This window comes from Reyranella sp. (assembly GCF_017305915.1).
Taxonomy (GTDB): Bacteria; Pseudomonadota; Alphaproteobacteria; order Reyranellales; family Reyranellaceae; genus Reyranella.
Genome location: NZ_JAFKJN010000025.1, coordinates 1 through 113727, shown reverse-complemented (window position 1 = coordinate 113727; position 113727 = coordinate 1). Strand labels below are relative to the sequence as shown.

The following is a 113727-nucleotide window of genomic DNA, read 5'->3' as shown; positions in this document are numbered from 1 at the left end:
ACAGGCGAGATTGCCACCATCGACATCCTCCCCGAAGGCAGCCCGGCCGCAAATCCTGCCTTCGACGTCACCCCTGCGCGCCTCGTCACAGCGCTGATCACCGAGCGCGGCGTTTGCGCGGCCAGCGAGGCAGGCCTGCTCTCCCTCTATCCCGAGCAGGCAAAGGCGGCATGACGGCCCTGGAGCCGCCATAAATATTGCTATATTGTTTTATGGCTGTCGAAGCGGAGACGCAATGAAGACGACCGTTGATTTGCCGGACGAACTCTATCGCCGGGCGAAGGCGGAAGCCGCACTGCGCGGCCAGAAGCTCCGCGATCTGGTGGCGGAGGGCTTGGTGCGCGTTCTCGACCGGCCATCCGAAGGACCTGCCAAGGCAAAGCTGGCCGATCTCATGAAGAAGGCACGGGGCATGATCGATTCGGGGGTGCCCGACCTGGCAACCAATCCCAAGCATCTCTCCGGCTTCGGTCGCCGTGCTCGCAATCGTTGACACCGGACCCTTGGTTGCCTTCTTCGACCGCGCTGAACGGCACCATCGATGGGCGACCCAACAGATCGAGACTATAGAGGCCCCGCTCCTGGTGTGCGAACCCGTCTTGGCCGAAGCGATGTACCTGCTGGGAGCACAGACCAAAGCTCAGGATACATTGCTGGGCCTGCTGGAAAACGGCGCCCTTGAAGTCGCGTTCCAGATTCCGCAGCACGTCGATGCCCTCCGGCAGCTCATGCACAAATATCGTGATACACCCATGTCGCTCGCCGACGCGTGCCTTGTTCGCATGGCCGAGATTCACGAGCGGCACGCCGTGATGACGCTCGACGCCGATTTTCTGGTCTATCGCAAGAACGGACGTGCTCTTATCGATTTGATCCATCCCGACGCGCAGCCGTCGTAGCGGACGTGCTCGGTGGAGTACTTTTGACGCCCACGGCCCGCGCCGTCGCGGGCCTCGGCTTCACCCAGATCGTCGGCTGGGGCACCACTTACCTGATGCCCTCGGTGCTGGGCCGCCGCCTCCAGGAATCGCTCGGCCTCACGCCCGAGCTGGTGTTCGCCGGCATCACCGTGATGTTCGCGGTGAGCGCGGCCTGCTCGCCGCGGATCGGCAAGATCGTCGACCGCGCCGGCGCGCGCCGCCTGATGACGTCGGGGTCGGTGATCTATGCGCTGTCGCTGGTCGGCCTCGCCGCGGCGCAGGGGCCGGTGAGCTACCTCGCCTGCTGGGCGTTGATGGGGATCGCCTCGGCCCTGGCGCTCAGCACGCCGTCGAGCATCGCCATCGTGCAGATCGCGGGGCCGCGCTCGCGCCAGGCGATCGCGCTGCTCACCATCATCGGCGGCATGGCCTCGACCGTCTTCTGGCCGGTCACCGGCGTGCTCGAGGCGGCGATCGGCTGGCGCGAGACGCTGCTGCTCTACGCCGCCATCCATCTGGTCGCCTGCGTGCCGATCCACTGGCTGATCCTGCCGCGCCGGCCGCCGACCCATCCGGTGGCGACCGGCACGGCCTCCGCGACCAGCGCGGTCGCGCCGGAGGACCTCCGCCACATCTACCTGCTGCTCGCCGTCAGCCTGTCGTTCGGCGCTTTCGTCTTCACTGGCGTGCAGCTTCAGATGATCGAGATGCTGCGCGAGCTGGGCCACGCCCCCGCCGCCGCGCTATTGCTTGCTTCGCTGATCGGCCCGAGCCAGGTCGGCATCCGCCTGTTCGAGCTGCTGTTCGGCCATCGCTACTCGATCATGAAGTCGGCGGTGTTCGGCTCGCTGATGCTGCCGGTCGGGCTCGGCCTCGGCCTGCTGGCCGGCCATGTCTTCGTCGTCGCGATGTTCATGGTCGCGACCTACGGCATGTCGAACGGGCTGAAGGCGGTGCAGCGCGCCACCCTGCCGCTCGCCCTGTTCGGCCGTGCCCAGTTCGGCGCCTATATGGGCCGGCTGGCGCTGCCGCAGGGCATCGTCGCCGCCGTGTCGCCGCCGGTCATGGCTGCGGTGCTGAGCCGCTTCGGCACCGCCGGCGCGCTGTGGCTGAGCTTCGCCTTCGCGACGGTATCGCTGGCCGCGATGGTGCTGCTGGCGCGCCGCAGCCGCGCGGTTCGCTGAACAGGGCCGCTGAAACAAAAAATACGCAAATCGATACGAAGCGAAGCAAACGATACGGAACGCGCCGCCGATTTCAGCTACTTAACTTGAGGGTTCTTTCATCGACGCATAGAAATTCAATTCCTGGGGATCATTCCATGACTGTGACGGTCGTCGTCATCGAAGACGAACCAGCGACCCTCGAACTCATCGTCGGCTATCTCGCGAGAAGCGGCCATCGCGTCCAGGGCTGCGCCAATCTCGCCGACGCCATGCGAGCCATCGGGAACCTCCGGCCTGACGTCATCATCTCCGACGTAGGCCTGCCCGACGGCAACGGCGCCACCTTCTGCATGGAGAACGCCCGGCGCTTCCCGTTCGCCAAGTGGCTGCTGATGTCGGGCCAGACCGACATGCTGCGCCAAAGCCGCAGCCTGGTGAAGCAGGCTGACGCTCCGCCGTTCAGCGTATTCGACAAGCCGGTATCGATGCGCGCGCTCGACGACTTCATCCGCCTCGCGACGATCCGCGCCGCTTAGCGCGGCCGGCTCACGCCCATCCGCGCACGCACTTCGGCCGGGACGGCATAGTCCTCGAGGATGTGCTCGGTCGTCCGGCCGAAGCCGCTGCAGTCCCGCTGGACGACGAAATTCCAGAGGGCATAGCCGGCGGCATCGACGAGCTGATCGCGTTCCGGGTCGTCACGATCGACTGCCGCCAGCGCATCGAGGGCAGCCCGCAGTTCCCGGGACAGCCGGCCGATCGTCGCCGCCTGCTCGCCGAGGATCTCGTATTCGAGGACGTCCTGTCCCGTCTTCGGACGCTTCATGGCTGACGACGGTACGAAGTCCGGGTTTCGCGCACGATGCGTCCCCTTGGCGCGCTCTAGACGGCGAGTTGGATCACGTTCCACGAGGCCGGCGCCAGCACGGCCTCGACCTGCCCGCCGCTGGTTTTCACCTTCGCCAGCGGCTTGGGCGCAATCCGGTCGGGACTGGTCTTGCTGTTGACCGCCTCGAGATCTGGATCGCAGAGCTGCAGTGCCTGCTTCACCGCGACCTTTCCGAAACCCGCCGCCGAGACGGCGAGCGGCATCTCTTCGGTCAGGCTGCGGTTCAGCGCGAACAGGGTCAGGGTGCCCGCCTTGTCGTCATGTACCGCCGACAGCTTGAGGTATGGCGCGGCCGGGATGTCGTAGTAGTCGTTGATCGGCCCCTGCGGGTCGTTGTAGCGCGCCGAATAGGTCGGCGAGCGGATCTCGGTGCGCAGCACGCGGCCACGGCCCATGCGGCTGAACTGCATGAACGGCCAGAAGATCGTCTGCCGCCACGCCGGGCCGCCGGTCTCGGTCATGATCGGCGCGATCACGTTGACGAGCTGCGCCAGGCACGCCGCCGTCACGCGGTCGGCGTGGTTGAGCAGCGAGATGCAGCAGCCGCCGAAGGCCAGCGCATCCTCCATGTTGTAGATCTCCTCGAGGATCGGTGGCGCGACCGGCCAGCCCTCCTTGATGCGCGCTGCGCGGTTGCGGCGCGTGCGGTACCAGACGTTCCATTCGTCGAAGCTCAGCATGATGCGTTTGGACGAGCGGCGGCGCGCCGCAACCGCATCGGCGATCGCCACCACCTCGTCGATGAAATCGTCCATCAGGTCGACGCTGGCCAGGAAGGCCGGCGTGTCCTGGTCGTAGTTGTTGAGATAGGTATGCAGCGAGATGTATTCGACGTGGTCGAAGGTATGCTGCAGCACCGTGTCCTCCCACGCGCCGAAGGTCGGCATGCGGCGGCCCGACGAGCCTGCCGCCGCCAGCTCGATCGAGGGATCGAACCATTTCATCATCTTGGCCGCTTCCCGGGCGACGCGGCCGTATTCGGTGGCGGTCTTGGCCTCCATCTGCCACGGCCCGTCCATCTCGTTGCCGAGACACCAGAACTTCACGCCGTGCGGCTTGTCCCAGCCGTGCGTGCGGCGCCGCTCGGACAAAGTCGTGCCGCCGGGATGGTTGCAGTACTCGACCATGCGGCGGGCGGCGTCGCCGCCGCGCGTGCCGAGATTGACCGCCAGCATCGGCTCGATGCCGGCCATCCGGCACCAGTCGATGAACTCGTTGGTGCCGAACTGGTTGGTCTCGGTCGACATCCAGGCCAGATCGAGTCGCTGCGGCCGCTCGGCGATCGGCCCGACGCCGTCCTCCCAATCGTAGCCCGAGACGAAGTTGCCGCCGGGATAGCGCATGATGGTGGGCGCCAGCTCGCGCACCAGCGCCATCACGTCCTGGCGGAAGCCCCGGGCGTCGGCGGTCGGATGGCCGGGCTCGAAGATGCCGCCATACACGCAGCGGCCGAGATGCTCGATGAAGGCGCCGAACAGGCGCGGATGGGTGGTGCCGATCGCGAAATCGCGATGGAAGCGGACCTCGACGTTACGCATGCTTCTCGGTCTCGGCCTCGATCGAGACCCACGGCAGTTTGGCGCGCGTGAAGATCTCGACGTTGGGAACGACCACGCTCGGATCGTCCATAGTGCCCGCCTTGATGACGACGATGTCCGGTCCGCGTACCTCGAGCACGTGCGTGATGCCCGAGCCGCAGACCGGGCAGAAGCTGCGATCGATCCAGCGACCCGATTCGCCGGTCGCCCGGTAGGTCCGCAACTCGCCGCTCAGCAACGTGAAGCCGCTCTTCGGCACCATCACGCCGACATGGAAGGCGCTGCCGCTCCAGCGCTGGCAGTCGCGGCAATGGCAGATCGGCTGGCGCAGGAACTCGCCCGAGTACCCGTAGCGCACCGCGCCGCAGAGACAGCCGCCGGTGACCTCCATGTCACGACCCGCTGGCTACGTAGGGCCGCACCATCTTGGCCGGATCGACGATGCGGTCGAACTCGGCCTCGCTGATATAACCGAGCTGCAATGCGGCCTCCTTGAGCGTCTGGTCGTGCTCGGTGGCATGATGGGCGATCTGCGAGGCCTTGTCGTAGCCGATCACCGGCGCCAGCGCCGTCACCAGCATCAGCGAGCGCTCGACATGGCTCTTGATGACCTTGAGGTTGGGATGGGTGCCCTCGATCATGAACCTGCGGAAGTTGGCGCAGCCGTCGGCCAGCAGCACGATCGAGTTCATCAGATTGAAGATCATCAGCGGCTTGTAGACATTCATCTCCAGGAAGCCGCCGGCGCCGCCGAAGCCGACCGCGACGTCGTTGGCCATCACTTGCGCGGCGATCATGGTCAGCGCCTCGGCCTGGGTGGGATTGACCTTGCCCGGCATGATCGACGAGCCGGGCTCGTTCTCCGGCAGCACCAGCTCGCCGAGCCCGGCGCGCGGGCCGCTGGCGATCAGCCGGATGTCGCAGGCGATCTTGTAGAGCGAGACGGCCAGCGTGCGCATCGTTCCGGAGAGAGCGACCAGCGCATCGTGTGAGCCCTGGACCGCGAACTTGTTGGACGCCGACACGAACGGCAGGTCGGTGAGCTTGGCGATCTCCGCCGCCGACGCCTCGGCGAAGCCGGGCGCGGCATTGATGCCGGTGCCGACCGCGGTGCCGCCCAGCGCCAGCTTGTAGACGTCGCCCAGCGCATGCTCGATCCTTTCGATGTCCTCGGCCAGCAGGCCGACATAGCCCGACCATTCCTGGCCGAGCGTGATCGGCGTCGCGTCCTGCAGATGGGTGCGGCCGATCTTGACGATGTCGGCCCATTCCCTGGCCTTGGCGTCGATCGCGTCGTGCAGCGCCTTGACCGAGGGCAGCAGCTTCCACGTCACCTCGACGGCGGCGGCGATGTACATCGCCGTCGGGAAGTTGTCGTTCGACGACTGGGACATGTTGACATGGTCGTTGGGATGCACCGGCGTCTTGGAACCGAGCGGCGTGTCGGCGAGTTGGCAGCAGCGGTTGGAGATCACCTCGTTGACGTTCATGTTGAACTGCGTGCCCGAGCCGGTCATCCAGACATGCAATGGGAACATGTCGTGATGGCGGCCGGCCAGGATCTCGTCGCAGGTCTCGACGATCAGCCGGTGGCGCTGCGGGTCCAGCCGTCCGCCGGCCAGATTGGCATTGGCACAGGCTTTCTTGAGCAGCGCGTAGGCGCCGATCATCTCGCGCGGCATCAGGTCCTTGCCGATCGAGAAGTAGTGCAGCGAGCGCTGGGTCTGCGCCCCCCACAACTTGTCGGCGGGGACCTCGATTTCGCCCATCGCGTCGGATTCCTTGCGCATCTGCACGATTTGGGCTCCTTTCCGGGCGATGCGTACGCTCGTCCTGCTGCCCGGCTTCATGTGTGACAACGAACTGTGGCGCGACATGGTGCCCGACCTCGGGCGGCTCGGCCACCTGCAGTACGGCAACGTCTACCAGGACGACACGCTCGAAGGCATGGCGCGGCGGGTGCTGTCGGAGACGCCCGAGCGCTTCGTGCTGGTCGGCTTCTCGATGGGCGGATTCGTGTCGCGCGTGCTGACCCTGATGGCGCCCGAGCGCGTGTCAGGCGTCGCCTTCGTCGCGAGCTCGGCCCGCGAATACACCCTGGCCGAGCGCCAGCGACGCATCCAGGGCGCCCGGCCCGGCGACAAGCCGAAGACCGCCGGTCCCGGCGTGGCGCTGGGCCTCCATCCCGACCGCGAGCGCGATCCGGTGCTGCTCGAGCGGCTGCGCGGCATGCAGCGGCGGCTGGGGGCGGAGGTGCGGGCGCGCCAGTCGGCGCTGATCCGCAAGGACGGCTATGCCGACCTCGAGCGCATCACCTGCCCGTCGCTGGTCGTCGCCTGCCGCCAGGACCGACTGCGCAAGCTCGAGGAGACCGAGCGCATGGCCCGCCACCTGCCCAAGTCCCAATTCGAGGTGATCGAGGATTGCGGCCACATGGCACCGCTTGAGAAGCCGCACGAACTTGCCATGCTGCTCGGCAAATGGATCGACAGCGTGGGACTCTAGCCATGGAACTGTCCGACGACACCCTGCTGGGCTTCGCGATCGCCCTGGGAATCGGCCTGTTGATCGGCGTCGACCGCGAGCGGATGAAGGGCGAAGGCCCGTCGCGCTCGGCAGCCGGCGTGCGCACCTTCACCCTCACCGCCCTGATCGGCGCCGTCGCAGGCGCGATCAACAGCGACGCCCTGATGGCGGCGGTGGCGATCGGCGTGGTCGGCCTCGCGGGCCTGTCCTACTGGCGCTCGCCGCCGGAGGATCCCGGGCTGACGAGCGAGATCGCGCTGGTCGTCACGGCGCTGCTCGGCATGCTGACGATGAGTCAGCCCGTGCTCGCGGCCGGCGCCGGCGTGGTGGTCGCGGGCGTGCTCTACTCGCGCGAGGTCCTGCACCGTTTCATCCGCTCCTGCCTCACCGAGGCCGAGCTCAGCGACGCGTTGATCTTCGCCGCCGCGACGCTGGTCGTGCTGCCGCTGCTGCCCGACGAGGCGCTCGATCCCTACGGCGTGCTCAATCTGCGCAAGATCTGGATCGTCGTCATCCTGATCATGGCGATCAGCGGCGCGGGCTACATCGCCGTCCGCCTGCTCGGCGTGAAGTTCGGCCTGCCGGTATCGGGCTTCGCCTCGGGCTTCGTCTCGAGCTCGGCGACCATCGGCGCGATGGCGAGCCGGGTGAAGGACACGCCGGCCCTGCTGAAGCCCGCCGCCGCCGGCGCGGTGCTGTCGACGGTCGCGACCATCGTTCAGCTCGCGCTGCTGCTCGCGGCCGTCAACATGACGGTGCTCAGGGCGCTGGCGATCCCGCTGGCGCTGGCCGGGCTTGCGGCCGTGCTGTACGGCGGCGTCTTCACGTTGTGGGCGCTGAAGCACGAGGGCCAGGGCGACGACAAGCCGGGCGGCGCCTTCAGCCTCGGGACGGCGCTCGCGCTGGCCGCCACCCTGACGGTGATCCTGGTCGCCTCGGCGGCACTGCAGGCCTGGCTCGGCGAGACCGGCGTCGTGATCGCCACCGCCGTGGCGGGCTTTGCCGACACCCATTCGGCGGCGGCCTCCACCGCCCAGTTGGCCAGCGCGCAGAGGATCACCGCCGAGCAGGCGGTGCTGCCGGTGCTGGCGGCGTTCAGCACCAACACCGTGACCAAGATCGTGCTGGCCTTCACCGGCGATCGCACCTTCGCGCTGAGCGTCGTGCCGGGACTGCTGCTGGTGGCGGCGGCGGCCTGGGCCGGTGTCTTCCTGTCGGGCGGAAAGCTGATCTAGTCCGGCTCAGCGCTTCGCCAGCAGGTCGATCTCGACCATCGCGCCGCGGGCAAGGCCGGTGACACCGATGCAGGTCCGGGCGGGCCGCCGGTCGGCCGGGAAGTAGCCCGCATAGACCGCGTTCATGCGCGGATAGTTGGCCTCGAAGTCGGTCAGGTAGATGCGGGCGCAGACCACGTGCTCGAGGCCGAGGTTCAGCCCGCCGAGCACGATCCTGAGGTTCTCCATCACCCGCACGGTCTGGCCTTCGATGTCCGGCGGCAGCGGCCGCGCATCGTCGTCGGGGAAGGTCGGCATCTGGCCGGTGACGAAGCACCAGCCGTCGACCTCGACGGCATGGCTGAACGGCGCCACCGGCGTCGGCGCGCCAGGCGCCATGAAGAACAGAGGCGCGCTCATGGTTTCCTCCCACCGGCCAGCCGGAAATGGCGCGACAGCCAGACGCAGCCGCCGAACAGGATCGCCACGCCCCAGGCGACCACCGCCGGCAGCCACAGATCGACGAAGCTCACGATGCGGGCGTTGATCGGCCGCGCCGGATCGTAGGCCACCGCGACCGCGTCGCCTTCGCGATACGAGGTGCCGCTGCCGCCGCGGCCGAGGAATTCGACCTCGCGACCCTCGGCCGTGGTGAAGCGCACGAGCGGCGCGTAGGAGGTGCGCTCGACGTCGCGCCGCCATTCGCGGCCGCTGCGCAGCACGACCTCCTCCTGGTCGGTGTAGCGGCTGGCGCGGATCTCCGCGACCTTGCCGTCGGCGCGCAGGCCGGTGCGATAGAGCGTCGATGCGTTCCAGGTGGCGACGACGCCGAGCACGACGCCGACCACGGCAATGGTCGCGAAGGCGCGCTCGCCCGGCACCGCGAGCTCGACGTTGCGCGACAGGGCCCAGGCCACCGCGCCGAACATCAGCCAGAAGCAACCGAAGCCGGTGACGATGATCGCCGACAGCCAGAGCTGCCCGAAGTTGTCGATCGCGAAGTCGCCGGGATCGTCGGCTGCGTAGAGCACGGTCACCGGATCGCCGACCGCGAACTCCGGCGCGCCGCTGCCCAGCGCCTTGACCTCGTGCGGCTCGCCGTTGGGCAACCGGAAGCGGAAGACCGGCGCGTACATGTCGCCCTCGCGCTTGATCTCCGTGACCACACCCGGCGCCCGCCCGCCGTAGAGCACCAGCTTCAGGTTGCCGTAGCCCAGCGCCAGGCCGCCGGCCACGATCAGCCCGCCGATCCCCAGGATCAGCCAGGCGATCCAGCGCCAGCTCCTGTCCACGCTAGGAGCGCGGGCCGAACATCAGCTTCCGGAGCTTGCCCGGGCCGAGCGCGGCGGAGAGCTCGGTCGCGGTGACGTAGATCAGGAAGCAGGTGAACAGCCAGATCTGGATGGCCGTGAAGCGGCGCCAGTTGAAGGCGTCGGCCGCCTCCCGGAAGGCGACGCGGAAGCCGTCGCTGTCGAACGAGAAGTGGACGAGCTGCTCGATGACGCGGAACAGCATCACCACCAGGCCGTAGAACAGCGTCTTGTAGAGGATCGGCTTGATCAGCGGCGCGCCGCGGAAGCGGTCGATGGCGCGGAACTTGTCGGCCACCAGCACCGCCTTGCCGACCAGCAGCGCGAACAGCGTGGCGGTGAGGAAGTGCGACAGCGCGAACCAGTAGCTGCGGGTCAGCAAGTTGGTGGTGTGGACGATGATGTTGAACGCGCAGAAGAAATAGAGCGTCGGCGGCAGGAGATGCCGCATCTCCCGCAGCCAGATCCGCCCCGCCTTGGCCGGCCAGGAGGCGACGTTCAGGCTCACATGCGCCCTCCATCGACCACGAAGTTCTGCGCCGAGATCAGCCGGCTGTCGTCCGCCGCCAGGAACAGCACCATGCGGGCGATGTCGGGCGGATAGACCTTTTCCTTCAGCACCTGGGACTTCATCAGGTCGGCCTCGGCCGCCGGCGTCAGCCACTTGTCGATCTGGCGCTGGGTCATGATCCAGCCCGGCGTGATCGAGTTCAGCCGGATCCTGTCGCCGCCGAGGTCGCGCGCCAGGCCGCGGGTCATGCCGATCGTCGCCGCCTTGGCCGCCTGGTAGACGGCCAGGTTGGCGGTCATGGTGTGGTAGCTGATCGAGCTGAAGTTGACGATCGAGCCGCCGCCCGCCTTCTTCATGCCGGGCACCACCGCCTGGATGGCGAAGAAGGCGTGCCGCAGGTTGACGGCGATGCGGTCGTCCCAGAACTCCGGCGTCACGTCCTCGAGCTTGTGGCGCTCGTCATGCGCGGCGTTGTTGACCAACACGGTGATCGGGCCCTGCTTCGCCGCGACCTCGGCAAGGGCGGCCTGGTAGGCCTTCACGTCCTTGATGTCGCATTTCAGGAATGTGGCGCCGGTCTTGGCCTCGACCTGCCGCGAGGCCGGCTCGTCGATGTCGACGAAGCCCACCCTGGCGCCTTGCGCCGCGAGATGCTCGACGATCGAGGCACCGATGCCCGAGCCGCCGCCCGACACGAACACGCTGCGGCCCCTGAGGCTGGGATAGATCGCGAACTCGGGCATGGCTCCTCACAAGATCGAAAGACGGAACACGACTTCGCCCGACAGCGTGCCCGCGGGACCGAGCGCTGCCAAGCCCACCTGCCCGTTGGCATGGCTGACCGGCTCGACACAGAAGAACGACTGACCGGGCGGGGTGTAGACCACGAGATGACGAAACGGCGGAGAGGCATCGAGATCAAGCTTCAGCCGCCGCGCCGGCCAGGCGATGGTGGCGTGGCCGTCCCAGCCGTCGAAGCAGTTGTCGAGCGCAACGCTGTCGGGCCGGCGGCCGGCGGCGAAGTCCCAGTCCGGCGGCACGGGGATGCGCTCGACCGGCAGGACCTCGGCGTCGGCGCGCCATGCAAACGTGGTGCGGCAGGTCAGCGCGCAGTCGGGATCGCGCACGAAGAAGGGGTGCAGGCCGATGCCGGCCGGCACGCGCCGGTCCTCGAGGTTCTCGAGCGAGATCGCGATCGCGAGGCTCGCTTCGTCGAGACGATAGCGTTGCCGCGCGCGATAGCGGAACGGCCAACCGCCCTGCTCGCCGACGCGCTCGTGGAGGTACGTGATCTCCGCCGACGTAGCGTCGCTGTGTACGACCGCCCACGCCTGCGCCCAGCCGTCGCCATGCATAGGATGGCCGATGCCCGGCCAATTGAGCGCGAGCCGGAAGACCTCGTGCCCGAACACCAGCCGGCCGTCGCGGATGCGGTTGGAATAAGGCACCAGCGGATAGAGGGCCGCGTTGTTGCCTTTGCCCGAAGCGATCGCCTCGGCCGTCATCGGCCGCAGGATGTCGACGCCATCGCACTCGAACCGCGCAACGGAACCGCCCGCCGACGGGGCCAGTTCCACAGCGAGACGGCCTGTCCTGAGCGTCAAAAGAGTCATAGGCTCAGGCCTTAGCACGGCGGCGCGTTTCTTGCAGGGACGGCCACGAGGGGGACGGCATGACCGACGATCTCATCAAGCGTGCGTTGCGTAGGCGTACAGTACTGGGTGGGGCCGCAAGTCTCGGGCTGATGGGTCCGATGGACGCCTTCGGCCAGGCCGGCGGACCGTGGAGCCAGCCGCCCAAGAGCAAGGTCGACCGGCTGAATTTCGTGGTCTGGACCTACGGCGACATTTATGCCCGCATCTCCAAGCAGTTCGAGGCCGACTGGGGCGTCAAGATCGATTCGACCATCTCGTCGTTCAACGACCATCCGACCAAGCTCGCGACGATGTACGCGGCCGGCGAGAAGATCGACGTGTCGCAGTCCTCGCCCTTCTCCTTCCCGAACTTCGTGGCGCAAGGTCTGGTCGAGCCGCTCGACGACCTGCCGGGCGCCAAGGACTACGCCAACGACTTCACGCCTTTCACCAAGCAGGTGGCGATGGTGAACGGCAAGCTGATGGGCCTGCCCTACTTCGCCACGGCCTGGGTGTGGAACTACTACAGCGACATGCTGGAGAAGCTGAAGATCGACAAGCCCTTCACCACCTACGAGGAATTCATCGAGCATTGCGTCAAGGCCAAGAAGGACGGCGTCTCGCGCTATCCGGTCCTTTGGGTCGCGGGCGTCGGCCTCGAGCAGCTGCCCGGCACCTGGTACCAGATGACCTGGAACAGGGGTGGCACCTTCTTCGACAAGCAGGGTAACCACATGCTCGGGCCGGGCTCGGTCGCGCGCGAGACGCTGAAATGGTGGGCCAACACCTTCGAGAAGGGCCTCGACATCGCCGATCCCGAATCGCTCAAGGTGCAGTTCACCACCTCGGCCAAGGCGTTCGGCGCCGGCAAGAACCTCTATCGCGGCCCCAACCATCACTACGGCCTGAACGTCGCCAACGATCCGGCGCAGTCGCCGATCGCCGGCAAGGTCAAGGTCATGGGCTCGCCGGGCAACGGCAAGACGATCGCCGACGCGCACGTCTATTTCCTGTGCACTGCCAACCGCAACAAGGAGTGGGCGTGGAAGTTGCTGCAGTATCTCGGCGGCAAGACCAAGGACGGCCAGTACACGCAGGCAATCGGCCTCGCCAAGGATGCGATGCTGGGCTCGGGATACCAGTCGGTGATGCAGAGCGACGTGATCAAGACCGGCTGGGCGCCGTGGGGCGACGTGCCGGAGATACTGAAGATCTGGGACAAGTCGGCCTACATCGCCGAGGTCTGCTCGTCGATCTATCAACCCTGGCACTTCCCGTGGACCGACCAGCTCAACATCGAGGTCCAGAAGTGCCTGACCGGCCAGATCAGCGCGGACGTCTGCTGCGACAACCTGATCAAGGGTATCGCCGACGCCAAGCGCAAGGTCTGACGCCCTGACCGCGCTGGCCCAGCCGCCGATCGCGGCGCGCCCGCGTCGGCGGCGGTTCCGCGGCGAGCTGTCGGCGCGGCAGTTCGCTCTGGCCATGAACCTGCCGACGCTCGCCTTCCTGGCGGCGATCCTCGCCTATCCGGTGATCTATGCCGGCTACCTCTCGGTGCACAAGGTCGGGTTGGCCCAGCTCAGGCGCGGCGAGTTCCCGTTCACCGGCTGGGAGAATTATGGCCGCGTGCTCGAGGATCCGCTGTTCTGGGTCGCGATCAAGAACACGCTGATCTTCACCGCCATCACCGTGGTGAGCGAGGTGGTGATCGCGGTGGCGATCGCCTTGCTGATCAACCAGGCCGGCGTCTGGACCTCGCGGGTCACTCGCTTTCTCATCCTGCTGCCCTACGCCATCCCGCCGATCTGCAACGGCCTGATCTGGTCGTTCATGTACAGCTTCCAGTTCGGCTTCCTGAACCGCCTGCTGTTCAGCGCCGGCGTGATCGACCAACCGATCAACTGGGCCGGCAATCCCGACACCGCGCTCTACGCCGTCACCGTGCCCTACATCTGGCGCACCCTGCCGTTCGCCATCATCCTGGTGCACGCCGCCCTGCAGGGCATCCCGCGCGAGCTCTACGAGCAGGCGGCGATCGACGGCGCCAATGCCTGGCACCGCTTCCGCCAGATCACCCTGCCGATGCTGCAGCAGATCATCGCCATCATCCTGATCCTGCGCACCGCCTTCGCCTTCGCGGTGTTCGAGGAGATCCTGGCGATCACCCAGGGCGGGCCGGGCGACGCCACATGGGTCGCCGCCTGGTATAGCTACAAGATCAGCTTCTCGCCGCCCAACAACTTCGGCATGGGTGCGGCCTCGGCCTTCATCCTGGCCCTGATGATCGCCGCGATCGCGCTGGTCTATCTGCGTGCGGTCTACCGCCGGGTGACGCTCTGATGTTCAAGCTGTCGCGCCCGGCAAAGCTCGCCCTGCATGTCGCCAACCTCGTGGTGATCGCCGTCATCCTGCTGCCGCTCGCCGCCGTGCTGCTGGGCAGCGTGCAGTCGGAGAAGGCGCTGCACGCCGACACCCGCCGCGTCCTGCCGCTGGAGGTCACGGCCGACAACTTCGTGGTGATCCTGACCCAGGGCGCGCAGAAGGGCCGTATCTTCGACCAGGCGACCTACCTGCCCGACAACATCAAGAGGTTCTACCGCGCCTTCGCCAACTCGCTGATCGTGGCGGCATCGGTGACGGCCCTGACCCTGCTGTTCGGCGCCCTGTCGGCCTACACCATCGCCCGCCTACGCTATCGATGGACGCTGTTCCTGCTGCAGGCCAACATCGTCTCGCGCTTCGTGCCGGCGATCGTGCTGATGATCCCGCTCTACATCGTCATCCGCTCGCTGGGCCAGCTCAACACGCTGGGCGGCGTGATCATCGCCGAGACCGGCTTCCTGCTGCCCTACGCCATCCTGATCCTCGCCCCCTACTTCGACGCCATCCCGTCCGAGCTCGAGGAGGCCGCCCGCATCGACGGCTGCACGCGGTTCCGCGCCTTCTTCCACATCGTGCTGCCGCTCGCCACGCCGGCCCTGGCGGCCTGCGGCGTCATCATGTTCATCGTTTCGTGGCACGAGCTCCTGATCCCGCTGATCCTGAACGCGCGACCCGACTTCATGACCCTGCCCGTGGTCATCGCCAGCCTGGTCGGCGATCTGTTCGTGTTCTTCAATCTGATGATGGCGATCTGCCTGCTGGCCCTGCTGCCCACCGTCGTGCTGGTGATGCTGCTGCAGCGCTATATCGTCGAGGGCCTCGCCGCGGGCGCAGTCAAGGGATGAGCCCGATCAGACTCGCGCTGGCAATGGCCTTCGCCCTGCTGGCTCTTCCCTGTCTGGCAGCACCCTCGCCCGAGGAGATCATCGACGGTTACTTCGGTCCTAATCCCGACAGCGTGCCGAATCGCGGCGCCTCCTACACCGGCGAGATGAAGCGCCGCTACTCGGACGAACCGACCGTCGGCCAGATGCTGCTGCCCGGCAAGCACTATGCCGCTCGCCGCCTCGCCCTCTCGCCGGCCGATGCGCCGGTCTACGACGTGACGATCGACAACGGCCGCGAGACTATCGACTGGTATGCCTACTTCACGAGCGAAAGCGGCACCCTGAAGCTCAAGGCCGTACGCTCCCTCGGCGCGGCGTCGAGTACCTACGACGGCATGGTCCTGGCGCAGAAGACGGCGCGCAGCGACCAGGAAGAATGGGACTACCAGAGCCTCCGCATCGCCTTCCTGCCCGACCTCGAAAGGCTGGCTCACTTCCGCAAGCAGCTCGGCGCGCTCGACGCGCTGAAGACGGCGATCGACGCCAGAGACGCCAAGGCCATCCGCACCAGGATGAACGCACTGCACTTCAAGGACTGGGAACGCATCGCCCTCGGGCGGCTCGAGCTCCGGCTCGGCGGCCCATCGCAAGGCGTGGTCGGCGTGCTCTACGTCCCGCCCGGCGAAAAACTACCTTCGATCAACGAAACCGGACACCTTTACATCGAGCGGATCGAAGGGCCCTGGCACGTCTACAAGACAATGTAGCCGGCCGGCGCTAAGAAAGGCGTTCCATTACCGAAGTGAGGGAACGCCGATATGTCGACGAACATGCTGAAGAAGCGCCTGCAGGCCGGCAAGGCCTGCGTCAACGCTTGGCTCGCGATCCCCAGCGGCTTCTCGGCCGAGGTCATGGCGCAGTGCGGCTGGGACAGCGTTACTGTCGATATTCAGCACGGCGTGCAGGACTACCAGTCGATGGTCGCCTGCTTCCAGGCGATGGACAAGCATCCGATCACCCCGCTGGTGCGCGTGCCGTGGAACGAGCCCGGCATCATCGGCAAGGTGCTGGACGGTGGGGCGTGGGGCGTGATCTGTCCGATGGTCAACAACGCCGCCGAGGCCAAGGCGCTGGTCTCGTATTCGCTCTATCCGCCCAAGGGCAAGCGCTCGAACGGCCCGATCCGCGCCGGTGCCTACGGCTCGGCGACGCCATACCAGAAGATCGCCAACGACGAAGTGCTGATCATCCCGATGATCGAGACCCAGGAGGCGATCGACAACATCGACGCCATCCTCGACGTGCCGGGCGTGAGCGGCATCTATGTCGGCCCGTCCGATCTCGGCCTGTCGCTCGGCCTGGAGCCGCGGCTCGACCGCGAGGAGCCGCAGGTCCTCAAGATCTACGAGAAGCTCACGAGCGCCTGCAAGAAGCGCAACCTGTTCGCCGGCATCCACAACGGCACCGCGAGCTACGCCGCCAAGGCCTTCGGCATGGGCTTCCAGCTATGCACGATCGCCAACGATTCCGGCCTGATGGCGATGGCTGCCAGGGCTGCCGTCAACGGCTTCCGCAAGGACGTCGGCGCGGCCGCAGACAAGTAGTCTTTCCTCCTCCCCCGTCAGACGGGGGAGGATCGAGGAGGGGGCAAGCACCACGCCTGTTGCCCTCTCCCTCCCTGCCCTCCCCCGTATGACGGGGGAGGAAAAGAGTGGCACGGAGCTTGCCTCCTCCGCCGGCAAGACAACCGGCGGAGGAAGCGATGAGCGGACTAGGCGGCCTCAACAAGGCGCCCGATGGCATGGTCATCGGGTTGGTGCAGATCCAGAACCCCGTCGTCGTCACCAGGGACGATCTCGCGCGTCAGACCGACCGCGTGTGCGCGCTGGTCGCCAAGGCGCGGCGCAACATGTCGACCATGGACCTGGTCGTCTTCCCGGAATACTCGCTGCACGGCCTCTCCATGGACACCAATCCGGAGATCATGTGCCGGCTGGACGGGCCCGAGGTCGAGCGCTTCCGCGGCGCCTGCATCGCCAATGACATCTGGGGCTGCTTCTCCATCATGGAGTTCAATCCCCACGGCAACCCGTTCAACTCGGGGCTGATCATCGACAACAAGGGCGAGATCAAACTCTATTACCGCAAGATGCACCCCTGGGTGCCGGTCGAGCCGTGGGAGCCGGGCGATCTCGGCATCCCGGTGTGCGACGGGCCGAACGGCTCGAAGATCGCGCTGATCATCTGCCACGACGGCATGTTCCCCGAGATGGCGCGCGAGAGCGCCTACAAGGGCGCCAACGTCATGATCCGCACGGCCGGCTATACCGCGCCGATCCGCCAGAGCTGGCACTTCACCAACCAGTCGAACGCCTTCTGCAACCTGCTGTACACGGCCTCGGTCTGTCTCGCCGGCAGCGACGGCACGTTCGACTCGATGGGCGAAGGCATGATCGTGAACTACGACGGGACGCCGCTCGCCACGGGCAACGGCGTCCCCGACGAGATCATCACCGCCGAGGTGCGGCCGAAGCTGTGCGACGAGGCCCGAATCCACTGGGGCGTCGAGAACAACATCTACCAGTTCGGCCATCGCGGCTATGTCGCGGTGAAGGGTGGCGCGCGCGACTGCCCCTACACCTACATGCACGACCTCGCCACCGGGAGGTATGCGCTGCCGTGGGAGAAGGACGTCAAGGTGACCGACGGTGCGAGCTGCGGCTTCGCCACGCCGACGCGCACGTTCAAGCCGGTGCCGACGACCCTGCCGCCGAAGAAGCTCGCCGCGGAGTAGGCCTCAATCCTTGTGCGCGGTGTGCCAGCGCAGCATCGAGCGTTCGGCCAGCGAGATCACGCCGAAGAACAGCGCCGAGAAGGTCGAGCCGACGACGATCGTCGCGTAGAGCAGCGGCGAATCGAAGTTGTAGGTCGCCTGGATGATCAGCGCGCCGATGCCGACGTTCGAGCCGATCCATTCGCCGACGATCGCGCCGATCACCGCGGTCGAGGCCGCGATCTTCAGCGCCGAGAACAGGTACGGCAGCGCGTTGGGCACGCGGATGCGGAAGAACACCTCGCGCGGCGTCGCCGACAGGATGCGCATCAATTCGAGCTGCTCGGGCCGCACGTCGCGCAGGCCCCGCGTCATGTTCACCAGCGTCGGGAAGAAGCAGATGATCGCGGCGATGGCGATCTTTGGCTCCATGCCGTTGCCCAGCAGCAGCACGAGGATCGGCGCCTTGGCGACGACCGGGATGGTGTTGACCATCACCGCGATCGGGAACAGCGCCTCTTCCGAGGTCTTGCGATAGACGAACACGGTTGCGAGCGCGATCGCCGCGAAGTTGCCCAGCAGGAAGCCGCACACCGCCTCGATCGCGGTCGGCAGCAGGTTGGTCATCAGGATATCGAAGCGCTCGACCAGGACCTTGGCCACCGCCACCGGCGACGGCGCGATGAACGGCTTGATCTCGAACTGCACGACCGCCTGCCACCACAGCAGAAGGAACAGCAGGATGGCGCCGATCGGCAGCAGGCGGCGGCGCCAGGCGAGGTAGCGCTTGTGGGCGAGGAAGCGGGCGTCGGCCTCGGCATCCTCGGCAAAGCCGCCGACTGGCACTTGATTGGCGGTCACCTGCTCGGCCATCAGCAGGTCTCCAGCACGCGGCGCAGATGGCCGGCCAGCGACACGAACTCCGTCGTCTCGCGCTGCGCCAGCCGGCGCGGCATGGGAAGCGTGACGGGCACCTGCTCGCGGACCCTCCCAGGCCGCGCCGCCAGCAGCAGCACGCTCTGGCCGAGGAACGCCGCCTCGTAGATCGAATGGGTCACGAACACGATGGTCGTGCCGGTGGTCTCCCAGAGCTGCAGCAGCTCCTCGTTCAGCCGATCGCGCGTGATCTCGTCGAGCGCCCCGAACGGCTCGTCCATCAGCAGCAGCCGCGGATTGGAAACCAGGGCGCGGGCGATCGCCACGCGCTGGCGCATGCCGCCCGACAGCTCGTGCGGATAGGCCTTCTCCCAGCCGCTGAGGCCGACCAGCGACAGCAACTCGTGCGGCGAGCGCGCGCCGGGCAAGGCCTTGCCGCCGCCGACCTCGAGCGGCAGCGAGACGTTCTCCAGCACCGTGCGCCAGGCGAGCAGCGCCGGATCCTGGAACACGAACCCGATCTGCCGCGATTCGCGCGCGGCCTGCGGCGCGCCGCCCAGCACCGACACGCGGCCGCTCGACGGTGCCACGAGGTCGGCCATCACGCGCAGCAGGGTGGACTTGCCGCAGCCGGAGGGCCCGAGCAGCGTCAGGAAGCTGCCGCGCGGGATAGTGAGATCGATGTTGTCGAGCGCGGTGACCGTGCCGCGTTCGCTGGTGAAGCGGACGCTGACCCTCTCGCAGGAGACCGCCGTCTCAGCCAAGGGCGGCTTCGCTCACCGGATCGCCGGCGATGCGGGTGTGCCACATGACGCGCGGCTGGGTCATGTCGAACGGCGTCGCCTGGTGCAAGAGGCAACGGTTGTCCCAGATCACGACGTCGCCGACGCGCCAGTCGTGGTGATAGAGGCGCGGCGGCTGGCAGGCGAAGTCGATCAGCTCCTGCAGGAGCTGCTGCGAGTCCGCCGGCGACAGCCCCGGGATGTCGTGCGCATGGCGGCCGATCAGCAGCGACTTGCGGCCGGTGTCGGGATGGATCTTGACCAGCGGCCGCAGCACGTCCTCGTCGCCCTCGAAGCCCAGGCGGCGATAGTCGTCGGTGCCCTTCTGCGGCACATGGCCGATGCGGCCCTGGCTGTAGTGCAGCGAATGGTAGGCGGCGAGGTTCGCGATCCTTTGCTTGGTCGCGGCATCGAGCGCGTCGTAGGCCGCGCGCATGTCGGCCCAGCCGGTGTGGCCGCCGATCGTCGGCACGACCTCGGCGCTGAACACTGCGCCCTTGGCCTGGATCGGCTTGAAGGTCGAATCGGCGTGCCAGCCCTCGTTGCCCTTGAGGATCTGGACGACGTCGTCGCCTTCTTCCGGCGCGCGCAGCGTGCCGTCCTCGCGGACGTTGCTGACTGCGCCCATCTCGAACTCCAGCGGCCCGAAGCGCTTGGCGAAGGCGATCTGCTCGTCCTTCTTCAGGAACTGCCCCGGGAAGATCAGCAGCGCGTACTGCAACCAGGTGTCATGGAGCGAACGCCAGGTCGGTTCGTCGAGATCGGCGAGGCGGATACCGGTAACCACCGCCCCGAATGAGGCGTCGACCGGCTGGACGTCGAAGGGCTTGGCCATGGGATCCTCGATGAGGGGAGCCTCGATTTGGTCCGTGTCTTGCGGCAGTCTATCGTTACGGTCGCAAGACACAATCGGGGAGGGATCAATCATGCGCCGCCGCACACTTCTCACAGGAGCTGCTGCCACCGCCGCGGCCGCTGCAAATCTCCTGCCATCGGGCGGCTTCGCCCAGGCCAAGACCCAGACCGTCAACATGCAGCTCGGCTGGCTCGCCTCCAACAACAACATCGGCGAGGTGGTCGCCAGCCAGCTCGGCTACTTCGAGGAGGAGAAGCTCCACGTCGTGATCCAGCCCGGCGGACCCAGCATCGACGGCGTGGCGATCGTGGCCTCGGGGCGCTGCGAGATCGGCCAGGTGTCGTCGAGCCCGTCGCTGATGCTGGCGGCGTCGCAGAAGATCCCGGTCAAGTGCTTCGCCACGGCCCTGCAGCAGCACCCCTACACCTTCTTCTCCCTGGAGAAGAAGCCGATCCGCACGCCCAAGGACATGGTCGGCAAGAAGATCGGCATCCAGGCGACCGGCAAGATCCTGCTGACCGCGCTGCTCAAGAAGCACAACATCCCCGAGAAGGACGTCGAGGTGGTCGTCGTCGGCGCCGACTTCACGCCATTGCTGACCGGCCAGGTCGACGCCTTCACCGGCTGGCTGACCTCGACCACGGCGATCAAGGCGCTGGGCCAGCCGCCGGTCACGCTGCGGCTGTGGGACGCGGGCGTGCAGCTCTATGCCCTGCCGCTCTACGCCACCAAGGACACGCTGGAGAAGAAAGGGCCAATGGTCGCCGGCTTCCTCAAGGCGATGGCGAAGGGCTACGCCTATGCGCAGAAGGAGCCGGAGAAATCGGCCGACCTCCTGATCAAGGCCTATCCCAACTTCAAGCGTGACGACGAGCTCGAGGGCCTGAAAGTGCTGCTGAAGTTCGCCTTCAACGACAACACCAAGGCCAACGGCTGGGGCGCCTTCGATGCCAAGGTGTGGCAGGACCAGATCACGCTCTACGACGAGCTGAAGCAGTTCACCGCCGGCGCGCCCAAGCTCGACGACGTGATCACGTCTGCGATCCTCGACCAGACCAAGGACGTGCGGCCCAAGCTCGGATGAAATCTCTCGGATGATCCGCAACGCCACGCTGCCCGACGGCAGCCGACACGACATCGAGATCGCGGACGGCCGCATCGCTGCGCTGCGGCCGCCGACGACCTCGGAACCCGCCGTGTTCCTGCTGCCGCCGCTGGTCGACGGCCACATCCATCTCGACAAGACGCTGCTCGGCCTGCCATGGGTGCCGAACCAGGCGGCCGGCAACGCCGTCGCCGACCGCATCGAGGCCGAGCGCAAGGTGCGCGCCAACCGCACCGTCTCCGAGACCGAGACCGGCGCCAACCTGGTGAAGCAGGTCGTGACCAGCGGCACGCTGCACATGCGCAGCCACGTCGACATCGACAACCAGTTGGGCCTCAAGAACCTGCACGCCATCCTGGCGGTGCGCGAGCGCTTCCGCGACCTGGTCACCATCCAGATCGTCGCCTTCCCGCAAAGCGGCGTGATCCGCTCGCCCGGCACGGCTGACCTGCTCGACGCGGCGATCGCCGAGGGCGCCGATCTGGTGGGCGGCCTCGACCCGGTGGGCATCGACCGCGACCTCGACGGCCATCTCGACGCGATCTTCGGTGTCGCAGAGAAGCACGGCGTCGGTGTCGACATCCATCTGCACGACGGCGGCGAAGGCGGCATCACGCAGATGAACGCGATAGCCCGGCGCACGCGCGCGACCGGCCTCAAGGGCAAGGTCGCGATCAGCCACGCCTTCGCCCTCGGCTCGGTGCCGACGGACCTCGCGGCGCGTACCGCCGACACCCTGGCCGAGGCTGGCATCGCCATCATGAGCCACGGGCCGGGCGCCGCGACCATGCCGCCCCTGCCGCTGCTGCGCGCGCATGGCGTCGAGGTGTTCGGCGGCTCCGACAATATCCGCGATGCCTGGTCGCCGTTCGGCAATGGCGACATGCTCGACCGCGCGATGCTGATCGGCTACCGCGCCAACTTCCGCCACGACCACGAGCTCGCCCTGCCCTACGAGATGGTGACGTCCGCCGCTGCCCGCGTGCTGAGCCTCGCCGACTACGGCATCCGGATCGGCGGCCCGGCGGACTTCGTGGCGGTAGAGGCCGAGACCCTGGCCGAGACCGTCGCCGCCCGGCCGCGCCGCAAATGGGTGATGAAAGCCGGTCGCATCGTCGCCCGGGATGGTGTACTGGCGTGACCCTTCTTCCCCTCCCCATTCATATGGGGAGGTGTCGCGTCGGCACTTTCGCACTTCGTGCGAAAGTGCCCTATCCGCGACGGAGGGGTCAGAAGCGCCAACACGACTGCGGCTCATGACCCCTCCGTCGGCGTAAGACGCCGACACCTCCCCATATGAATGGGGAGGGATTCTTAGGGATCTCGTCATGCCTGCGCGTCAGGCGGTGCTCGGCATGGAGCACGCCTCCTTCTTCTATGGCTCGGCCAAGATCTTCGAGGACGTCTCGTTCCTGCTCGACGACGCGCGCACCGCGCTGGTCGGCGAGAACGGCGCCGGCAAGTCGACCCTGCTGAAATGCCTGACCGGCGCGCTGGAGCTGAACGGCGGCCAGATCGTCCGCTCGCGCGGCCTGCGCGTCGGCTCGGTGCCGCAGGACGTGCCCGCGGAGCTGGCCCCGCTGACAGTGCGAGAGGTGCTGCAGCGCTCGCTGGAGCGGATCGGCCAGGGTGACGACTGGTGGCGGCTCGACGTGCTGGCCGAGGAGATCGGCATCGCGCCCGAGACGCTCGACAGGGAGTTCGGCGAGCTGTCGGGCGGCTGGCAGCGGCTGATGCTGATCGCCGGCGCGGCGAAGCTCGAGGAGCCGGACATCCTGATCCTCGACGAGCCGACCAACCATCTCGACCTTGCCAACATCAACACGCTCGAACGCTGGCTGACGGAAGAGTTCGAGATCCCGATGCTGATCGTCAGCCACGACCGCGAGATCCTCGACCGCGTCACCCAGCGCACGCTGTTCCTGCGCAGCGACGGCGTGCACGCCTTCAAGACCCGGTTCTCGGTCGCGCGCGAGGAGCTGCTGCGCCGCGACGCCACGGCTGCGGCGCGCGCCAAGCTCGAGGAGAAAGAGATCAGGCGGCTGGAGCAGGCCGCGGCGCGCTACAAGGTCTGGGCGGTCAAGAATCCCGACCTCAACAAGCGCAAGAATGCCGTCGGAACCCGCATCGCCCGCATCGAGGCCGACCGCACGCAGACCTACGTCGCCCGCGACCGCCGGCTGGAGCTGAGCGACGGCGACATCGACGCGCGCGTGGCGCTGCGACTCGCCAATCTCGACGTGAAGACGCCTGACAGCCGCAAGCTGATCGCAATCGACCGGTTGACCGTCGCCGCCGGCGACCGCATCGCCCTGCTGGGCGTCAATGGCTCGGGCAAGTCGACGCTGCTGTCGGCGCTGGCTGCGGCCTACGATCCCGAGCGCGAGCACTATGACGGGCAGGCGCCGGTGCGCTTCAACCCGTCGTGCCGGCTGGTCTATTTCGACCAGACCATGCAGGACCTGCCGGTGAAGAGCACCATCCTCGACTTTGCCGCAACCGAGGGCACGACCGAGAAGGAGGCGATCCGCATGCTCGCGCAGGCGGGCTTCGCCTTCGCGCGTCTCAAGGAGCCGATCGGCGTACTGAGCCACGGCGAGCGCGCGCGGCTGGTGTTCCTGAAGATGAAGCTGCTGCGGCCCAACTTCTACCTGCTCGACGAGCCGACCAACCATCTCGACATCGAGGGCCAGGAAGACCTCGAGGAGCAGCTCGAGCGCTCCGACGTCTCCTGCCTGTTCGTCAGCCACGACCGCTTCTTTACGCGGACGGCGGCGACGCGCTTCCTCGAGATCCGTCGCGGCCGCCTGGTCGAGATCGACGACCCCGACGCCTTCTTCGACGCCCAGGCATAGAGATAGGGCCTAACTGCGCGTCGCGGCAGCGGCCTTGCGCACCCGCTCGACCTCGGCCCTGATGTCGGCCGCGCCCGACTGGCGGGCGAGCTGGTCGGCGCGGTCGAGCAGGGTCTTGCCGGTCGCGGCGTCGCCCTGCAGCAAAGCGCTGCGGCCGGCGCGCAGGAACAACCCGGCGGCATCGCCGGTGCGGCCCTGGCGCAGCACGGCGTCGCCCGCCAGCGACAGCGCCCGCGCCATGCCGCGATAGTCGAGCGCCAGCCGGCGCTGGTCGGCCGCCTGCTCGAAGTCGCGCGCCGCCCGGTCGGTCGCGCCGGCGAGCATGGCGACGCGGCCGCTAAGCTCCAGCCGGTCGCCCTCCTGGTCCGGCTTCGCCGAGGGCGGGATGGCCGCGAGCGCCTGCGCCAGGCCCTGCGCATCGCCGAGGTCGGCCAGCACGGCGCCGCGGATGTACTGGGCGCGCGTGGCGATCTCCGGCGCCGGCGCGCGGGCCAGCACCTCGCCGGCCGCGGCCAGCGCCTCGTCGACCGCGCCCAGGCGATAGGCCGCGGCAGCCTGCACCAGGATCAGCTCGGCGGGCGGCGCCTGACGGCGGCGTTCGAGCTCGGCGCGGATCTCGCGGCCGGTGCGCGCGGCGTCGGCCGCCGAACCCGCCCGCAGCTGCGCCACGGCGAGGTTGTAGCCGACATCGCCGATCGCGGCGGCATCGTCTCGCTCGTAGGCCACCGCGAGCGCCGCGCGGTACTGCTTGATCGCGTCGGCGGTGCGGTTGACGGCGAGCGCGCGCGTGCCGGCCTGGTTGGCCTGCTCGAGGCGCCGGTCGGGCGGCGGGCTTTCGTCGGCCGGCGTGCTGCTGCCGCAGGCGGCGAGGAGCAGCAGCAGCAGAAGCGCAGCCGGCCGCCAGGTCACGGCCAAGGTCACGGGCGGACCTCGCCTGCCGGCGCGCGCCGGCTCGCAGGCGTCGCGGGCGCCGACGAGCCGCCGAGCAGCCAGTGATGGCGCAGCTGGCCGAGCAGAAATTCGAGCTCGCGCGCCGTCGTCTCGGTCTGCAGCAGCAGCGCCGGCATCGAATCGGCGGTCGCCGTCACGCTGTCGGTGAGCTTGCCGACGCGCGGGCTGGCGCTCGCCAGGTTCTTCGACAGCGTCTGCAGCGAGGCGAGGATCTCGTCGGTGCGCTGGACCATGCCGGGCAAGCGCGCATCCTTCGACGTGCGCTCGAGCTCGGCCATCAGGCCGTTGGCGTGGGTCATCGCCGATTGCGCGGCGGCCAGCGCGGCCTGCAGGTCGGCCACCATCTTGTCGTCGGCGAGGAACTTGCCGAGCGCGCCCTCGCCGCGTTCCAGCCGCTGGGTGAGCGTCGCGGCAGACTGCAGCGTCTGCTGCAGCGGCCCCGCCTTGTCGACCACGGCATTGGCGTTGGCGATCACCTTGTGCATCTCGTCGAGCAGCGGCAGGAACCTCGCCTGCACCTGCTCGATCAGCTGGCCGATATTGTCGGTCGGCCCGCGCTCGGTCCCGGCGTTGAGCACGGCGAACCCCCAGTCGAGCTCGGCGCCGTGGCCGCGCGAGATGTCGACGTACGACGCGCCGGCGATGCCGAACTGGCGGCGGATGACGACCTGGGAATCGCGACGGATGAAGGGCTGCATCTGGCGGTCGATGCGCAGCTCGGCATGCATGCGCTGGCTGGGCTCGATGACGATGCGCCGGATCTCGCCGGCGCGGGTGCCGAGCACCTGCACTTCCGCGCCCTGCGCCAGGCCCGAGACGCCCGCTTCGGGCAGCACGATGCGCAGGGTCAGCGAGGCCTGGAACCACTCCTTCAGCAGGCCGGCATTGACCAGCGCGCCGGCGAACAGCACGACGCACAGCACCACCACCGCGCCGACCGCCTGGTTGAACTGGTGGATGCCGAGGCTCGAGCGGTTCATGGCCCCCTCCCGGCGCGAACCAGGCCGCGCTCGGTAAGCCGCAGGATGTGATCGGCCGCCACGAAGCGCGCCGCCGGCGCCGCGAGCGAGCCCAGCAGCCACAGCACCGCGCCGCCGCGATCGCGCACCGCGCCGATCGCCTGGGCGAGCGGCAGGCCGAGCTCGGCCATGCCCTCGAGCGTGGGGTCGGCGATAAGCACCAGCTCGGGCGCGCCGAGGAAGGCGCGCACGCAGGCGGTGCGCACTAGGTCGCCGGGATGGACCGTCTCGCGCGTCGGCGTCGGCAGGCCGGCGAGGCCGAAGCGCCGCGCGAGCGCCGTCGCCTCGGCGACGACATCGTCCTCGGCGAGGTCGCTGTGGTAGAGCTGCGGCACCAGCACGAGCTGGGCCACCGGCACGTGCGCCGGCCAGACCTGCGTGCCCATCAGGGTGCCGATCCGGCGGCGGCGCGCCAGCCGCTCGCGATAGCCCTGCGCCTGCCACGATGCCCCGAGGCACCAGGCCTCGCCCTGCGCCGGGTCGCTGAGGCCGAGGCAGAGGTCGATGAAGCCCTCGACGTCCTCGTCCTCGGTCTCGACCAGGGCCACCTCGCGATGGCCGAGATCGAAGTCGGCCCGCGACACGCCGCGCAGCGAGAGGACGAAGGCTTGCGGATCGGCCATGTCATGCCGCCAGGTCGAAGACGCCGTTGACGATCAGGATGGCGAGGGCGGCGCGGGCGAAGCCGCGCTGCACCAGCCGCTGCAGCTCGTAGGTCTGGGTGGCGCGGGCCAGCGCGGTGGCGCTGCAAACCAGCGCGATCGCCATCCCGATCGCCATGCACTTGGCCGGCGGGACGATGAAGTCCTCGAAATCCATGGCGAACAGCACGTTCTGGCCGAACCGCCAGATCGGCACCGTGACGATGCCCAGCGCCGAGGCGATCAGGTAGCCCGCCACAAGGGTCGACATGATCAGCAGGGTGCAGAGGCAGAAGGCGCCGACCGAGAAGGCCAGCATGCGCGGCATCACCAGCAGCGTCATCGGGTCGACGCCCTGGCGCTCGAGCATGCGCAGCCAGCCGGCCGGCCGCGCCTCGCCGAGCGTGACCAGGATGGCGGTGCCGACTCGGCCGAAGATGATCAGCCCGACCACGACCGGCGCGATCTCGCGCACCAGCAGGCGCACGACGATGGTGCCGACCAGCTCGATCTGGCCCGCGGTCTGCAGCCAGTAGACGACCTGCGTCACCAGCACGACGCCCAGCAGCAGGCCGGTCCCCAGCGTCGTCCCTGCCGACTGCACGGCGACGCCATGCAGCGCCTCCATGAAGTTGGCGCGCACCGGCCGCCGCCACGAGTCGCGGCGCAGCGCCGCCGCCACCGCGGTGGTGCAGAAGGCGGCGAACACCAGCATCGCCTCGAGCCGGCGCAGCACCGCCGCACCGGTCGCGGCCAGCAGGTTGCCGAGCCGGCCGCCCGGCGGCCGGCGTGCCGCCCGCGACGGCGGGCTCACAGCGCTCCCACCAGCACGAAGGTGCGCATGGTGCCGGTCTCGGGCAGGAAATAGCTGCCGCGCTGGCGGAACAGGAAGTCACCCGACAGGATCTGGTAGGCAGTCTCCGACACGGTGATGGCGCGCCGGCTGCCGCTGCCGGCCAGCACCTTGGCGACGGCGATCGCACCGCCCCACAGGCTGTGACCGTTGCCGAGCGACGTCGCCATCACCGGGCCGACATCGATCGCGACCCGGAACTCCGAACCCTCGCCCCACTCCGCGGTCAGCTCGATCAGCCGGTTGCGCAGCTCCAGCGCCACCATCGCCACGGCGCGCGCGCCGAGCGCCGCCGATTGCCCGGCTGCATGCGCGACCAGGACGACCTGGTCGTCGTTCAGCACCGCGTAGGCGAGCGGGCTCTTCATCACTGCGCCCTGGATCCGCTCGATCACCGCATCCATGCGCGCCCGCTGGCCGCCGTCGGCGCGGGCCACCGTCAGCCAGTCCGGCAGGCGGATGACCGCGACCGCCGCCGGATCGAGCCGGCCGGCGGCGAGGTCAGCCGGCGACAGCGCGTAGTGCAGCAGCCGCTGCTCGAGGCCGGCCTGCCGCTCGCCGAGCGCGCGCTCGACCTTCTGGTCCGCCGCGTGTTGCGGGTCGGCCGTCTCGGGTGGGGCCGGCGCCTGCGCGGCGGCCGGCAGATAGCGCAGCGCCAGCAGGCTGGCGAGGGCGGCGCAGAACTCGGCCATGCCGGCATCGGCCTGGCCGCGCACCGGCTCCTCGACCTGGAGCATGCCGAGCACCCGGTCGCCGGAATGGATCGGCGTGATGTGCACGCCCTCGATGCCGAGCGGCCGGAGATAATGGGCGGCAAGCTCGCGCGTGCGCGGCTCGCGCGCGGCATGCGGCGCGTCGATCGTCGCCCCTTTCTCCAGCGCATCGAACAGGCCGGCGAACTCGTCGCGATGCAGCTGGGCACCCGCGGTATGGGCCTGGCCGATGCGGTCGAAATTGTCCTCGCAGACCAGGGTGCGGCCGGCCGCGGTCAGGTACCAGACGCCGACCCGCTTGCCGGCGCAGATCTCGGCCGCCCGCTCGGTCGCCTCGCGCACGCCGTCGGCCGAGGCGCGATCCATCAGGTGCGAGGCGGCGGCGAGCTCGCTCAGCGTCTGGGAGCGCGCCTCGAGGGCCGCCTGGCGCTCGCGTGCCGCCCGGTCGCGGCGCTCGGCCTTGAGGCCGCGCCACATCATCAGCGCGGCCAGCGCCACGACCAGCAGCAGCACCACCGCCGACAGCGCCAGCGCCAGCCAGCCGCTCGACTGCACGAAGCCCAGCAGGTCCGATTCGCGGGCTACGATCAGCACCGACCAGTTGCGCCCGGTCAGCGCCCTGAGCGCCCCCGACGACACGATGATGCGCTGGCCGTCGACCTCGAGCACCTTGCGGCTGAAGCCCTCGACCCGCAGCCGGTTGTAGATGCGGGTCAGCGTCGGGTCGCCGAGATCGTCGAGCTGCGGCAGCGCCGCGCCCTCCTTGGCCTTCGTCAGCCAGTCGTCGGAGGGATAGGCGATCACCCGGCCCTTGGCGTCGATCACCATCGCCTTGCCGTGCACGCCGATCTCGAGGCTCTTGAGGAAGCTGCTGAGGGCCGCCAGCTCGATGTCGACGCCGAGCACCGAGACCAGCCGTCGGTTGGCGCCGTAGTGCGGCAGCGCGTAGGTGATGCCCGGCCGGCGCACCGTGAAGAAGAGGTAAGGCGTGGTCCAGAACGGCCTGCCCTCCTCGACCGCGCCCTTGTACCAGGAGCGCGTCAGCACGTCGAAGGTGTCGCCGGGATCGTCCGCCGTCCCGAGCACCTCGCCGTCGGCGCTGCGGCGGGTCCAGGTGACCTTGCGGCCGCCGCCGCGGCGATCGATCAGCTTGCTGTCGAGGCCGCCCTGGGCATTGCGGCTGATGTAGAGGAAGTTGCCCGCGGGATCGCCGTAGCTGAAGCCGGTGAGCTGCGGGTACTTGCCGATGGTCGCCAGCACGAACGGCTCGACCGCCAGCGCGCCGTCGAACACGCCGCGCTCGCCGCCGATGGCGCGCGCCGATTCGAGGAACTGCTCGGCCGGCTGCAGGTAGGCGCCCATCTGCAGCGCGATGCGCTGGTCGACGGCGTCGATCAGGTCGTTGGACAGAACGACCGCGCCGCGCCGGTTGGTGTCGTAGACATAGGTGGCGATCACGCCGCCGATCGCCATGACGGCCAGCACCGCCGCGATCGGCGCGCCACTCACGATCCACCGCCAGCCGCGACTGCCCCCGGGGGCCGTACGACCGGCGCAATCCGCTCGCTTGGGTAGGTCACGGCCACGGCGAAATAGTCACCAATCATCGCAACCGACGCAAGCGGCCTGCTCGGACCGGCCGATACAAATGTCTCGCGATGGTGTTGCCGGCGGCTAGCGCGTGATGGTCACGCTGCCCGAGGTGCCGGTCGGCGGCTTGATGTCGCCGCCGATGGTCGGCAGGGTCGAGGGCGACGCGGCCAGCGGCCCGATCGCGAAAATGCCGCCATCAGCACCGCTTGCAGGACCCCAAGCATGGCCTCTGACCTCCAGGTCGCCTTCTCTTGGAAAGCGTTCCTGGAGGCCAAAGGTTCCCGCGCCCCACCGATGACTTTGCTGCCTACGCCACCTCGAGCTCGTACTCGTCGAACTCGGCGATGCGCTTGGCCTCGCTGGCGCCGATCGCCGCGGCCGAGGCATCGCAGATCCGCGACGCCGCCTCGGGCTGCAGCGCCCATTCGGCCATGCGCAGGTAGAGCACGGTGGCCTTGCGCGCGCCCTCGACCAGGTCGTTGAGATGGCGCGGCTTGAGGTCGGCCTTGGCCAGCGCCGCCAGGCTCTTCGAGCCGGGCGCCACCGCCTCGTGCTCCTGCAGGACGATGAACCGGCTGTTCGAGCGGTCGAGGAAGTCGCCGTGCAGCGCCTGCTGCATCCATTGCCGCGCCGGCCCGGAACCGATGTTGTCGAGCAGCACGGTGGCGCCCAGCCGGACGAACGGCCGCTTGTGCATGACCGACCGGAAGTAGGCGTGCCACAGCTCGACATCGACGCTGATCGGCAGCGGCGCCAGGCCGAACGCCGCGAGGTCCTTGGCGGCGACCAGGAACTTGAGCTCGTCCTCGTTGGCGACGCGATAGAGGAACTCGCGCAGCGGGCGGCGGCGCGCCAGGTCGCGATGCGCGGCGATCGCCAGCAGGTAGACCTGGACGTCGCGGGTCAGGTGATACTGGAACGACAGGTAGCGGACATACTGGTCGCGGTCGGGGCGCCGTACGGCGAGCGAGGCGGCCAATAGATCGGCGAAGCGTTGCTGGGCATCGGCGATGCAGTCATGGAGACCGCGGAGCGTGGTCGCAGGCATGGTATCGGACCTGGGTCGCTAGGAGTTGGGGTCGCTAGAGTTGGATCGGGAATCGGGGACCGGGACGCGCAGCCCGGCCGGCCGCAGGGCCTCAGCGATAGGCATCGGGATCACCGTAGGCCCGGCCGGTCAGGTAAGGTTCGACCGAGCCACACCAGCGCGCTTGGACGCCACTGTCATCCGCCCGTCGCGAGAGAGCTTTCGCGACAATCGCGTCGGCAAACTCGTCGATCGAGGGAAGACGCCCCACCTGCTCCCGGCGGCGTCGCAGGAATCCAGGTATGGCTCGGTCGATCAGTGAAGCAGTGGTCGTGCCTTCGATGATGTCGCTGCTGACGACATGAAGGCGGGCCTGGTGGCGGGCGAACAGGTCGCTCATCCGCCGCAGGCACTGCTCGCCGGACTGCATGGACAGCGCAACATGCGCATAGAGCGGCAGCACCGGCTGGTGATAGTAGAAGTGGGCACCGTGGCTGGTGACATAGATGACGTTGGCGTCAGGTGCGCACAGCGGCATCGCCGCCGTCGCCAGCGCCACGGGCGCGTAACAGTTGAGTGCCATGGCATAAGGCAGGTCCTTGCCCGGCTCGAGGCCGCCATTGGCCGACAGCACGATTGCATTGTAGGGCTCGTAGGCGCCGACCTGCTGGACCACCCGTTCGAGATCGTCCTGCCGGGTCAGGTCGCCGGAGACCAGATCGCAGCGCCGGCCGTGGCGGGCGATGACGGCGGCGACGCTCGCAGCGCGCTTGTGCTTCTCGTGGTAGCACAGGGTGATGTCGCAACCTTGGTTGGCGAGCTCGATGGCGACCTTGGCGCCGATGCCGCGCGAACCGCCGGTGACGAGGGCCCGCGGGGCTGTACTGGAGGTCTTGGTATGAGGCACGCTGTTTCCCCGGTTTTGATGATGCCATCTTCCGGGCCGGGGGTTCGCAGGGCGTGATTTGATCGCTCGCGAAACGTGAATAGCGCATAGGCCATATTGAATTTTCGAGTCCAATGAGTTGTGCTCGACTCGGGAGAGGTAGATGACGAGTCCGCAATGGACTTTCTCACTCAGTCTCATGGGGCAGTTCCGGCTGGCGACGCCGGATGGGGTTCGAGTTGAGATAGCCAGCACCAAGGCCATGGCCCTGGTCGCCATGCTTGCCGTGTCGAAGGACGGCGAGCGTTCGCGCGGCTGGCTGCAGGACCGCCTGTGGGGCAGCCGCCAGCGGGCGCAGGCGCAAAGCAGCCTGCGGCGCGAGCTGTCGAGCCTGCGCAAGTGCCTCAATCGCGCCGGCAAGGACGCGCTGATCTGCGAGCATCATCGGGTCAGCCTCGACCTCTCCCAGTTCAAGATCGACATCCGTTCCTTCAGCGACGGCGAAAATTTCCCGGCGCCCGGCATCCGGGTCGCCGGCGAGTTCCTCGAGGGCATCGACATCCCGGGCGAGGAAGGCTTCGAGGAATGGCTGCGCGAGCAGCGCCAGGTCTTCCATCCCAACTCGCTGTCGTCGATCGGCACCGCCGCCATCCAGCAGGTCGCTTTGCCGCAGACCGACCTGTTCAGCGGCCAGTCGCTGGCGGCGCCGCGCTTCGGCGACCGGCCGGCATTGGCGGTCCTGCCGTTCGCCAACCAGACCGGCGAGGCGGCCAACGACTATCTCAGCGAGGGCCTGAGCGAGGACCTGATCGACCGCCTGTCGCGGCTACGCTGGCTGCCGGTGATCGCGCGCAACTCGAGCTTCGCCTTCCCCGCCGGCTCGGCCGACCCGCGCACGGTCGGCGACCGCCTCGGCGCCCGTTACGTGCTGGAAGGCCGCCTGCGTCAGGCGCCGCCGGGCTACCAGATCGCGCTCGCGCTGTCGGATGCCACGACCAACACCACCTTCTGGACCCACAAGAAGCCGCTGCCGCGCGAGCAGTCGCAGGACGCGCTCGATCCGATCGTCGCCGATCTGGTCGGCGCGCTCGACGCGCAGATCGACCACCAGGAGCAGCTGCGCGCCCGCGGCAACCGCCAGAACCGGCTGGAGTTCAACGACCTGATCTGGCGCGGCCGCTGGTACATGAACCACCTGGAGCGCGGCGACGCCGAGAAGGCGCGCGAGCTGTTCGATCAGGCGCTGGCGCTCGAGCCGGATTCGCCCGAGGCGCTGATCCAGGCGACCTACTGCATCGGCTGGACGATCTGGGCCAATCGCGGCAACCGCGAGCAGATCAAGGAGATGCGCCGGATGGCGCATCGTGCCATCGCCGCCGATCGGACCGACGGCCGCGGCCACATGCTGGCGGGCATCGCCGAGCTGTGGCTGCGCCAGACCGACCGGGCGCGGGCGCTGCTGCGGCGCGCGGTCGAGCTCAACCCCAGCCTCAGCCAGGCGCATGCCCAGCTCGGCTGCCAGTTCAATCTCTGCGGCGAGCCGCAGGCGGCGATCGCGCCGCTGCGCATGGCCCAGCGGCTCAGCCCCAACGACATCCAGGGGTTCTTCGTCATCGGCGAGCTCGCCTTGGCCCACTGGATGCTGGGCCAGCACGCCGAGGCGATCGCCGAGGCCGACCAGTCGCTGATCCGCCGGCCCGCCTACTGGTACGCCGCGGTGGTGAAGATCAACTCGCTGGTCGCGACCAAGAACCTGCCGGCGGCGCGGCGCACGCTCGACGAGCTGCTGGCGGTCAAGTCCGACTTCAGCTCGAGCTACATCGAGTGGATTCCGTTCATCGACAAGCGCTGGAACCAGAAGCTCGCCGAGGGCCTGTCCAAGGTCTTCCCGGGCGGTGGCGGCAGCGGCAGTGTCGTTAGGTTGCGTGCCTGAACATATTGGTATTGGGGGTACCTGGGAATGTTCGAGCTGAAGTACTTCGACACGATCAGGCGCTATGAGAAGGACGAGGCGAGCGGCAAGCTCGAATACCCGCCGTTCGACATCAAGGATCTCGGCGTCGACAACAACTTCCGCCGGGCCGGCCGCTGGCTGCAGCGCTACGGCTTCATCTTCGTCGGCTGGTTCGTGCGCACGCTGTGGCCGTTCCCGTTCTTCCGCATCGGCCGCGCCATCATAGTCGGCGGCTACGACGACGTCGTCGCGGTCCTGAAGAATCGCGACGACTTCCGGGTGCCGTTCGGTCCCGAGATGATGGCGATCACCCGGTACACTAACTTCGTGCTTGGCCTTGATGGCCAGGAGCACGACGACCAGCGGGCGCTGATGGAGGCCGCCGTCCCCGACCGCGCTGCCGATCTCAAGCGGATCCTCGACACCACACGCGATTACACCGAGAAGCTGCTCGCCAGCTCGGGCGGCCAAATCGACGTGATGCGCGACCTGCTCGGCCGCGTCTTCACCGAGAGCGCCGACGAGTATTTCGGCCTCAACCTCGACGAGCCGAACGCCTTCCTCGACCGCTCCTTCGCGATCTCCAACGTCATCTTCGCCGACCCGTTCGGCAACAAGACCTCCCGCAAAGCGGCGATCTCGGGCGCACTGCGCTTCCGCTACATGATCGACCGGGCGATCGACAACGCCAAGACCGACCCGCGCGACACCTTCATCCGGCGCCTGGTCGTGCTCAAGTGCGCGGAGAACGGCGGCACGCTGTCGGACGAGGCCAAGGACCTGATCCGCTCGATCGCCATCGGCACGCTGACCGGCCTGATCCCGACCAACTCGCTCAGCGCCGGCAAGATCCTCGAGGAGCTGCTGCGGCACCCGAAGTTCTTCGAAGAGGCCAAGCAGGTCGCGCGCGACTTCAAGGACAAGACGAAGAGCGCCGGCGAGAGCCAGCGCGCCCGTGCGCGCCTCAGGGCCATCCTGTTCGAGGCGGCACGGCTCAATCCGGCGCTGTTCCCGGGCCAGTGGCGCTATGCGCCCAAGGAGGCCCGGATCGGCGGCAAGACGGTGCCGGGCGGCTCGGTCCTGATGGTGGCGACCATGTCGGCGCTGCGCGACCGCAGGATATTCGCCGAACCGGGCCGGTTCTGGCCGGACCGCGGCAACGCCGACAAGACCTGGCTGATGTTCGGCGCCGACAGCCACGTGTGCTTCGGCATCTGGGTGGCGATCGAGCAGTTCACCGAGATCTTCGGCCTGCTGCTGTCGCAGCCCGACATCCGGACGTCCGACAAGGAAGTCGGCTGGTCGACCTATATCGGGCCGTTCCCGCGGCGGCTCGACATGCTGTTCACGACCGACCTGGCGCCGCGCAAGCAGGAGCTGATCACCATCCAGGCGCGCCTGCGGTCCGACGTCGAGCTCTCAGACCTGCAGCGTCAGCTCGAGGCGCTCGGCAATCCGGCGAGCCACGACAGCGGCCTCGGCAAGGCGCTGCGCGACACCGAGCTGGTGCATTTTGCGTCACTGTCGGCGTTCGACGCCAAGGATCCCGACGACGACGAGGCCAAGCCCGACCCGCGCCTGGTGTTCGAGATCAACGCCGACGGCGACGGCGAGCGCGCGCTCGCGGCCATCGCCGACAAGGCCGGAACGGAGCTGCAGCCGATCTTCGCCCAGACGCTGGGCGGCGACCGGCCGCTGCTCGACGTGCTGCGGCGCCAGCGCGTCATCCTCACCTACTCGCCGTGGCAGGCGATCGGCCTCAACTTCAACGGCCTGCCCGACTGCTCGGTGTGCGACGTCGCGATGCAGGAGAAGGTCGCCGACGAAGCGCGTTCGGCCGTCGTCGACCATGTGAAGACGCACGGCGCGCCGGGCAACCGGCCGATCGCGGTGCTGCGAGCTGTCCGGCAGACACTGCGCAAGAAGGGGTACGCCGACGACCTGATCCGGCCGTCGCGCCGGCGCCTCGGTATCACCGAGTGGAGCAATACCGACAAGAACGTGGGGTTGAGCGCCCTGCTGGCCTCGCGGCCGGCGCTCTACGTCAAGCTCTTCCTGGCGCTGCTGCTGCTCGGCCAGGGCGCGCTGATCTATCACTTCATCGTCGAAGATTCCCACGCCCACTGGATCGCCGGCGCCTCCTTCTTCGCCATCCTCGCCATGCTGACCGGGCTGTCGGTCAACGACCGGTACCGGCAGTGGCTGATCTGGTACTGGGCGCGGGTCAGGTACCTCTTCGCCCACGCCGTCGTCGGCCTGACGGTGGTGGCCACGGTCGCCGCCGTCGCGGCGCTCACCGTCGTCAACATCACGGTGGTCGGCTTCGGGCTGTCGGTCATCGGCTTGCCTTCGCTCCCGAGCGACACGCTCGCCGTCATGATCGGCCTCGCCCTGCTGCGCGTGGAGTATGTCTGGGGCGTCTGGCTGCTCGATCGCGGGCGCAAGTCGTTCTCCGTCCTGCGCGACATCACGCTGGTCGCGATCGTGCTCGTCCTGGCGGTCGGCGGCTGGCTGGCCGCGACCCATTGGACCGAGGCGCAGTCGAACGCCGCGAGCCTGTGGTCGCAGCTCGATCTGACGGCGCTGGGCTCGAACCTCCTGCACCTGATCCGCCTCGACAACGCCTTCCTGCGCGACGTCGTCGAGACCCTGAGCTGGATCTTCTACGCCGCGGCCGGCGCCATCGTCTCGACGGCGCTCGGCGCGGCGCTGATCATCGGCACCTTCCTGGCCATCCTGCGCTGGCACGAGATCAAGGACACGGTCGACGAGCGACCGGCCAAGATCGGCAAGATCAGGGAAATCGCGGCCCGCGAGAACGCGCCGGGCTATGCGATGAACCACATCACGGCGGTGACGCCGATGAAGACCGGCTGGTTCCGCAAGCTGACCCTGGCGGTCGCACTGGCCGGCATCGGCAAGCTGGTCCAGTACTGGTACCGGCCGGGCTTCGTGCTCAACATGGGCACGATCCACTATGCAAGGTGGTTCCGCCTGCCCGGCAGCGAGATGCTGGTGTTCTTCTCCAACTACGACGGCAGCTGGGAAAGCTACCTCGAGGACTTCATCACCAAGGCGCACGCCGGCCAGACCGCGGCCTGGAGCAACGGCCGCGGCTTCCCGCCGACGCGCTATCTGATCTACGACGGCGCCCAGGACGGCGCCCGCTTCAAGCGCTGGGTCCGCCTGCAGCAGCAGCCGACGTCCTTCTGGTTCGCGCGCTTCCCGCACCTCACCACCGACCAGATCCGCAACAACGCGGTGATCCATGACGGGCTGATGCGGGCCGAGACCGACTCCGCCGCCGAGGCGTGGCTGAGCTGCTTCGGCAGCATGCCGCGTCCCGATGCGACGATCGAGATGCAGGAGGTGCAGTCGATCGTCTTCCGCGGCTTCCCGAGCCATCCGTTCGGCGCGATGGCGGCGATCACGCTGCCGTCGGGACCCGAGGTCCGCAAGGCGCAGGCCTGGCTGCAGATGGTCGAGCGCAATGTCTGGTTCGGCGAGATCCGCAGCAGCGCCGAAGGGCCGCCGAGCTTCGTCTCCTTCTCGGCCACCGGCCTCGCCAAGCTGCTCGACGAGAGCGGCGTCGACAGCGACGACTACGAGGACCTGCTGGCGTCGTTCCCGCCGGCCTTCCGCATCGGCATGGGCAATCGCGCCAAGATCCTGCGCGACGAGGGCGATTCGGCGCCGGAGTACTGGGCGTGGTCCGACACCGACAATGCCGAGCGGCAGAAGCCTGCGGTCGATGCCCTCGTGCTGGTCTACGGCAAGTCCCCCGACGAGTGCGTGACGGAGATCGATACGCACCGCCAGACGCTCACCGCGATCTTCGGCGAGCCGGGCACGACATGGTCCTGGGAGATGCTCGAGACCCGGCACAACGAGAAGACGATGCGGAAGGAGAACCTGGACGAGCACGACCGTCCCCGCGCCATCTACGAGCACTTCGGCTTCCGGGACGGCATCTCGCAGCCGATCATCCGCGGCACCCAGAAATCGATGCGCAACGTGGCGACGGCCGACCTGGTCGAGGCCGGCGAGGTCGTCCTCGGCTACAAGAACAACGCCGGGCTGATCGATCCGCCGATCACCCTGCCGGCCGAGATCGACACCCGCGACATCCTGCCGATGGACGTCCCGAACCTGGGCTCGCGTTTCCCGCGCTTCGGTGCCGCGCACACCGCGGGGCTGCGCGACTTCGGGCGCAACGGCACCTTCATCGCCGTACGCCAGTACGAGCAGCATGTCGATCGCTTCGAGACGTTCGTCAAAGGCTGGACGCGCGAGCTGACGCGCGACCGGCATGAGCAAGGCAAGCCGGAAGGCCGCTTCGAGACCCTGGTCGGCTGCCCGATCGACGAGGAATGGGTCGCCTCCAAGCTGATGGGCCGGCGGTACGACGGCCGCCCCCTGCTTGGCCGGGTCACCCGGCGCAACGACAACGATTTCAACTTCGGAGTCGACGACCCGCAGGGGCTGCACTGCCCGTGCGGCGCGCACATGCGGCGGGCCAATCCGCGCGGCGGCATGAACCCGGACGATCCGATGGAGATCGACATCACCAAGCGGCACCGCATCCTGCGGCGCGGCCGGCCCTACCAGCGGCAGGATCCGGCCGATCCCAGCCGGCAGGAGAAAGGGCTGCTGTTCATCGGCCTGTGCGCCGACATCGAGCGCCAGTTCGAGTTCCTGCAGCAGAGCTGGATCAGCTCGCCCGCCTTCCAGGGCCTCAGCAACGAGCCCGACCCGATCACCGCCACGGGACCCGGGGTCTTCACGATCCCGACCACCGCGGGGCCGATCCGGCTGAAGCGGAACGAGAGCTTCGTCACCGTGCGCGCCGGCGGCTACTTCTTCATGCCGAGCCGCGCGGCGCTGATCCTGCTGGCCTCGCGCAGCAACGCGCCGCTGCGGCGGAAGCGGGTACCTTAGGCCGCGGTCCGCATGAGAGGACGACGGCTCAGCTCACGAGCTGGCCGCGGAAGGCCCAGCGGGTCATGCGCTTCTCGAGCAGGGCGCAGACGGCGTACATCGCCACGCCCATGATGGCGATGGCGAACAGGCCGGCGAAAGTGGTCGGCGCGTCGTTGCGCGCGCCCGCCGACAGCATGAGGAAGCCGATGCCGCGGTTGCCGCCCACCGTCTCGGCGATCACCGAGCCGATGAAGGCGAGCGTGATGGCGACCTTCAGGCTGGCGAACAGATAGGGCATGGCGCGCGGGATGCCGACCTTGCGCAGGATCTCGAAGCGGCTGGCCCCCAGGCTGTAGAGCACGTCGATCATCTCGGGCTCGATGGTGGCGAGCCCGGTGGCGACGTTGACCACGATCGGGAAGAAGCTGATCACGAAGGCGGTAACCACCGCCGGCGTCGGGCCGACGCCGATCCAGATCATCAGGATCGGCACGATCGCCACCTTGGGCACGGCGTTGAAGGCGATCAGCAGCGGATAGAGGCCGGCATAGACCAGCGGCGAGGCACCGATCAGCACGCCCAGCATGACGCCGCCGGCGATCGCCAGCAGGAAGCCCAGCACCGTGGTCCACAGCGTGTCCCAGCAGTAGGCCAGCAGGATGTCGATGCGCTGGATGAATACCTCGAACACCCGGCTCGGCCGCGGCAGCAGGATCTCCGGCAGGTCGAAGACGACGCACACCACCTCCCAGATCGCCAGGAACAACGCCATGGCGAGCCACGGCATGGCGAGCTGGACGATCTCGCGGGTCCGGCCGGTGATCATGCCGCGTGCTCCTGGTGGATGCGGTCGCGCAGCTCGTGGACGATGTCGACGAAGGCCGGCTCGAAGGTCGAGGCCAGTGTGCGCGGCCGCGGCAGGTCGATGTGGCGGCTCATGACGATGCGGCCGGGACGGCGGCTCATGACGTAGACGGTGTCGGCGAGATAGACCGCCTCGCGCAGGTCGTGGGTCACCAGCACGCCGGTGAAGCGCTTCTCCAGCCACAGCGCCTGCATGACGCCCCACAGCTCCTCGCGGGTGAAGGCGTCGAGCGCGCCGAACGGCTCGTCGAGCATCAGCAGCTCGGGCTCGTGGATCAGGGCGCGGCAGAGGTTGGAGCGCTGCTGCATGCCGCCCGAGAGCTGCCAGGGGAACTTGTCGGCGAAGTCGGCGAGGCCGACGGTCTTCAAGAGCGCCATGGCGCGCGCCACGTACTCGGCGCGGTGCCGGCGGAAGCGGCGCTTGTGCGGTTCGACGATCTCCATCGGCAGCAGCACGTTGTCGATGGTGGTGCGCCACGGCATCAGGGTCGGGTTCTGAAAGGCCATGCCGACGCCCTTGATCGGGCGCGTCACCCTCTGGCCGGCGACCACGACCTCGCCGCTGGTCGCGGGCAAGAGCCCGGTGACCAGCTTCATGATCGTCGACTTGCCGCAGCCCGAGGGGCCGACCACGGCGACGAACTCGCCCTTGCCGATGGCCATGGTGCCATCGGCAAGGGCGAGGGTGGTTTCCTTGCCGAGGCGGTAGGTGAGGCTGACCGACTTGAGCTCGACGAAGGTCATAGAGTCATCCCCTCCCCTTCGCGGACTCCGCGAAGGGGAGGTGTCGCCGTCTTACGGCGACGGAGGGGTCGTGAGTCGCGGACCGGGGTTTCTGACCCCTCCGTCGGCGTAAGGCGCCGACACCTCCCCAGCAGACTGGGGAGGAGGTTCGTGCCCTCACTTCGCGACCATGCGGTCGGCCTTGGGCGGCAGGTACTTGTTGGAGAAGACCTTGTCCGGGTCGGGCACGTTGGCGAGGCCGAACGCCTCGGACACCAGCTTGACCGACTTGGCGAAGCGCGCCGGATCGACGTCGCCCATGCCGTTGGCCTTGACGTAGGGCGTCAGGATGTTGGTCTGCAGCGAGATCTGCAGCCGCTCGGTCTCCAGCGCCTCGTCGATCAGCGGGTCCTTCTTCTTGGCGGCAGCGATGCCGAGCTTGTTGTCGGCGATCACGTCCTTCCAGCCCTTGAGCGTGGCGGCGATGAAGCCCTTCACCGCCTTCTCGTTCTTGGCCATCTCGGGCGAGACCACGATGCCGTTGCTGTAGACGTCCATGCCGAAGTCGACGTAGCGCATAGCGACGATGTCGTCGAACTTCACGCCGCGCGCCTTCAGATCGAGCATCGACGAGAAGTAGTGGCCGGAGATGAAGTCGACCGAGCCCTGCACCAGGCTCTGCTCGCGGAGCTGCGGCGTCAGGTTGACGTGCTCCCACTTGGCGATGCCGTTCAGCTTGGCGAAGGCCGGGAACAGCCGGAAGCTGGCGTCGAACACCGGCGCGCCGAGCTTCTTGCCGTCGAGGTCCTTGGGCGTCTTGATGCCGCTCTTCTTCAGCGCATAGACTCCGAACGGCGCGAAGTCGTAGGCCATGAAGACGCACAGCACTTCCTTGCCCGGGTTCTTGGAATTGTACTCGATGGTCGAGTTCACGTCGGCGAAGCCGATCTGGTAGGCGCCGGTGGCGACGCGCTGCACCGCACCGGCCGAGCCCTGGCCCGGGTCCATGGTGACGTCGAGGCCCTCGGCCTTGTAGTAGCCCTTGTCCAGCGCCACCAGGAACGGCGACGTCGGCCCCTGGAAAACCCAGTCCAGAGTGAACTTGATCGGCGTCTGCGCGCTTGCCGGCACGACGCCCAGAGCCAGCGCGATCGCGGCCGCGCCTCCCAGCCATTTGGCGAGCTTGTTCATTTGGTAACCCCTCGTCCTGTCCCTGCTAGGCTCTCTTAGGCGGACCCGGCGGTCCCGCCAAGGGGATATCAGGCAGATTCTATGCCAGCCCTTTGCGTCGCCACGAGGTTGGCGAACACGCCGCCCTTGGCGGTCAGCTCGGCGTAGCTGCCGTGCTCGGCGAGCTTGCCGTGCTCCAGCACCACCACCTGCTCGGCGTCGCGGATGGTCGACAGCCGATGGGCGATCACGAAGGTGGTGCGGCCGGCCATCAGCGCCTTGAGCGCCTTCTGGATGCGCGCCTCGGTGACGGCGTCGAGCGCGCTGGTCGCCTCGTCGAGGATCAGGATCGGCGGATTCTTGAGCAGCGCCCGGGCGATCGCGAGCCGCTGGCGCTCGCCGCCGGACAGGGTGGTGCCGCGCTCGCCGACCAGGGTCTCGTAGCCGTGCGGCTGGCTCACGATGAAATCGTGCGCCTCGGCGAGCCTGGCCGCAGTCTCGAGCTCGGCCTGGGTGGCGTCGGGCTTGCCGATCCGGAGGTTGTCGGCGATCGAGCGGTAGAACATCGTCGAATCCTGGAACACCACGCCGATGTTGCGGCGCAGCGAGGCGAGCCTGATGTCGCGATGGTCGATGCCGTCGACCCGGATGGTGCCCGACTGCGGGTCCCACATCCGATGCAGCAGCGATAGCGCCGTGCTCTTGCCGGCGCCGGTCGGGCCGACGAAGGCGACCGTCGTGCCCGCCGGCACATGCAGGTCGAAGTGCGCCAGCGCCGGGCGCAGGCCGTCGTAGGAGAAGCTCACGTCCTCGAAGTCGACGTCGCCCTTGGCGCGGCCGATGTCCTTGCCGTTGGGCTTGTCGATCACGGTCGACTGGTGGTCGAGGACGCGAAAGAAATCCGCCAGCGCCGGCATCTGGAAGAAGATGCGGCTGACGAAGCCCGAGGCCTGGTCCATGCGGCCGATCAGCATGGTGGCGAAGCCCATGAAGCTCACGATCTCGCCCGCCGTCGCCTGGCCGTGGGTGAACAGCCAGGTGCCGAGCACGAAGATCAGGATCACGGTGACGGTCGAGGCGGCACGCGTCAGCACCGAGAGCAGCGCCCACCAGTTCAGCACCGGATACTGAGCCTCGAGCGTGCGGCGGATGATCTGCTGGATGGCGCCGGCCTCGGCGCCCAGCCGGACGAAGCTCTGGATCAGGTGGATATTACCCAGCGCATCGCCGGCCCGGCCGGCGAGCTCGCTGTGGTACTCCTCGACCTGGGCCTGCAGCCGGTCGGTCTTGCCGACCACGAAGGCATTGGCGATGGCAAAGAAGACGATCAGCACGATCAGCAGCGCCGCGAGCTGCCAGTTCATGAAGATGCTGAGCGGCAGCATGATGAACAGCGCGACGAAGGTCGCGAGGTTCTCGCGGAAGAAGCTCAGCCAGATGCCGAACAGGTGGTCGACGCCGGTCAGCATGATCTTGAGCAGCCGGCCGGAGTGCTGCGCGTTGTGGAAGGCGAACGGCAGCATCAGCACGTGCTCGAAATAGGTCGCCATGGCGCCCAGCCGGCGGCGGTGCGCCATGCGGTCGGCCTGCAGCGACACGACGATGTTGGCGACGATGCCGCCGATGCCGACGACCGCCCAGATCACCAGCAGGTGCTTGGCGTCCGACCAGATATCGGCGGTGCTCCGCCCTTGCGCGTTCGACAGCAGGTCGACGACGCGGCCGAGCAGCACCGGCTCGTAGAACTGCAGCGCCGCGACCGCGACGTTGGCGAAAGCGAGCGTGATCGCCAGCTTGCGCTCGTCGCGCAGCAGCCCGAGGACCCGACCGTAGACGCGGAAGAACTCCATGTCCGTGTCACCCCGAGCTTGGTGTCATCCCGAGTCCGGTGTCATCCCGAGCGAAGCGAGGGATCTTCGATCGACGCTGGCCAAGGGTCCCTCGCTCCGCTCGGGATGACACGGTGCGCGAGCGACCGCCACGACTATCCCGCCTGCTTGCCGAGGAAACGCTCGACCGTCTTCACGAAGAAGCTGATGCCGAACGGGATCGCCATGTCGTTGAAGTCGTAGCGCGGATTGTGGAGGTTGATCGCCTCGCTGCCGCCGTTGCCCAGCATCACCATGGCGCCCGGTACCTTCTCCAGCATGTAGGAGAAGTCCTCGGCACCCATGCTCGGCTTGACGTTGTCGCGCACGTTGTTGGCGCCGCACACGTCGGCCGCCACTTCGATCGCGAACTTGGTCTTCTCGGCGTTGTTCACCGTCGGCGGGTAGCCCGGCCGGTGCTCGACCTCGATCTGCACGCCGTACATCTGGGCGGCGCCGTCGCAGATCTCCTTGATGCGCTTCTGCGCGAGCTTGCGGTTCTCCGGCGTCGTGGTGCGGGTGGTCCCGCCGATATGGGCCTCGCCCGGGATCACGTTGTAGGCCGAGCCCGCCTTGAAAAAGCCGACGGTCACGACGGTCGCGTCCTGCGGATCGATGTTGCGGCTGACGATGGTCTGCAGCGACATCACGATCGAGGCGCCGACCACCATCGGATCGAGCGTGGTGTGCGGGTGCGCGGCGTGGCCGCCCTTGCCGGTGATGCGGATGTCCCAGCGGTCGGCCGCCGCGAGAAGCGGGCCGGGGCGCGAGACGATGTGGCCGAGCGGCACGCCCGGCTTGTTGTGGATCGCGTAGACCGCGTCGCAGGGGAATTTCTCGAACAGGCCGTCCTCGATCATCGCCTTGCCGCCGCCGCCGCCCTCTTCGGCCGGCTGGAAGATGAAGTGGACGGCGCCCTCGAAGTCCTTCTTCTCGCTCAGCACCTTGGCGGCGCCGAGCAGCATGGCGGTGTGACCGTCATGGCCGCAGGCATGCATGCGGCCCGGATTCTGCGAGCGGTGCTCGAAATCGTTCCTCTCGTCCATCGGCAGGCAGTCCATATCGGCTCGCAATCCGATGGCCTTCAACGAGTTGCCCTTGCGCAGGGTTCCGACCAGACCGGTCTTTCCCAGGCCGCGCGTGACCTCGAGGCCCCATTCCTGGAGCCTGGCGGCGACGATGTCGGAGGTCCGCGTCTCCTCGTAGGCGAGCTCGGGATGGGCGTGGATGTCGCGACGGATGGCGGTGATCTCGCCCTGGATCTCGAGGGCACGCGGCAGGACTGGCATGACGACTCCGGCTGTGAGAACGGCGGGCGCTACTTTAGCCGCGGAGACGGCGCCCATGCGAGATCGCTCTTCACCGCCTGCATGATGAAGGACGAGCGCGTGCCTTTTACGCCCGGCATGCGCAACAGCGCCTTGAGCGCGAAGTCGCTGAAGCTGTTGAGATCGGTGGCGAAGACATGGAGCAGGAAATCCATGTCGCCCGTCACCGCATAGCAGGCCACCACTTCGGCGCGGGCGCGGATCGCCGCCTCGAAGGCCTCGACTGTCTTCTCCGAATGATCCTCGAGCGTCACCTCGACCAGCGCCTGCAGACCGAAACCCATCGCCGCCGGCGCGACCAGCGCGGCATAACGCGTGATCAAGCCCTCCTCCTCCAGCCGCTTCACCCGCCGCTGGCACGGCGTCGCGGACAGCCCGACCTTGTCCGCGAGGTCGACGGTCGCCAGCCGCCCCTCGGCCTGCAGCGCCGCGATGATCTTCCTGTCGATTTCATCGAGCGTAGTCATTTTCCCTCCAAACGGTCCTGTTTCTGGAGCTTATCACCAAATATTGACCTCCGAGCCTGCAACTTCGCCGGGATTCCCTCGGGGGTCCGGACCCATATTCCGGTCATGGATACCCTTACCCCCGTGACCGGCCTGCGCGGCGACTACACCCTGAAGGCCGCCGACTGGACCGTGCCGCAGCCCGACGCCTATTCGGCCGAAGACCAGGCCGTGTGGCGCCTGCTGGTCGAGCGCCAGACCGTGCTCGCCCGACAGTTCGCCTGCGCCGAGTTCGTGCAGGGCCTCGAAACCCTCGGTATCGGTAACACCATTCCCGATTTCGATGCGGTGAACGCCAGGCTCGAACCACTGACCGGCTGGAAGGTCGTCGGCGTGCCGGGCCTGATTCCCGACGCGGTGTTCTACGACCATCTCGCCCACCGCCGATTTCCCGTAACGGTGTGGATCCGCGAGCGCTCCGAGCTCGATTACCTGGTCGAGCCCGACCTGTTCCACGACTTCTTCGGCCACGTGCCGCTGCTCGGCAATCCGGTGTTCGCCGACTACATGCAGCGCTACGGCCAGCGCGCGATGGACGCCGGCGCGCACATCGACCTCCTCGCCCGACTCTACTGGTACACCGTCGAGTTCGGGCTGATCCGCACCAAGCAGGGCCTCAAGATCTACGGTGCCGGCATCCTCTCCTCCGCGAAGGAAGTGCGGCACGCGATCGACGGCGAGGTCGAGCGCCTGCCGTTCGAGGCGGCCAAGGTGATGCGCCGCCCCTACGAGATCGACAGGCTGCAGAACACCTACTTCGTGCTCGACGACTTCCGCCAGCTCTTCGAAGCCGCCGAAACCCGCGTCGCCTAGAGGGGGTAGCGCAAACCTCGCAAACTGCGCCAACTCGCCAGCGGCACGGCACGGGGGTAGCGCAGCAGCGCCAATTGCCGCCAATTCGCGCGAGGTGGGCATCGTCATGGGTGCCACCCTGCACCACGACGCGCCAGACTCCCATTATGGGCAATGGCCGCGAGAAAAAGCGGCCCTTCATCGGCGTCGAACAGCGTTCCATTGCCCATGATGACCGGGCCGGAAGTGCCCCATGCCGTGCCGCTCGGGCCGATGACCGCGCATCTGCCCGCAAATCGCCGCTTCGGCCGCAGCAGACTTTCTTTTCGACGGAAAAGAAGAACGGACCCTAGTCTAGCGGAGCACCACCAGCCCATCGACGGCGACGACGCCGTCGCTCTTCACCAGCAGCGGATTGATCTCCGCCTCCGACACATCGCCGAACGCCGAATGCGCCAATGCGGAAAAGGCCGAAATTACCCGCGCCAGCGCCGCGACATCGCCTTTCGGCAAATTGCGGTAACCGCGAATTGTCGCCAGCCCCTTCACCTCCCCGATCATCTGCATCGCTTCGGTCTCGTCGACGGGCGCGAGCCGCGTCGCCGCGTCCTTGTAGATTTCCGCCAGCACGCCGCCCAGGCCGACGGTGATCGTCGGGCCGACCAGCGGATCGCGGCGGAAGCCCAGGATCACCTCGGCCAGCCCGCGCTCCATCTTCTGGACCAGGAAACCGTCGAGCTTGGCCTTCGGCGCATACGCCGTCACCCGCTTCTCCATCTCGCGCGCCGCAACCGCCGCGGTCTGGCCGTCCGGCAGGCCGAGCGCCACGCCACCCGCCTCCGTCTTGTGAGCGATGTCGGCCGACAGGATCTTGAGCGCGACCGGCGCGCCGACCTCCTCGACCGCCGCCGTCACGCGCCGCACATCCGGCACGCTCATCGACTTCGCCGCCGGCACGCCCAGCGCGGCGAACAATGCTGTCGCCCGGCGCTCGTCGAAGCCCGACGAACGGCCGGCCTCCAGTGCGTCGCGTGCGGCGATCGATGGCTCCGACAGCTTGGGCTCCTGTTGCGGTGTCGGCCGCAACAGGCAGAGCGCCATTGCCTCGGCGCACGATTCGGGATGCCGGAAGGCCGGCACGCCGGCGGCCGTCAGCAACGCCAGCGACTTCTCGGCCGCGGGCGTCAGCGACACGGCGAACGGCTTCTTCGAGTTCGCGAACTTCAACAAGGGCTCGACCGCGAGCTCGGGATTGAACTGCGCCGACGAGCCGACGACGAAGATCGCCGCATCGTTGTTGTCGTCGGCCAGCAGCCGCTCGATCGTGCCCGATACGATCTCGGGTTTGGCCCCGGCGAGGGTGAGGTCGACCAGCTTGCCCTCGCCGGCCGCGATGCCGAGCGGCTTCAGCCAGTCGACCAGCTCCTGCGGCGGACCCGCGATGTCGAGACCGGCGACAGCCATGTTGTCGACCACCATCGCCGCGCCGCCACCGGTCGTCGTGGCAACGGCAACGCGCTTGCCGGTCGCCCCTTTGTTGGATGAGGGGGGCCGATCGACCAGCAGCGCCGGCACATCGACCAGCGATTCGAACATCGAGACGCGCGCGATGCCGTGGCGGCGGCAGAACGCGTCGAAGGTCGCGTCGGAGCCGGCGATCGCGCCGGTGTGCGACCTCGCGAGTTCCTGCCCGATGTCGGAGCGGCCGAGCTTGTAGGCCACCACCGGCTTGCCCGCCGCATGGGCCCGCCGCGCCGCCCGCGCCAGCCGCTCGCCGTCGCGCAGGGTCTCCATGAACAGCAGGATCGCCCTGGTCTTGGGATCGTCGACCAGCAGGTCGGCGATCTCGCCGACCTTGAGATCGACCTCGTTGCCGACCGAGATCAGCCGCGAGAAGCCGATGCCGCGCGCATCCGCCCGCGACAGCAGCGCGCCGATCAGGCTGCCGCTCTGGCTCACCAGCCCCCAGTTTCCCGTGCGCAGCTTGTCGACGGCGAAAGCGGCATTGGCAGTCAGCGCCATCGGCGGATCGGTGCTGACCGTGCCGATGCTGTTCGGGCCGACCAGCCGGATGCCGGTATCCTTCACGATCTGCACCAGCTCGTCCTGCAGCGAGGCACCGGCCGCACCGGCATCGGCGAAACCGCCCGCCAGGATCGACGCTGCCTTCACGCCGCGCTTTCCGCAGGCCGCGAGCGCCGACACCGCGTCCTTGCCGTTCAACAATATGTAGGCGTGATCGATACAGCCCGCGATGTCGTCGATCGACTTCCAGGCCTTGATGCCGAAGATCTCGGCGCGGCCCGGATTGACGGGCAGAATTTCGCCGCTGAAACCGTGCTTCTGCAGGAAGCGCTGCGGCCGCGAGGTGGTGCGCTTTTCGTCAGACGAAGCGCCGATCAGCGCGATGCGTTTCGGCTGGAACAGGGAGTCGAACAGGCTCATGACGCGAGTATACTCGGCGCATGTTGTACCGTCGTACCCTTCTCGCCGCGTCCCTTTCCACCCTTGCCGCACCGGCGTTCGCGCAAGCGCCGTGGCCCGGCAAACCCATCAAGCTCGTCGTGCCCTACGCGCCGGGCGGCTCGACCGACGTGGTCGGCCGCGTCATCGCCGAGTATCTCGGCCAACGGCTCGGGCAGAACATCGTGGTCGAGAACCGGCCGGGCAAGGGTGCCAGCATCGGCACCTCGCAGGTCGCCAAGGCGGCGCCCGACGGCTACACGCTGCTGGTCTCCAACATCTCGTCGTTCGCCATCGCGCCGCCGCTCTACGGCGACCTCGACTACGATCCGGTCAAGGACTTCACCCACATCACGCTCGCCTCGTTCAATCCCAGCGTGCTGGTGGTGAACCCGGGCTTCCCGGCCAAGACGCTGGCCGAGTATGTCGACTACGCCAAGGCCAACCCGGACAAGCTCGCCTTCGCGACCTCGGGGCCGGGCTCGAGCAACCACATCCTGGGCACGATGCTGGCGCTGAAGGCCGGCATCAAGCTGGTGCACGTCCCCTATCGCGGCGCCGGTCCGGCGATGCAGGACACGATCGCCGGCATCGTGCCGTCGATGTTCGATTCGCTGCCGTCGGCCGCGCCGCACATCAGGGGCGGCAAGGTGCGCGCGCTCGTGGTGAGCGGAGAGCAGCGCAACCCGAGCTTCCCCGACGTGCCGACGATGAAGGAATCGGGCTATTCCGACCTCGTCTCCTATTCCTGGTTCGGACTCTCGGGTCCGGCCAAGCTGCCGGCGCCGATCGTCGAGCGGCTGGCCAAGGAGATGCAGGTCGTTCTGAAGGAGCCTACCGTGATCAAGCGCTGGCAGGATATCGGCGCCGAATCGAGCACCAAGACGCCCGACGAGTACACCGAGTTCGTCAAGACGGAGTTGGAAAAAGCGACCGCCGCCGTGAAGGCGTCCGGCGCCAAGCCGAGCGAATAAAAGGAGGAGACCATGACCATCCGCCGCGTGACCTCGCCCGATGTCCCCGAGCCGCCGCCCGAGCGGTGGTCGAACTGCCTGGTGTCCGACGGCATCGCCTACGTCTCCGGCATGACGGTGCGCGGGGCGGACGATCCCGGAAAGCTGGACGAGTACGAGCAGGCCAAGCTGATCTTCGGCAAGATCAAAGGCATGGTCGAGGCGGCTGGCGGCAAGATGTCTGACGTGGTCAAGGTCACGATCTACGTCACCAACATCAAGAACAACACCAAGGTCTGGAAGGCCCGCGCCGAGTTCTTCAAAGGCAACTTCCCGGCCTCGACGCTGGTGCAGGTGGCCGCCCTGGCGACACCGGAAATCCTGGTCGAGATCGAGGCGATCGCGCATATCGGCAAGGGCGCGCGTTAGTCGAGCTTTACGCCGACGCGCTTGATCAGCGCCTCGCCGCGAGCGGCTTCGTCGACGATCTGCACGGCGAAGTCCTTCGGGCTGTTGATGACGATCTCCGAGCCGTCGTTTGCCGAGCGCTTTGCGGAACGCCTCGTCGTCCAGCGCCTCGCGCAATGTCGTGTAGAGGCGATCGAGGAGGGCGGACGGCGTGCCGGTCGGCGCGGCGAGCGACAGCCAGGCGTCGAGCGCGAAGCCGTTGGGCATCTCTTCGACCAGCGTCGGCACCTCGGGCATCACCGTGGTGCGCTTGGCGCTGGTGACGGCCAAAGCGCGCAGCTTGCCCTGCTGCGCCGGACGGAAAGCGGTCGGCATGGTCGGGAAGGCGACCTGGATCTGCTCGCCGAGCAAGCCCAGCACGATGTCGGGCGCGCCCTTGTAGGGGACATGGATGTAGTCGATGCCGGCGGCGAAGCGGAACGCCTCGGCCGACAGGTGGGCGAGGCTGCCGACGCCGCCCGAACCGTAGTTCAGCTTGCCGGGATTGGCCTTGGCGAGCGCGATGAGCTCGGCGACCGACTTGGCCGGCGACGACGGCGGCACCACCATCAGCGACGGGATGCGCGTCAGCATGGTGATCGGCACGAAGTCCTTCTGGGCGTCGTAGTTGAGCTTCCCGTAGAGGAACTTGTTCTGCACGTGGCTGCTGGTCAGCATCAGCAGCGTGTAGCCGTCCGGTGCCGCGCGCGACGCCGTCTCGGCGCCGATATTGCCGGCGGCGCCCGGCTTGTTCTCGACGATGAATTGCTGGCCGAGCCGCTCGGTCAGCCGCTGCGCCGCCTGCCGCGCCGCCACATCCGGCGCGCTGCCGGCGATGAACGGCACGACGACGCGCACCGGCTTGTCGGGGTACTCGGCCTGCGCCGTCCCGCCTGCGAGCAGCGACAGCAGCGCCGCGAGCAGGACAAGCGCACGGTTCACTGGAAGCGCTTCTCCAGCGCCTGCCATTTCTCGTTCTCGAACAGGCTCCAGAGCTGGCCGTGATCGAGCATCTGGTTGGCGAAGCCTGCCGTGCCGCCGCTCGACTTCAGCGAGCCGAGCAGGTCCTGCCCCGTCCGCGCGAACAGCCGGGTCAGCGAGTTGGGGTAGATCGCGACCTTGAAGCCCATCGCCTCCAGCCTGGGGAACGGCAGCACGGGCGTGCGGCCGCCCTCGACCATGTTGGCGAGGCAGGGCATGCCGAGGCGCTTCGGCACCTCGGCGAGCTCGGCCTCGCTTTGCGGCGCCTCGACGAAGGCGATGTCGGCGCCGGCCTCGCGGTAGCGCGCCGCGCGCTCCAGCGCCGCCTCGTAGCCCTCGATGGCGATCGCATCGGTGCGGGCCACGATCATGACGTCGGCATCGATGCGGGCGTCGGCGGCGGCCTTGATGCGCTGCTCCATCTCCGTCGAGGAGGCGACCTTGCGGCCGGGCTCGTGGCCGCATTTCTTCGGCCATTCCTGGTCCTCGAGCTGGACGGCGCTGACGCCTGCCCGCTCGAACTCGCGCATGGTGCGGATGACGTTGAGCGGCCCGCCGTAGCCGGTATCGGCGTCGGCGATGATCGGGATCGACACCGCATCGCAGATCCGCCGCACCCGGTCGAGGATCTCGCCGAAGCTGAGCGCCCCCATGTCGGGCGCGCCGAGCGCGCTCATCGAGACGCCGGAGCCGGTGATGTAGGCGGCATCGAAGCCCGCCACCTCGACCAGCCGCGCGGTGATGCAGTCGTAGCAACCCGGCGCCACGACGATGCCGGGCGCCGCCATGCGCTGGCGCAGCGCGCGATGGCGCGTCGGGGTAGAGCGCAGGCCGGTGGGATAGGCTTTGTCGGTCATGCGGACCCCGTATGATGCGGCAGCCAGAGCGCGATCTCCGGCCAGAAGACCAGCATCGCCAGCAGCAGGAACATGATGAGATGGAACGGGATCGTGCCGAGCACGATGTCGCCGATCTTGCCGTCCCAAATGCTCTGGATGACGAACAGGTTGATGCCGATCGGCGGCGAGATCTGGCCGAGCTCGATGAACAGCACCAGGATGATGCCGAACCACACCGGATCGATGCCGTATTTCAGCAGCACCGGATAGAGCAGCGGCACGGTGATCACGATCATGCCCAGGCTTTCGACCAGGCAGCCGAGGATCGTGTAGAGCACGAACAGCGCGCCGAAGAACTCCAGCCGCGCGAGCTTCAGCCCGACCAGCCAGGTCGTCAGCGACTCGCCGACGCCCGCCACGCTGATGGCATAGGAGAAGACGAAGGCGGTGTAGACGATCAGCAGGATGTTGCCGCTGATCTTGACGGCCGAGACCATCGCCTCGCGCAGGCTGGCGAGGGTGAGCTTGCCCCAGAGCGCCGAGACGGCCGTCGCCGTGACGCAGCCGATGGCCGCCGCCTCGGTCGGCGTCGCCCAGCCGGTATAGAGGCTGCCCAGGGTGCCGCCGATGACGACAGCGAAGGGCAGCAGGTCGCCCACCGCCGTCACGAACTCAGCCATGGTCTGCGGTCCACGCTCGCGCGGTGCGATCTCGGGCCTGAGCAGCGCGTGCACCAGGATGTAGGTCATGAACATCGCCGTCAGCACGATGCCCGGCACGATACCGGCCATGAACAGCTTGGAGACCGACGTTTCGGTGAAGGTGCCGTAGACGATCAGCGCGATCGACGGCGGCACCAGGATGCCGAGCGTGCCGCCGGCGGCGAGCGAGCCTGCCGCGAGGCGGCGGTGGTAGCCGCGCTGGGTGAGCTGCGGCAGCGCCACCGTGCCGATCGCCGCCGCGGTGGCGACCGACGAACCGGAGATCGCGGCGAACATGGCGCAGCCCGCGATGTTGGTCTGCAGCAAGCCGCCCGGGATCGGGCTCACCAGCTTCGATAGCCCTCGATATATTCGGTAACTGAGGCCCGATCGCTGCATGATCTCGGCCATCAGGATGAACAACGGGATCGCGCTGAGCGACCGGTTGTTCATCGAGCCCCAGCTCATCAGGCCGATGCCCTTCAGCGCCGGGATGCCGCCGTGCAGCAGCAGATAGACGATGGCCGGCACGCCGATCGCGAAGGGAATGGCCATGCCCGCGGCCAGCAGGCCGAGGAACAGGACCATGACGAGGACGACTTCGAGCCCGTCGCTCATGATGCGAGCCTCCGGACATCGTCGACCACCGCCCTCGCCAGCATGACGAGCAGCATGACCGCGCCGACGACCATCACCGTCTCCGGGATCCAGAGCGGCGTCGCCAGCACGGTGCTGGCCTGCGCCTCGCGGCGCCAGGAGCTCATGACGAACTGCAGGAAGTACCAGCCGGTGAGCGCGACGTAGCCCAGCGACAGCAGGTCGAAGAGCAGCGCCGACAGGGCCTTGCCGCGCGGGCCGAGCCGCGCCTGCACCATCTCGACCCTGTGGAACGCACCCTGCCCCTGGCACAGCGCCAGGCTGAAGAAGGACACGCCGACCAGCAGGTAGCCGACCAGCTCGTCGGAATGCTCGGTCGTGCTGTTGAACGCGCCGCGCAACACCACCTCGGCCAGGATGAGCACGATCATGCCGATCATGCAGAAGCCCGACAGCCAGAGGCTGAGGCGTTCGATCAGGGTGAAGGGCCGGCTGCCGGCGGAGCTCATATTCCTCCCCATTCAAATGGGGAGGTGGCGCGGTAACCCGCGACGGAGGGGTCATGAGCCCCATCACGTCTGGGGCCCATGACCCCTCCGACCGCGAAGACGCGGCCACCTCTCCATGTGAATAGGGAGGAATGCCTGAGCGTGCTCACCGGCCCAGCACCTCGCGGACCTTCTTGAGCGCTTCCTGGGCTTCCGCGCCGTTGCGCTTGGCCCATTCGTCCCAATAGCTCGCCATCCGCTCGGCACCGCGCTTGTAGTCGGCCGCGGTGGCGGCGGTCTGGACGATGCCTTCGGCCTGACCCTTGGCCTTTTCCTGGCTCTCCTCCTCGAACAACAGCTTGGTCATCTTCGGCGCCAGCTCGACGATCGCCTTGGTCAGCACCTCGCGCTGCGCCGCCGGCAGCTTGGCGTAGGCTTCCTTGTTCACCGCGATGTTGGCCTCGAAGAAGTTGAGGCCGAGATCGAAATTGGACTTGAGCAGGTCCTTCCAGACCTTGCCGCCGCCGGCCTGCGCCGTCAGCACGCCGTCGACCACGCCGCGCTCCAGCGCAGACGGCACCTCGGCGCCGCTGATGGTGAGGCCGTTGGCGCCGAAGCGCTTCAGGAACTCGATCTGCTCGGGCGACGTCGCCCGGATCTTCTGGCCCTTGAAATCGTCGAGCGAGGCGAGCTTCTTGGTCGACCAGGCGAACTGCAGCGGGAAGTAATAGGTCGCGAGCACCGTCGCGCCACGCTTGTCGTAAGCCTTGTCGACGTACGGCTTCATCACCGCGATGGCCTTGTCGAGCTCGGCCGTGCTGGTGATCAACATCGGCAGCCGCAGGATGCCGGTGATCGGCACGTTGCCCTGCTGCATGCCGTCGTCGCCGATCTGGATGACGTTGTCACCGACCGCGGTGGTGATGTCGGTGCCCTTGATCGTGAGCGCGCCGCCGAGATGGTATTTCAGCACCAGCCCGCCGTTGGTCTCCTTGGCCACGCGCTCGACGATCTCCTGGAACACGCGGGCCGGCGCCAGGGTCGCCGCCGGCACATAGGTGTAGACGATCCAGGTCGTCGGCGATTGTGCGCGCACCACCGCCGGTGCGGCGAGCGATCCTGCCGCAAGACTTGCGAGCGCATGACGACGCGTGATCCTGATCATGGCGTTCTCCCCCGATATCTGGCGCGGCGAGCTTAATCGTCTCCTACGCCGCCTTCACTTCCCGCTCGGCCTTGAGCGCACGCACAGTTTCGCGCAGCGCGTGGACCGTCTTCTCGATCTCGGCGCCGCCATGGGTCGCGGAGACGAAGCCGCCGGGCGCGCCCATCACATCGACGCCGTGGGTCATCAGGCCCATGCGGATCTTGCCGGTGAGCGGGCCGGCGCCGCGCGCGCCCTTGAGCTTGGCGAACGGCACCTTCAGCGGATCGAAGGTCGCGGGATCGATCGGATCGCCGAACGGATTGGGATAGATCAGGAAGGTCGAGCTCTGGCCGTAGATACCCCACGGCACGCCCTCCTTCACCAGCACCTCGGTCAGCGCCTTGCGCAGCTCGGCCGCCGTCTTGTTGGCCTTCTCGGCGAGGTCCTCGTCGCGCACCAGCGTGAGCGCCGTCACCGCCGCGGCGGCGGACAAGGGGTTGGCGTTGTAGGTGCCGGGATGGAGGATACGCTCGATCTTCTTGGCCGCCGTGGCGTCGTGATCGATGCGGTCGAGGATGTCGCGCTTGCCCGCCACCGCGCCGCCCGGCAGGCCGCCGGCCACGATCTTGGCCTGGATGCAGAGGTCGGGCGTGATGTCGAACGCCTTCTGCGCGCCGCCCGACGACCAGCGATAGCCGGTGATCACCTCGTCCATCAGCATGATGACGCCCTTCTTCGCCGTGGCGTCGCGCACCGCCTGGATGAAGCCCGGCGGCAAGGGCGCCTGGCCCCACGACGCGCCCGACGGCTCGAACATCACGGCGGCGATGTCGTCGCGCTCCTCGATCAGCTTCACGACCGCGGCGACGTTGTCGCTCGGCATCACGATCGAGAGCGCGCTGACATCCTGCGGCACGCCCGGCGTGGTGCCGCCGTCATAGGTGGCGCCGGCGCCCGCCGTCACGTTGTCGTGCCAGCCGTGGAAGTGGCCGATGAAGCGGACGATCTTGTCCTTGCCGGTGTAGGCGCGGGCCAGCCGGATCGCCATGTGCGAGGCCTCGGTGCCGGAGGCGGTGAACCGCACCTTCTCGGCGCACGGCGTCAGCTCGCAGACCAGCTCGGCCCAGCGCACCTCGAGCTCGTGGCTCGAGCCGTAGTGGGTGCCCAGCTCCATCTGCTTCTGCACCGCCTCGATCACGGCCGGGTGCGAATGGCCGAGCAACATGGCGCCGTGGCCGCCGAAATAGTCGACATACTCGTTGCCGTCGACGTCCCACTTGCGCGGGCCCCGGGCCTTGGCGACGTGGATCGAATAGGGGTCGAGATAGCGCGCATCGTGCGTGATGCCGCTCGGCAGTACCTTGCGGGCGCGCTCAAACAGCGCACCCGACCCCTGGGTCCGCGCCTTGTAGTCCGTAACGATCGCTGAATTGGTCGGGGGGGTGCTCATTTGCCCTCACATAAGTAATGCCGAAGCATCGCAAGGCTCGCTTGCGCCGCCAAGGGCTGGCGGCTAATCACGGCGCGACTTTTCGCACTTCGGAGCCTGCCTTGACCGGTCAAGTGAATACCAAGCCCCGCGGCCGCCAGTTCTTCAACAATCCGGGTCCGACCAACATTCCCGACCGCATCCTGCGGGCGATGGACCGTCCGGTGATGGACTTCCTCGCGCCGGAGTTCCTCGAGATGCACCGTGCCTGCTACGCCGGCATGAAGCGCATCTTCAAGACCGACCAGGAAGTCTACTTCCACGCCTCGACCGGCCACGGCGCCTGGGAAGCGGCGGTCGCCAACCTGTTCTCGCCCGGCGACCTCGTGTTGGTGATCGAGACCGGCTACTTCTCGCTGGGCTTCAAGGAGCTCGCCGAGACGCTCGGGCTGAAGGTCGAGGTCGTCGGCGCCGACTGGCGCAAGGGCCTGGAGTTCGCGAAGCTCTCCGAGCGCCTCGCCGCCGACAAGGGGCACGAGATCAAGGCCGTGCTCGCCGTGCACAACGAGACCGCCACCGGCATGGTGCTGCCACTCGCCGAGGTCCGCCGCGCGATGGACCAGACCAAGCACCCGGCGCTGCTGCTCAGCGACACCATCTCCTCGCTCGGCAGCATGGAATACAAGATGGATGCCTGGGGCATCGACGTCACCATCGCCGGCAGCCAGAAGGGCCTGATGCTGCCGACCGGCATGGCGATCACCGGCGTCAGCAAGAAGGCGCTCGAGGCCTCGCGCAAGGCCAAGCTGCCCAAGTACTACTTCAACTGGGAGCTGATGGAGCAGCGCAAGCCGCAGCGCTTCATCGGCACCGTGCCGGTCCACTTCTTCTTCGGCCTGACCGAGTCGATCAAGATGATCGAGGAGGAGACGTTGGAAGGCGTGTTCTCTCGCCACGCCCGTCTCGGCGAGGCGACCCGCGCCGCCGTCCGCGCCTGGGGCGCCAAGGGCAACGGCCCGACGCTCTACGGCCAGACCGAGGAGCGGCTCTCCAACTCGGTGACCACCGTGCTGATGCCCGAAGGCCACACCTCGGACGCCATGCGCAAGATCGCGCTCGAGCGCTTCAACCTGTCGCTCGGCGGCGGGCTGGGCCCGCTGATGGGCAAGGTGTTCCGCATCGGCCATCTCGGCGACCTCAACGAGCCGATGCTGCTGGGCTGCCTCGCCACCACCGAGCTCGCGATGAAGACGGCCGGCGTGCCGTTCGCCCCGGGCGGCGTCGACGCGGCGATCCAGTCGCTCGCCAGCTAGAGCGATTTCCGGGCAGATGGAACCGCTCGCGGTTCCATCTGCCCGGAAATGCGCGCACGGGCATTGTTGTTGCAGCAGGCATATTCCGTTCGGCTGATCCCAGCCGAACGGAATATGCGCTAGCCGCGACCGTTTTCGACGGTTTTCACCGTTTAAGTCAGGCGATCCGTTTTTCCGTCGGATCGCAGGGATGTCGTGCGCACACATGCGCCGTACATAAGCACGCCCACGCTGCGGCACCTATTATGGGCATCGGCCGAGCGAAAGAGGCCCAGAATCCGGGCCTTCGATCGCGTTCCATTGCCCATAATGGAACCGCCGCCAACCTCATATCCACAGGCCCGCCGCGAGTGGAATGAGAACGGCACCGCGCGCGAGCAGGAGCAAACCACTCCCGACCAGGACGACGCCGATCGATCGCGCGATGCGCAACCCTGCCGGCGCGAGACGTTCCGCCGTGATGGCGGCCGTCACGGCCGCCATCACCGCCAGATCCATCATCCCGACGACGAGCAGGATCGCCGTCAGGCCGGCGGAGCTGCCGACGCAATGGACGCCGAGATGCAGGCCGTGCCGCCACGCCGCATCGGCATCCCCCGCCAACCGACCCGGCCGCTCGCGGCAGCCCGCGAGCGCGCGCCGCTTCCAGGCGGTGAACTGCAGGAGGCCCGCGATCAGGACGACCGCGCCGGCATACGGCCGCGCCGGCGGCAGCACCGCGTCAAGCGCAAAGACGGCCAGTCCGACCCCGGTCCAGGCGCAGAAATAGCCCGCAGCGACCAGCCCGGTCAGCCGGTCGATCGGCGCGCCGGTCCCACCGACGGCCTGTCGATAGCGGCGCAGCATGGGCACAAGCGAGGGCAGCATCATTGCCGTCATCATCATCAGCCACATGCCGAGGAAGGAGGCGGCGGTGCTTGGCCGCAACATCATCGTCCCGCCGCCGCAGATCGGCATGCCGGTCGTCGCCATGCCGATCGTCGCGGCCGCGCTGGCGACGAAGCCGACCGCCGAGACGGCGAGGAAGGTGCGCTCGCCCTCCTCGCCCTTTGTCGCAACGCAGGCCATGGTGGTCAGCGCTGGGCGTATTCGTCGTGGCGGCGCCACCAGACGCCGCCCGCCTCGTTGCGGCCCAGCGGCGCGCGGTCGAGCCACTGGTAGGCGCCCCACAGGCTGTCCACGCCGCGCGCGTAGCCCGAATAGGTGTGATAGACGGCGCCGTCCTCGACCACGAAGGCGCTCAGCCCGGGCCGGTCGCGCGTGTAGGTGAGCGCGTCGGTCCCGCAGGTCGTCGCGAACTGCACGACCGGCTCGGGGAATTGCGTGGTCGCGTCCATCGCATGGCCGCCGCGCGCGTAGTTGTATTCGATGCTGCCGTCGCGCTGCTGCTGCTCGGTGAACGCGACGTTGAAGTCGAAGTTGAAGTCGCCGCTGGCCGACGACACCCAGGGGAACGACCAGCCCATGCGCTTCTTGTAGGCCTGCAGCTTGCTGAGCGGCGCGCGCGACACAGCCATCAGCGTGACGTCGTGGTTGGCGAGGTGAACGACGGAGCCGTCGAACCCGTCGGCGATCATCGAGCAGGACGGGCAGCCCGCCTTGTAGTCGGGTCCGAACATGAAATGATAGACGAGGAGCTGCGAGCGTCCGGCGAACAGGTCGGCCAGCGTCGCGCTGCCCTGGTCGGTCTCGAACCGGTACGCCTTGTCGACGCGAACCCACGGTAAGGCCTGGCGCTGCTCGGCCACCTGGTCACTGCGCCGGGTCAGCTCCTTCTCCGCCGCGAGCAGCTTCAGTCGCGCTGCCAGCCATTCCTCGCGGGTTCCCGTCAGATGCTTGGTCATTTGCTTCACTCCTTGAGTGGATGTCGTGCGATATAGATTGGCGACGACCCCTCGACCGGTGGGAGTGACAAGTGTGGCGGGATTCGCATGGACTCGCTGATCACGGCAGCTGCACGCGCGCTCGCAGCGGGTGATCCGCTCGGCGCGCTGAACCGGATCGCGCTGCGCGACGATGCGCCGGCGCTGGCCCTGCGTGGCATCGCCATGGCCCAGCTCGGCGATCTCGACCGCGCCAAGGCGCTGGTGCGGCGGGCGGCGCGCGCCTTCGGCCCGCACGAGGCGGTGTCGCGGGCGCGCTGCGTCGTCGCCGAGGCCGAGATCGCCCTGGTCAGCCGGGACCTCGGCTGGCCGGCCAAGACGCTCGACGCGGCGCGCGCGACGCTCGAGCGGCACGGCGACCGGGTGAACGCCGCGCAAGCCCGCTCGCTAGCGATCCGCCGCCTGCTGCTGATCGGCCAGCTCGACGAGGCCGACCGCCTGCTGGCGGAGGCCGATCCGGCGCCCCTGCCGCCGGCCCTGGAGGCCGTTCGCGAGCTAGTGCGCGCGGGCATCGCCATGCGCCGGCTGAAGGCGGGCGCCGCGCGCGTCGCCGTCGCGCGGGCCGGACGCGCGGCCGAGCGGGCCGGCATTCCAGCGCTGACGGCCGAGGTCGAGAGCGCGCTGCGCGTGCTCGACACGCCGGCGGCGCGGCTGATCGCGCGCGGCGGGGAGCGCCAGATGTGGCTCGACGACGTCGAGGCGCTGCAGGCCTCCAAGGCGCTGGTGGTCGATGCCTGCCGTAACGTCGTGCGCGATCCGCGCGCGACGGTGGCGCTCGCCCGCCGGCCGGTACTGTTCGCGCTGGCCCGGACGCTCGCCGAAGCCTGGCCGGGCGATGCCTCGCGCGCCACGCTGCTGACGCAGGCGTTCGGCGCCAGGGTCGCCGACGAGTCGCATCGCGCGCGGCTCAGGGTCGAGATCGGGCGGCTGCGCGCGATGCTGCGGCCGCTGGCCGAGGTCAGCGCGACCGAGCGCGGTTTCGCGCTGACGCCGCGCCGCGCCCGCGACGTCGTGGTGCTGGCGCGGCCGATGGAGGAGAAGCATGCCGACGTGCTGGCGCTGCTCGCCGACGGCGAAGCGTGGTCGAGCTCGGCGCTCGCCCTGGCGCTCGGCGCCAGCCAGCGCAACGTGCAGCGGGCGCTCGAATCGCTGGCGGCGGCCGGCAAGGTGCAGGCCTTCGGCCACGCCCGGGCGCGGCGCTGGATGACGCCGCCGGTGCCGGGATTCACGACGACCTTGTTACTCCCGACCGCCCTGCCGACTGGCTAGGTTGGGAGCATGAAAACCACACCTGCAGAAATCCTTCGCGAGTACGGCCCCTTTCCTGGCGTCGACCAGGTGGGCGGAGTGACCTTCGACGGCCAGCATGTCTGGCTCGCCTGCGGCGACCGGCTGAATGCCCTCGATCCGGCGAGCGGCAAGACGGTGCGCTCGCTCGACGTGCCGGCGCATGCCGGCACTGCCTTCGACGGCCGCCACCTGTTCCAGATCAGCGAGAGCCGCATCCAGAAGATCGACCCCAAGTCCGGCCAGGTGCTGGCCACCATCCCGTCGCCCGGCAAGGGTGGCGATTCGGGCCTCGCCTGGGCCGAGGGCACGCTCTGGGTCGGCGAGTACCGGGCGCGCAAGATCCATCAGATCGATCCCGAGACGGGCACGATCCTGCGCACCATCGAGTCCAACCGGTTCGTGACCGGCGTCACCTGGAACGACGGCGAGCTGTGGCACGGCACCTGGGAGAATGACGAGTGCGAGATCCGACGCGTCGATCCGCAGACCGGCGCCGTGCAGGAGAGCCTCAAGATGCCGCCGGGCATGGGCCTGTCGGGCCTCGAAGCCGACGACGACCGTTTCTATTGCGGCGGCGGCGGCAGCGGCAAGGTGCGCGCCGTGCGACGACCGCGGCGCGCGGCTTAGAGCATCGCATTCCTCTCCATTCATATGGGGAGGTGTCGCGGTATTCCGCGACGGAGGGGTCATGAGCAACAGGCTCGCTGGGGCTCATGACCCCTCCGTCGGCGACTACGCCGACACCTCCCCATATGAATGGGGAGGGTTGCGTGCGCTCAGAAGGCCGGCTTGTTGGCGAGCGCCAGCAGCAGCCGCTCGGGCTTGATGGTGGAGAGCTTGGTGCCCTGCCGCACCGTCGGCGTCACCTCGATGCCCTTCACCGCGTCGAACACCGCCGTGTCGGGATTGAAGGCGTAAAGCTGGCCTTCGGTCAGGTTGAACCACCAGGCGTGCAGCACCAGCTTGCCGGCGCGCACGCGTTCGGCGATCCACGGGAAGCCCATCAGGTTGGCGACGCTGTTGACCACCGAGGCCTGCTCGACGGCGCGCACGATCTCCTCGCGCGAGCGGCCGGCCAGATCGTTCACCGCGACGTCGCGTACGTTGCGGGCCACGGAGATCCAGGTCGTGAGGTAGTCGTAGCCCGCCGCGGCGCTGGCCGAGCCGTCGACCAGGGCGGCGATGCCGCCGCACAGCGCGTGGCCCAGGATCACCACATGCTCGACCTCGAGGCCGCGCACGGCGTACTCGATGGCGGCCGAGGTGCCGTGCTGCGCCTGGTCGGGCGGGATCTGCGCCGGCGGCACCATGGCGGCGATGTTGCGCACGGTGAAGATGTCGCCGGGCTGGGTCTGCGTCAGGATGCCGGGATCGACGCGGGCGTCGGCGCAGCCGATGATCAGGATCTTGGGCGACTGGCCCTCGGTCGCGAGCTTCTCGAACAGGTCGAGATGCTCGCGGTAGTAGCCCAGGCGGAAGTCCGCGAAGCCTTTGAGGAGCCGATCCAATGCCATGGTGTGTCTGCAATGACTGAAGAATTGCTCTACGACAAGCGCGGCGATGTCGCCTGGGTCACCTTCAACCGGCCGCAGGCCCGGAATGCGCTGACTTTCGCCATGTATCAGGGCCTGGCCGAAATCTGCGGGCGGATTGAAAAGACCCGCGAGGCCAAGGTGATCGTGGTCACCGGCGCCGGCGACAAGGCCTTCGCGGCCGGCACCGACATCGCCCAGTTCAAGGACTTCAAATCAGGCGAGGACGGCATCGCCTACGAGACCAAGATGGACGCCACGCTGGAGATCATCGAGCGCTGCCCCGTGCCGACCATCGCCGCGGTGTCGGGCTTCTGCACCGGTGGCGGCATCGCCATCGCCGGCGCCTGCGACTTCCGGCTGGCGGCGGCCAACGCGCAGTTCGGCGTGCCGATCGCGCGCACGCTCGGCAACTGCCTGTCGATGTCGAACTACGCGCGGCTCGCGGCGCTGGTCGGGCCGCAGACGGTCAAGGAGATGCTGCTGCTGGCCCGGATGGTCGACGCGCAGAAGGCGCTGCAGGCCGGGCTGGTGATGGAGGTGTTGCCTGACACCGCGGCGCTGCATGCCCGCGCGCAGGAGATCGCCGAGACCCTGGCCGGCCACGCCCCGATCACGATGCAGGCCACCAAGGAGGCGATGCGCCGCCTGCAGGCGAAGATCGCCGACGAGAACATCGACGACCTGATCCGCCACACCTACGGCAGCGCCGACTTCCGCGAGGGCATGACCGCGTTCCTGGAGAAGCGCCCGCCGAAGTGGACCGGGCGTTAGTCTTTCATATTCCTCTCCCCCGCTAGGGGGAGAGGAGAAAGATTGCGTTCGCCCGCCAGCACCTTGCGCACGCTGGCGACGGTGCGGTCGATATCGTCGTCCGAGGTCAGCCAGTTGCACACCGAGATGCGCATCACCCGCATGCCGCTCCAGCTGACGCCGCCGAACCACGCCACGCCGTCGTCCTGGACGCGGCGGATCATCTTGTCGGTGAAAGCGTCATGGTTGCCGTCGCGGCTGAGAAAGCGCACCAGCCCCTGATTGATGACCGGCGGCGCCACGATCTGGGCGCCGTCGAGTTGGCCGATCTCCCGCACCAGGCGCTCGGCATGGGCGCAGCAGCGATCGATCATCGCGCCGATACCGGCGCGGCCGAGCGCGCGTACCGCCGCATAGAACGGGAATCCGCGGCCGCGGCGCGACCATTCGGGATTCCAGTCCTTCTGGTTGCGCACCTGCTCGGTCGGTACGGAGTAGCTCGTGTCCTGGGCGAAGGAAGCGCGATGCGCCGCGGCATCGGCCACGAACACCAGCCCTGAATCGAACGGCAGGTTCAGCCACTTGTGGCCGTCGGTCGCCCACGAATCGGCAAGCTGCACACCGGCGAGAAGGCGGCGATGCCGATCGCTGACCGCGGCCCACAGGCCGAACGCGCCGTCGACATGCACCCAGGCCTTCGCTCCATGGGCGAAGTGGCACGCCGGCTCGAAGGGATCGAACACGCCGGTGTTGAGGTCGCCTGCCTGCAGGCAGACCACGGTGGGGTCGTCGGTGCGGCTGAGCGCCTCCTCGAGCGCGCGCAGCTCGATGCGGCCGGAATTGTCGGCACGCACCTGGACGATGGCGTCGGTGCCGACGCCGAGCAGCCGCGCCGAGCGCAAGATCGATTCGTGGCGGTTCTCGGTCGTCAGGATGCGCAGCGGCGGCGCACCGGAGAGGCCCCTGGCCTCAACATCCCAGCCTCTATCGCGCAGCAGCTTGTGGCGCGCCGCGGCCAGCGCCGTCGTGTGCGCCATCTGGCAGCCGGTGACGAAGGCGAAGGAGGCCGATTTCGGCAGGCCGAACATCTCCTTGGCCCAGTCGCCGCAGACCTGCTCGACCACCGCCTCGGCCGGCGCGGTGAGATTGGAGGCGGCGTTCTGATCCCACGCCGAGGTCAGCCAGTCGGCCGCCAGCGCGACCGGCAAGGTACCGCCGATCACCCAGCCGAAGAAGCGGCCGCTGCCCGAGCCCATCAGGCCGCCCTCGCAATCACGCACCAGCTCGTCGATCACGGCCTCCGCCGGCTGGCCGGCCTCGGGCAAGGGCTTGCCGAGCCGGTCTTGCAGCTCGGCGATGGTCGCCGTCGCCGCGATCGGCCGCGACGACAGGGAATCGAGGAAGGCGGTGGCGTGCGCCGCCGCGCGGTCGAGGACTTGGGTCATGGCGATGCAATGCCCCCGATGGGGTATCGGTTGTTTCGGTCGTCGCCGAATGGTCAGGTGTTGTCAGGTGTCGTGGCAGGATGGCCGCGAATCACAGTGGGAGACACGATGCGCTTCGGATCGATCCTAGCCGCAAGCCTCTGCCTCGCGGCGACCGCGTGCACCGACGGATCGAAAGCCGTGATGAACAAGGAGGACATGCTGGCCGCGTCGGGCTTCAAGTTCGTGCCGGCCAACACGCCGGCGCGCCAGGAGGCGTTCCGGCGCCTGCCGCCGCACAAGTTCGTGCGCGAGGTCAGGGGCGACAAGGTGCTCTATGTCTATGCCGACCCGACGATCTGCGTCTGCCCCTATGTCGGCGGCCAGAAGGCCTACGGCGCCTACCAGGCCCGCCGTCTCGACAAGCGGATCGCAGACGAGCAGCAATGATCGCCTCGGACATGACTATGGCCAACTGGAACTGGACGCTGTGGGCCGACGGCTATCCGATGGGTTGGCCCTACGTCGATTCAATCTACAACTATTAGAACCGCGCTTCGACGCTGCCCAGGCCCGCGAACTCGCCGCGCGCCCGCGTGCCCGGCGGGTAGTAGCGCAGGCCGGTCCACGAACCGGTGGTGATCGCCTGGCCTTTGCGGATGCCGCCGCGCTGGCGGACGGCGTGGTCGATCATCCAGGCGAGCGGCCGCACCGGATCGACCGCGCCGAGGCCGCCCTTCTGCTCGACCTCCGTCCTGCCGTCGATCGTGAGCTTCACCTGGAGGTTGGCCCAGTCGAGGTTCTTCCAATCCTTGATCGAGGAGCCGACCACCAGCGCGTGGTTCATCTGGTTGTCGGCCAGCAGCCATTCGGGATCGGCCGACTTGACGTCGGCCAGCCGGGTGTCGACCACCTCCATGCCGACGAAGGCATCGCCCACCGCCGCCAGCGCCTCGTCGCGCGGCACCGGAGCACTGCGGGCGGCGATGTCCTTGACGACGTGGAAGGAGATCTCGATCTCGACGCCGATCATGTGCATCGCCTTGCCGTCGAAGGTAGCGGGCGACGGCATCAGCGCGCCGGCCAGCAGCGGCGCCGGGTTGGGCTCGGCGGTCGGCGTGCGGGCGCCGACCTTCCAGCCCGCGACCGGGCCGGTCGCCTGGGCGACGCCGTCCTGGATGGCATAGACCGCGGCGCGGTCCGGAAGCGGGAAGGGCGGCTTGACCTGCACGCCGGAACGGCGCGCCTCCAAGAGCTGCTGCACCGCCTGAGAGATGTCGACGCTCATGGTAAGCTCCGGCCAACAAAGAACGGAGGAACCATGCCCTACGCCGAGGGGCGCGTCATTCACGATGCCGATGCGCACATCATGGAGATGCCGGGATTTCTCGCCGAGCATCTCGAGGCGAAATACCGCACGCAGGTGAGCGACCTGCAGCTCTTCCCGCGCCGCGACGGCTTCCACAGCCGGCTGGAAGAAGCCGAGCGCGCCGCAGGCGAAGGGTTCGACGATTCCCAGATCATGCTGGCCAAGAACTGGAGCGCGCTGGGCTCGTGGCGGCGCCAGGACCGGCCGCGCTCGATCGACCTGCTGGGCTTCTCCAGCCAGCTGATGTTCACCACGGCGCTGCTCAACTTCTCCAACGTGCTGGAAAGCGGCCAAGACCACGACCTCGCCTACGCCGTCGCCCGGGCGCACACGCGGCACATGGTCGAGTTCTGCTCGGTCGACCGGCGCCTGCTGCCGACCGGCTATGTGCCCCTGCTCGACTTCGAGCGCACCGCAGAGACGGCGCGCGTGGCGATCGAGGCCGGCGCCAAGGCGCTGCTGATCCCCTCGCGCTGCCCCGACGATCATTCGCCCAGCCACATCGGCTTCGATCCGCTGTGGGCGATCGCGCAGGAGGCGGGCCTGCCGATCGTATTCCATGTCGGCGGCGGCGGCCTGTTGCTGGAGAAGGCCTGGTTCGACAACGGCCTGCCGCCGGTGCCCGACTTCCACGGCGGCGACGACAATTTCCGCTCGCTCGACTACATGGCGATCGGCTTTGCGCCGATGAAGGCGCTGACCGCATTGATCGTCGACAGAGTGCTCGACCGCTTCCCCAAGCTGAGGTTCGGTGTGATCGAGCAGGGCGCGTCGTGGGTGCCGGGCTGGATGCGCAACATGGACAGCGCGCACAACGCCTTCTGCAAGAACGAGGAACGCCTGCAGAAGATGTCGCTCAAGCCCAGCGAGTTCGTGAAGCGCCAGGTGCGCGTGACGCCCTACCCGCACGAGGACACCGGCTGGATCATCGCCAATACGGGCGACGAGGTCTGCCTGTTCTCCTCCGACTATCCGCACGTCGAGGGCGGCCGCCATCCGATCAAGCGCTTCGAGGCGTCGATGGAGAAGGCGGACGTCTCTGCGGCACAGAAGCAGCGTTTCTATTGCGACAACTTCGTCGATCTCATGGGCAGGGGCCTGTCATGAAAACCTATTCGACTCTGCTGACCGAGCGCACCGGGCCGGTGCACAAGATCACCGCCAACCGGCCGGAGGTGCTTAACGCGCAATCGCGCGTCCTGCTCGAGGAGCTCGACGACGCCTTCCTGCGCGCGATCGACGACGACGCGGTACGGGTGATCATCCTGGCCGGCGCCGGCAAGCATTTCTCGGCCGGCCACGATCTCGGCAGCCCGCAGGAGATGGAGGATCAGAAGAAGACGCCGCTCGAATCGGGCTTCAAGGGCGAGTACCGGCGGATATGGGAGCGCTTCTTCGAGAACACCATGCGCTGGCGCGACCTGCCCAAGCCGACCATCGCCCAGGTCCAGGGCTACTGCATCATGGGCGGCATGATGATCGCCTCAGCCTGCGACCTGATCGTCGCGTCGGACGATGCGCTGTTCGCCGACAGAGCCGTGAAGTGGGGCGGCGCGCATGTGCAGTATTTCTCGATGCCGTGGGACCTCGGTCCGCGCAAGGCCAAGGAATATCTCTTCACCGGCGAGTTCATCTCTGCGGCCGAGGCCGAGAAGCTCGGGCTGGTGAACCGCGTCGTGCCGCGCGCGGCGCTGGAGGAGGAGACCATGAAGCTGGCGCAGCAGATCGCCGAGCGCGATCCGTTCGCGCTCAAGTTCGCCAAGGCCTCGGTCAACGAGATGCAGAACGCGCAAGGCTGGCGCGAGGCGATGGAGGGTGCGTTCAAGAACTACATGATGACCATCCCGCACCGCATCGAGCTCGGCACCTACGGCGCCGCGGCGCGTGAGAAGAACCCGAAGGACCGCTTCGGGATGCTGAACAAGAACCAGGCGAAGAAATAACCCTCCCCCGTCAGCGGGGGAGGTGTCAGCGTCTTACGCTGACGGAGGGGTCATGACCCCTCCGTCGCGGATGACCGCGAGAAGAACTTCGCGAACCACTCCAGCGTCGCCTCGGGCGCTTCCTCGGCGATGTAGTGGCCGGCCTTGACCGGGCCGCCAGTCACCGTGCTCGCGCAGTAGCCCTTCCACAGCGCGAGCGCGTCGTACCATTCGCCGATCTTGCCGTTGCTGCCCCACAGCACCAGCATCGGACACGCCACTTTGCGGCCGGCGGCGCGGCTCTCGCGGTCGTGCACCAGGTCGATGGTCGCGGCGGCACGATAGTCCTCGCACATGCCGCGGGTGGTGTCGGGCTGGCGCGCCCAGTGGAGATAATCCGCCAGCGCCTCGGGCTGGAAGACGTTGGCCGGCCTGGGGCTGCGCGAGGTGTGGCCGTGGAACCACGCGTCCGGCGCGGCGGCGATCACCGATTCGGGAATCGGATGCGGCTGGGCGAACCAGAACCAGTGGTAGTAGCCCATCGCGAACTCCATGTTCGCGCGCTCGAAATGCTCGATGGTCGGCACGATGTCGAGCACCGCGAGCTTCTCGACCCGCTCCGGATGGTCGAGCGCCAGCCGATGCGCCACCCGCGCGCCGCGATCGTGGCTGCCGACCTTGAAGCGGTCGAAGCCGAAGGCCTGTATCACTTCGACGGCGTCCTGCGCCATCGCCCGCTTGGAGTAGAAGGCGTGATCCTTGCTCGCCTCGGGCTTGAACGAGCCGCCATAGCCGCGCAGGTCGGGCGCGATCACGGTGAAGCGCTCGGCGAGCCTTGGCGCGACGCGGTTCCACATCGCGTGGGTCTGCGGGTTGCCGTGCAGCAGCAACAGCGGCGGGCCCGAGCCGCCATGACGCAGGCGGATCTTGTCGCCCGATACAGCCACTTCGGCCAGCGTGAAATTCTCGAAGAACATGTCTGTACGCCTCCGGCGATCCTGCATAAGGATGCGCCATGATCATCGACGATATCACCCGCGTACCCAATCGGACTCTGCCGAGCAAATCCTCCGTTGCCGTCTATCGCCTGCCGGGCGGCGGCGGTTTCCTGTGGGCGGTGGCGACCTCGCCCGACCGCACGCAGGACATCAAGCGGCAGACGCTGGGCTGCCTCGGCGTGATCGACCGCTATCTGACGGAGCACGGGCTCGATCGCACCCGCATCGTGAAGGCGGAAGTCGTCGTCACCGACCATGCGAACAAGCCGGCCTTCGACGAAGCCTGGGCGAGCTGGATGCCGGACGGCAAGGGTCCCGTCCGCTCGTTCGTTCAGTCGATCATGCCGGAGGGCGACATGATCGAGATCATCATCACGGCCGCGCTGCCTTGAAGCTCACTCGGTCATCGCCCGTTTCGGGACCGTGAGCGGCGGCGCCGGCGGGCCTTCCATGCCCTGCGCCGTCCTGAACGACAGCGAGGTCACGAAGCGCTTGCGGTCGTGGGCGCCGGCGCCTTCGCCGCCGGCCCTGACCATCGGCCGGGTGCTGCGCGACTACTGGCGCTCGGACTGGCCGGCCGAAGGCATGGCGACGCTGACGCGGCTGCGCATCGAAACAGGCACCGGCCGGGTCGAAAGCCGCGCCGTCGCGTCAGGCATCAGCCACGAGTTCCCGAAGTTCGACCCGCGGCGGGTCGGCAAGCCCTATCGCTACGCCTATATCGCCTGCAATCCCGCCCACGCCACGCGCGGGCTGCAGCAGCAGGTCGGCAAGGTCGATGTCGAGAGCGGTGCGCTCACGACGCACGACTTCGCGCCGGACCGCTATGTCGGCGAGCCCTACTTCATCCCGACCGGCGCCGGCGAGGACGAGGGCGTGGTGGTCACGATCGTGTTCGACGCCGCATCGCAACTCAGCGCCATCGTCGGCCTCGATGCGCGCGACATCGCCGCCAAGCCGCTCTTCACCGCGCGGCTAAAACACCACGTGCCGTACGGCCTGCACGGCTGCTTCAGTCGGGACTGAGCGCAGCGCGGTGGCGCGTCGGGCAGCTGGCATTGATCGCGAAGTTGACAGCCGCCTGGCGAAGCGGCTGCGTTGACTCCTCCAGCCGGCCATTGTCCTAATGTCATGACAATAGGAGAGCCGGTCCGAAGATCGGCCAGCCGGAGGACGTCCATGAAGTCGTTTCGCGCGATCTGGGCAGCGCTTGCGCTGAGCCTTGGCCTTGTCGGCGCCGCCCGCGCCGAAGAGATCGTCGTCACCCACTACGCCTCGCTGCTCTACGGCACGCCTTATGCGGTGGCGCTCGACCAGGGCTTCTTCAAGCAGGCCGGCGTCGACGTCACCGGCATCCTGACCTCCAAGGGCGGCGGCACCTCGGTCCGCAACATGATGGCGGGCGACACGCTGTTCGCCGAGGTCGCCTTTCCGGCGGCGCTCAGCGCACTGAAGGAAGGCTTCCCGATCAAGATCATCAGCGGCGGAACCGCCGGCCCCAGCTCGTTCTGGGTGACGCGGCCGGACATGAAGATCGACACACCGGAGGATCTCAAGGGCAAGCGCTTCGTCTACAGCCGGCCGAAGTCGGTGAGCGAAAGCAGCATCTTCGCGGTGCTGAAGAGCCATGGGCTGAAGCCGTCCGACGTGCAGATGATCGCGATCGGCGATTTCGGCGCGGGCCTCACGGCGCTCGAGCACAACAAGATCGACATCGCCATCATCCCCGAGCCGATCTACTCGCAGAAGATGAAGGCGGGCGCGAAGTACAAGATCATCCCGTGGCTCGATTCCAAGCTGCCGCCCTACACCCAGACCGTCGGCATCGCGACCAACGACATGATCGCCAAGAAGGGTGACAAGCTGCGCGCCGTCATCGAAGGCCGCCGCAAGGGCACCGACATGCTCTACAGCGACCACAAGGCGACCGCCGCCGCGCTCGCCAAGGGCTACAACCTGCCGCCCGACATCGCCGCATCGGCGCTGGCCGGCATCCTCAAGCAGACGCCGACCTGGTGGAGCCGCGGCGAACTCGACATGAAGCAGATGGAAGACACCGCGCTGTCCCTGAAGGACACCGGCGCGCTCGAGGGCGATGTCGACTGGAAGGCCGCCATCGACGATCGCTTCATCCCCAAGGACCTGCAGTCCAAGACGCAGTGACGTCGATGACCGTCGTCGCCCGTCTCACCGACGTCTCGCGCATCTACCCGCCACGCGCGGGCCACGCGGCGGTCCACGCGCTGGGGCCGCTGTCGATGGAGCTGCGCGCCGGCGAGTTCTTCTCGGTCGTGGGCCCTTCGGGCTGCGGCAAGTCCACCCTGCTCGACGTGCTGTCGGGCCTCGCCCCGCCCAGCCAAGGCACGGTCGAGTTCGAGGGCAAGCCGGTCGCCGGCGTCGTGCCCGAAGGTGTCGGCGTGGTCTTCCAGGAGGACGCTTCGTTCCCTTGGCTGCCCGTCGAAGACAACGTCGCCTTCGGCCTGCGCCGCCAGGGCATGGACGCTGCCGAGATCAAGCGACGGGCCGACTTCGCCATCGGCTTCATGGGCTTGAACGACTTCCGCCGCGCCTACCCGAGCCAGCTTTCCGGCGGCATGCGCCAGCGCGTGTGCATCGCCCGCACCCTGGTGCTGCAGCCGCGGCTGATCCTGCTCGACGAGCCGTTCGGCGCGCTCGACCAGCAGACCCGCCTACTGATGGGCGACGAGCTGCTGCGGCTGTGGCGCGAGACCTCGGCCACGGTGATGCTGATCACCCACGCGCTCGACGAGGCCAATCTCCTGTCCGACCGCATCGGCGTGATGTCGGCCCGGCCCGGCCGGTTCATCGACGTGGTCGAGACCGGCTGGCCGCGCGATCGGGACTCGCGGCTGGCCGAGCGGCCCGACTTCGGCGCCGTGACCTCCAAGCTGTGGTCATTGCTGCGCACCGAATCGATGCGGGCGTTGGGGCAAGGCGCGGTGGCGGCGCAATGAGTGGATGGATCAGAGTCAGCCTTCCTCCCTGCGCGCAGCGCGGGGAGGTGGCGCCGCCTTACGGCGACGGAGGGGTCAGGGGCCCCATCGCGCCTGCGGCCCATGCCCCCTCCGTCGCGGATAGGGCACTTTCGCACAAAGGGCGAAAGTGCCGACGCGACACCTCCCCGGCTTCGCCAGGGAGGAAAGGCTCATGAGCAAGGCCGGTCTCATCCGGCTGGTCGTGCTGGTTGCCTTCTTCGGCGCGGTCGAGGCGCTCTGCCGGACGGGCGTGATCTCGCCCAAGCTGGTCATCGCGCCCACCGCGATGGTCGAGGCGATGGTCAACATGCTGGCCTCCGGCGAGATGAACGACGACATCCGTCAGACGCTGAGCTCCGTCGGCATCGCCATGGGCCTGTCGATCGTCGGCGGCTTCGCGCTGGGCTGCGTGCTCTACTGGGCGCCGCCGCTGCGCCGTACCTTCGATCCGTTCCTCGCCGCCTACTATTCGCTGCCGCACTTCGCCTTCTATCCGCTGCTGATCGTGATCTTCGGGCTGGGCTCGTTGCCGCTGATCGTGCTGGCGACGCTGTTTGCCATGGTGGCGATGATCCTGGCGACCCTGACCGGCCTCGACCGCATCCCGCGCGTGCTGATCAAGACCGCGCGCATGCAGCGGCTGTCGCTGCTCGCCGAGATCTGGCACATCCGCCTGCCGGCTGCCGCGCCGCATCTGTTCTCCGGGCTGAAGCTCGCCGTCACCTACTCCTTCATCGGCGTGATCGCCGGCGAGTTCATCGTGTCGACCAGCGGCCTCGGCCATCAGATCGCCTTCGCCTATGACAACTTCGACAACCGGACGATGTACGGCCTGATCCTGTTCGTGCTCTGCATCGCCATCGTCTTCAACCTGCTGGTCTTCGCCTACGAGCGGCGGCTGGCGCGGCAGCGCGGCCTGTGACCGCCGTCCGCACCCTGCGCGGCCCGCTGCTGCTCACCGTCACCCTGCTGGTGGCCTGGCAGCTCCTGCACCAATGGGCCGGCGACACCGCGCTGACCGCGCCCCTGCCGACGCTCGGGCATCTCTGGGAGATGATCGGCCAGAAGCGGTTCGTGCCGCACGTCACCGAGACCGGATTGGCTTTCCTGCAGGCGCTGGCGATCTCGTGGATCGGCGGCGTCGGTATCGGCGTGCTGCTGGGCGGCCACAAGCTCTCGGGCGAGGTCGCCGAGCCGATCCTGGTCGGCATCTACTCGCTGCCCAAGATCACGCTCTATCCGGTGATCCTGCTGCTGTTCGGGCTCGGCATGTCGGCCAAGGTCGCGTTCGGCGCCCTGCACGGCATCATCCCGGTGGCGCTGTTCACCATGAACGCGGTGCGCAACGTCAACCGCACCTATCCGCGCGCCGGCCGGTCGATGCGGCTCTCGCCGGCGCAGACGGCGTGGCACATCCTGATCCCGGCCACCCTGCCCGAGGTCTTCACCGGCCTGCGCATCGGCTTCTCGCTCACCCTGCTCGGCACCATGCTGGGCGAGCTGTTCGCCTCGCAGCGCGGCCTCGGCTTCCTGCTGATGACGGCGATCGATCTCAACGACGTGCAGACGATCCTCGCCATCGCCGTTCTGATCTCGCTGTTCGCCGTCGCCGCCAACTCGATCCTGCTGGCGATCGACAAGCGGCTGCATCGCGGAGCCGCGGCATGAGCGGCGTCGCGGTCGACCGCGAGCTCGGCGCGCCGCTGCATCACCAGATCTACCTCGTGCTGGCCGACGGCATCGCCGCCGGCCGCTATGCCGCCGGCGAGCGGCTGCCGACCGAGGAGCAGCTCGGCAAGCTGTTCAGCGTCTCGCGCATCACCGTGCGCCGCGCCATGGCGAGCCTGCAGAATGCCGGCCTGATCGAGCGCGGCGCCGGCCGCCGCACCGTGGTCAAGCCGCTGGGCAAGCCGCTCAAGGTGCCGATGGCCTCGGTGATCTCGAACATCGCGGCCTACGGCGCCCAGACCGTCGCCAAGGTGATCGAGTTCGGCTACGGCCCCGCACCCGCCTTCCTGCGCGACCGGCTGTGGGAGGGCGACCGACCGGTGCAGCGCGCCGTGCGCATCCGCAGCCAGGACGGTCAGCCGGTGATGCATCTCACCAGCTATGTCCCCCAGACCCTGGGCGGCACCTTCAGCCGCGCCGTGCTCGACCGCATCCCGATGTTCCAGCTTCTGACCCGCGCCGGCGCGCACATCTCGGCCGGCGAGCAGATCGTGTCGGCGACGCTCGCCGACCCGGTGGTGGCGTCGCGCCTCGAGATCAAGGTCGGCGCCGCGCTGATCGACGTGCGCACCATGATGCTCGACCAGAGGGGCCGTGCCGTCGAATACGTCGAGATGTTGGCGCCGCCCGAGCGCCTCAGCCTGCGCTTCGAGCTCGGCGCCGAGCAGTTCGTTTCCCTTTCACCGAAGTCGAGGAGGAGATCGCCATGAGCCAGGCAGCCAAGTTCAAAGCGATGCTGAAGAGCGGCAAGATGATCGTGGCGCCCGGCGCCATCGACTGCATCACCGGCCGGCTGATCGACCAGGCGGGCTTCGAAGCCGCCTACATGACCGGCGCCGGCACCTCGGCGACCTTGGGCTATCCCGACTACGGCCTGATCACCATGACCGAGATGGTCGCCAATGCCAGCCGCATCGCCAACTCGATCGGCATCCCGCTGATCAGCGACAGCGACACCGGCTTCGGCAACGAGCTCAACATGTTCCGCACCGTCCAGGAGTTCGAGCGCGCCGGCGTCGCCGCCATCCATGTCGAGGACCAGGTGTTCCCCAAGAAGTGCGGCCATCTCGACAACAAGGAGCTGGTGAGCCGCGAGGACTACATCGCGAAAATCCGTGCCGCAGCCGCCGCCAAGCGCACGCCTGACTTCACCGTCATCGCCCGCACCGATGCGCGCGCCGTCGCCGGCTTCGACGAGGCGATCGCCCGCGCCAGGCTGGCGCTCGAGAACGGCGCCGATGCCGTGTTCGTCGAGGCGCCGCAGACCATGGCCGAGGTCGAGCAGGTGCCGAAGCTGGTGAAAGGCCCGTGCCTCTTGAACATGGTGCGCGGCGGCAAGACGCCGGAAGTTCCGCTCGCCGATGCCGAGCGCATGGGCTACGCAATTTCGATCCTGCCGGGCCTGCTGCTGGGCAGCATCATCGCGATCTGCGACCAGACGCTCGCCGAGACGAAGCGACTCGGCAAGTATCCGCCGCCGCTGGTAGAGTCCTCGCCGGCCAAGACGTTCGCCCGTTTCGGCGCCGCCGACTGGGATGCTCGCCGCACCGCGTTCCGCGACGAGATCAAAGCCGCCGCCGAGTAGGAGAGGAAAGTACGATGACTGCCCCGCGGACCATGTTCGAGAAGATCTGGCAGCGCCACGTCGTGGTGGACCGGCCGGATGGCTACACCCTGCTCTACGTCGACCGTCACCTGATGCATGACGGCTCGTCGCCCGCCTATTCGCGCCTCAAGGCGCGCGGCATGGGCCTGCGCCGCGCCGATCGCGCCGCGGCGACGCCCGACCACTACGTCAAGACCGACAGCCGCACCAAGGACGTGCCGGATCCCGACCATCGCCGGCTGCTGAACGACATCACGACCAACTGCAACGAAGCCGGCGTGCAGCTCTTCGACCTCGGCGACGTCCGCCAGGGCATCATCCATGTCGTCGGCCCCGAGCAGGGCCTCAGCCAGCCCGGCATCACGCTGGTGTGCGGCGACTCGCACACCTCGACCCATGGCGCGCTGGGTGCGCTCGCCTTCGGCATCGGCTCGTCGGAAGTGACCCACGTCATGGCGACCCAGTGCCTGTGGCAGCGCAAGCCCAAGTCGATGCGCATCACCATCGACGGCACGCTCAGCCCGCACATCACCGGCAAGGATGTCATCCTCGCCATCATCGGCAAGATCGGCGCCGCCGGCGCGGTCGGCCACGTGATGGAATATGCCGGCAGCGCGATCCGCGGCCTGTCGATGGAAGGCCGCCTCACGCTCTGCAACATGTCGATCGAGGCCGGCGGCCGCGCCGGCATGGTCGCGCCCGACGAGACGACCTTCAACTACCTGAAGGGCAAGCCGTTCGCGCCCAAGGGCGAGAACTGGGACAAGGCGATGGCCTTCTGGAAGACTGTGCCGACCGAGGACGGTGCCACCTTCGACCGCGAGGTCACGCTGAACGCCGCGGAGATCGCGCCGATGGTGACCTGGGGCACCAGCCCCGAGGACGTGCTGTCGATCAACGGCCGCGTGCCCGATCCCGCCTCCGCCCCCGACCCGGGCAAGCAGGAGAACATGAAGCGCGCGCTGGAATACATGGACCTCAAGCCCGGCACGCCGATGGACGGCGTCGCCGTCGATCGCGTCTTCATCGGCTCGTGCACCAACAGCCGCATCGAGGACCTGCGCGCCGCCGCCGCGGTCGCCAAGGGCCGCAAGGCCCAGATCCCGGCGTGGGTGGTGGCCGGTTCCGGCCTGATCAAGGAGCAGGCCGAGGCCGAGGGCCTCGACAAGATCTTCCGCGAGGCCGGCTTCGACTGGCGCGAGCCCGGCTGCTCGATGTGCATCGGCGTCAACGGCGATGTCGGCGTGCGCGGCCAGCGCATCGCCTCGACGTCGAACCGCAACTTCGTCGGCCGCCAGGGCGTGGGCGTGCGCACGCACCTCGTGAGCCCGGCGATGGCCGCGGCGGCGGCCGTCACCGGCCACTTCACCGACGTACGCAAGCTGGTGGGCTGAGGAGCAGGACCATGGACGCTTTCACCACGCTCAAGGCCGTCGCGGTTCCGATCGACCAGGCCAACGTCGACACCGACCAGATCATCCCGGCCCGCTTCCTCGGCCGCACCCGCGACCGCCAGGTCGAGGGCTTCTTCCACGACTTCCGGCTCGATCCCAACGGCCGGCCGCGCGAGGGCGTGACCCTCAACAATCCGGCCTACAAGGGCGCCAGGATCATGGTCGGCAACACCAACTTCGCGTGCGGCTCCTCGCGCGAGAACGCGGTGACGACCATGGTCGACAACGGCTTCCGGGCGTTCATCGCGCCCAGCTTCGGCGACATCTTCTTCAACAACTGCTTCCAGAACGGCTGCCTGGCGATCCGCCTGCCGGCCGACCGCGTGGCGCGCATGCGGGTCATCCTGCACGAGCTGCCGGGTGCGGAGATCTCGATCGACCTCGCCAAGCAGACGGTGGTCGGCCCGGACGGCAAGACCGACAGCTTCGAGGTCGATTCCTTCCGCAAGGAGATGCTGCTGAAGGGCGCCGACGAGGTGAAGATCACGCTCGGCTACGACGCCGACATCAAGCGCTTCGAGGACAGGCAGCGCCAGGAGATGCCCTGGCTTTAGTCCAGGCGAGAACGAAACCCTCCCCATCTGAATGGGGAGGGTTTGCTTTTACCGATCCCGCAACTTCGGATCGATCGCATCGCGCAGGGCGTCGCCGAACAGGCTGGCGCCCAGCACGGTGAGGACGATCGCCAGGCCCGGGAAGATCGCGATCCAGGGCGCGGTCGTGGCGTAGTCCTCGGCGCTGCCCTGCAGCATCAGGCCCCAGGCCGCGACCGGCTCCTGCACGCCGAGGCCGAGATAGCTCAGCGACGCCTCGGCCAGGATCGCCTGGCCGACGAAGGCCGACAGCAGGATCAGGAACGGCGCCAGCACGTTGGGCACCATGTGGCAGAGCACGATGCGGGCGTGGCCGAAGCCCAGCGCGCGAGCGGCGTCGACGTAGGGCACCTCGCGCACCGCGAGCGCGCTCGCGCGCACGACGCGGCCGCAGCGCGGGATCAGCGGGATGGTGATGGCGATCACCACGTTGAACACGCCGGTGCCGAACACCGACACCACGGCCAGCGCCAGGATGATCAGCGGGAAGGCCATCAGGATGTCGAAGATGCGCTGCAGCACGAGGTCGAACCAGCCGCCGAAGTAGGCGCTGGTCACGCCCAGCACCAGGCCGATCAGGCCGCCGCCTACCGCCGCGCCGAAGCCCACGATCATCGCGGTGCGCGCGCCGTGGACCAGGCGGGAGAAGATGTCGCGGCCGAACTGGTCGGTGCCGAGGACGTGCGGCAGCCCCGGCGCCACCATCATCGAGGCGAAGTCGTTCTCCTCCGGGTCGAACGGCGCGATCCAATCGGCGGAGAGGCCGGCCACCGCGAACACCAGCACGATGATCAGGCCGGCCGTGCCGAGCGGCTTGCGGCGGGCGAAGTCGAGGACGCGGCCGAGCAGCGTGTGGCGGCGCCACAGGGCGTCGGCCTCGTCGGCGGCGGATGGGGTCGGGGGGGTGATGACGGCCATCGGACGACTCACGAATAGCGGATGCGCGGGTCGAGCCAGGCGTAGAGCACGTCGACCACGAGATTCACGACCACGAACACCAGCACGATCAGCATGACCAGCGCCTGGGCCAGCACGTTGTCCTGGTTCTGCACCGCCTGGACCAGCAGGCGGCCGATGCCGTTCAGGTTGAACACCTGCTCGGTGATGACCAGGCCGCCGATCAGAAACGCGAACTCGATGCCGATCAGCGTCACCACCGGCAACAGGGCGTTCTTGAGCGCATGGCGGTTGACCACGATCTGCTCCAGCAGCCCCTTGGCGCGGGCGGTGCGGATATAGTCCTCGCGCATCACCTCGAGCATCGCCGAGCGCGTGAGTCGCATGGTCACCGCCGAGTAGCGGTAGCCGACGGTGATCGCCGGCAGCAGCACGATCGAGAGATTGCGGATCGGGTCCTGCCACAGCGGCACGTAGTCGATCGGCGGAAGCCATGGCGTGCCGGTGATCATCGAGGAGACGTTGAGCACCAGGATCAGCGACATGATGCCGAGCCAGAAGGACGGCGTCGCGATGCCCGCGATCGCCACCACGCGCACCACATGGTCGAGCTTGGAGTTCTCCCTGAGCGCCGACAGGGTGCCGAGCGGGATCGCCAGCAGGACCGCGATCACCGTCGCCAGGATCGCCACCTCGAGCGATACCGGCAGCCGGATCAGGATCTCCTGCCATACCGGGTTGCCCGACCACATCGAGATGCCGAAGTCGAACATCGCGTAGTTCTTCAGGAACAGCAGGAACTGCACGACCATCGACTGGTCGAGCCCGAGCTGCTCGCGGCACAGCGCCAGCGCCCCCTGGTCGACGTGGGCGCCGCCCGAGCCCAGCCGGATCACGCACACGTCGCCCGGAATCAGGCGCATCAGGATGAAGACCAGGGCCGCCGCCCCTGCCAGCGTGGGGATCGCCAGCAGGAGCCGGGTGACGATGTAGCGGTGCATGCGCCGCTCCTTCCGGCGGTTACTTGTCGAGCCAGATGTTGGCGAGGTCTTGGTTCAGGTAGTGGCTGGGGCTGATCTTCCAGCCCTTCACGTACGACCGCCCCATGACGATGCGGTACCAGTAGGGCAGCACGATCTCGTGAACCTCGGTGTCGAGCGTGTGCTTCTCATAGGCGCGCATGGCGACCCTGAGCTTGGCCGGATCGGTCTCCTTCTGCATCGCCTCGTAGAGCTCGACCGACTTGGGGTCGTCATAGTAGCCGTAATTGTCCGGAAAGACCCTGTGCGGCAGGTACTTGCCGGTATCAAGCACCGGATTGACGACGCTCTGGCAGTTGGCCTCCATGGCGACGTCGAAAGTGCCGGCGCGCATGTTGGAGAACCACGGGCCGGTCGGCACGACCTTCTGCTCGACGTTGAGGCCGATCTTCTTCCATTCACCGATCACCCAGGTGCCGACGAACTTGTAGGGCTGGTCGACGTTGCGGTTGAGCAGCTCGAACTTCAGCCCCTCGGCGCCGGCCTCCTTCAGGAGCTTCTTGGCCTCGGCGCGCGACTTCTCGATGTCGGGCCAGTAGCCCGGCATGGTCTGCAGCTCTTCCTTGGTCGCGGCGAGCGGTGAGCCCGGGAAGACGATGCCGCCCACGGTGCGGACGTTGGCGATCTTGGACAGCGCCGGCGCGCCCTTCCACTGGTCGATGGCGAGCGCCAGCGCCTTGCGCACGCGCACGTCGTCGAACGGCTTCTTCTGATGGTTGGGTGTCAGGATGTTGCCGCAGTTCCAGTCGCTGTCCTGGACCCAGATCTTGTCGCCCAGCTCCTTGGTCAGCTGGTCGCGTGCCGACGGCGGCAGGCCGCGGAACTCGATCGAGGCGCGGTCGGCTTTCAGGGCATCGGTTCGCACCGACTGCTTCTCGGCGAAGATGCCGACGATGCCGTCGAGATACGGCCGGCCCTTGAGATAGTAGTCCTTGTTGCGCTCGCCGGTGATCGACTGGCCGACCTCGATCTTGACGAGCTTGAACGGGCCCGAGCCCATGATGTTCTTCTCGTACCAGTGCGGATCCTTCTCGAGGATCTCCTTCTTGTAGATCCAGGCATAAGGATCGGCCAACGCCGGCAGGAAAGCCGCCGTCGCGTACTTGAGCTTGAACACGACGGTGCTGTCGTCGGTCGCGTTAACCGAGTCGACCATCTCGTAGAAGCTCTGCCGCGCGCTGACCACGCCCTTGGGCGGCTTGACGATGTACTGCCAGCTCAGCGCCACGTCCTTGGCGGTGAGCTTGCTGCCGTCGTGGAACTTCACGTTGTCGCGGATCTTGAAGGTCCAGGTCTTGCCGTCGTCGGTCGGCTTGGGCATCTCGGTACACAGGTCGCAGACGAACTCGGTGGTCGAGGCCGGGTTGTCGGGCGGCACGCGGATCAGCACGCTGTAGTACGGCGCCGCAGTGTGGATCGTGGCGTAGGTCGTCTCGCGATGCGCGTCGAGGCTCGGCGGCGCGTCGGCGGGGATCACATAGGTGAGCGTGCCGCCCTGTTTCGGCTGCTCCGCTCCTGCCGGGGTGAACGCGAACGCTGTCAGCAAACTCAGGGCAATACCTGCTCCCGTCCGTACGCTCATCGCTTCCTCCACTGTTCCTGCTTCTTCTTGTTGTCGTGCTAGTGCACCTCGCTGCACGCGACCCAATGGCCGGGCCTCATCTCCCGGAGCTCGGGCCGCGCCTTCTTGCAATTGTCGACCGCCATCGGGCAGCGCGGATGGAACACGCAGCCACTCGGCGGGTTGATCGGACTGGGCACCTCGCCCTTGGCCGGCCGGAACTGGCGCCGCGCCTCGACCCTGGGATCGGGCACCGGCACTGCCGACAACAGCGCCTGGGTGTAGGGGTGCAAGGGATGGTCGAACAGCTCGTCGCTCTCGGCCATCTCGACGATGCGGCCGAGATACATGACCGCGACCCGCTGGCAGAGATGGCGCACCACCGAGAGATCATGGGCGATGAAGAGATAGGTGAGATGGAAGCGCTCGCGCAGGTCCTCGAGCAGGTTCACCACCTGCGCCTGGATCGACACGTCGAGCGCCGAAACCGCCTCGTCGCAGACGATGAACTCCGGATCCATCGCCAGCGCGCGAGCGATGCCGACGCGCTGGCGTTGGCCGCCCGACATCTCATGCGGGTAGCGATCGACGAACTTCGGATCGAGACCGCAGACCGACAGCAGGTCCCTCACTTTGTCGCGGCGGCGGCGCGGATCGGGCTCCAGCCCGTGCACGCGGATCGGCTCGGCGATGATGTCGCCCACCTTCATGCGCGGATTGAGCGACGAGTAAGGGTCCTGGAAGATCACCTGCATGCGCCGGCGCAGGCCCACCAGCTCGCGCGGCGCCAGCCGGGCGATGTCCTGGCCGTCATAGAGGATCTGGCCCTGGGTCGGCTTCTCGAGCCGCAGGATGCAGCGGCCGGTCGTGGTCTTGCCGCAGCCACTCTCGCCGACCAGACCCAGGGTCTCGCCGCGGGCGATCGAGAAATCGATGCCGTCGACCGCCTTCACCTCGCCGACCCTGCGGCTCACCACGATCCCCTCGGTGATCGGGAAGTGCATGGCGAGGCCGCGCACCTCGAGCAATGGCGCGGGGCGGGGCTGGTCCCTCATGCCGCGGACTCCCGGGCGCTGTCGCGCGCCGCCGCCACCTCGGCGCTGCGAAAGCACGCGGCAAGGTGGCCGCTGCCGACCGTCTCGAGCGCCGGCATCGACCGGCCGCAGGCCTCGACCGCGAAGCGGCAGCGCGGTCGGAAGGCGCAGCCGCCATCGAGCTTGGTGAGATCGGGCGGCGAGCCCTCGACCGGATCGAGCCGCGCCCGCCGCGGCTGGTCGAGTCGCGGCACCGACTTCAGCAGCGCCACCGTATAGGGATGGCGCGGCTCGTGATAGATCGCCTCGGCGCTGCCGGCCTCGACGATGCGGCCGGCATACATGACGTTGACGCGGGCCGCGTAGCGCGCCACGACGCCAAGATTGTGGGTGATGATGATCTGCGCCACGCCCATCCTCTCGGTCAGCGACTTCATCAACTCGAGGATCTGCGCCTGGATGGTGACGTCGAGCGCGGTGGTCGGCTCGTCGGCAATGATCAGCTTGGGATTGCAGGCGAGCGCGACCGCGACCATCACCCGCTGGCGCATGCCGCCGGAGAGCTGGTGCGGATACTGGCGCAGCCGGCGCCGCGGATCGGCGATGCCGACCATCTCGAGCAATTCGACGGCGCGCTTGTCGGCGGTCGCGCGGTCGGCTCCCTGATGCTGCTCCAGCGTCTCGGTGATCTGCCGGCCGATGGTGAGCACCGGGTTGAGCGAGGTCATCGGCTCCTGGAACACCATGCCGATGTCGCGGCCGCGGATCTTGCGCATGTCCTCTTCGGAGAGCTTGCGCAGGTCGCGGCCGGCGAACAGCACTTCGCCGCCGATGATTCGGCCCGGCGGATCGGGAATCAGCCGCAGGATCGACAGCGCCTCGACAGACTTGCCCGAGCCGCTCTCGCCCACGATCGCAACGGTCTCGCCGGCTTCGACGGTATAAGAAATGCCGTCGACGGCGCGGACGATGCCCGCACCGGTGCGAAACTCCGTACGAAGCTCCCGTACCTCCAACAATGGCGGCATACGGTCTTCCTGCGCGCTACCCGCGCGAGGACGCACGAATCCAAGCGAACTGGACGCTGGCGCACACCCCTACGGCAGCACGTCGTCTCTACTGTTGTGAAGCCTGTTTCCTCGCACTCGCTGCCCGTCATTACCCGCGGGCGCGGCCTCTTTCGGACCGCGGAAAGCTTACGAGACGCTTACGATGGCGGCAAGCGTTCGTCCGCGACATGCGGCCGCGTCGCCGCGAGCGACGCGAACGCCGCCAGGACTCCGAGGCTGCCGAACAGCGTGAGTGAAAGCATGTAGCCGCCGCTCCAGTCGCGTAGCGCGCCCGACAGCACCGGGCCGACCGCCTGCGCCAGCGTCTGCACGCTCAGCACCACGCCGCGGATGGCGCCGAAGCTCTCACGGCCGAAATAGTCGGCCCACGCCACCGGCAGCAGCGTCATCAGCCCGCCAATGCCGAGCCCGAACAATCCGGCCGCGAGGTAGGCGCCGTGCACGGTCCGAACGCCGATCAGCGCGAAGCAGCCGATCGCCAGCAGCACCGCCGCCCCGGTCATGGCGAAGCGCAGCGGCAGGCGCCGCGGCAGGAAGCCGAGGCCGAAGCCCGACACCGCCGACATCGCCGAGAACACGCTGATCACCGTCGCGGCGGCGATCGGCGTCAGGCCGCGCTCGATCAGGTGCGCCGCCTGGTGGAGGCTGACGCCCGCCTGCACCGGATAGACCAGCACGGTGTAGAGCGACAGCAGCCAGAAGGCGCGCGTGCGCATCGCCTCGGCGCGGCTGAAGCGCGGCTCGGCCGCCGCCGCCTTGGCGCCAGGCTTGGCATGGTCGACGGCAAGGCCGAGATCCTCCGGCCGGCGCACCAGGAGCAGCCAGACCGGCAGGAAGCCCACGACCAGCACCGTCATGCCGACCGCCATCCAGCCGGCGCGCCAGCCGCCGTCATGCATGGCGAGCTGGGCGATGATCGGGATCGCGACCAGACCCAGCATCTGGAACAGGGTGGCGAAGGCGGTGGCGAAGGTGCGCCGGGCGACGAACCAGTTGTTCACCGAGGCATAGAGCCCGAGATCGAACGGGCTCGCCCAGACCATGCGGGCGAAGACGAACAGGCAGTAGAAGACGATCAGCGACTGGGCGAGCGACAGCGCCATGGTCGAGAGCCCGGTCGCCAGCACGGCGAGGCAGAGGATCAGCCGCGGCCCGCGCCGGTCGAGCACCGGCCCCAGGATCGGCGACACGAACGCCGCCAGCAGCCCACCCAGCGACACCGCGCCGGCGATCGAGGCGCGCGACCAGCCGAACGCCTCGGTCATCGGCACGACGAAGACCGACAGCACCGCCACCGCCGGCCCCTGGCGCGCGAAGCCCGCCAGGCAGATGCAGCCCAGCACCACCCAGCCGTAGTAGAAGGGCAGCCGCGGTGCGAGCAGGCGCGGCAAAATCGGCGGCCGCATCGCGATGTCTGCGCGCGCCATCAGCGGCCCGCCATTGTTGTCTCCTCCCGAGGAGCGCTATTGTTCCGCATGGCCGCGGGCGACTCCATCCCTATCATCGATCTCGGCCCGTACCTCGCCGGCACGCCGGGGGCGCAGCAGGACGCCGCGCGCCAACTGCGCCACGCCCTGACCGAGATCGGCTTCTACTACATCGTCAACCATGGCATTCCGCGCGCGCGGATCGCCGACATCTACGCCGCAGCGGCGCGCTTCCATGCGCTGCCGCTCGACGAGAAGATGAAGATCCGCATCGACAAGCACAATGTCGGCTACCTGCCGATGAAGGGCGACACGCTGCGCACCTCGGTGGTGCAGGCCGTGACGCGGCCCAACCTCAACGAGGCATTGTTCGTCGCCCGCGATCTCGCGCCGGATCATCCCGACGTGGTCGCCGACAAGCGTTTCCGCAGCGCCAACCAGTGGCCGGCCGACCTGCCCGGCTTCCGCGACACGGTGATGGGCTACTGCGACGCGCTGGAAGCGCTGGTGAAGAAGCTGGTCCGGCTCTACGCCGTGGCGCTCGAGCTGCCGCCGACCTGGTTCGACAACGCGTTCGACGACCTCCAGTACAAGCTGCGCATGACCCACTACCCGCCGCAGGAACCGACGGCGGAGGACGACTTCGGCATCGCGCCGCACACCGACACCAGCTTCCTGACCGTGCTAGCGCCCAACGAGGTGTCGGGCCTGGCGATCCGCAGGCAGGACGGCCAATGGCTCGACGCGCCGCCGATCGCCGACGCCTTCGTCGTCAACGGCGGGCAGCTCCTCTTGCGCTGGACCAACGACCGCTTCCTGGCGACGCCGCACCGCGCGATCAACCGCAGCGGCGGCGAGCGCTATGCGCTGGCCTTCTTCTGCGACGCCAAGATCGACTGGCCGATTGCCGCGGTGCCGACGACCGTCGGCCCGGACAAGCCGCCCAAGTACGAGACGACCTGGTACACCGACTACATGGTCGCGTATCAGAAGCGGACCTACGACTTGCTGCAGCAAGCCGCCGAGTAAAGAGGAGAGAATTATGGCCGTGGTGGAAACCGAGCGTCACGGGCAAGTGCTCGTCGTGCGCATGAACCGTCCGGAGCGCCTCAACGCGCTCAACACCGAGATTCGTTCGGAGCTCGCCCGCATCTGGACCGATTTCCGGCACGACAAGCATCTGGAGGTCGCGATCTTCACCGGCACCGGCCGCGGCTTCTGCGCCGGCGAGGACATGAAGGAGTCGCTGGAGAAGGGCCGGCCGGGCGGCGAGCGGCCGAAGATGGCCGACCCGTTCATGTCGGGCGCGCTGGAGAAGCCGGTGATCGCCGCGGTCAACGGCTTCGCCATGGGCGGCGGCTTCATGCTGGTCGAGCGCACCGACCTGCGGGTCGCCGTGCGCGAAGCGGTGTTCGAGGTCTCCGAGGCCAAGCGCTGGCTGCTCGGCGGCTACAATCACGGCCACGTCGCCAACCTGCCCTACCCGATCGCCATGGAGATGGCGCTGGGCTTCCGCTTCACCGCGCAGCGCTTCTACGAAGTGGGCTTCCTGAACCGCATCGTCGACGCCGCCGACCTGATGCCGACGGCGCTCGGCATGGCCGAGCACCTGCTCACCCTGCCGCCGGCCTCGCGGGTCAACACCGTGCACATGATGCGCCACATGCGGCCGCAGGCGAGCGCCGAGCAGCAGATGCTGGCCGCCGCGCTGCACGACCACGGCGACAAGAACGACCTGATGGAATCGCGCGCCGCCTTCGCCGAGAAGCGCAAGCCCAACTTCAAGGGCTGGCACGATTCCGAGGACCGCTACCGCCTGCCAACCCTCGACAGCGCCCGCGCCAAGTATCGGTAGCCCAGCCCGCGCTTCATCTCCGGGGGCCTAGCGCTCTTCCGGCAGCGAGACCAACGGCAGCCGGAACCGGGCGCTCGGCCCCGAGATGCTCGCCGGCAGTGGCGCATAGGGCGAGCCCTGGCGGATACCGCTGAGCACGCCCTGGTCCATCGCGGCGACGCCGCTGGAACGGACGACCTCGGCGCTGAGCAGCCGGCCGTCGCGCGCGATGGTGACCATCACCACGGTGAGGCCCTCCATCACCGGCGCATCGACGTGATAGCGGTAGCCGCGCAGCCTGGCGACCACCTGCCAGAGATAGTTCTGTTCGGCGGTTGCCCGATTGCGCTCGTCGGCCGGATTGACGAACGGCGACGATGGCGCCGTCGGTATGTCCTGGCGCCGTGCCACCGCCGGCGGCTGCTGCGACTGCGGCCCCACCAGCGGCGAGGGCCGCGGCTGCTGATGCGGCGTCACGGAAGGAGGTGGCGGCGCTGGACGCGGCTGCGGCTGGGGATGCGCAACGGCGGGCGGCGGTTCGGGGGGCTTGGGCCTCGGTGGAGGCGGCGGCCCGATCGTCGGGCCCAGTGTCGGCTTCGGGAAGGGCTGCAGAGGCGGCCGGTCCGGCGGCGGCACGGGCGACGGCGGGTTGGGGGCCACCATGGCGGTCTCGGTCGGCGGCGGCGGCGACGGCGGTTGCGGCACCGCCTGGTCGAGCGACCGTGGCGGTGGCGCGGCAACATCCTTCGGCGCCTCGCCCGAAGGCCGGACCTGCGTCGCCTTGTCGGCCTCGACCTCGGCCGGCGGCTTCAGCCCGTCGACGGGCGGCGGAACAGGCTTTGGCTGCGCCTGTTGCGGCGGCGGTGGCGGAGGTGGCTCCGGCGGCTTGGGCCTCTCGACCGTGATCTCGATCGGGTCTTCCTGCGGCACGATGGTCGGCCGGTAGGCCGCCAGCCCCCACAAGGCCAGCGCCGCCAGCGCATGCAGCAACGCGGCCAGGGCCATGGCCTCGGGCGACATGCGGCCGGAGCTGGCCGAGGGTACGCTGGCAACGTGATCCATACGCGGTACGGGTCGTCAGCCCGCCATGACCGGCTCGCTGCCGACGATGGTGGTGCGATGCATGACGCGGCGCTCGGTGGGATCGTGCGGCGTCACCGCGTGCACGGTGCAGCGGTTGTCCCACATCAGCACGTCATGCGGCTCCCAGACATGGCGGTACATGTAGTGCGGCTGCGCGGCGAACTCCGACAGCTCCTCGACCAGCCGGATCGACGCCTTCTCGTCGAGGCCTTCGATCGCGTCATTGTAGATCGAGCTGATGTAGAGCGACTTGCGGCCGCTCACCGGATGGCGGCGCACCATCGGATGCCAGACCGCGGGCATCGCCGCCTGCTCGGCCTTGGTCGGGGCCGGCGCGCCGGTGATCCGGTGCAGCATGCCGAAGTCGTGCCGCGCCCTGCGGCCCTCGACCTGGCGGCGCAGGGATTCGGGCAGGTCGTCGTAGACCTCGTACATGTTGATGAACTGGGTGATACCGCCGGTGCGGCTGATCTCGATGCCGTGCAGCAGCGAGCCGACGCTGGGCATCGGCCGGTAGCTCGAATCGGTGTGCCACTGGCGCGCCGAGGAGAGCTGCTTCTGCGACGGCTCGGCCGGCGTCATCAGCCGGTCGTTCTCGTCGACATTGGAGACCAGGAAGATCTCCTTCACCCGATCCGAGCGCAGGCTGAGCGAGGTCTGGTGGAAGACCTCGGGCTCGCCGAAATGGCGCGTGAAGGCGACGTGCTCCTGGTCGCTGACGCGCTGGTCCGGGAAGACCAGCACGAGATGCTCGGTCCAGGCGTCGACGACCGCCTGGCGGACGGCGGCGTCCATCGGCCGGCGCATGTCGACGCCGCAGACCTCGGCGCCCAGCGCGGGATGGCGAGGGATGACGGTGATGGTCATGATCCGCAATGGTAGTCTCCCGGCGAGGTCGGACAAGAGGGAGGAAAGCATGGATTTCAGCGGCAAGGTCGCCCTGGTCACCGGCGGCGGCAACGGCATCGGGCGGGCCGCCAGCGTCGGTTTCGCGCGCTACGGCGCCAAAGTGGTGGTGGTCGACCGCGACGGCGCGGCGGCCGAGGCCACGGCGGGCATCATCCGCCAGAACGGCGGCGACGCGACGGCCGTCACCGCCGATGTCACGAAATCGGCTGAGGTGAAGGCCTATGTGCAGGCCGCGCTCGACCAATACGGTCGTATCGATTGTTTCTTCAACAATGCCGGCATCGAAGGCAAGGTGGCGCCGATCGCCGAGTACGACGAGGCGGTGTTCGACGCCGTGCTCGGCGTCAACGTGAAGGGCGTGTTCCTCGGCCTGCGCCACGTGCTGCCCGAGATGATCCGCCAGGGCGGCGGTTCGGTCGTCAATACCGCCTCGGTCGCAGGCCTGGTCGGCACGCCCGGCATGCCGGCCTACGTCGCCTCCAAGCACGCCGTCATCGGATTGACCAAGACGGCCGCCGGCGAGGTGGCGCGCCAGGGCATCCGTGTCAACGCGGTGTGCCCGGGTCCGGTCGATACGCGCATGATCCATTCCCTCGAGCAGCAGCTTTCACCGGGCGATCCGGCCGCGGTCGAGAAGCGCTACCAGGCGGCGCTGCCGACCGGCCGCTACTCGACGGTGGAGGAGATCGCCAACATGGTGCTGTTCCTCTGCTCCGACCTGGCGTCGAACACGACGGGTGGGCAGTTCGTCGTCGACAGTGGGCGCACCGCCACCGGCGGCGCTGTCACCAGCCTCGCCACACGATAGGTGTCACCATGGCCCGCACATACAACGTCGTCGATGCCGATGGACATATCCTGGAGCCGTTCACGCTCTGGAACGAATACCTCGATCCCGCCTTCCGCGACCGCGCCCCGCAACTGGTCCGCGACAATCACGGCAAGCAGCGCCTGCTGCTCGAAGCCAAGCTGCTCGGCAGCCGCGCCGGCTTCGGCGGGATCGGCGGCGTCGGCGCGCGCCAGGGCGTGGTCGCCGCCGAAAGCATGGACTACGAGGACGGCCGCAAGGGCGGCTTCGATCCGCACGCGCGCATTCCCGACATGGACCTCGACGGCATCGATGCCGCCTTCCTCTATCCAAGCCTCGGCCTGTTCGTCGGCTCGATCACCGACGCCGCCTTCGCCGCCGCGATGTGCCGCGCCTACAACCGCTGGCTCGCAGACTACTGCAAGCCCTACCCCGACCGGTTGTTCGGTATCGCCATGCTGCCGATGCAGTCGATCGAGCTCGCGATCGGGGAGATGCGCTACGCACGCCAGGAGCTCGGCTTCCGCGGCGGCTTCCTGCGGCCCAACCCGTACAACGACCGCAAGCTGCATGACCCCGACTACGAGCCGTTCTGGATGGCGGCCGAGGAGCTCGACTTCGCGATCGGCCTGCACGAGGGCGGCAACAGCGGCATGCCGACCGTCGGCATCGACCGCTTCGATGGCCGCGGCGCCCAGCACATCATCTCGCACACCATGGAGATGATGCTGGCGGCGATGAGCATGATCTGGGGCGGCGTGTGCGAGCGCCATCCGAAGCTCAGGGTCGGCTTCCTCGAATCGGGCGGCGGCTGGATCGCGCCGTGGCTCGATCGCATGGACCGTCACTTCGACGACAAGGGCTTCAACGATTCGGGCCTGACGATGCGGCCGAGCGACATCTTCCGGCGCAACTGCTGGATCTCGTTCGAGCCGGTCGAGGGCTCGCTCGGCGCGCTGGCCGACTATATCGGCCCGCACAAGATCCTGTGGGCGACCGACTATCCGCATCGCGACGGCTTCTTCCCCGGCGCGCCGGACATGCTGCGCGAGCGGATGAAGGGCCTGTCGGCCGACAGCCAGCACAAGATCATGGCCGGCGGCGCCATGGGGTTCTACGGGCTGCACTGACCGATCGTGAAGCGCATCGTCATCTGCGGCGGCGGCGCGATCGGTGTTGCGATCGCCTACTTCCTCAGCCGCCGCGGGGCGAAGGCCATCGTGGTCGAGCGCCATGAGGTCGCCGGGTCCGCGTCCGGCAAGTCAGGCGGCTTCCTGGCCCTCGACTGGTGCCGCGGCAGCCCGGTCGACCGGCTGGCGCGGCGCAGCTTCGCGCTCCACGCCGAGCTGGCCGAGCAGCTCGGCAATCCGTGGGGCTATCGCCGGCTCGAGACCTACAGCGGCTGGGCGATCGCGAACCAGGCGGCGGGGGGCGCGAGCCGGCCCTGGCTGTCCGACGACGTGGCGATCACCGGCCAGATCGGCTCGCCGCAGACGACGGCGCTGGTCGAGCCGCGCGCCTTCACCCGCGGCCTGATGCGCGCCGCTGAGGCGCAGGGCGCCGAGCTGCGCATCGGCACCGTGGCGGGCCTGGTGCGAAGCGCAGGCGGCGCCGTCGAAGGCGTCGCGCTCGACGACGGCGAGACCGTCGACGCCGACGCCGTGGTCATCGCCATGGGGCCATGGTCGATCCTGGCCACGCGCTGGCTGCCGCTGCCGGCCGTGTACGGCTTCAAGGGCCATAGCCTGGTCTTCGATGCCCGCGGGCAGGCGCCGGCGGAGGCGCTGTTCCTCGAGTACCAGGAAGCGAGCGGCGAGGTCCTGGCGCCCGAGGTGTTCGCGCGCGCCGACGGCACCGTGTGGGCCTGCGCCATTTCGAGCACCGGCGCGCTACCGATCGATCCCGCCCAGGTCGCGCCGGACGACGGCGCCCCTGCGCGGCTAGAGGCGCTGTGCCGAAGGCTGTCGCCGGTGCTCGCCGCTGCGCCGGTCGTGGCGCGGCAGGCGTGCTTCCGGCCGGTCGCCGAAGATGGTGTGCCGCTGATCGGCCGCGTGCCGGGCGTCGACGGTGCCTACGTGGCGACCGCCCACAGCGTCTGGGGCATGCTCAACGCACCGGCGACGGGCGAGGCGATGGCCGAGCTGATCCTCGACGGCGGGGCCAGCCATGTCGACCTGACGGCCTTCGCGCCCGACCGGCTGAAGACCTTCGACCCGGCCCGGCTGCACGGCGTCTAGACGCGTCCAGGCGGAATCCGGCCGGCGGCCGGACGCATCCGATGCCGATTCCATAAGGCTTTTTCGCAAGAATCCGGAATCCGGCGCCATCCCCCCGGCCGGACGGGTCCGGACGCGCCGGACGTGGCAGTGCAACAATCTTTCGAAGTTTCCGTCTGTCTTACGCTGCCGCCCGGCGCTCGGTGACTGCCGCCAGCACCATCGCGGCGCATTTTTCGCCGATCATGATGCAGGGCGCGTTGGTGTTGCCGCTGGTGAGCGTCGGCATGATCGAGGCGTCCGCGACCCGCAGGCCCGCGATGCCGTGCACCCTGAGCTCGGGACCGACCACCGCCATTGGGTCGTTGCCCATCTTGCAGGTGCCGACCGGGTGATAGGTCGTCTCGGCGTTGTTGCGCACCCACTCGAGGATCTCGTCGTCGGTCTTGAGATGGGCGCCGGGCGCGATCTCCTCGCCGGTGATCTCCTTGAGCGGCGGGGTCGCCATCAGCTCGCGGCCCTTGCGGATCGCGGCGAGCAGGCCCTCGCGATCGGCGCGCGCCGACAGGAAATTGAATCGGATCGCCGGCGGCTCGGCCGGATCGGCCGACTTGATGTGGATCGAGCCGAGGCTCTCCGAGCGCAGCACGTTGACGTTCATGGTGATGCCGCGCTTGGCGGAGATGCGGCGCTCATGACCGACCCGCTCGTAGAGGAACGGCAGGATCGAGATGGTGGCGTCCGGCGTTTCCAGCCCCGGCCGGGTACGGAAGTACATGCGGATCGGCACCGACGTCGTCGCCAGGAAGCCCCCGCCCCACAGCGCGTACTTCATCGTCTCGCGCGCCAGCCGCCAGCCGCGGGCATTGTCGTTGAAGGTGGCGTTGCGCGCGGTGATGGCGAATTTGACGCGCGGCGAATAGTGATCCCGCAGGTTCTCGCCGACGCCCTTGAGCTCGTGCACCGGCGTCACGCCGCGGGCGCGCAGCAGGTCGGCCTGGCCGATGCCCGAGAGCTCCAGCAGCTTGGGCGAGTTGATCGAACCCGAGCAGACGACGACCTCGCGCGAGGCCCGCGCCTCGCGCTTGTCGCCGCCGACGGCATAGCGCACGCCGACGCACTGCCGACCCTCGAGGATCAGCGTCTCGGCCAGCGCCCCCTTCTCGATGACGAGGTTCGGCCGCGAGCGCGCCGGATCGAGATAGCAGAACGCCGTGCTCTGCCGCCGCCCCTTGGCGATCGTCACCTGCGACATGCCGATGCCTTCCTGCGTCGCCCCGTTGAGATCCGCATTGAACGGCAGGCCGATCTTGTTGGCGGCCTCGATCATCTTCTCGAGTAGCGGGATCTTGTGGCGCGGCGTGTCGGTGACCCTGAGCGGCCCGCCGCGGCCGCGAAGCTCGTCCGAGCCGCCGTCGTAGTTCTCCATGCGCTTGAACACCGGCAGCACGTCCTGCCAGCTCCAGCCGCGATTGCCGAGCTGCGCCCAGTGGTCGTAGTCCTGCGCCTGGCCGCGGATATAGACCATGCCGTTGATCGAGCTGGAGCCGCCCAGCATCTTTCCGCGCGGCACCTCGATGCGGCGGCCGCCCGAGCCTTCGTCCGGCTCGGCCGCGAAGCACCAGTTGACCGCCGGCAGGTCGATCATCTTGGAGACGCCGACCGGGATGCGCGACCAGAAGTAGCTCGATTCCTCGGTGCCGGCCTCGAGCAGGAGCACCTTGTGGGCGCCGCTCTCGGTCAGGCGGCTGGCGAGGGTGGCGCCCGCCGAGCCGGCACCGACGACGATGTAATCGAAAACAGTCGGCATGATTCAGACCTTCAGCTGACGCGCAATGAATTCCTTGGCCGTCTCGCGCGCCTTGTCGGTCTGCGGCCCGGGCTCGGCGACCCACTCGTGGACCGAGTTCTCGAACAGGCGATAGTCGCACTCGCCGCCCGCCGCCCGGTACGTGTTGGCGAACTTCTCCTGCATCTCCGGCAGGACGTTGTCGTCGAGCGCGCCCTGCATGATGAGGAGCGGCGGCAGGATCACTTTCTCGCCGCGCTCGAGGATCTCTTGCGGATTGCCTTCGTGGATCGTCTCCCACGGCGAGAAGAACACCTTGCTGGCGTTGATCAACGCTTCGCTGCGGCGGCGCTCGGCATTCTGGTAGCGCGCGAACGTGTTGCTGACCGGCGAGCGCATCGCGACGTAGGCGACCGTGGCGTCAATATCGGGTGAAGCGGCCAGGGGAATCGACGCATAGCGCGGATCGCGCGGCTTCATCGCCAGCAGCTCGGCGACATGGCCGCCGCTCGACGATCCGTAGACGCCGAGCCTGGAAACGTCGCCGTTCCAGCGCGCGGCATTCGCCTTGAGCCAGCGCGCAGCGTAGTTGGCGTCCTGGATGCAGGCCGGATAGGGCGCCTCGCCTGCCAGCGTCAGGTCGACGGCGACGACGAGCAGGCCGCACGCCGCGAGCGCACGATCCATCGGCTCTTCGGCCAGCCGGTCCTTGCGGCTCCAGGCGCCGCCGTGCAGGTCGAGGACCGTCGGAAACGGGCCCGCCCCCTGCGGCTGATATATCCGGGCCATCAGCATCCGCCCGGCCGTGTTGCGCCGAAGCTCGACCTCGCTGACGGTGACCTCGAATCGGGCGCCCGGGTTGTAGGCGGGTGTGCCGGCGGCTTGGGCCGCGCCTTGCCCGAGTGTCCCCGCGGCCAGACCGGTCGCACCCGCGACCATCCCCTTGAGAACGTCACGCCGGGCTGAAGTGTCCTGGCTCATTTCCGCCTCCGTTTCCTCCGACTGTAAACTTGACCCGCCGGTTGCGGCCATGGCAAGGCCCGCAACGGAGGAAGCAGATCATGGAATTCGACGTCATGACGCGCGCCACCACGTGGGACAACGTGGCGGCGCTAGCCCGCAGGGTGGAAGCGGCCGGCTTCTCCGGCATGCTGTTCACCGAGGGCCATCAGGTGCCGTGGATGAACATCGCCGCCGCCTCTATGGCCGCGCCGTTGCTGCACTTCTCGACCGGCATCGCCATCGCCTTCGCGCGCAGCCCGATGGTATCGGCCGAGATCGCCTGGGAGCTGGCGCAGAACACCAAGGGCAAGTTCCGGCTCGGGCTGGGCAGCCAGGTGAAGGCCCACATCGTCAGGCGATACGCCGGCACCTTCGACAAGCCGGCGGCCCAGATGAAGGACTATGTGCTGGCCACCAAGGCCTGCCTGTCGGCCTTCCGCCGCGAAGGGCCGCTGCAGCATGACGGCGGCTACTACAAGCTGAGCCTGCTCACCGAGCAGTGGACGCCGCCGCGGCACGAGTACGAGGACGTGAAGGTCGACATCTCGGCGGTCGGCCCGATCATGGTCCGTGTGGCGGGCGAGGTCGCGGACGGCATCCACGTCCATCCCATGCATTCGATGCACTACATCAAGAATCGCCTGCTGCCGGGACTCGCCGAAGGCGCCGCCCGGGCCGGCCGCGATCCCGCGAAGATCGACAAGATCATCCCGGTCATCGTCGCGGCGGGCGACACGCCGGAAGAGCGTGCCCTCTCCGTGAAGGAAGCCAAGACAACCATCGCCTTCTATGGCGCGACGCCGAACTACGCCTTCCAGTTCGACGATCTCGGCTATATCGGCCTGCGCGACCAGTTGCGCGATTGCCTCAAGACGGGCGACACGGCGCGCAGCCAGGCATTGCTCACCGACGAGATCCTCGACCAGTTCACCGTGGTGGCGCGCTGGGACGACGTCGCCGACCGCATGATCGCCCGCTACAAGGGAATCGCCGCACGGCTCGTCATCTATCTCGCCTCGCACTGGCGCGAGGTCGATCCGAAGGTCCTCGAGCGCTGGGGCGAGGTGGCGCGCGCGGTGCGCAAGGCCGCGTGACCGCCAAGCGCTAGAGCGATTTCCGGGCAGATGGAACCGCTCGCGGTTCCATCTGCCCGGAAATGCGCGCACGGGCGTTGTTGTTGCAGCAGGCATATTCCGTTCGGCTGATTCTAGCCGAACGGAATATGCTCTAGGCGGCGTTATCCGCCCGGCCAAAGCGCATGGCGGAGCGGGCCCGCGCCTTCGCCGCCTCGACCTCGCGGTCGCGCGGCGGCGCCGTCGTGACCAGCGCATCGATCAACTCACGCGCCGCCCGGGACACCGCCTCGACAGCGCTGTTGAAGGCCTCCTCGTTGGCCTTGGACGGCCGGTTGGAGCCGCTCAGCTTGCGCACGAATTGCAGCGACGAGGCGTGGATCTCCTCGTCCGTCGCAGGCGGCTTGAAGTTGTAGAGATTGCGGATGTTGCGGCACATGGCACGGCTCCTGCGGCACGGGGTGCCCGGGATGCTGGCACGCCCCCGTCGCGCAAGTCCAATCCGCAGGCGACCCGTGCTCCGACGCCGGCTAGAGATTGTAGTCGATGTAGAGATCCCCCGGCGTGGTGAACCCGCTGGGCAGGTCGGCCAGCTCCGCCTTGGCCTGCGCGTCGGGCTTCGTCTTGCCGGCAGGGACCCAGTCGCTGCGCACCATCCGGTCCTTGGTCTTGGTCTCGAGCGCATCCATCAGCGCCGTTCGCGGCACCTCGGTCTTCTTGGCCGGGCTGCCATAGGCGCCGGTCGCGGTCGAACACATGGCGGCCGCGTGCTCGTTGAGCGCGCCGACCGCGGGGATTGGCGTCGCGTTGGTGCTGCCGTGGTGGCCGACCTTGTAGAAGTCGATCGAGCCCAGGATCTCCTTGGCGCGCGCGGTGATGCCGGGATCCTTGCCGGCGACGGCCTTGCCGTACAGCCAGTAGGCCCAGTTGCCCCATTGCGCGTCGCCGACGAACAGCAGCTTCTTGCCCTGGCAGGTGAACAGCACCACCAGGCTCTGGTTGTTGAGCGTGCCGTCGAGCTTGTCGGCGGCGGCGGCCAGCACGTCCGGCTGCATGTTCTCCAGCATGGCCTGCAGCTTCGCTGCACCGTCGTTGTTGGGTTTGCGGCTGCGTTCGGCGATCCCGCTGTCGAATTCGTGGAACACCCTCGCGGGATAGTCGGCCGCGCTCGCCGGCCACGTCTTCTCGAACGGCCTAACGCTCTTGTGGTTCGGCACGCCGCCGGCGTCGGCGGCGGCAGCGAGGTACTGTTCCTTCTTGTTGTCGCTGGCCGAATATTCGCCGCCCGATTCCTTGGGCGACGGGGCAAGAATGTCGGCCGTGATCTTGCCCTCAAGCTCCGCCGGCAAGGTCGGCGTATCGCCGCCTTGGTAATAGTACACTGGCGGCTTGTTCTTGAAGCCCTCCTGCAGGAGCTTCAGCGCCTTGGCGTTGCCGCCGCCGTTGGCGCCGCCCCGGGCGCCGAGCTCGACCCCGAGCGCGTTGTGCACCTTGCGCTGGGCTTCCTCGCCGTCCGGATCGTTGCGCGCGCCGAGCTGCAGCTGCAGCGAGTGCGCCACCGATGTGATCTGGGCCATGAACTTGGAGGCCTTGCCGTCCTTCGGATCGAGTCGATTGGTGATCCAGACAGCGCCGACCTCGAACTGAGCGAAGTCGTCGTAGTTCGAGGCGAACCCCGACATGTGATCGGCGTGATAGTGCGTCAGGATGACGAGGGCCAGTTTCTTGTTGGTCACCTCCGCACTCGCCATGTCCTTCACGCAGTCATCCATGCTGCCGATGTTGGCAGCATGGACGCCGCAATCGATCAGGATATGAGCCGGCCCGCTCTTGCCCGGCACCGTCAGCAGGAAGAAGTCGCCGAAGCCGATGCGGTACATGCGGACGCGGATGCCGAGCTTGCCGCCGACCGATCCACCCTGGCCGCCCTTCGTGGCCGGCGTGGTGGCCGCGCCGTTCTGGGTGGCCGGGCTCCGGCGCGTGCCGGGCGTCTTGGTCGCCGCCTTGGACCGCGCCTTGGGCTTGGGCTTGGCTTTGGCCTTGGCCTTGGCCTTGGTCCTGGCTTTCGTCTTCGCCTTGGTCTTGGCTCTGGTTTTCACCTTGGCTTTGGTCGACTTGCGGGCGGCGCGCTTGGTGCGGGACTTTGCAGCGGCTTTCTTGCGAGCAGCCATGATCAGAACTCCTCGTGCAACAGGGCGAAGTTGGCCTGGAAGTGGGAGGGATTGGTGGTGTCGCCGGCGGCAAGGCCCTGCGACAGGGCGAAGTCGCGCTGCGCATCCTCGCGCTGCTTCGATTCATGCCCCACGTTCGTCTTGGCAATGGCGAATCGCACGACCGGCGGCTGCGGGATCTTGCGCCCCTTTTCATCGAGCTTGATTTCCGGCGCCTCGACGATGAGCGTGACGCCGCCGCGGAACGGGAAGCCGCCGGCTGCCGGCACGCAGGGATCGAACGCCGCCTGCCGCGACTGGATGATCTCCACCACCATCTCCACCTGCAGCCGCCCGTCGTCCGAAGTCCGGAACACCGGATGGAACGACGGCACCGTCACCGGCAGCTTGGCATCGAGCCCCAGCGCCTCGCGATATCGGGTGGCCCACGCGCGCAGCACGTCGCCGTCCTTGTCCTTTTCCTCGCTGCTCAGGCCGTTCGGGTTGCCGAAGATCAGGCCCTCGATCGGCGGCAGGATGCCGGGGGGCACGCGCTGCCAGGCCAGGGCGCCTTCGGAGAAGAAGAGCGCGCTCTCGGCATAGATGCCGCGCTGCCGGAAGCCCTCCATCAGCGCGTCGCGGATCCCGTCGATGTCGGCCGGATCGAGATCCTTGGCGACCGTGATCAACGCCCGCAGGAAGTCGCCGAACTTCAGGTCGACCGGCGGACAGTAGTCGATCGCCCGCGCGCACAGGCGGAAGAAGAACTTGGCGGTTTCCGCGGCGCATCCGGCGAGCAGCTCGGCGAGCGGCGCCGGCACGTCATCATCGTCCATCCGCCCGCCGCCGGCACGGTAGACGCGGAACAGCGGCTCGGCGCGCCGCATGTAGGTGCTGAAGTAGGCGTCGAACACCGCGGCGACCAGGATCGAGCCCCGGAAATGCGGCTCGTCGACGTTCTTGTGGATGTCGTCGGAATTGGGCTTGCTGCCCAGCGCCGACCGCAGGCCGCGCTCGGCGCCACGGGCCTCGCCGAACTGCTGGGCGAGCTGGACCAGCGGATTGGTCCGCGCGACCTCGGCACCGATCTCGGCGTCCGCGGCGGTTTCGAAGCCGCTGCGGGCCTGCGGTGCGACTGGGGTCAGCGTGGTCTGGTAAAGCCGCCCGCCGGTGAGGCGGATCGCCTCGGTCAGCGCCTCCTTGTGCGAGAAGTGCGCGAACAGCGCGGCGAGATCGGCGAAGCCTTCATGGAAGGCCAGCACGTCGGGATTGGTCGGCTCGGTGAAATAGGTGCGGATGCCGTCGATGACGGCGTGCGTCACCTCGTGGGCGATGATGTCCTGCGACAGGCAGGTGAAGACGCGCTGGCCGGGAAGATTGCGGCCCTGGCCGGTCTTGTTGGCGGTGAAGTACCCGAACAGGATGCCGTGCGCCTCGGGGCTGTAGTAGGCGTTGGCCTCCTGCATGGCGTGCGGATACAGCTTGAGGATCTCGATGTCGTCCTTCTTGCGCAGGGCATCGTCGTATTCGGCGGCGCCGCCGAAGCGATCGGCGCGGCGCCAATGGATCTCGCGGCCGAGCGCGGTCTCGAACATCGCGATGGTGCGGGAGGCGATGGCATAGACCATCTGCTGGTGGAAGCGGGGATCCGATTCGGAGGGATTGAGGCCGTCGTTCGCCAGCACCAGGCGATCGTCGAGATCGATCGGCGGGTAGTAGCACTTGTTGACGCCGTCATAGTCGACGACGCCGATCTTGCGCCCGGTCGGGCCCGGCTCGAGCGGCTCCCAGGGAACGTGGACGGTCATGTAGTTGCGCTGGAAATTGCCGGTGCTCGGGTCGATGGCGTAGACCTGCAGCGCCCTGACCGGCGGCGGCGGGATCTTCAGCCACGGATAACGCTTCTCCCTCGCGATGGAATTCTTCTCGCCTTTGGCCATGGGTTCCCCCGTCAGCTCAGATGCCACGCGTAGCTCGACGCCCAGTCGCGGTCGAATACCGCCTGGAGCGTGCGGACCAGCGCCGGATGGTCGGAATTGAAACTGCTCCCCGCGGTCGACGCGAAGTAGTCCCAGGTCATGTTCGAGGTGCCGATATTGAGGCGCCGGTCGGTGACGATGTACTTGGTGTGATTGACCCGGGTGTGGCCCGGATACTTGCGGGCCGGCCCGCTGGTGCTGTCCCAGCCGGGAACGATGAACTGCTTGATCTCGAGCTGGCCCGCCGACATGTAGCGATCCGCACGCCCGGCATCGGCCGCCTTCTGCAATGCGCTCAGGAACGGCGCGATCAGGCCGGAGGTGTGGGCCCATTTGCTGACCAGCAGCCGGACATAGACCCTGCGCGTCAGCACCGCCGACAACAGCGAGTCGAACAGGCTCGGCCACCACACCGGCGTATCGTTGGGGATGACGCCGTGGTTGCCGACCGGCGGGCCGGCGCTGGCGCGTCCATAGAGCCCGATCGGGGCGAAATCCATCACGCTGACGGAGATCGTCCTGCGCGCATCGTCGATCGTGTAGACCAGCCCCTCCTGGTCCCAGGTCCGGCCCTTGCCGCGGACCTCGTGCGGGCAGCCGGTGAGGAACACGCCGCCGTCCTCGCCGTCGAGCGTGAGGTCGAGCGGCGACGCGCGGCCGAAGGTCGTCGCGAACTTCGGATGATCGAGCGGTGACGGGGCGCGCTGCCCTTGCGGCACCAGATCCGACCACGGCGGCACGCGACGGTCGATTCGCGCCGCCGGGTCGAACACCGCCACGCTGGCCGGCGTCATCGTGGCAAAGGCGAACCAGCCCTCGAAGTACTTGGCGGCGTCGGCGGCGAGGTCGAGGCAGTCCTCGACGACTACGCCCATTTCCTTGACCTGCGCGATCGACTTCCAGTCCATGTTGGCCGAGCCGAGGTAGATGTGGCGCGCATCGAAGATCCAGATTTTCTGGTGCATGATGCCGCCGCCGCCGTACCAGTCGCCCATCTTGACCGCATGGATCGAGATCCGGTCGGGAAACTCCTCGCGCAGCGTCTCCGACTCCTGCTTGCCGCCGGAAAAGCCCGGGCTCTCCAGGATGCGGATGTTCACGCCGCGCCTGGCGGCGGCGCGCAGCGATTCGTAGAGGGCGCGGCCGTAGTTCGCGCCCATGTGGTCGAGCTTGTCGGCGTCGAACCCCTTCTCGTCATCGCTGTCGGGATCGGCCAGGAGCGCCCAGTACATCGCCGTCAGGTCGATGCTGGACTTGGCGGCATCGGTCAGGCGGACCAGCACGGTCTCGGTGTACTGCACGCCGGGCGTGCCGCGCAGGTCCTCCAGCCCCTTGGGGATCGACTCGACGAGATAAGCGCGGGAATCGGGCATGGTCTGTCTCCGCGGCTATTGGGGCGTCTCGAAGGGACGCCGCTGATGCTGCGCCTGGTGCGCCGGGAACATGGTCACGAAGAACTCCGTCCAGCCGCCCATGCGGGCCCGCAGCAGGTCGTATTTCTCGGGATCCTTCGTCGCCTGCTCGTAGGTCTCGGGATCGGCGCAGGTGATCGTCATGATCGTCGAGCCATGCCCGTTGGCGAAGGCGACCAGCGCTTCCTCGAGCCGGCCGACCGGGAAGTCCTCGCGGATGTTGAAGTCGTTGGGCGCGCCGTCCCACATCGCCTCGACACCCTTGCCGGAGAAGCCGGCCATGACCTTGATCAGCGGCGCCTCGTTGTGGTCGATCGGCAGGTCGCCGAAGCTCGGCGCAGGGCTGAGGTCGGAGGCCAGCGGATCGCCGCTCAGCCGGCCGTCGGCCGAGGCGCCGGTCATGTTGCCCCAGTCGAGGTAGTTCTCGAAGGTGCCGACGCCGGGCTGGATCTGGAAGCCGCCGAACGGATGCTGCCTGGTGCCCAGGCGCCTGGCCAGGTCGACCATCTTGTCCGCCGTGCGGTCGGCCGGATCGGTGAAGACCTCGACGGCGGTCTGTGCGATGCGGCCGACGATCCGGTCGCCGAAGGCATCGACCGCGGCATGGCCGCGGCCGAAGCGCGGCAGCCGCATCGCCGCCTCGCGCAGGCGGCGATAGCGCTCGGCCTTGGCCTCGATGCGGGCCGGGCCCTCGAGCACGTTGATGAAGGGCTCGACCATGTGCTCGCCCCAATTGCAGGTCAGCGCCTCGACCAGCTCGGGCAGCGAGGTGACGGCGGTGGTCTTGTCGAAGACCAGCGCGCGGATCGCCCACAGCGAGTTGACCAAGGTCGACAGCCCGGTGAAGCAGGGCGCGATGACGTTGTAGCGCGGCCCGCCCTCGTAATAGTCGAGGCCCTTGTCGAGGCAGTCGTTGATGAAGACCGACAGCAGCGGCGCCGGGCAGACCGCGTTCATGCGCCCGAACAGCCCGATCTGGCCGTCCGCCTGCTTGGCGTACATCCAGCGCAGATGCTTGAAGAGCAGCTCGAGCAGGCGGTCGAAGCTCTTGATCTCCCGCGGCGGCTCCGAGGTGAAGGACACCCGCTGGCCGCGGAACCACACCGGCCCCGCGCTCTGCCAGGTCTTGCCCTGGTTGAGCGCCGCCTCCAGCACCTGCGGCATGGTGAGGCCGCCCAGGGTGAACCAGCTGGTGCCGGAAAGTTGCGGCTCGTAACAACCGTCGCAGGCATAGTCGCGCGCGTCCTTCAGCGAGACGGTGGTGCTCCACAGGCCGCCGGCCTTTTCCCCCACCTTCTGGCCGTTGCCGATCCGGTCGCCGCTCTGCTGCAGCCCGGGCGTCACCTTCTCGTCGCACAGCAGGATCGGATGCGCGCCGCCCGACAGGATGGCGAGCGCCGCCTCGTTCACCAGCTCGGCCGGGATGTCCGGCCGCATGCGCAAGGACAAACAGGGCGCGTTGAGCGGCAGCCGCCGTGCCGCGCGCAGGCAGAGCCGCGTCACATCGTTGTAGGCCGGCCGGCCCATTCCCGGCGAATCGTCGGCGACGGTGCCGCCCACCGTCACCTGCTGGATCCACTGGTTGAGCGAGGAGCCCTGCGGGTAGTTGCCGGCGAAGCCGCCCATCGCGAGGTTGCCGAAGACCTGGTGATCCTCGACGAACTGGCGATTGATCTGCACCTTCTCGCCGACCTTGATGAAGAAGCAGTCGATGATCTCCTGGGCGTGCGCCTCGTCGAGCCCGGCCTGGCGGTCGGCCTCGTAGTAGGGCTGCAGCAACTGGTCGAGCCGCCCCACGGCGGTCGGCTCGCCGACATGGTGCAGGCTGGAATGCAGGGTGAAGATGAGCTGCGCCGCTTCCGCCAGCGTTGCCGGCGGCCTGGTCGCCAGGCGCTCCATGCGATCGCGGATGAGGGCGAGGTTGTCGCGCTCGGCGAGCTGGCCCTCCGGCAGGGCAACGCGCAGCTTCTCCGCGAGCCGCGAGAACGCCCGGCAATTGTCCTGCACGCCCTCGAGCGCCAGCACCGCGCCGGCATAGAAGCGGCGGTGCTTCTCGTCCTTGGCGGCGTCCCGGCGCACCCGCACGTCGGCGGTCAGCGCGTCCAGGCCCAGCTTCAGCGCCGCCTTGAAGTCGGGCACGATGTGGCCGACGCCCGAGGCGTAGCTGAGATTGTCGAAGAAGTTCGACAGCTCCTCGTCCTCGCGCGCGAAGTCCATCAGGTACTTGCCCTGGCCGAGGCCGAGATTCGGCATCGAGCCGACGAGGATCTCGAGCGGATTGATGTGATAGGTGTCGGCGCCGTTGTAGACGTTGCCGTCGGCGCCGGTGCGGCGGCCGCGGAAGCCGTAGTCCTCGCTGGTCAGGACATGGCCGAGCAGCATCCTGGCGGTCCAGCCCGAGCGCTCCTCGATCGACAGCGCCATCACCTTGTCGGCCTCGGCCTTGCCGAACTTCCGCTCCAGGCAGATGCGCAGATGCGGAATCTCCGGTTGGGCGCGATCGAAATACCAGTTGTCCTGCCAGCGCGAGAAGGCGTCGGCCATGAGCAACAGCACGCGGTGCGAGGGCGGATGGAACGTGGCCCGCTCCGCGCTGCTCATCGTCGACATGCGATAGAGGTACTGCTTGTGATTGTAGTGCATGTAGCCGTTGGCCGACTTCTGGTCGAAGTGGCGGTCGAGCCGCGACCAGTCGACGCCCGGGAAGCGCTGCAGCGAGAGGCCGTCGGGACTGAGGCTCTCCGCCTCCAACCCGAGCTCGACCACGCTCGGAATGTAATAGAAGCCGCCGAGGTTCGATTTGACGTGGCTGAGCAGCCGATCGCTCATGAAGCCGGGCTGGTGGCCGATCTGGCGGTCCATGATGGTCTCGAGCGCGCCCGCGCTCTTGGCGTAGCCTGCGAAGTAGATGCCCTCCTCGTCGCCGCGGCTGGCGCCCTTCTCCAGCAGGTCGGTGCGCTCGACCGCGCTCGATCGGCCGAACGGCAGACCGAGGCGCAGCACCGACACGGTGTTGCCCTGCTCGTCCTGGGCGCGCGCCCGCTTGATGTGGCTGCGGTCGTCGCGCGAGGGGATCAGCGTGTCCTCGGTCGTGCGGCCGACCAGGTCCTCGACCTGCTGCGGCGCCATCGACAGGATCTGCTCCCAGTTGATGACGAAGCGCTGCGCCAGCACGAACGACGCGCCGACATGATCCGGATCCTCGAGCCCGACGACGGTCTGCTGCTGGATGGTCAGCGGATCGGTCGCGTTGTTGAGGTTCTCCGAGAAGCGCGACCCCAGCACCTTGCCGCCGCGCTTGTCGGGCTGGTTGGACTTGGTCGCCGCCGCCTGACAGACGGTCCTGGTGCCGTCGGCCCAGGCCTCGACCTCCTCCAGCCGATGGCGCAGCCAGGCGCGGACGCCCTCGCAGTGCTGCTCGTTGTCGCTCTTGATGTGGAACCAGAGATCGGCCCGCGAGTTCATGAAGGCGGTGCCCGGATGGGTGAACACGCCGTCGCCGAACTGCAGCGCCATGCCCAGCGGCAGCTTCGTGCCGTCCGCCTCCGACATCTCCCGCCACAGGTCGAAGCCCACGCCCAGGATCGCCGTGGTGTGCGCCTTGGGAAATCTGACATGGATATCGTGGCGGACGTTGGCCAGCACATGGCCCAGCCGTTGCTTGGTCATGGGCTTGGCGGATGGCTTGCGAAAGAACGTGACGAACAGGGCGTAGGGCGAGGGATAGACCAGGCCGCGCTGCACGCAGCTCCACACATTGTCGGACGTCTGGCGGGCACGCTCCGGCGTCAGGTCGGCGGCGGTGCGCGATTCCAGCTCCCACTTCAAGCCGGCCGGCGGGTTGTTGGCTGACGCAGTCATGATGGTCCCCCTCGTTCGGGTTCAGCCTGCCTTGCGCCCGTAGCTGCCTTCGTGCAGCCAGACCGGCGCCCCGGCACCGTTGCGATAGAGCAGCAGGAGCTGCCGCCCGGCGCGGCCCATCGCCAGCACGCCGCCCGGCTCGCAGCGCGCCTCGAAGATCGGCGCCTGCTTGCTCCAACCTGCTTCCGCCAGGGTGCCGAAGCCGTTGTTCACGTCCTTCGCGGCGTTCTTGTAGGAAACCGGCTTCAACGGCGTCATGACGCCGGAGATCGAGAAGGTCTCGGTCAGCAGCAGCGGGTTGGTCGGACCCGGATGGATGAGGTGCATCACGCCGTCCATTGTTGCGACGGCCATCGGGCCCGAGGTCTCGTACGGCGGCGCCACCGGCTGCCGCTTGCCCCCGGTGTCGGGCCGCGACGAGAAGTGCGCCACGGGAAAGGCGCTCGGCGACCAGGCGTCGACCGCGGTGTTGTCCCACGGCCCGCCATACTTGTTCTTCTTCACCGACACGACGTTGAACGGCGCGGTGTTGTGGGACACCACGCTCATCGTCTGCTCGCCCGGCGTCTTGACGATCAGGTAGAGCGATTCGCCCAACACGCCGAGCGCCATTCCACCGTCGGTCTGGGCGGCGGGCACGGGGACGGCCTTGCCCCACGCCCCTTTGGCCCCCACCTCGCCGCGAACGTATGACGTCACTTTGCCGGCGGCGTCCCGCGTCGCCAGCATGATCCGGCGCTCGCGGGAGAACGAGGACAGCGCCACGGCGGCGACCTGGCCGTCCGTCGGCGGCGCAACCGCCCGCCAGCCCTTTTGCAGGTCGTACTTCATGCACGACACGCGCCCCGCGGCCGAGCGGGCGACCAGCACCAGCTCGCTGAAGGTCGAGGCCATCGTGATGCCGCCGCCGCCGTCGATCGCCAGCGTCTCCTCGGCCGACCAGCGGCCGTGCGCGGCGGACCGGTTGCGCAGGCGGGTCGTGCCGTCGGCCGCCGCGCAGGCGACGAACAGCGCGCCGGCATAGCCGGCTGCCGCCATCGGGCCGTCGAAGCCCTCGAGCGGCGTCGCCTGCGGCGCACTCCATTCGAAGCGCCGGCCCCACAGGAACTGGAACCAGTTGGCGCCGGCGTCATTCTTGCCGAGGTGGTCGAGGCCGAAGTTCACCTCGACGGTGCGCAGCAGGCTGTAGTGGTTGTAGCCCTCCTCCTCGAAGCCCGGCTCGATGCCGTTGGAGAGAAGGACGGTGTAGATCTGGTTGGGCCCGTCATAGGTCGAGGCGATATCCGGCCGGTAGTCCTCCTCGAAGTCCGACTCGTCGAACGTCACCACCACCAGCGTGTTCGGCGGCAGGTGCGAGCGCGGCCCGGGAAAGCGCAGCCGATTGAGGAAGCGTTCGAGCCATTTCGCGATCTGGTCGACCAGGACCGGCGCCCGCGGCTTGGGATCGATGGTGGTACCGTCGATCCAGTGGCCGTCGTTCCAGATGTTCGGCGTGAACCAGGCATACTCCGGGAACTCGCCGTTGAGCAGATCGGCGAACAGCGCCGCCTCGTTGTCGATGCGTCGCCAGCGCTCCTGGTTTTTCACGATCGAGGCGAAGGACGAGAAGGGATTGTGCTTGATGAAGTAAGGCGGAGCGTCGGCCGGCTTGAACCCCTCTTTCCACGGCGTCGCTTCCGGGACGTAGCTCTCCTGGTAGGACTTCCAGCGCAGCCTGCCGGGTGCCTCCTCGAGGAGATCGACGATCGTGCGCTGGGGGAGCGGCGGCGGGACGGCGTCGTTGGTGACGTTGCACAGCTCGCCGGCGATCGACGCGATGTAGTTGGTCTGCGACGGGTGCATCACGCCGAAATAGGCGCCGAGCTGGATGCCCTGGCGCGCCAGCCGGCGCATGTAAGGGTTCGCCATCACATAGCCCCGATACATGTTCTCGAACATGATGATCAGGATGTGATCGAAGGCGCGTCCCAACCCCGGGACGGCGACGCTCGGTACCTGCGACCCTTGCCTCGCGTTGTCGCTCATCGGCCAAGGCCCCCTTGCCGTCTCGCATGTCCCCCGCTCTCGGAAAGTAACGCTCGCTTCGGTTGCATGTCGAGGCAAACTTCACTTTTGCATGTCTGACCACCCCTCACGGCCCGCGTCGCAGGCACGCTGAAGCCGCCCTGTAACGGAGCGGCAACGAAACTGCGCCGTTCGCACAATCACGTGAAGTCCGGGCGCTGCCACATTATCGTTCGAGTCCAACCCGGAGGTGCCTGTGCTCACCGTCACCCGCGACATGATCTTGCCGACGACCGTCACGGGCTCCTATCCACGCCCGCTGTGGTTCGACCGCAGCCTGGAGGGACGATCGTTCAAGGCGGCGATGGGAGATTCCCTGTTCCGCGAGCAGTATCTGGACGCAGTGGCCAGCATCATCGCCGAGCAGGAGGCGGCCGGCCTCGATATTGTCACCGACGGCGACAGCCGCTTCGACCTGACGGTGGGCGGCAAGTCGTGGTTCTTCTATCCGATCGAGCGCCTCGGCGGGATCGAGGGCCATCGCGACACCTCGCGCGGCTGGATGGGCCGCCACGGCCTGCGCCCGGGCAAGATCCTGTGGGAAGTGCAGGAGGCCTACCAGCCCGGCGTGGTGCGCCGGAAGCTGGCGCGCGGCCCGCTGGAATACGCCGAGCTGTGGAAGGTGGCGCAGCGCATGTCCGACCGGCCGGTGAAGTTCGGCGCCATCTGCGCGCCGGCGCTGGCGTCGATGCTGTGGAACGAGTACTACGTCGACGACCGGGCGATGATCCTCGATCTTTGCGACATCATGAACGCGGAGTTCCGCGACGTCGCCGAGGCCGGCTGCCCGCTGATCCAGGTCGAGGAGCCGCCGCATCACGGCCGCACGACCCAGCCGGACTGCAAGGACAGCGACCTCGAGTTCCTGACCGAGGCCTTCAACCGCCAGCTCAAGGACGTGAAGGCGGAGATCTGGGTGCATACCTGCTGGGGCAATCCCAACCAGCAGCGCGTCTACTGGACCGTGCCGAGCTACGAGCGCGCCCTGCCGCACCTGCTGCAGCTCGACTGTGACGTGCTGACCATCGAATGCGCCAGCTCCGAGGGCCGCGACCTGCCCTTGTTCAAGCACATCAAGACCGACAAGAAGATCGGCATCGGCGTGGTCAACCACTGCAACACCGTGGTCGAGCCGGCCGAGCAGGTGGCGGGGCTGATCCGCAAGGCGCTGGAATACATCCCCAAGGAGCAGCTGGTGATCAGCACCGACTGCGGCTTCGGCCGCGAGGGCCTGTCGCGGCGGATCGCCTTCTACAAGTGCGTGGCGCTGGTCGAGGGCACCAACATCGTCCGCCGCGAGCTCGGCCTGCCGGAAGCGCGCGTGCGGGCGGCCGACCCGAAGCTATGGTTCGCGACGCGCTGACGGGTTGCTTGACGGGCGGCGCGATGGAGCGGGCGCGTCGGCGTCGCCCGAGGGCTCGGGGATTTTCTCGGGCATGACGTCCTGCTCGCTCCAGGTGAAGACCAGCAGCGCCGCGTAGCGGTTGTTGCGGCTGTCGCCGTAGCTCACGCCGGTCGAATTCACGAGCGCGCCGGTCTTGGCGTTGTACAGCGTCAAGGCGACCTTGCTGATGCCGCGCTGGGAGTCGCGCTTGAACACCGCCACCTCCGGTGTCGACAAGGGGCCGGCCAGCGGCACCGGTATGGTGAAGGCCGGCACGCCCACCAGGAAGCCCTTGCGATCGACCGCCTGCGCCCCTGTCCGCAATTCCGCAACCACGTCGGCGGACTTGCGTTCGGGGACCAGGTTCGCCCCGGCGCGCAGGAGCAGATCGCGGACGGCGCCGATCGTGTACTTGGGCAGGACGAGCCCTTTGTCCTCCGTGTCGACATAGCTGCTGTCGACGAAGACCTTGGTCGTCGGGGCGATCTCCAGCCGGAGATTTTCGACGGCGTGATCGACGGCCTTCGTCACAGCCAGCTGCTGCTCGGCAGGAGCCTTTGACGCTTCCGTGATTTGCTCGGTGGTGCAGCCGCTCACGACAGCGGCCACGAGTAGGAAGAAAAACCGCCACACAGAGTCCCGAACGCCCTCGGCAGCGAACGGGTTGCGCCCTCCAGGCGGTTGACTTAGCTGCAGGCCCCGAATAGGTTCCCGCCCCTTTTTCGATCAAACGGCGAATGGCCGCCCATGCCCCAGATCCTCGTCGAGGCGCTGGCCAAGACTTATCGCGTCGCCGAACGCGCGCCGGGTCTGGCTGGTGCTCTCCATGGCCTCGTGCGCCGACGATGGCGCGAGGTCCACGCCCTGGCCGACGTCTCGTTCAGCCTCGAGGCCGGCGAGCTGCTGGCCTTCATCGGTCCCAACGGCGCGGGCAAGTCGACGACGGTGAAGTTCCTGTCGGGCATCCTGCGGCCGAGCAGCGGCCGCGTCGAGGTCGCAGGCCTCGTGCCCTACGAGGATCGCATTCGCCATGTCGCGCGCATCGGCGTGGTGTTCGGCCAGCGCAGCCAGCTGTGGTGGGATCTGCCGGTGCTCGACGGCTTCGACCTGCTGGCCGACATCTACCGCGTCGAGCCTGCGCGCTATCGCGAGAGGCGCGACGAGCTGGTCGCCATGCTGCGTCTCGAGCCTTTGCTCGCCCAGCCGGTGCGCCAGCTCTCGCTCGGCCAGCGCATGCGGGCGGAGTTCGCCGCCGCGCTGCTGCACGATCCCTCGATCCTGTTCCTCGACGAGCCGACGATCGGTCTCGATGCGCCGTCAAAGCTCGCCGTGCGCGCGTTCGTGCAGCGGCTCAACCGCGAGCACGGCGTGACCGTGCTGCTCACCACGCACGACATGCACGACGTCGAGGCGCTGGCCGAGCGCGTCATCGTCATCGGCCAGGGCCGCCTGCTCGCCGACCGCCCGTTCACGGCCCTGCGCAGCGGCGTCCTCGCCGAGCGGCGGCTGCACATCGACTTCGCCGGCCCCGCGCCCGAGATCGACATGCCCGGCGTCACCGTTCGCTCGCGCGACCAGCGCTCGCTCGAGCTGGCGTTCGACCCAGCCGACATCCCGACGCCCAAGCTGATCGCCAGCATCGCCACACGCCACGCCGTCGAGGACATCCATGTCGACGAGGTGCCGATCGAGGAGGTGATCGCCCGCTTCTACGACCTGCACGACGCCGGCGAGGCCTGACGATGCTGGTCGCCGCCCGCCCCTACCTCGCAGCCTTCAGCGCACGCTTCCAGCTCATGCTGCAGTACCGGATGGCGGCGCTGGCGGGCTTCGCCACGCAGTGCTGGTGGGGCGGCATCCGGATCATGGTGTTCGCCGCCTTCTACGGCGCCAACGCCGCCGCGGCGCCGATCAGCCTGGCCGACGCGGTCACCTATGTGTGGCTCGGCCAGGCATTGCTGGCGCTGCTGCCCTGGCTTGCCGATCCGGAGATCGGCCAGGCGGTGCGCACCGGCGGCGTCGGCTACGACCGGCTGCGGCCGCTCGACGCCTACGGCTACTGGTATGCGCGCACCCTGGGCTGGATGCTGGCCCGCGCCGCGCCGCGCGCGGTGCTGATGCTGCTGGCCGCGGGCATCGTCCTGCCGCTGGCCGGCCTCGAGGCCTGGGCGTGGCGGCCGCCGTCCGGCCTCGCCGCGGCGCTGCTGTTCGCCCCCGCCTTCGCGCTGATGACGGCGCTCGCGACCGCCGTCGTGATGCTGGCCAACATCGTCGTCGCCGCGAGCCTCAACGAGCGCGGCGTGAACGCCGTCCTGACGCCCCTTGTGATCGTCTTCTCAGGCTCGCTGCTGCCGCTCAACTTCTATCCGCCCGCGCTGCAGCCCTGGCTGCACCTGCAGCCTTTCGCTGGCCTGGTCGACATCCCGTTCCGCATCTACTTCGGCAATCTGGCCGGCGACGCCGCGCTGCAGAGCCTGGCCCTGCAGGCCGGCTGGACGCTGGCGCTGGTCGGCCTCGGCCGCTTCGCCATGGAGCGCGTGATGCGCCGGCTCGAGATGCAGGGCGGGTGACCGTGAACGCACTGGCCCTCTACGGCCGCTACCTGTCGGCATCGCTGCGCGGCCAGGCGCAGTATCCGACGGCGACCCTGATGCTCGCCGTCGGCCATTGCGCGGCGACCTCGATCGAGATCCTGGGCGTGTACGCGCTGTTCCATCGTTTCGGCGCGGTCGGCGGCTAGTCGTTCGGCGAGGCGGCGGTGTTCTATGCGCTGGTCAACATCACCTTTTCGCTGGCCGACCTGCTGACCCGCGGCTTCGAGGTGTTCGGCACCGACTTCGTGCGCACCGGCGCGTTCGACCGCGTGCTGCTGCGGCCGCGCGCCGTCGCGCTGCAGCTCGCCGGCCACGAGGTGCGGCTGTCGCGCCTGGGACGATTCGTTCAGGGCTTCGCAGTGCTGATCCTCGCGAGCCATCTCGTGCCGATCGCCTGGGACGTCGCCGCGGTCGCAACAGCCGCATGGGCGGTGGCCGGCGGCGTCGCGCTGTTCGCCGGCATCCTGGTCCTGCAGGCGACGCTCGCCTTCTGGACCGTCGAGAGCCTGGAGGTCGCGAACGTCCTCACCTATGGCGGCGTGCAGGCGGCGCAGTATCCGCTCAACATCTACGCCGCCTGGTTCCGGCGCCTGCTGACCTTCGGCGTGCCGCTGGCCGCGGTCGCCTACTACCCGGTGCTCGCCATCCTGAAGCGGCCCGACCCGCTCGGCGCGCCGGACTGGCTGCTGCCCTTCACGCCGCTGGCCGGGTTCGCGTTCCTGGCCCTGTCATTCCTTGCCTGGCGCGCCGGCATGGCGCGTTATGCATCGACGGGGAGTTGAGGATGGATTATCGGCCATTGGGAAGTACCGGCCTCACGGTCAGCGTCGCCGGGCTCGGGTGCGGCGGCAACAGCCGCCTGGGCCTCGGCCGCGGCGCGAGTTTCGACGACTGCGTGTCGGTGGTGCGCGCGGCCGTCGATCTCGGCGTCAATTTGCTCGACACTGCCGAGGCCTATGGCACCGAGGAGATCGTCGGCGCCGCCGTCCGGCATTACGACCGGGACAAGCTGGTGATCTCGACCAAGGCCCTGTTCAGGACGGGCGATACCGGAGAGACGGTGACCCTCAAGGTCGAGGCCGGGCTGCGGCGGCTGGGTCTCGACTACGTGGACGTCTTCCATTTCCACGCCGTCAATCCCGCCGCTTATGACCATCATCGCGAGGTGCTGGCGCCGGCTCTCGTGAAGCTCAAGGAGCAGGGCAAGGTGGGCCACGTCGGCATCACCGAGACGGGTCCCAACGATCCGGAACAGAAGATGCTCGCCCGGGCGATCGAGGACGCGCCGTGGGAAGTCATGATGCTGGCCTACAGCCTGATGAACCAGGGGGCACGCCGCCGGGTCTTTCCGACGACGCAACGACGCGGCATCGGCACGCTCCTGATGTTCGTCGTCCGCAACATCTTCAGCAACGCCGCGTACCGGCGCGACGTCTTCGCCAGGCTGGTCGAGCAGGGCCAGCTCGACGCGTCGATCCTCTCCCGAGGCGATCCGCTCGAGTTTCTCGTGACCGAAGGCGACGCAGCGAGCATCACCGATGCCGCCTATCGCTACGCCCGCCACGAGCAGGGCGCCGACGTCATCCTCTTCGGCACCGGCAACAGGGCGCACGTGAAGGACAACGTCGATTCGATCCTTCGTCCCGCCTTGCCGCCGCCGGTCATCGAGCGGCTGCACACCTTGTTCGGGCATCTGACCGGCGTCGGGCTCGACCGGCCCGGACCGGTCACCGCGAAGCCGTAGCCCGGAATCCCACGGACCTGTCCGGATTTGAAGCTGTAGAAGGGCGTCGAGTTGAGGCGTCGTTTGACGGCGGCCTGATGACGTCGGACGCGGGCGGCCTGCTGCCGGGTCGGACGGCGCGGGCGCGGGCGCTGCAATTGCGCGCGGCGATCTCGTTGGCGCGCGCCTCCGCTACGCGAGATCGTCGGCTTCCAGCGGCGACGTTCCTCCCGAACTTGCTGTGGCGCTGGAATTGTTCGATCGACGACGTGCCAGAGGACTGCCGTCTGTTGTCGGCAGTTCGCAACACCTGTACGATTTTGGCCAAGCACAGAGGAAATTACATTGGCGCGTGAGCAGCGAAGACTGGCCGCTATCCTTGCCGCGGACGTCGTTGGCTATTCCCGCCTTATGGAGCGCGACGAAAGCGGCACGCACGCCCAGCTGAAGGCCTATCGCAAGGAACACTTCGAGCCAGCGTTGGCTCGGCATGGCGGTCGCTTGGTCAAGCTAACCGGCGATGGAGCGCTGGCGGAATTTGGTAGCGCCGTCGATGCTCTGAATGCCGCAATTGAATTCCAACATGCGATGACTGATGCGGGAAAGCACGAGCCAGAGGATCGGCGCATCGTATTTCGAATCGGTCTGCATGTCGGCGACGTGCTCGTCGACGGTGACGATCTCTACGGCGATGGCGTGAACATCGCCGCCCGCCTCGAGGGTCAAGCCCCGCCCGGTGGCATCGTCATCTCCGTGAGCGCCCATGACGCGGTCGTGAATCGCGTGGCGGCAAGTTACCGCGATCTCGGCGAACTCACCTTGAAGAATATCGAGCGGGCAGTGCGCGCCTTTCTGGTTGGGCTCGAGCAACTCGGCAAAGTGGACGCAGTTTTGCCGTCCGCTGCCAAACTCTCGTCCAAGCAGATGCGCGCCGAGCAGCATATCGCCTTCTGCCGGGCGGCGGACGGCGTACGGCTTGCCTACGCGACCGTCGGGAGCGGTCCGCCGATCGTCAAGCCAGCGAATTGGCTCGACCACCTGGAGTACGACTGGGAAAGCCCGGTCTATCGCGGCCTGTTCGCCGGGCTGGCGGACGGCCATACGCTGGTCCGCTACGATGCGCGCGGAAATGGTCTCTCGGACTGGGGGGTCGAAAGGATCGACTTCGAGGCCTTCGTATCGGATCTGGAGACCGTCGTTACTGCAGCCGAAATCGAGCGGGTCGTGTCCCATTTGGTGGTGTATCTGGCAGTAGCAAGGCCGCGAGCGAGCGCGCGCTCTGATAGCGCCGTAGCGAGGGAGCGGCCTTGCGGCGGTCACCGGCGATTTCGGGTTTAGGGTCGGGTTGCGACGACCAACCTTGAACCAAGAGACCACCGATGACCGACGAGATGATGAACCTGCGTGAGCTCGTGGAGAAGCCCCCCGACGCCGATGTGCTGCGCGATATGATCTCCTTTGCCGCGGAGCGGCTGATGGAGATCGAGGTCGGGGCGCTGACCGGTCGGGGCGCTGACCGGTGCCGGCCACGGCGAGAAGAGCGCGGCCCGCCTGGCGCAGCGCAACGGCTATCGCGATCGCGATTGGGAGACACGGGCCGGCACGGTCGAACTGCGCATCCCCAGGCTGCGCAAGGGCAGCTACTTCCCCGGCTTCCTCGAGCCGCGCCGTATGGCCGAGAAGGCGCTGACTGCTGTGATCCAGGAGGCCTACATCCAGGGCATCTCGACCCGCTCGGTCGACGACCTGGTCAAGGCCATGGGGATGAGCGGCATCTCCAAGAGTCAGTGACCTGCCCTGTTTCTTCGGACCACGCTTAACTTGAGAATCCTGGCGTCTCCTGTGCCTTTGAATGTCCCGTGAGGGACGGTGTTGCAACGGGCCGGGGCGCGGAGGCCCCCTCTACCGCAGCGTCCCGGCCCGTTGCGGAAGCGGG

105 protein-coding genes and 3 pseudogenes (1 of these 108 only partly in view) are annotated in these 113727 nt (G+C 68.0%); 52 read left to right on the top strand and 56 right to left on the bottom strand.

From position 1 onward, the window contains the following. From mtnA to J0J01_RS24140, 5 genes are all read left to right on the top strand, one after another. Positions 1-174: the 3' end of an S-methyl-5-thioribose-1-phosphate isomerase gene (gene mtnA / locus J0J01_RS24160; RefSeq protein ID WP_296385390.1), read on the top strand. 918 nt of this gene lie to the left of the window's left edge; the window shows 174 of its 1092 coding nt (coding positions 919-1092); its start codon lies off the left edge, out of view; the stop codon is at positions 172-174. 61 nt (positions 175-235) lie between these two features. Next, the gene (locus tag J0J01_RS24155; RefSeq protein ID WP_296385388.1) at positions 236-493 is read left to right on the top strand and encodes a hypothetical protein; all 258 of its coding nucleotides are present in this window, start codon (positions 236-238) and stop codon (positions 491-493) included. Between the two features lie 10 nt (positions 494-503). Further along, positions 504-899, top strand: a complete 396-nt coding sequence (locus J0J01_RS24150; protein ID WP_296385386.1) for a PIN domain-containing protein — start codon at positions 504-506, stop codon at positions 897-899. Between the two features lie 23 nt (positions 900-922). Further along, a complete protein-coding gene (locus tag J0J01_RS24145; protein ID WP_296385385.1) occupies positions 923-2104 on the top strand; it encodes an MFS transporter in 1182 nt (393 codons plus the stop codon). A gap of 137 nt (positions 2105-2241) precedes the next feature. Continuing rightward, a complete protein-coding gene (locus J0J01_RS24140) occupies positions 2242-2622 on the top strand; it encodes a response regulator (RefSeq protein WP_296385382.1) in 381 nt (126 codons plus the stop codon). On the opposite strand, the gene J0J01_RS24135 is transcribed toward J0J01_RS24140, so the two are convergent. The 4 genes from J0J01_RS24135 to fumC are packed head-to-tail and all read right to left on the bottom strand — an operon-like array spanning position 2619 to position 6303. After that, positions 2619-2912, bottom strand: a complete 294-nt coding sequence (locus J0J01_RS24135; RefSeq protein ID WP_296385381.1) for a DUF6665 family protein — start codon at positions 2910-2912, stop codon at positions 2619-2621. The two genes, J0J01_RS24140 and J0J01_RS24135, sit on opposite strands and share 4 nt — an antisense overlap. A 56-nt stretch (positions 2913-2968) precedes the next feature. Beyond that, the gene (locus J0J01_RS24130; protein ID WP_296385378.1) at positions 2969-4513 is read right to left on the bottom strand and encodes an alpha-N-arabinofuranosidase; all 1545 of its coding nucleotides are present in this window, start codon (positions 4511-4513) and stop codon (positions 2969-2971) included. Then, positions 4506-4904: a GFA family protein gene (locus tag J0J01_RS24125; RefSeq protein ID WP_296385376.1), complete on the bottom strand. Its 399-nt coding sequence runs from the start codon at positions 4902-4904 to the stop codon at positions 4506-4508. The genes J0J01_RS24130 and J0J01_RS24125 overlap by 8 nt, the downstream gene beginning before the upstream one ends. 1 nt (position 4905) lies before the next feature. Further along, a complete protein-coding gene (gene fumC, locus J0J01_RS24120) occupies positions 4906-6303 on the bottom strand; it encodes a class II fumarate hydratase (protein ID WP_296385396.1) in 1398 nt (465 codons plus the stop codon). A gap of 28 nt (positions 6304-6331) precedes the next feature. Between fumC and J0J01_RS24115 the strand changes: the two genes are divergently transcribed. Both J0J01_RS24115 and J0J01_RS24110 read left to right on the top strand, forming a co-directional pair. Continuing rightward, positions 6332-7018, top strand: a complete 687-nt coding sequence (locus J0J01_RS24115; protein WP_296385375.1) for an alpha/beta hydrolase — start codon at positions 6332-6334, stop codon at positions 7016-7018. Positions 7019-7020: 2 nt separating this feature from the next. Then, positions 7021-8274, top strand: a complete 1254-nt coding sequence (locus J0J01_RS24110; RefSeq protein WP_296385373.1) for a DUF4010 domain-containing protein — start codon at positions 7021-7023, stop codon at positions 8272-8274. Between the two features lie 6 nt (positions 8275-8280). Here J0J01_RS24110 and J0J01_RS24105 read toward each other — a convergent pair whose 3' ends face one another. The 5 genes from J0J01_RS24105 to J0J01_RS24085 are packed head-to-tail and all read right to left on the bottom strand — an operon-like array spanning position 8281 to position 11687. Then, on the bottom strand, positions 8281-8652 hold the full coding sequence (locus J0J01_RS24105) for a RidA family protein (protein ID WP_296385394.1): 372 nt from the start codon (positions 8650-8652) through the stop codon (positions 8281-8283). A 17-nt stretch (positions 8653-8669) separates the two neighbouring features. Continuing rightward, a complete protein-coding gene (locus J0J01_RS24100) occupies positions 8670-9545 on the bottom strand; it encodes a DUF3592 domain-containing protein (protein WP_296385371.1) in 876 nt (291 codons plus the stop codon). 1 nt (position 9546) lies between these two features. Further along, on the bottom strand, positions 9547-10071 hold the full coding sequence (locus tag J0J01_RS24095; RefSeq protein WP_296385369.1) for a hypothetical protein: 525 nt from the start codon (positions 10069-10071) through the stop codon (positions 9547-9549). Continuing rightward, entirely contained in the window at positions 10068-10817 is a 750-nt protein-coding gene (locus J0J01_RS24090; protein WP_296385367.1) for an SDR family oxidoreductase, read from the bottom strand. The genes J0J01_RS24095 and J0J01_RS24090 overlap by 4 nt, the downstream gene beginning before the upstream one ends. Before the next feature lie 6 nt (positions 10818-10823). Beyond that, the gene (locus J0J01_RS24085; RefSeq protein WP_296385365.1) at positions 10824-11687 is read right to left on the bottom strand and encodes an aldose 1-epimerase; all 864 of its coding nucleotides are present in this window, start codon (positions 11685-11687) and stop codon (positions 10824-10826) included. Positions 11688-11746: 59 nt separating this feature from the next. Between J0J01_RS24085 and J0J01_RS24080 the strand changes: the two genes are divergently transcribed. The 6 genes from J0J01_RS24080 (at position 11747) to J0J01_RS24055 (ending at position 17714) form a co-directional block, all read left to right on the top strand. Next, positions 11747-13099 (top strand): extracellular solute-binding protein, encoded by a 1353-nt coding sequence (locus tag J0J01_RS24080; protein WP_296385363.1) that lies wholly within the window; start codon positions 11747-11749, stop codon positions 13097-13099. Positions 13100-13193: 94 nt separating this feature from the next. Further along, on the top strand, positions 13194-14051 hold the full coding sequence (locus J0J01_RS24075; RefSeq protein ID WP_296385361.1) for a sugar ABC transporter permease: 858 nt from the start codon (positions 13194-13196) through the stop codon (positions 14049-14051). Further along, a complete protein-coding gene (locus J0J01_RS24070; protein ID WP_296385360.1) occupies positions 14051-14938 on the top strand; it encodes a carbohydrate ABC transporter permease in 888 nt (295 codons plus the stop codon). Before J0J01_RS24075 ends, J0J01_RS24070 begins: the two co-directional genes overlap by 1 nt. Next, the gene (locus J0J01_RS24065) at positions 14935-15687 is read left to right on the top strand and encodes a hypothetical protein (RefSeq protein ID WP_296385358.1); all 753 of its coding nucleotides are present in this window, start codon (positions 14935-14937) and stop codon (positions 15685-15687) included. The genes J0J01_RS24070 and J0J01_RS24065 overlap by 4 nt, the downstream gene beginning before the upstream one ends. Before the next feature lie 51 nt (positions 15688-15738). Beyond that, positions 15739-16524, top strand: a complete 786-nt coding sequence (locus J0J01_RS24060; protein ID WP_296385355.1) for an aldolase/citrate lyase family protein — start codon at positions 15739-15741, stop codon at positions 16522-16524. 158 nt (positions 16525-16682) lie between these two features. Next, entirely contained in the window at positions 16683-17714 is a 1032-nt protein-coding gene (locus J0J01_RS24055; RefSeq protein ID WP_296385353.1) for a formamidase, read from the top strand. A gap of 3 nt (positions 17715-17717) precedes the next feature. Here the strand turns inward: J0J01_RS24055 and J0J01_RS24050 are convergent, their stop codons facing one another. Genes J0J01_RS24050 through J0J01_RS24040 form a run of 3 tightly spaced genes read right to left on the bottom strand, consistent with a single transcriptional unit; the run spans position 17718 to position 20186 of the window. Then, positions 17718-18566 (bottom strand): ABC transporter permease, encoded by an 849-nt coding sequence (locus J0J01_RS24050; RefSeq protein ID WP_296385351.1) that lies wholly within the window; start codon positions 18564-18566, stop codon positions 17718-17720. Beyond that, on the bottom strand, positions 18566-19333 hold the full coding sequence (locus tag J0J01_RS24045; protein WP_296385350.1) for an ABC transporter ATP-binding protein: 768 nt from the start codon (positions 19331-19333) through the stop codon (positions 18566-18568). The genes J0J01_RS24050 and J0J01_RS24045 overlap by 1 nt, the downstream gene beginning before the upstream one ends. Then, complete coding sequence (locus tag J0J01_RS24040) at positions 19326-20186, bottom strand: TauD/TfdA family dioxygenase (RefSeq protein WP_296385348.1); 861 nt, start codon at positions 20184-20186, stop codon at positions 19326-19328. Before J0J01_RS24040 ends, J0J01_RS24045 begins: the two co-directional genes overlap by 8 nt. 91 nt (positions 20187-20277) lie before the next feature. Here J0J01_RS24040 and J0J01_RS24035 point away from each other — a divergent pair, with 91 nt between their 5' ends. From J0J01_RS24035 to J0J01_RS24025, 3 genes are all read left to right on the top strand, one after another. After that, positions 20278-21291 (top strand): ABC transporter substrate-binding protein, encoded by a 1014-nt coding sequence (locus J0J01_RS24035; protein WP_296385346.1) that lies wholly within the window; start codon positions 20278-20280, stop codon positions 21289-21291. Positions 21292-21301: 10 nt separating this feature from the next. Next, positions 21302-22453: an amidohydrolase family protein gene (locus J0J01_RS24030; protein WP_296385345.1), complete on the top strand. Its 1152-nt coding sequence runs from the start codon at positions 21302-21304 to the stop codon at positions 22451-22453. 187 nt (positions 22454-22640) lie between these two features. Further along, positions 22641-24167 carry an ABC-F family ATP-binding cassette domain-containing protein gene (locus tag J0J01_RS24025; protein ID WP_296385344.1) on the top strand — a complete coding sequence of 509 codons (1527 nt, stop codon included), beginning with the start codon at positions 22641-22643 and terminating at the stop codon, positions 24165-24167. 9 nt (positions 24168-24176) lie between these two features. Here J0J01_RS24025 and J0J01_RS24020 read toward each other — a convergent pair whose 3' ends face one another. From J0J01_RS24020 to J0J01_RS23990, 7 genes are all read right to left on the bottom strand, one after another. Beyond that, positions 24177-25088: a hypothetical protein gene (locus J0J01_RS24020; protein WP_296385342.1), complete on the bottom strand. Its 912-nt coding sequence runs from the start codon at positions 25086-25088 to the stop codon at positions 24177-24179. After that, entirely contained in the window at positions 25085-26098 is a 1014-nt protein-coding gene (locus J0J01_RS24015; RefSeq protein ID WP_296385341.1) for an MlaD family protein, read from the bottom strand. Before J0J01_RS24015 ends, J0J01_RS24020 begins: the two co-directional genes overlap by 4 nt. Further along, positions 26095-26760, bottom strand: a complete 666-nt coding sequence (locus J0J01_RS24010; protein WP_296385338.1) for a hypothetical protein — start codon at positions 26758-26760, stop codon at positions 26095-26097. The genes J0J01_RS24015 and J0J01_RS24010 overlap by 4 nt, the downstream gene beginning before the upstream one ends. 1 nt (position 26761) lies before the next feature. Further along, positions 26762-27592, bottom strand: a complete 831-nt coding sequence (locus J0J01_RS24005) for an ABC transporter permease (protein ID WP_296385336.1) — start codon at positions 27590-27592, stop codon at positions 26762-26764. After that, positions 27589-29853: a cache domain-containing protein gene (locus J0J01_RS24000; protein ID WP_296385334.1), complete on the bottom strand. Its 2265-nt coding sequence runs from the start codon at positions 29851-29853 to the stop codon at positions 27589-27591. The genes J0J01_RS24005 and J0J01_RS24000 overlap by 4 nt, the downstream gene beginning before the upstream one ends. 391 nt (positions 29854-30244) lie before the next feature. Continuing rightward, a complete protein-coding gene (locus J0J01_RS23995) occupies positions 30245-30985 on the bottom strand; it encodes a hypothetical protein (RefSeq protein WP_296385332.1) in 741 nt (246 codons plus the stop codon). Positions 30986-31076: 91 nt separating this feature from the next. Then, positions 31077-31871, bottom strand: a complete 795-nt coding sequence (locus J0J01_RS23990; protein ID WP_296385330.1) for an SDR family oxidoreductase — start codon at positions 31869-31871, stop codon at positions 31077-31079. A 241-nt stretch (positions 31872-32112) separates the two neighbouring features. Between J0J01_RS23990 and J0J01_RS23985 the strand changes: the two genes are divergently transcribed. Further along, positions 32113-33783, top strand: coding sequence for a tetratricopeptide repeat protein (locus J0J01_RS23985; protein WP_296385329.1), 1671 nt, complete (start codon positions 32113-32115; stop codon positions 33781-33783). A 27-nt stretch (positions 33784-33810) separates the two neighbouring features. Beyond that, positions 33811-38742 (top strand): cytochrome P450, encoded by a 4932-nt coding sequence (locus J0J01_RS23980; protein ID WP_296385327.1) that lies wholly within the window; start codon positions 33811-33813, stop codon positions 38740-38742. A gap of 28 nt (positions 38743-38770) precedes the next feature. Here J0J01_RS23980 and J0J01_RS23975 read toward each other — a convergent pair whose 3' ends face one another. The 6 genes from J0J01_RS23975 to J0J01_RS23950 form a co-directional block, all read right to left on the bottom strand. After that, the gene (locus tag J0J01_RS23975; protein ID WP_296385326.1) at positions 38771-39550 is read right to left on the bottom strand and encodes an ABC transporter permease; all 780 of its coding nucleotides are present in this window, start codon (positions 39548-39550) and stop codon (positions 38771-38773) included. Next, positions 39547-40332 carry an ABC transporter ATP-binding protein gene (locus J0J01_RS23970; protein WP_296385324.1) on the bottom strand — a complete coding sequence of 262 codons (786 nt, stop codon included), beginning with the start codon at positions 40330-40332 and terminating at the stop codon, positions 39547-39549. Before J0J01_RS23970 ends, J0J01_RS23975 begins: the two co-directional genes overlap by 4 nt. Positions 40333-40488: 156 nt before the next feature. Then, positions 40489-41502, bottom strand: coding sequence for an ABC transporter substrate-binding protein (locus J0J01_RS23965; protein ID WP_296385322.1), 1014 nt, complete (start codon positions 41500-41502; stop codon positions 40489-40491). A 68-nt stretch (positions 41503-41570) separates the two neighbouring features. Continuing rightward, positions 41571-43331: a glucan ABC transporter ATP-binding protein/ permease gene (locus tag J0J01_RS23960; RefSeq protein ID WP_296385321.1), complete on the bottom strand. Its 1761-nt coding sequence runs from the start codon at positions 43329-43331 to the stop codon at positions 41571-41573. Positions 43332-43465: 134 nt separating this feature from the next. Continuing rightward, positions 43466-44638 carry a M20 aminoacylase family protein gene (locus J0J01_RS23955; protein WP_296385319.1) on the bottom strand — a complete coding sequence of 391 codons (1173 nt, stop codon included), beginning with the start codon at positions 44636-44638 and terminating at the stop codon, positions 43466-43468. A 29-nt stretch (positions 44639-44667) separates the two neighbouring features. Beyond that, positions 44668-45144, bottom strand: a complete 477-nt coding sequence (locus J0J01_RS23950) for an Lrp/AsnC family transcriptional regulator (protein WP_296385317.1) — start codon at positions 45142-45144, stop codon at positions 44668-44670. Positions 45145-45249: 105 nt separating this feature from the next. Here J0J01_RS23950 and phhA point away from each other — a divergent pair, with 105 nt between their 5' ends. Further along, positions 45250-45996, top strand: coding sequence for a phenylalanine 4-monooxygenase (gene phhA, locus J0J01_RS23945; protein ID WP_296385315.1), 747 nt, complete (start codon positions 45250-45252; stop codon positions 45994-45996). Positions 45997-46329: 333 nt separating this feature from the next. Here phhA and J0J01_RS23940 read toward each other — a convergent pair whose 3' ends face one another. Then, positions 46330-48420: an acetate--CoA ligase family protein gene (locus J0J01_RS23940; RefSeq protein WP_296385313.1), complete on the bottom strand. Its 2091-nt coding sequence runs from the start codon at positions 48418-48420 to the stop codon at positions 46330-46332. A gap of 20 nt (positions 48421-48440) precedes the next feature. On the opposite strand from J0J01_RS23940, the gene J0J01_RS23935 reads away from it, so the two are divergent. Together J0J01_RS23935 and J0J01_RS23930 are read left to right on the top strand one after the other, a co-directional pair. Continuing rightward, the gene (locus J0J01_RS23935) at positions 48441-49412 is read left to right on the top strand and encodes a tripartite tricarboxylate transporter substrate binding protein (protein ID WP_296385310.1); all 972 of its coding nucleotides are present in this window, start codon (positions 48441-48443) and stop codon (positions 49410-49412) included. Positions 49413-49424: 12 nt separating this feature from the next. Next, positions 49425-49820: a RidA family protein gene (locus J0J01_RS23930; RefSeq protein ID WP_296385308.1), complete on the top strand. Its 396-nt coding sequence runs from the start codon at positions 49425-49427 to the stop codon at positions 49818-49820. A 132-nt stretch (positions 49821-49952) separates the two neighbouring features. Here the strand turns inward: J0J01_RS23930 and J0J01_RS32755 are convergent. The 6 genes and pseudogenes from J0J01_RS32755 to J0J01_RS23900 all read right to left on the bottom strand — a co-directional run. Then, positions 49953-50807 (bottom strand): annotated as a pseudogene (locus tag J0J01_RS32755) (tripartite tricarboxylate transporter substrate-binding protein); the annotation flags it as partial. Continuing rightward, positions 50777-51676, bottom strand: a complete 900-nt coding sequence (locus tag J0J01_RS23920) for an isocitrate lyase/PEP mutase family protein (RefSeq protein ID WP_296385304.1) — start codon at positions 51674-51676, stop codon at positions 50777-50779. The pseudogene J0J01_RS32755 and the gene J0J01_RS23920, both read right to left, overlap by 31 nt. Next, positions 51673-52977, bottom strand: coding sequence for a TRAP transporter large permease (locus J0J01_RS23915; RefSeq protein WP_296385301.1), 1305 nt, complete (start codon positions 52975-52977; stop codon positions 51673-51675). Before J0J01_RS23915 ends, J0J01_RS23920 begins: the two co-directional genes overlap by 4 nt. Beyond that, a complete protein-coding gene (locus J0J01_RS23910) occupies positions 52974-53465 on the bottom strand; it encodes a TRAP transporter small permease (RefSeq protein WP_296385299.1) in 492 nt (163 codons plus the stop codon). The genes J0J01_RS23915 and J0J01_RS23910 overlap by 4 nt, the downstream gene beginning before the upstream one ends. Before the next feature lie 145 nt (positions 53466-53610). Further along, a complete protein-coding gene (gene dctP, locus J0J01_RS23905; protein ID WP_296385297.1) occupies positions 53611-54609 on the bottom strand; it encodes a TRAP transporter substrate-binding protein DctP in 999 nt (332 codons plus the stop codon). Between the two features lie 43 nt (positions 54610-54652). Further along, positions 54653-56041 (bottom strand): aminotransferase class III-fold pyridoxal phosphate-dependent enzyme, encoded by a 1389-nt coding sequence (locus J0J01_RS23900; protein WP_296385296.1) that lies wholly within the window; start codon positions 56039-56041, stop codon positions 54653-54655. A 101-nt stretch (positions 56042-56142) separates the two neighbouring features. On the opposite strand from J0J01_RS23900, the gene J0J01_RS23895 reads away from it, so the two are divergent. Further along, positions 56143-57333, top strand: coding sequence for an aminotransferase class V-fold PLP-dependent enzyme (locus J0J01_RS23895; protein ID WP_296385293.1), 1191 nt, complete (start codon positions 56143-56145; stop codon positions 57331-57333). Between the two features lie 327 nt (positions 57334-57660). Here J0J01_RS23895 and J0J01_RS23890 read toward each other — a convergent pair whose 3' ends face one another. Together J0J01_RS23890 and J0J01_RS23885 are read right to left on the bottom strand one after the other, a co-directional pair. Next, entirely contained in the window at positions 57661-58440 is a 780-nt protein-coding gene (locus tag J0J01_RS23890) for a DUF2182 domain-containing protein (protein WP_296385291.1), read from the bottom strand. Next, positions 58407-59177: a thioredoxin family protein gene (locus tag J0J01_RS23885; RefSeq protein WP_296385290.1), complete on the bottom strand. Its 771-nt coding sequence runs from the start codon at positions 59175-59177 to the stop codon at positions 58407-58409. The genes J0J01_RS23890 and J0J01_RS23885 overlap by 34 nt, the downstream gene beginning before the upstream one ends. Positions 59178-59264: 87 nt before the next feature. Here J0J01_RS23885 and J0J01_RS23880 point away from each other — a divergent pair, with 87 nt between their 5' ends. Both J0J01_RS23880 and J0J01_RS23875 read left to right on the top strand, forming a co-directional pair. Then, entirely contained in the window at positions 59265-60485 is a 1221-nt protein-coding gene (locus tag J0J01_RS23880) for a helix-turn-helix domain-containing protein (protein WP_296385287.1), read from the top strand. Between the two features lie 9 nt (positions 60486-60494). Continuing rightward, positions 60495-61133: a PQQ-binding-like beta-propeller repeat protein gene (locus J0J01_RS23875; protein ID WP_296385284.1), complete on the top strand. Its 639-nt coding sequence runs from the start codon at positions 60495-60497 to the stop codon at positions 61131-61133. A gap of 149 nt (positions 61134-61282) precedes the next feature. Here J0J01_RS23875 and J0J01_RS23870 read toward each other — a convergent pair whose 3' ends face one another. After that, the gene (locus J0J01_RS23870; protein WP_296385282.1) at positions 61283-62020 is read right to left on the bottom strand and encodes a carbonic anhydrase; all 738 of its coding nucleotides are present in this window, start codon (positions 62018-62020) and stop codon (positions 61283-61285) included. 12 nt (positions 62021-62032) lie between these two features. Between J0J01_RS23870 and J0J01_RS23865 the strand changes: the two genes are divergently transcribed. Next, a complete protein-coding gene (locus J0J01_RS23865; RefSeq protein ID WP_296385281.1) occupies positions 62033-62812 on the top strand; it encodes an enoyl-CoA hydratase/isomerase family protein in 780 nt (259 codons plus the stop codon). Here J0J01_RS23865 and J0J01_RS23860 read toward each other — a convergent pair. Then, on the bottom strand, positions 62809-64236 hold the full coding sequence (locus J0J01_RS23860) for an aminotransferase class V-fold PLP-dependent enzyme (protein WP_296385278.1): 1428 nt from the start codon (positions 64234-64236) through the stop codon (positions 62809-62811). The two genes, J0J01_RS23865 and J0J01_RS23860, sit on opposite strands and share 4 nt — an antisense overlap. Positions 64237-64344: 108 nt before the next feature. On the opposite strand from J0J01_RS23860, the gene J0J01_RS23855 reads away from it, so the two are divergent. Then, entirely contained in the window at positions 64345-64665 is a 321-nt protein-coding gene (locus tag J0J01_RS23855) for a hypothetical protein (protein ID WP_296385276.1), read from the top strand. A gap of 94 nt (positions 64666-64759) precedes the next feature. Here J0J01_RS23855 and J0J01_RS23850 read toward each other — a convergent pair whose 3' ends face one another. Next, positions 64760-65503, bottom strand: a complete 744-nt coding sequence (locus J0J01_RS23850; protein WP_296385274.1) for a fumarylacetoacetate hydrolase family protein — start codon at positions 65501-65503, stop codon at positions 64760-64762. 33 nt (positions 65504-65536) lie between these two features. On the opposite strand from J0J01_RS23850, the gene J0J01_RS23845 reads away from it, so the two are divergent. Beyond that, the gene (locus tag J0J01_RS23845) at positions 65537-66691 is read left to right on the top strand and encodes an amidohydrolase family protein (protein WP_296385273.1); all 1155 of its coding nucleotides are present in this window, start codon (positions 65537-65539) and stop codon (positions 66689-66691) included. Then, positions 66688-67527: an enoyl-CoA hydratase gene (locus J0J01_RS23840; protein ID WP_296385271.1), complete on the top strand. Its 840-nt coding sequence runs from the start codon at positions 66688-66690 to the stop codon at positions 67525-67527. Before J0J01_RS23845 ends, J0J01_RS23840 begins: the two co-directional genes overlap by 4 nt. A gap of 50 nt (positions 67528-67577) precedes the next feature. Here the strand turns inward: J0J01_RS23840 and J0J01_RS23835 are convergent, their stop codons facing one another. Further along, positions 67578-68483, bottom strand: a complete 906-nt coding sequence (locus tag J0J01_RS23835; protein WP_296385270.1) for an alpha/beta hydrolase — start codon at positions 68481-68483, stop codon at positions 67578-67580. 38 nt (positions 68484-68521) lie between these two features. On the opposite strand from J0J01_RS23835, the gene J0J01_RS23830 reads away from it, so the two are divergent. Beyond that, complete coding sequence (locus tag J0J01_RS23830) at positions 68522-68896, top strand: RidA family protein (RefSeq protein ID WP_296385268.1); 375 nt, start codon at positions 68522-68524, stop codon at positions 68894-68896. A gap of 3 nt (positions 68897-68899) precedes the next feature. Here the strand turns inward: J0J01_RS23830 and J0J01_RS23825 are convergent, their stop codons facing one another. After that, positions 68900-69040 carry a hypothetical protein gene (locus J0J01_RS23825; protein ID WP_296385266.1) on the bottom strand — a complete coding sequence of 47 codons (141 nt, stop codon included), beginning with the start codon at positions 69038-69040 and terminating at the stop codon, positions 68900-68902. Between the two features lie 7 nt (positions 69041-69047). Here J0J01_RS23825 and J0J01_RS23820 point away from each other — a divergent pair, with 7 nt between their 5' ends. From J0J01_RS23820 to leuD, 9 genes are all read left to right on the top strand, one after another. Continuing rightward, positions 69048-69530, top strand: coding sequence for a carotenoid oxygenase family protein (locus tag J0J01_RS23820; RefSeq protein ID WP_296385264.1), 483 nt, complete (start codon positions 69048-69050; stop codon positions 69528-69530). Between the two features lie 153 nt (positions 69531-69683). Next, complete coding sequence (locus tag J0J01_RS23815; RefSeq protein WP_296385262.1) at positions 69684-70667, top strand: ABC transporter substrate-binding protein; 984 nt, start codon at positions 69684-69686, stop codon at positions 70665-70667. Between the two features lie 5 nt (positions 70668-70672). After that, positions 70673-71479, top strand: coding sequence for an ABC transporter ATP-binding protein (locus J0J01_RS23810; RefSeq protein ID WP_296385260.1), 807 nt, complete (start codon positions 70673-70675; stop codon positions 71477-71479). 193 nt (positions 71480-71672) lie between these two features. Further along, entirely contained in the window at positions 71673-72422 is a 750-nt protein-coding gene (locus J0J01_RS23805) for an ABC transporter permease (RefSeq protein WP_296385258.1), read from the top strand. Further along, positions 72419-73168: an ABC transporter permease subunit gene (locus J0J01_RS23800; protein WP_296385256.1), complete on the top strand. Its 750-nt coding sequence runs from the start codon at positions 72419-72421 to the stop codon at positions 73166-73168. Before J0J01_RS23805 ends, J0J01_RS23800 begins: the two co-directional genes overlap by 4 nt. After that, on the top strand, positions 73165-73938 hold the full coding sequence (locus J0J01_RS23795) for a GntR family transcriptional regulator (RefSeq protein WP_296385254.1): 774 nt from the start codon (positions 73165-73167) through the stop codon (positions 73936-73938). The genes J0J01_RS23800 and J0J01_RS23795 overlap by 4 nt, the downstream gene beginning before the upstream one ends. Beyond that, positions 73935-74813 carry an isocitrate lyase/PEP mutase family protein gene (locus J0J01_RS23790; protein WP_296385251.1) on the top strand — a complete coding sequence of 293 codons (879 nt, stop codon included), beginning with the start codon at positions 73935-73937 and terminating at the stop codon, positions 74811-74813. The genes J0J01_RS23795 and J0J01_RS23790 overlap by 4 nt, the downstream gene beginning before the upstream one ends. Before the next feature lie 14 nt (positions 74814-74827). Beyond that, positions 74828-76228: a 3-isopropylmalate dehydratase large subunit gene (leuC, locus tag J0J01_RS23785; protein ID WP_296385249.1), complete on the top strand. Its 1401-nt coding sequence runs from the start codon at positions 74828-74830 to the stop codon at positions 76226-76228. An 11-nt stretch (positions 76229-76239) separates the two neighbouring features. Continuing rightward, positions 76240-76842, top strand: coding sequence for a 3-isopropylmalate dehydratase small subunit (leuD, locus tag J0J01_RS23780; RefSeq protein WP_296385247.1), 603 nt, complete (start codon positions 76240-76242; stop codon positions 76840-76842). Between the two features lie 48 nt (positions 76843-76890). Here leuD and J0J01_RS23775 read toward each other — a convergent pair whose 3' ends face one another. The 6 genes from J0J01_RS23775 to J0J01_RS23750 all read right to left on the bottom strand — a co-directional run bounded on the left by J0J01_RS23775 (position 76891) and on the right by J0J01_RS23750 (position 83910). Continuing rightward, the gene (locus J0J01_RS23775; protein ID WP_296385244.1) at positions 76891-77799 is read right to left on the bottom strand and encodes an ABC transporter permease; all 909 of its coding nucleotides are present in this window, start codon (positions 77797-77799) and stop codon (positions 76891-76893) included. A gap of 8 nt (positions 77800-77807) precedes the next feature. Continuing rightward, a complete protein-coding gene (locus J0J01_RS23770; RefSeq protein WP_296385243.1) occupies positions 77808-78779 on the bottom strand; it encodes an ABC transporter permease in 972 nt (323 codons plus the stop codon). Between the two features lie 19 nt (positions 78780-78798). Next, positions 78799-80364, bottom strand: a complete 1566-nt coding sequence (locus J0J01_RS23765; protein WP_296385241.1) for an ABC transporter substrate-binding protein — start codon at positions 80362-80364, stop codon at positions 78799-78801. Positions 80365-80438: 74 nt separating this feature from the next. Next, positions 80439-81434, bottom strand: a complete 996-nt coding sequence (locus J0J01_RS23760) for an ABC transporter ATP-binding protein (RefSeq protein ID WP_296385239.1) — start codon at positions 81432-81434, stop codon at positions 80439-80441. Continuing rightward, positions 81431-82441, bottom strand: coding sequence for an ABC transporter ATP-binding protein (locus J0J01_RS23755; RefSeq protein ID WP_296385237.1), 1011 nt, complete (start codon positions 82439-82441; stop codon positions 81431-81433). The genes J0J01_RS23760 and J0J01_RS23755 overlap by 4 nt, the downstream gene beginning before the upstream one ends. 179 nt (positions 82442-82620) lie before the next feature. Beyond that, positions 82621-83910, bottom strand: coding sequence for an MFS transporter (locus tag J0J01_RS23750; RefSeq protein WP_296385235.1), 1290 nt, complete (start codon positions 83908-83910; stop codon positions 82621-82623). Between the two features lie 48 nt (positions 83911-83958). Between J0J01_RS23750 and J0J01_RS23745 the strand changes: the two genes are divergently transcribed. Both J0J01_RS23745 and J0J01_RS23740 read left to right on the top strand, forming a co-directional pair. Then, on the top strand, positions 83959-84939 hold the full coding sequence (locus J0J01_RS23745; protein WP_296385234.1) for a 2-oxoglutarate and iron-dependent oxygenase domain-containing protein: 981 nt from the start codon (positions 83959-83961) through the stop codon (positions 84937-84939). Between the two features lie 13 nt (positions 84940-84952). Further along, complete coding sequence (locus tag J0J01_RS23740; RefSeq protein WP_296385233.1) at positions 84953-85765, top strand: enoyl-CoA hydratase-related protein; 813 nt, start codon at positions 84953-84955, stop codon at positions 85763-85765. A 27-nt stretch (positions 85766-85792) separates the two neighbouring features. Here the strand turns inward: J0J01_RS23740 and J0J01_RS23735 are convergent, their stop codons facing one another. Together J0J01_RS23735 and J0J01_RS23730 are read right to left on the bottom strand one after the other, a co-directional pair. Further along, on the bottom strand, positions 85793-86764 hold the full coding sequence (locus J0J01_RS23735; protein WP_296385231.1) for a TonB family protein: 972 nt from the start codon (positions 86762-86764) through the stop codon (positions 85793-85795). Positions 86765-86821: 57 nt separating this feature from the next. Then, positions 86822-87694: a TauD/TfdA family dioxygenase gene (locus J0J01_RS23730; RefSeq protein WP_296385229.1), complete on the bottom strand. Its 873-nt coding sequence runs from the start codon at positions 87692-87694 to the stop codon at positions 86822-86824. A 49-nt stretch (positions 87695-87743) separates the two neighbouring features. Between J0J01_RS23730 and J0J01_RS23725 the strand changes: the two genes are divergently transcribed. From J0J01_RS23725 to J0J01_RS23715, 3 genes are read left to right on the top strand one after another with little or no spacing between them, the layout of a single operon-like run. Beyond that, positions 87744-88544 carry a glucose 1-dehydrogenase gene (locus J0J01_RS23725; RefSeq protein WP_296385227.1) on the top strand — a complete coding sequence of 267 codons (801 nt, stop codon included), beginning with the start codon at positions 87744-87746 and terminating at the stop codon, positions 88542-88544. Between the two features lie 8 nt (positions 88545-88552). Then, positions 88553-89674 carry an amidohydrolase family protein gene (locus J0J01_RS23720; RefSeq protein ID WP_296385226.1) on the top strand — a complete coding sequence of 374 codons (1122 nt, stop codon included), beginning with the start codon at positions 88553-88555 and terminating at the stop codon, positions 89672-89674. A gap of 6 nt (positions 89675-89680) precedes the next feature. Further along, complete coding sequence (locus tag J0J01_RS23715; protein WP_296385224.1) at positions 89681-90781, top strand: FAD-dependent oxidoreductase; 1101 nt, start codon at positions 89681-89683, stop codon at positions 90779-90781. Between the two features lie 160 nt (positions 90782-90941). On the opposite strand, the gene J0J01_RS23710 is transcribed toward J0J01_RS23715, so the two are convergent. Beyond that, complete coding sequence (locus J0J01_RS23710; RefSeq protein ID WP_296385222.1) at positions 90942-92570, bottom strand: GMC family oxidoreductase N-terminal domain-containing protein; 1629 nt, start codon at positions 92568-92570, stop codon at positions 90942-90944. Between the two features lie 3 nt (positions 92571-92573). Then, on the bottom strand, positions 92574-93581 hold the full coding sequence (locus tag J0J01_RS23705) for an alpha/beta hydrolase (protein ID WP_296385220.1): 1008 nt from the start codon (positions 93579-93581) through the stop codon (positions 92574-92576). 29 nt (positions 93582-93610) lie between these two features. Between J0J01_RS23705 and J0J01_RS23700 the strand changes: the two genes are divergently transcribed. Beyond that, positions 93611-94645: a TIGR03617 family F420-dependent LLM class oxidoreductase gene (locus tag J0J01_RS23700; RefSeq protein ID WP_296385218.1), complete on the top strand. Its 1035-nt coding sequence runs from the start codon at positions 93611-93613 to the stop codon at positions 94643-94645. Positions 94646-94778: 133 nt separating this feature from the next. Here J0J01_RS23700 and J0J01_RS23695 read toward each other — a convergent pair whose 3' ends face one another. The 6 genes from J0J01_RS23695 to J0J01_RS23670 all read right to left on the bottom strand — a co-directional run bounded on the left by J0J01_RS23695 (position 94779) and on the right by J0J01_RS23670 (position 106051). Next, positions 94779-95063: a DUF2277 domain-containing protein gene (locus J0J01_RS23695; RefSeq protein WP_296385215.1), complete on the bottom strand. Its 285-nt coding sequence runs from the start codon at positions 95061-95063 to the stop codon at positions 94779-94781. Between the two features lie 91 nt (positions 95064-95154). Next, entirely contained in the window at positions 95155-96795 is a 1641-nt protein-coding gene (locus J0J01_RS23690) for an MBL fold metallo-hydrolase (RefSeq protein ID WP_296385212.1), read from the bottom strand. Positions 96796-96797: 2 nt separating this feature from the next. Beyond that, positions 96798-98714: a peptidase M4 gene (locus J0J01_RS23685; protein WP_296385210.1), complete on the bottom strand. Its 1917-nt coding sequence runs from the start codon at positions 98712-98714 to the stop codon at positions 96798-96800. Positions 98715-98725: 11 nt separating this feature from the next. Next, positions 98726-100126 (bottom strand): phospholipase D-like domain-containing protein, encoded by a 1401-nt coding sequence (locus tag J0J01_RS23680; protein WP_296385208.1) that lies wholly within the window; start codon positions 100124-100126, stop codon positions 98726-98728. A 15-nt stretch (positions 100127-100141) separates the two neighbouring features. Further along, entirely contained in the window at positions 100142-104026 is a 3885-nt protein-coding gene (locus J0J01_RS23675; RefSeq protein ID WP_296385206.1) for a Dyp-type peroxidase, read from the bottom strand. Between the two features lie 21 nt (positions 104027-104047). Then, entirely contained in the window at positions 104048-106051 is a 2004-nt protein-coding gene (locus J0J01_RS23670; protein WP_296385204.1) for an alkaline phosphatase family protein, read from the bottom strand. A gap of 235 nt (positions 106052-106286) precedes the next feature. Here J0J01_RS23670 and J0J01_RS23665 point away from each other — a divergent pair, with 235 nt between their 5' ends. Then, complete coding sequence (locus J0J01_RS23665) at positions 106287-107453, top strand: cobalamin-independent methionine synthase II family protein (RefSeq protein WP_296385202.1); 1167 nt, start codon at positions 106287-106289, stop codon at positions 107451-107453. On the opposite strand, the gene J0J01_RS23660 is transcribed toward J0J01_RS23665, so the two are convergent. Beyond that, entirely contained in the window at positions 107433-108083 is a 651-nt protein-coding gene (locus J0J01_RS23660; protein WP_296385200.1) for a DUF6655 family protein, read from the bottom strand. The genes J0J01_RS23665 and J0J01_RS23660 overlap by 21 nt on opposite strands. A 138-nt stretch (positions 108084-108221) precedes the next feature. Here J0J01_RS23660 and J0J01_RS23655 point away from each other — a divergent pair, with 138 nt between their 5' ends. From J0J01_RS23655 to J0J01_RS23625, 7 genes and pseudogenes are all read left to right on the top strand, one after another. Continuing rightward, positions 108222-109214 (top strand): ABC transporter ATP-binding protein, encoded by a 993-nt coding sequence (locus J0J01_RS23655; RefSeq protein ID WP_296385199.1) that lies wholly within the window; start codon positions 108222-108224, stop codon positions 109212-109214. A gap of 2 nt (positions 109215-109216) precedes the next feature. After that, positions 109217-110044 carry a hypothetical protein gene (locus J0J01_RS23650; protein WP_296385198.1) on the top strand — a complete coding sequence of 276 codons (828 nt, stop codon included), beginning with the start codon at positions 109217-109219 and terminating at the stop codon, positions 110042-110044. A gap of 2 nt (positions 110045-110046) precedes the next feature. Continuing rightward, positions 110047-110214: a hypothetical protein gene (locus J0J01_RS23645; RefSeq protein ID WP_296385197.1), complete on the top strand. Its 168-nt coding sequence runs from the start codon at positions 110047-110049 to the stop codon at positions 110212-110214. Between the two features lie 12 nt (positions 110215-110226). Then, positions 110227-110850 (top strand): annotated as a pseudogene (locus J0J01_RS23640) (ABC-2 family transporter protein); the annotation flags it as partial. A gap of 2 nt (positions 110851-110852) precedes the next feature. Further along, the gene (locus J0J01_RS23635; RefSeq protein ID WP_296385196.1) at positions 110853-111812 is read left to right on the top strand and encodes an aldo/keto reductase; all 960 of its coding nucleotides are present in this window, start codon (positions 110853-110855) and stop codon (positions 111810-111812) included. Positions 111813-112136: 324 nt separating this feature from the next. After that, positions 112137-113129 carry an adenylate/guanylate cyclase domain-containing protein gene (locus tag J0J01_RS23630; RefSeq protein WP_296385194.1) on the top strand — a complete coding sequence of 331 codons (993 nt, stop codon included), beginning with the start codon at positions 112137-112139 and terminating at the stop codon, positions 113127-113129. Between the two features lie 41 nt (positions 113130-113170). Further along, positions 113171-113579 (top strand): annotated as a pseudogene (locus J0J01_RS23625) (transposase); the annotation flags it as partial. Between the last annotated feature and the right edge of the window lie 148 nt (positions 113580-113727).

Coding starts and splice junctions, on each gene's coding strand:
- J0J01_RS24155 (WP_296385388.1), top strand. CDS start 236: ATGAAGACGACCGTTGATTTGCCGGACGAACTCTATCGCCGGGCGAAG.
- J0J01_RS24140 (WP_296385382.1), top strand. CDS start 2,242: ATGACTGTGACGGTCGTCGTCATCGAAGACGAACCAGCGACCCTCGAA.
- J0J01_RS24135 (WP_296385381.1), bottom strand. CDS start 2,912: ATGAAGCGTCCGAAGACGGGACAGGACGTCCTCGAATACGAGATCCTC.
- J0J01_RS24130 (WP_296385378.1), bottom strand. CDS start 4,513: ATGCGTAACGTCGAGGTCCGCTTCCATCGCGATTTCGCGATCGGCACC.
- J0J01_RS24125 (WP_296385376.1), bottom strand. CDS start 4,904: ATGGAGGTCACCGGCGGCTGTCTCTGCGGCGCGGTGCGCTACGGGTAC.
- fumC (WP_296385396.1), bottom strand. CDS start 6,303: ATGCGCAAGGAATCCGACGCGATGGGCGAAATCGAGGTCCCCGCCGAC.
- J0J01_RS24115 (WP_296385375.1), top strand. CDS start 6,332: ATGCGTACGCTCGTCCTGCTGCCCGGCTTCATGTGTGACAACGAACTG.
- J0J01_RS24110 (WP_296385373.1), top strand. CDS start 7,021: ATGGAACTGTCCGACGACACCCTGCTGGGCTTCGCGATCGCCCTGGGA.
- J0J01_RS24105 (WP_296385394.1), bottom strand. CDS start 8,652: ATGGCGCCTGGCGCGCCGACGCCGGTGGCGCCGTTCAGCCATGCCGTC.
- J0J01_RS24090 (WP_296385367.1), bottom strand. CDS start 10,817: ATGCCCGAGTTCGCGATCTATCCCAGCCTCAGGGGCCGCAGCGTGTTC.
- J0J01_RS24085 (WP_296385365.1), bottom strand. CDS start 11,687: ATGACTCTTTTGACGCTCAGGACAGGCCGTCTCGCTGTGGAACTGGCC.
- J0J01_RS24080 (WP_296385363.1), top strand. CDS start 11,747: ATGACCGACGATCTCATCAAGCGTGCGTTGCGTAGGCGTACAGTACTG.
- J0J01_RS24075 (WP_296385361.1), top strand. CDS start 13,194: ATGAACCTGCCGACGCTCGCCTTCCTGGCGGCGATCCTCGCCTATCCG.
- J0J01_RS24070 (WP_296385360.1), top strand. CDS start 14,051: ATGTTCAAGCTGTCGCGCCCGGCAAAGCTCGCCCTGCATGTCGCCAAC.
- J0J01_RS24065 (WP_296385358.1), top strand. CDS start 14,935: ATGAGCCCGATCAGACTCGCGCTGGCAATGGCCTTCGCCCTGCTGGCT.
- J0J01_RS24060 (WP_296385355.1), top strand. CDS start 15,739: ATGTCGACGAACATGCTGAAGAAGCGCCTGCAGGCCGGCAAGGCCTGC.
- J0J01_RS24055 (WP_296385353.1), top strand. CDS start 16,683: ATGAGCGGACTAGGCGGCCTCAACAAGGCGCCCGATGGCATGGTCATC.
- J0J01_RS24050 (WP_296385351.1), bottom strand. CDS start 18,566: ATGGCCGAGCAGGTGACCGCCAATCAAGTGCCAGTCGGCGGCTTTGCC.
- J0J01_RS24040 (WP_296385348.1), bottom strand. CDS start 20,186: ATGGCCAAGCCCTTCGACGTCCAGCCGGTCGACGCCTCATTCGGGGCG.
- J0J01_RS24035 (WP_296385346.1), top strand. CDS start 20,278: ATGCGCCGCCGCACACTTCTCACAGGAGCTGCTGCCACCGCCGCGGCC.
- J0J01_RS24030 (WP_296385345.1), top strand. CDS start 21,302: ATGATCCGCAACGCCACGCTGCCCGACGGCAGCCGACACGACATCGAG.
- J0J01_RS24025 (WP_296385344.1), top strand. CDS start 22,641: ATGCCTGCGCGTCAGGCGGTGCTCGGCATGGAGCACGCCTCCTTCTTC.
- J0J01_RS24015 (WP_296385341.1), bottom strand. CDS start 26,098: ATGAACCGCTCGAGCCTCGGCATCCACCAGTTCAACCAGGCGGTCGGC.
- J0J01_RS24010 (WP_296385338.1), bottom strand. CDS start 26,760: ATGGCCGATCCGCAAGCCTTCGTCCTCTCGCTGCGCGGCGTGTCGCGG.
- J0J01_RS23995 (WP_296385332.1), bottom strand. CDS start 30,985: ATGCCTGCGACCACGCTCCGCGGTCTCCATGACTGCATCGCCGATGCC.
- J0J01_RS23985 (WP_296385329.1), top strand. CDS start 32,113: ATGGCCCTGGTCGCCATGCTTGCCGTGTCGAAGGACGGCGAGCGTTCG.
- J0J01_RS23980 (WP_296385327.1), top strand. CDS start 33,811: ATGTTCGAGCTGAAGTACTTCGACACGATCAGGCGCTATGAGAAGGAC.
- J0J01_RS23975 (WP_296385326.1), bottom strand. CDS start 39,550: ATGATCACCGGCCGGACCCGCGAGATCGTCCAGCTCGCCATGCCGTGG.
- J0J01_RS23970 (WP_296385324.1), bottom strand. CDS start 40,332: ATGACCTTCGTCGAGCTCAAGTCGGTCAGCCTCACCTACCGCCTCGGC.
- J0J01_RS23965 (WP_296385322.1), bottom strand. CDS start 41,502: ATGAACAAGCTCGCCAAATGGCTGGGAGGCGCGGCCGCGATCGCGCTG.
- J0J01_RS23960 (WP_296385321.1), bottom strand. CDS start 43,331: ATGGAGTTCTTCCGCGTCTACGGTCGGGTCCTCGGGCTGCTGCGCGAC.
- J0J01_RS23955 (WP_296385319.1), bottom strand. CDS start 44,638: ATGCCAGTCCTGCCGCGTGCCCTCGAGATCCAGGGCGAGATCACCGCC.
- J0J01_RS23950 (WP_296385317.1), bottom strand. CDS start 45,144: ATGACTACGCTCGATGAAATCGACAGGAAGATCATCGCGGCGCTGCAG.
- phhA (WP_296385315.1), top strand. CDS start 45,250: ATGGATACCCTTACCCCCGTGACCGGCCTGCGCGGCGACTACACCCTG.
- J0J01_RS23940 (WP_296385313.1), bottom strand. CDS start 48,420: ATGAGCCTGTTCGACTCCCTGTTCCAGCCGAAACGCATCGCGCTGATC.
- J0J01_RS23935 (WP_296385310.1), top strand. CDS start 48,441: ATGTTGTACCGTCGTACCCTTCTCGCCGCGTCCCTTTCCACCCTTGCC.
- J0J01_RS23930 (WP_296385308.1), top strand. CDS start 49,425: ATGACCATCCGCCGCGTGACCTCGCCCGATGTCCCCGAGCCGCCGCCC.
- J0J01_RS23920 (WP_296385304.1), bottom strand. CDS start 51,676: ATGACCGACAAAGCCTATCCCACCGGCCTGCGCTCTACCCCGACGCGC.
- J0J01_RS23915 (WP_296385301.1), bottom strand. CDS start 52,977: ATGAGCGACGGGCTCGAAGTCGTCCTCGTCATGGTCCTGTTCCTCGGC.
- J0J01_RS23910 (WP_296385299.1), bottom strand. CDS start 53,465: ATGAGCTCCGCCGGCAGCCGGCCCTTCACCCTGATCGAACGCCTCAGC.
- dctP (WP_296385297.1), bottom strand. CDS start 54,609: ATGATCAGGATCACGCGTCGTCATGCGCTCGCAAGTCTTGCGGCAGGA.
- J0J01_RS23900 (WP_296385296.1), bottom strand. CDS start 56,041: ATGAGCACCCCCCCGACCAATTCAGCGATCGTTACGGACTACAAGGCG.
- J0J01_RS23885 (WP_296385290.1), bottom strand. CDS start 59,177: ATGACCAAGCATCTGACGGGAACCCGCGAGGAATGGCTGGCAGCGCGA.
- J0J01_RS23880 (WP_296385287.1), top strand. CDS start 59,265: ATGGACTCGCTGATCACGGCAGCTGCACGCGCGCTCGCAGCGGGTGAT.
- J0J01_RS23875 (WP_296385284.1), top strand. CDS start 60,495: ATGAAAACCACACCTGCAGAAATCCTTCGCGAGTACGGCCCCTTTCCT.
- J0J01_RS23870 (WP_296385282.1), bottom strand. CDS start 62,020: ATGGCATTGGATCGGCTCCTCAAAGGCTTCGCGGACTTCCGCCTGGGC.
- J0J01_RS23865 (WP_296385281.1), top strand. CDS start 62,033: ATGACTGAAGAATTGCTCTACGACAAGCGCGGCGATGTCGCCTGGGTC.
- J0J01_RS23860 (WP_296385278.1), bottom strand. CDS start 64,236: ATGACCCAAGTCCTCGACCGCGCGGCGGCGCACGCCACCGCCTTCCTC.
- J0J01_RS23855 (WP_296385276.1), top strand. CDS start 64,345: ATGCGCTTCGGATCGATCCTAGCCGCAAGCCTCTGCCTCGCGGCGACC.
- J0J01_RS23850 (WP_296385274.1), bottom strand. CDS start 65,503: ATGAGCGTCGACATCTCTCAGGCGGTGCAGCAGCTCTTGGAGGCGCGC.
- J0J01_RS23845 (WP_296385273.1), top strand. CDS start 65,537: ATGCCCTACGCCGAGGGGCGCGTCATTCACGATGCCGATGCGCACATC.
- J0J01_RS23840 (WP_296385271.1), top strand. CDS start 66,688: ATGAAAACCTATTCGACTCTGCTGACCGAGCGCACCGGGCCGGTGCAC.
- J0J01_RS23835 (WP_296385270.1), bottom strand. CDS start 68,483: ATGTTCTTCGAGAATTTCACGCTGGCCGAAGTGGCTGTATCGGGCGAC.
- J0J01_RS23830 (WP_296385268.1), top strand. CDS start 68,522: ATGATCATCGACGATATCACCCGCGTACCCAATCGGACTCTGCCGAGC.
- J0J01_RS23825 (WP_296385266.1), bottom strand. CDS start 69,040: ATGGTCAGGGCCGGCGGCGAAGGCGCCGGCGCCCACGACCGCAAGCGC.
- J0J01_RS23815 (WP_296385262.1), top strand. CDS start 69,684: ATGAAGTCGTTTCGCGCGATCTGGGCAGCGCTTGCGCTGAGCCTTGGC.
- J0J01_RS23810 (WP_296385260.1), top strand. CDS start 70,673: ATGACCGTCGTCGCCCGTCTCACCGACGTCTCGCGCATCTACCCGCCA.
- J0J01_RS23805 (WP_296385258.1), top strand. CDS start 71,673: ATGAGCAAGGCCGGTCTCATCCGGCTGGTCGTGCTGGTTGCCTTCTTC.
- J0J01_RS23795 (WP_296385254.1), top strand. CDS start 73,165: ATGAGCGGCGTCGCGGTCGACCGCGAGCTCGGCGCGCCGCTGCATCAC.
- J0J01_RS23790 (WP_296385251.1), top strand. CDS start 73,935: ATGAGCCAGGCAGCCAAGTTCAAAGCGATGCTGAAGAGCGGCAAGATG.
- leuC (WP_296385249.1), top strand. CDS start 74,828: ATGACTGCCCCGCGGACCATGTTCGAGAAGATCTGGCAGCGCCACGTC.
- leuD (WP_296385247.1), top strand. CDS start 76,240: ATGGACGCTTTCACCACGCTCAAGGCCGTCGCGGTTCCGATCGACCAG.
- J0J01_RS23775 (WP_296385244.1), bottom strand. CDS start 77,799: ATGGCCGTCATCACCCCCCCGACCCCATCCGCCGCCGACGAGGCCGAC.
- J0J01_RS23770 (WP_296385243.1), bottom strand. CDS start 78,779: ATGCACCGCTACATCGTCACCCGGCTCCTGCTGGCGATCCCCACGCTG.
- J0J01_RS23760 (WP_296385239.1), bottom strand. CDS start 81,434: ATGAGGGACCAGCCCCGCCCCGCGCCATTGCTCGAGGTGCGCGGCCTC.
- J0J01_RS23755 (WP_296385237.1), bottom strand. CDS start 82,441: ATGCCGCCATTGTTGGAGGTACGGGAGCTTCGTACGGAGTTTCGCACC.
- J0J01_RS23750 (WP_296385235.1), bottom strand. CDS start 83,910: ATGGCGCGCGCAGACATCGCGATGCGGCCGCCGATTTTGCCGCGCCTG.
- J0J01_RS23745 (WP_296385234.1), top strand. CDS start 83,959: ATGGCCGCGGGCGACTCCATCCCTATCATCGATCTCGGCCCGTACCTC.
- J0J01_RS23740 (WP_296385233.1), top strand. CDS start 84,953: ATGGCCGTGGTGGAAACCGAGCGTCACGGGCAAGTGCTCGTCGTGCGC.
- J0J01_RS23735 (WP_296385231.1), bottom strand. CDS start 86,764: ATGTCGCCCGAGGCCATGGCCCTGGCCGCGTTGCTGCATGCGCTGGCG.
- J0J01_RS23730 (WP_296385229.1), bottom strand. CDS start 87,694: ATGACCATCACCGTCATCCCTCGCCATCCCGCGCTGGGCGCCGAGGTC.
- J0J01_RS23725 (WP_296385227.1), top strand. CDS start 87,744: ATGGATTTCAGCGGCAAGGTCGCCCTGGTCACCGGCGGCGGCAACGGC.
- J0J01_RS23720 (WP_296385226.1), top strand. CDS start 88,553: ATGGCCCGCACATACAACGTCGTCGATGCCGATGGACATATCCTGGAG.
- J0J01_RS23710 (WP_296385222.1), bottom strand. CDS start 92,570: ATGCCGACTGTTTTCGATTACATCGTCGTCGGTGCCGGCTCGGCGGGC.
- J0J01_RS23705 (WP_296385220.1), bottom strand. CDS start 93,581: ATGGCCGCAACCGGCGGGTCAAGTTTACAGTCGGAGGAAACGGAGGCG.
- J0J01_RS23700 (WP_296385218.1), top strand. CDS start 93,611: ATGGAATTCGACGTCATGACGCGCGCCACCACGTGGGACAACGTGGCG.
- J0J01_RS23695 (WP_296385215.1), bottom strand. CDS start 95,063: ATGTGCCGCAACATCCGCAATCTCTACAACTTCAAGCCGCCTGCGACG.
- J0J01_RS23690 (WP_296385212.1), bottom strand. CDS start 96,795: ATGGCTGCTCGCAAGAAAGCCGCTGCAAAGTCCCGCACCAAGCGCGCC.
- J0J01_RS23685 (WP_296385210.1), bottom strand. CDS start 98,714: ATGGCCAAAGGCGAGAAGAATTCCATCGCGAGGGAGAAGCGTTATCCG.
- J0J01_RS23680 (WP_296385208.1), bottom strand. CDS start 100,126: ATGCCCGATTCCCGCGCTTATCTCGTCGAGTCGATCCCCAAGGGGCTG.
- J0J01_RS23675 (WP_296385206.1), bottom strand. CDS start 104,026: ATGACTGCGTCAGCCAACAACCCGCCGGCCGGCTTGAAGTGGGAGCTG.
- J0J01_RS23670 (WP_296385204.1), bottom strand. CDS start 106,051: ATGAGCGACAACGCGAGGCAAGGGTCGCAGGTACCGAGCGTCGCCGTC.
- J0J01_RS23655 (WP_296385199.1), top strand. CDS start 108,222: ATGCCCCAGATCCTCGTCGAGGCGCTGGCCAAGACTTATCGCGTCGCC.
- J0J01_RS23650 (WP_296385198.1), top strand. CDS start 109,217: ATGCTGGTCGCCGCCCGCCCCTACCTCGCAGCCTTCAGCGCACGCTTC.
- J0J01_RS23635 (WP_296385196.1), top strand. CDS start 110,853: ATGGATTATCGGCCATTGGGAAGTACCGGCCTCACGGTCAGCGTCGCC.